This is a genomic window from Maritimibacter alkaliphilus HTCC2654 (assembly GCF_000152805.1).
Taxonomy (GTDB): Bacteria; Pseudomonadota; Alphaproteobacteria; order Rhodobacterales; family Rhodobacteraceae; genus Maritimibacter; species Maritimibacter alkaliphilus.
Genome location: NZ_CH902578.1, coordinates 1,084,992 through 1,200,334 on the forward strand (window position 1 = coordinate 1,084,992; position 115,343 = coordinate 1,200,334).

Annotated in this window: 96 protein-coding genes (1 of these 96 only partly in view); 35 read left to right on the forward strand and 61 right to left on the reverse strand. The window is 65.6% G+C overall.

The window, feature by feature from the left end; all coding sequences use genetic code 11:
• Nucleotides 1-91: 91 nt before the first annotated feature.
• The 5 genes from RB2654_RS06510 to RB2654_RS06530 all read right to left on the reverse strand — a co-directional run bounded on the left by RB2654_RS06510 (nucleotide 92) and on the right by RB2654_RS06530 (nucleotide 6,490).
• Nucleotides 92-2,242: a xanthine dehydrogenase family protein molybdopterin-binding subunit gene (locus RB2654_RS06510; RefSeq protein ID WP_008329806.1), complete on the reverse strand. Its 2,151-nt coding sequence runs from the start codon at nucleotides 2,240-2,242 to the stop codon at nucleotides 92-94.
• Between the two features lies 1 nt (nucleotide 2,243).
• Entirely contained in the window at nucleotides 2,244-2,705 is a 462-nt protein-coding gene (locus RB2654_RS06515) for a (2Fe-2S)-binding protein (RefSeq protein WP_008329807.1), read from the reverse strand.
• Nucleotides 2,706-2,912: 207 nt separating this feature from the next.
• On the reverse strand, nucleotides 2,913-4,112 hold the full coding sequence (locus tag RB2654_RS06520; RefSeq protein WP_008329808.1) for an MFS transporter: 1,200 nt from the start codon (nucleotides 4,110-4,112) through the stop codon (nucleotides 2,913-2,915).
• An 85-nt stretch (nucleotides 4,113-4,197) separates the two neighbouring features.
• The gene (locus RB2654_RS06525) at nucleotides 4,198-5,424 is read right to left on the reverse strand and encodes a cytochrome P450 (RefSeq protein ID WP_008329809.1); all 1,227 of its coding nucleotides are present in this window, start codon (nucleotides 5,422-5,424) and stop codon (nucleotides 4,198-4,200) included.
• A complete protein-coding gene (locus tag RB2654_RS06530) occupies nucleotides 5,384-6,490 on the reverse strand; it encodes an amidohydrolase family protein (protein ID WP_008329810.1) in 1,107 nt (368 codons plus the stop codon). Before RB2654_RS06530 ends, RB2654_RS06525 begins: the two co-directional genes overlap by 41 nt.
• A gap of 283 nt (nucleotides 6,491-6,773) precedes the next feature.
• On the opposite strand from RB2654_RS06530, the gene pcaF reads away from it, so the two are divergent.
• Genes pcaF through RB2654_RS06565 form a run of 7 tightly spaced genes read left to right on the forward strand, consistent with a single transcriptional unit; the run spans nucleotide 6,774 to nucleotide 12,361 of the window.
• On the forward strand, nucleotides 6,774-7,979 hold the full coding sequence (gene pcaF / locus RB2654_RS06535; protein ID WP_008329824.1) for a 3-oxoadipyl-CoA thiolase: 1,206 nt from the start codon (nucleotides 6,774-6,776) through the stop codon (nucleotides 7,977-7,979).
• A 25-nt stretch (nucleotides 7,980-8,004) separates the two neighbouring features.
• The gene (gene paaA, locus RB2654_RS06540) at nucleotides 8,005-8,997 is read left to right on the forward strand and encodes a 1,2-phenylacetyl-CoA epoxidase subunit PaaA (protein ID WP_008329825.1); all 993 of its coding nucleotides are present in this window, start codon (nucleotides 8,005-8,007) and stop codon (nucleotides 8,995-8,997) included.
• Between the two features lie 11 nt (nucleotides 8,998-9,008).
• Nucleotides 9,009-9,293: a 1,2-phenylacetyl-CoA epoxidase subunit PaaB gene (paaB, locus tag RB2654_RS06545; protein ID WP_008329826.1), complete on the forward strand. Its 285-nt coding sequence runs from the start codon at nucleotides 9,009-9,011 to the stop codon at nucleotides 9,291-9,293.
• Nucleotides 9,293-10,060, forward strand: a complete 768-nt coding sequence (gene paaC, locus RB2654_RS06550) for a 1,2-phenylacetyl-CoA epoxidase subunit PaaC (protein WP_008329827.1) — start codon at nucleotides 9,293-9,295, stop codon at nucleotides 10,058-10,060. Before paaB ends, paaC begins: the two co-directional genes overlap by 1 nt.
• Nucleotides 10,061-10,064: 4 nt before the next feature.
• The gene (paaD, locus tag RB2654_RS06555; RefSeq protein WP_040884508.1) at nucleotides 10,065-10,526 is read left to right on the forward strand and encodes a 1,2-phenylacetyl-CoA epoxidase subunit PaaD; all 462 of its coding nucleotides are present in this window, start codon (nucleotides 10,065-10,067) and stop codon (nucleotides 10,524-10,526) included.
• A gap of 10 nt (nucleotides 10,527-10,536) precedes the next feature.
• On the forward strand, nucleotides 10,537-11,613 hold the full coding sequence (locus RB2654_RS06560; protein ID WP_008329830.1) for a 2Fe-2S iron-sulfur cluster-binding protein: 1,077 nt from the start codon (nucleotides 10,537-10,539) through the stop codon (nucleotides 11,611-11,613).
• Nucleotides 11,603-12,361, forward strand: coding sequence for a Phenylacetic acid catabolic protein (locus tag RB2654_RS06565; RefSeq protein WP_008329831.1), 759 nt, complete (start codon nucleotides 11,603-11,605; stop codon nucleotides 12,359-12,361). Before RB2654_RS06560 ends, RB2654_RS06565 begins: the two co-directional genes overlap by 11 nt.
• Nucleotides 12,362-12,434: 73 nt before the next feature.
• Here RB2654_RS06565 and RB2654_RS06570 read toward each other — a convergent pair whose 3' ends face one another.
• Genes RB2654_RS06570 through paaG form a run of 4 tightly spaced genes read right to left on the reverse strand, consistent with a single transcriptional unit; the run spans nucleotide 12,435 to nucleotide 15,563 of the window.
• The gene (locus tag RB2654_RS06570; RefSeq protein ID WP_008329833.1) at nucleotides 12,435-13,034 is read right to left on the reverse strand and encodes a TetR/AcrR family transcriptional regulator; all 600 of its coding nucleotides are present in this window, start codon (nucleotides 13,032-13,034) and stop codon (nucleotides 12,435-12,437) included.
• Nucleotides 13,034-14,344 (reverse strand): phenylacetate--CoA ligase PaaK, encoded by a 1,311-nt coding sequence (gene paaK / locus RB2654_RS06575; protein WP_008329835.1) that lies wholly within the window; start codon nucleotides 14,342-14,344, stop codon nucleotides 13,034-13,036. Before paaK ends, RB2654_RS06570 begins: the two co-directional genes overlap by 1 nt.
• A complete protein-coding gene (gene paaI, locus RB2654_RS06580) occupies nucleotides 14,341-14,775 on the reverse strand; it encodes a hydroxyphenylacetyl-CoA thioesterase PaaI (RefSeq protein ID WP_008329837.1) in 435 nt (144 codons plus the stop codon). The genes paaK and paaI overlap by 4 nt, the downstream gene beginning before the upstream one ends.
• Entirely contained in the window at nucleotides 14,772-15,563 is a 792-nt protein-coding gene (paaG, locus tag RB2654_RS06585; protein WP_008329839.1) for a 2-(1,2-epoxy-1,2-dihydrophenyl)acetyl-CoA isomerase PaaG, read from the reverse strand. Before paaG ends, paaI begins: the two co-directional genes overlap by 4 nt.
• Nucleotides 15,564-15,667: 104 nt before the next feature.
• Between paaG and paaZ the strand changes: the two genes are divergently transcribed.
• Together paaZ and RB2654_RS06595 are read left to right on the forward strand one after the other, a co-directional pair.
• Nucleotides 15,668-17,698, forward strand: coding sequence for a phenylacetic acid degradation bifunctional protein PaaZ (paaZ, locus tag RB2654_RS06590; RefSeq protein ID WP_040884511.1), 2,031 nt, complete (start codon nucleotides 15,668-15,670; stop codon nucleotides 17,696-17,698).
• Nucleotides 17,699-17,729: 31 nt separating this feature from the next.
• Complete coding sequence (locus RB2654_RS06595; protein WP_008329846.1) at nucleotides 17,730-18,515, forward strand: PaaX family transcriptional regulator C-terminal domain-containing protein; 786 nt, start codon at nucleotides 17,730-17,732, stop codon at nucleotides 18,513-18,515.
• A 160-nt stretch (nucleotides 18,516-18,675) separates the two neighbouring features.
• On the opposite strand, the gene maiA is transcribed toward RB2654_RS06595, so the two are convergent.
• From maiA to RB2654_RS06620, 5 genes are all read right to left on the reverse strand, one after another.
• Nucleotides 18,676-19,293 carry a maleylacetoacetate isomerase gene (maiA, locus tag RB2654_RS06600; protein WP_008329848.1) on the reverse strand — a complete coding sequence of 206 codons (618 nt, stop codon included), beginning with the start codon at nucleotides 19,291-19,293 and terminating at the stop codon, nucleotides 18,676-18,678.
• Between the two features lie 60 nt (nucleotides 19,294-19,353).
• Nucleotides 19,354-20,367: a 5-oxoprolinase subunit C family protein gene (locus RB2654_RS06605; protein WP_008329850.1), complete on the reverse strand. Its 1,014-nt coding sequence runs from the start codon at nucleotides 20,365-20,367 to the stop codon at nucleotides 19,354-19,356.
• The gene (locus RB2654_RS06610; RefSeq protein WP_008329852.1) at nucleotides 20,360-21,055 is read right to left on the reverse strand and encodes a 5-oxoprolinase subunit B family protein; all 696 of its coding nucleotides are present in this window, start codon (nucleotides 21,053-21,055) and stop codon (nucleotides 20,360-20,362) included. The genes RB2654_RS06605 and RB2654_RS06610 overlap by 8 nt, the downstream gene beginning before the upstream one ends.
• Nucleotides 21,052-21,810, reverse strand: coding sequence for a LamB/YcsF family protein (locus RB2654_RS06615; RefSeq protein ID WP_008329853.1), 759 nt, complete (start codon nucleotides 21,808-21,810; stop codon nucleotides 21,052-21,054). The genes RB2654_RS06610 and RB2654_RS06615 overlap by 4 nt, the downstream gene beginning before the upstream one ends.
• A gap of 66 nt (nucleotides 21,811-21,876) precedes the next feature.
• Nucleotides 21,877-22,530, reverse strand: coding sequence for a dienelactone hydrolase family protein (locus tag RB2654_RS06620; protein WP_202795870.1), 654 nt, complete (start codon nucleotides 22,528-22,530; stop codon nucleotides 21,877-21,879).
• 315 nt (nucleotides 22,531-22,845) lie between these two features.
• On the opposite strand from RB2654_RS06620, the gene RB2654_RS06625 reads away from it, so the two are divergent.
• Entirely contained in the window at nucleotides 22,846-23,052 is a 207-nt protein-coding gene (locus RB2654_RS06625) for a cold-shock protein (RefSeq protein WP_008329858.1), read from the forward strand.
• An 85-nt stretch (nucleotides 23,053-23,137) separates the two neighbouring features.
• Here the strand turns inward: RB2654_RS06625 and RB2654_RS06630 are convergent, their stop codons facing one another.
• The 20 genes from RB2654_RS06630 to coxB form a co-directional block, all read right to left on the reverse strand.
• Nucleotides 23,138-25,141 (reverse strand): acetoacetate--CoA ligase, encoded by a 2,004-nt coding sequence (locus tag RB2654_RS06630; protein ID WP_008329860.1) that lies wholly within the window; start codon nucleotides 25,139-25,141, stop codon nucleotides 23,138-23,140.
• Complete coding sequence (locus tag RB2654_RS24015) at nucleotides 25,138-25,260, reverse strand: hypothetical protein (RefSeq protein WP_281292262.1); 123 nt, start codon at nucleotides 25,258-25,260, stop codon at nucleotides 25,138-25,140. Before RB2654_RS24015 ends, RB2654_RS06630 begins: the two co-directional genes overlap by 4 nt.
• Nucleotides 25,241-26,032, reverse strand: coding sequence for an IclR family transcriptional regulator (locus RB2654_RS06635; RefSeq protein ID WP_008329862.1), 792 nt, complete (start codon nucleotides 26,030-26,032; stop codon nucleotides 25,241-25,243). The genes RB2654_RS24015 and RB2654_RS06635 overlap by 20 nt, the downstream gene beginning before the upstream one ends.
• A gap of 170 nt (nucleotides 26,033-26,202) precedes the next feature.
• Nucleotides 26,203-27,921, reverse strand: a complete 1,719-nt coding sequence (locus RB2654_RS06640) for a thiamine pyrophosphate-requiring protein (RefSeq protein ID WP_008329863.1) — start codon at nucleotides 27,919-27,921, stop codon at nucleotides 26,203-26,205.
• 154 nt (nucleotides 27,922-28,075) lie between these two features.
• Nucleotides 28,076-32,383, reverse strand: a complete 4,308-nt coding sequence (locus tag RB2654_RS22310; protein WP_008329865.1) for a beta strand repeat-containing protein — start codon at nucleotides 32,381-32,383, stop codon at nucleotides 28,076-28,078.
• A 164-nt stretch (nucleotides 32,384-32,547) separates the two neighbouring features.
• Nucleotides 32,548-34,401: a 4-alpha-glucanotransferase gene (gene malQ, locus RB2654_RS06655; RefSeq protein WP_008329867.1), complete on the reverse strand. Its 1,854-nt coding sequence runs from the start codon at nucleotides 34,399-34,401 to the stop codon at nucleotides 32,548-32,550.
• Complete coding sequence (gene glgX / locus RB2654_RS06660; protein WP_008329869.1) at nucleotides 34,398-36,452, reverse strand: glycogen debranching protein GlgX; 2,055 nt, start codon at nucleotides 36,450-36,452, stop codon at nucleotides 34,398-34,400. Before glgX ends, malQ begins: the two co-directional genes overlap by 4 nt.
• Nucleotides 36,449-37,861 carry a glycogen synthase GlgA gene (gene glgA, locus RB2654_RS06665; RefSeq protein ID WP_008329872.1) on the reverse strand — a complete coding sequence of 471 codons (1,413 nt, stop codon included), beginning with the start codon at nucleotides 37,859-37,861 and terminating at the stop codon, nucleotides 36,449-36,451. Before glgA ends, glgX begins: the two co-directional genes overlap by 4 nt.
• Nucleotides 37,858-39,120, reverse strand: a complete 1,263-nt coding sequence (gene glgC / locus RB2654_RS06670) for a glucose-1-phosphate adenylyltransferase (RefSeq protein ID WP_040884513.1) — start codon at nucleotides 39,118-39,120, stop codon at nucleotides 37,858-37,860. Before glgC ends, glgA begins: the two co-directional genes overlap by 4 nt.
• Before the next feature lie 38 nt (nucleotides 39,121-39,158).
• Nucleotides 39,159-41,327, reverse strand: a complete 2,169-nt coding sequence (gene glgB, locus RB2654_RS06675; protein WP_148912675.1) for a 1,4-alpha-glucan branching protein GlgB — start codon at nucleotides 41,325-41,327, stop codon at nucleotides 39,159-39,161.
• A gap of 66 nt (nucleotides 41,328-41,393) precedes the next feature.
• A complete protein-coding gene (locus RB2654_RS06680; RefSeq protein ID WP_008329875.1) occupies nucleotides 41,394-43,766 on the reverse strand; it encodes a glycogen/starch/alpha-glucan phosphorylase in 2,373 nt (790 codons plus the stop codon).
• A 164-nt stretch (nucleotides 43,767-43,930) separates the two neighbouring features.
• Nucleotides 43,931-44,515, reverse strand: coding sequence for a GNAT family N-acetyltransferase (locus RB2654_RS06685; protein ID WP_008329876.1), 585 nt, complete (start codon nucleotides 44,513-44,515; stop codon nucleotides 43,931-43,933).
• Nucleotides 44,515-45,777 (reverse strand): M16 family metallopeptidase, encoded by a 1,263-nt coding sequence (locus tag RB2654_RS06690; protein ID WP_008329881.1) that lies wholly within the window; start codon nucleotides 45,775-45,777, stop codon nucleotides 44,515-44,517. The genes RB2654_RS06685 and RB2654_RS06690 overlap by 1 nt, the downstream gene beginning before the upstream one ends.
• The gene (gene thrC / locus RB2654_RS06695) at nucleotides 45,774-47,159 is read right to left on the reverse strand and encodes a threonine synthase (RefSeq protein WP_008329883.1); all 1,386 of its coding nucleotides are present in this window, start codon (nucleotides 47,157-47,159) and stop codon (nucleotides 45,774-45,776) included. The genes RB2654_RS06690 and thrC overlap by 4 nt, the downstream gene beginning before the upstream one ends.
• A gap of 160 nt (nucleotides 47,160-47,319) precedes the next feature.
• A complete protein-coding gene (locus RB2654_RS06700; RefSeq protein WP_008329885.1) occupies nucleotides 47,320-48,006 on the reverse strand; it encodes an SURF1 family protein in 687 nt (228 codons plus the stop codon).
• A gap of 129 nt (nucleotides 48,007-48,135) precedes the next feature.
• The gene (locus RB2654_RS06705; protein ID WP_008329887.1) at nucleotides 48,136-48,936 is read right to left on the reverse strand and encodes a cytochrome c oxidase subunit 3; all 801 of its coding nucleotides are present in this window, start codon (nucleotides 48,934-48,936) and stop codon (nucleotides 48,136-48,138) included.
• An 18-nt stretch (nucleotides 48,937-48,954) separates the two neighbouring features.
• Nucleotides 48,955-49,551, reverse strand: a complete 597-nt coding sequence (locus RB2654_RS06710) for a cytochrome c oxidase assembly protein (protein WP_008329889.1) — start codon at nucleotides 49,549-49,551, stop codon at nucleotides 48,955-48,957.
• Nucleotides 49,548-49,736 carry a cytochrome c oxidase system small membrane protein gene (locus RB2654_RS06715; protein WP_008329890.1) on the reverse strand — a complete coding sequence of 63 codons (189 nt, stop codon included), beginning with the start codon at nucleotides 49,734-49,736 and terminating at the stop codon, nucleotides 49,548-49,550. The genes RB2654_RS06710 and RB2654_RS06715 overlap by 4 nt, the downstream gene beginning before the upstream one ends.
• Nucleotides 49,736-50,668 (reverse strand): heme o synthase, encoded by a 933-nt coding sequence (gene cyoE, locus RB2654_RS06720; RefSeq protein ID WP_008329892.1) that lies wholly within the window; start codon nucleotides 50,666-50,668, stop codon nucleotides 49,736-49,738. Before cyoE ends, RB2654_RS06715 begins: the two co-directional genes overlap by 1 nt.
• Before the next feature lie 84 nt (nucleotides 50,669-50,752).
• On the reverse strand, nucleotides 50,753-51,601 hold the full coding sequence (gene coxB / locus RB2654_RS06725; RefSeq protein WP_008329894.1) for a cytochrome c oxidase subunit II: 849 nt from the start codon (nucleotides 51,599-51,601) through the stop codon (nucleotides 50,753-50,755).
• 209 nt (nucleotides 51,602-51,810) lie between these two features.
• Here coxB and tldD point away from each other — a divergent pair, with 209 nt between their 5' ends.
• From tldD to topA, 3 genes are all read left to right on the forward strand, one after another.
• A complete protein-coding gene (tldD, locus tag RB2654_RS06730; protein ID WP_040885511.1) occupies nucleotides 51,811-53,238 on the forward strand; it encodes a metalloprotease TldD in 1,428 nt (475 codons plus the stop codon).
• 308 nt (nucleotides 53,239-53,546) lie between these two features.
• Entirely contained in the window at nucleotides 53,547-54,674 is a 1,128-nt protein-coding gene (gene dprA / locus RB2654_RS06735; protein ID WP_008329897.1) for a DNA-processing protein DprA, read from the forward strand.
• Nucleotides 54,675-54,786: 112 nt separating this feature from the next.
• Nucleotides 54,787-57,327 (forward strand): type I DNA topoisomerase, encoded by a 2,541-nt coding sequence (gene topA, locus RB2654_RS06740; protein ID WP_008329900.1) that lies wholly within the window; start codon nucleotides 54,787-54,789, stop codon nucleotides 57,325-57,327.
• A gap of 3 nt (nucleotides 57,328-57,330) precedes the next feature.
• Here topA and RB2654_RS06745 read toward each other — a convergent pair whose 3' ends face one another.
• The 3 genes from RB2654_RS06745 to RB2654_RS06755 form a co-directional block, all read right to left on the reverse strand.
• Nucleotides 57,331-59,169, reverse strand: a complete 1,839-nt coding sequence (locus RB2654_RS06745; protein WP_008329901.1) for a phospholipase D-like domain-containing protein — start codon at nucleotides 59,167-59,169, stop codon at nucleotides 57,331-57,333.
• A gap of 88 nt (nucleotides 59,170-59,257) precedes the next feature.
• Nucleotides 59,258-59,956: a fumarylacetoacetate hydrolase family protein gene (locus RB2654_RS06750; protein WP_008329903.1), complete on the reverse strand. Its 699-nt coding sequence runs from the start codon at nucleotides 59,954-59,956 to the stop codon at nucleotides 59,258-59,260.
• Nucleotides 59,953-60,987: a cupin domain-containing protein gene (locus tag RB2654_RS06755; protein ID WP_008329905.1), complete on the reverse strand. Its 1,035-nt coding sequence runs from the start codon at nucleotides 60,985-60,987 to the stop codon at nucleotides 59,953-59,955. Before RB2654_RS06755 ends, RB2654_RS06750 begins: the two co-directional genes overlap by 4 nt.
• Before the next feature lie 91 nt (nucleotides 60,988-61,078).
• Between RB2654_RS06755 and RB2654_RS06760 the strand changes: the two genes are divergently transcribed.
• Genes RB2654_RS06760 through RB2654_RS06785 form a run of 6 tightly spaced genes read left to right on the forward strand, consistent with a single transcriptional unit; the run spans nucleotide 61,079 to nucleotide 67,258 of the window.
• Nucleotides 61,079-61,540, forward strand: a complete 462-nt coding sequence (locus RB2654_RS06760) for a MarR family winged helix-turn-helix transcriptional regulator (RefSeq protein WP_008329907.1) — start codon at nucleotides 61,079-61,081, stop codon at nucleotides 61,538-61,540.
• A 57-nt stretch (nucleotides 61,541-61,597) separates the two neighbouring features.
• Entirely contained in the window at nucleotides 61,598-63,445 is a 1,848-nt protein-coding gene (locus RB2654_RS06765) for a DUF4422 domain-containing protein (protein ID WP_008329908.1), read from the forward strand.
• Between the two features lie 3 nt (nucleotides 63,446-63,448).
• Nucleotides 63,449-64,480, forward strand: a complete 1,032-nt coding sequence (locus RB2654_RS06770) for a hypothetical protein (RefSeq protein ID WP_008329909.1) — start codon at nucleotides 63,449-63,451, stop codon at nucleotides 64,478-64,480.
• The gene (locus RB2654_RS06775) at nucleotides 64,477-65,220 is read left to right on the forward strand and encodes a sulfotransferase family protein (RefSeq protein ID WP_008329910.1); all 744 of its coding nucleotides are present in this window, start codon (nucleotides 64,477-64,479) and stop codon (nucleotides 65,218-65,220) included. Before RB2654_RS06770 ends, RB2654_RS06775 begins: the two co-directional genes overlap by 4 nt.
• A gap of 18 nt (nucleotides 65,221-65,238) precedes the next feature.
• Complete coding sequence (locus RB2654_RS06780; protein WP_008329911.1) at nucleotides 65,239-66,045, forward strand: HAD-IIB family hydrolase; 807 nt, start codon at nucleotides 65,239-65,241, stop codon at nucleotides 66,043-66,045.
• Nucleotides 66,038-67,258: a glycosyltransferase family protein gene (locus tag RB2654_RS06785; RefSeq protein WP_008329912.1), complete on the forward strand. Its 1,221-nt coding sequence runs from the start codon at nucleotides 66,038-66,040 to the stop codon at nucleotides 67,256-67,258. The genes RB2654_RS06780 and RB2654_RS06785 overlap by 8 nt, the downstream gene beginning before the upstream one ends.
• On the opposite strand, the gene RB2654_RS06790 is transcribed toward RB2654_RS06785, so the two are convergent.
• Nucleotides 67,255-67,989 carry a WecB/TagA/CpsF family glycosyltransferase gene (locus tag RB2654_RS06790; RefSeq protein WP_008329913.1) on the reverse strand — a complete coding sequence of 245 codons (735 nt, stop codon included), beginning with the start codon at nucleotides 67,987-67,989 and terminating at the stop codon, nucleotides 67,255-67,257. The genes RB2654_RS06785 and RB2654_RS06790 overlap by 4 nt on opposite strands.
• A 3-nt stretch (nucleotides 67,990-67,992) precedes the next feature.
• On the reverse strand, nucleotides 67,993-69,006 hold the full coding sequence (locus tag RB2654_RS06795) for a glycosyltransferase (RefSeq protein WP_008329914.1): 1,014 nt from the start codon (nucleotides 69,004-69,006) through the stop codon (nucleotides 67,993-67,995).
• A gap of 109 nt (nucleotides 69,007-69,115) precedes the next feature.
• Here RB2654_RS06795 and mnmH point away from each other — a divergent pair, with 109 nt between their 5' ends.
• Entirely contained in the window at nucleotides 69,116-70,153 is a 1,038-nt protein-coding gene (mnmH, locus tag RB2654_RS06800; RefSeq protein ID WP_008329915.1) for a tRNA 2-selenouridine(34) synthase MnmH, read from the forward strand.
• Here mnmH and RB2654_RS06805 read toward each other — a convergent pair.
• Both RB2654_RS06805 and RB2654_RS06810 read right to left on the reverse strand, forming a co-directional pair.
• A complete protein-coding gene (locus tag RB2654_RS06805; protein WP_008329916.1) occupies nucleotides 70,145-70,708 on the reverse strand; it encodes an NADPH-dependent FMN reductase in 564 nt (187 codons plus the stop codon). The genes mnmH and RB2654_RS06805 overlap by 9 nt on opposite strands.
• Nucleotides 70,708-71,079, reverse strand: coding sequence for a YciI family protein (locus RB2654_RS06810; protein ID WP_008329918.1), 372 nt, complete (start codon nucleotides 71,077-71,079; stop codon nucleotides 70,708-70,710). The genes RB2654_RS06805 and RB2654_RS06810 overlap by 1 nt, the downstream gene beginning before the upstream one ends.
• A 350-nt stretch (nucleotides 71,080-71,429) precedes the next feature.
• Between RB2654_RS06810 and RB2654_RS06815 the strand changes: the two genes are divergently transcribed.
• The 6 genes from RB2654_RS06815 (at nucleotide 71,430) to RB2654_RS06840 (ending at nucleotide 76,540) form a co-directional block, all read left to right on the forward strand.
• Nucleotides 71,430-72,416, forward strand: a complete 987-nt coding sequence (locus tag RB2654_RS06815) for an amidohydrolase family protein (protein ID WP_008329920.1) — start codon at nucleotides 71,430-71,432, stop codon at nucleotides 72,414-72,416.
• A gap of 34 nt (nucleotides 72,417-72,450) precedes the next feature.
• Nucleotides 72,451-73,059, forward strand: coding sequence for an NAD(P)-dependent oxidoreductase (locus RB2654_RS06820; protein ID WP_040885513.1), 609 nt, complete (start codon nucleotides 72,451-72,453; stop codon nucleotides 73,057-73,059).
• A 140-nt stretch (nucleotides 73,060-73,199) separates the two neighbouring features.
• Nucleotides 73,200-73,949, forward strand: a complete 750-nt coding sequence (locus RB2654_RS06825; protein ID WP_202795871.1) for an ABC transporter permease — start codon at nucleotides 73,200-73,202, stop codon at nucleotides 73,947-73,949.
• Between the two features lie 2 nt (nucleotides 73,950-73,951).
• Entirely contained in the window at nucleotides 73,952-74,755 is an 804-nt protein-coding gene (locus tag RB2654_RS06830; protein WP_202795872.1) for an ABC transporter permease, read from the forward strand.
• 5 nt (nucleotides 74,756-74,760) lie between these two features.
• Nucleotides 74,761-75,540 carry an ABC transporter ATP-binding protein gene (locus tag RB2654_RS06835; RefSeq protein WP_008329927.1) on the forward strand — a complete coding sequence of 260 codons (780 nt, stop codon included), beginning with the start codon at nucleotides 74,761-74,763 and terminating at the stop codon, nucleotides 75,538-75,540.
• Nucleotides 75,541-75,586: 46 nt separating this feature from the next.
• A complete protein-coding gene (locus RB2654_RS06840) occupies nucleotides 75,587-76,540 on the forward strand; it encodes an ABC transporter substrate-binding protein (RefSeq protein ID WP_008329928.1) in 954 nt (317 codons plus the stop codon).
• Nucleotides 76,541-76,752: 212 nt separating this feature from the next.
• Here the strand turns inward: RB2654_RS06840 and RB2654_RS06845 are convergent, their stop codons facing one another.
• Nucleotides 76,753-77,592: a fumarylacetoacetate hydrolase family protein gene (locus RB2654_RS06845; protein WP_008329932.1), complete on the reverse strand. Its 840-nt coding sequence runs from the start codon at nucleotides 77,590-77,592 to the stop codon at nucleotides 76,753-76,755.
• A gap of 368 nt (nucleotides 77,593-77,960) precedes the next feature.
• Here RB2654_RS06845 and RB2654_RS06850 point away from each other — a divergent pair, with 368 nt between their 5' ends.
• From RB2654_RS06850 to RB2654_RS06870, 5 genes are all read left to right on the forward strand, one after another.
• On the forward strand, nucleotides 77,961-78,920 hold the full coding sequence (locus tag RB2654_RS06850) for a TAXI family TRAP transporter solute-binding subunit (RefSeq protein ID WP_008329933.1): 960 nt from the start codon (nucleotides 77,961-77,963) through the stop codon (nucleotides 78,918-78,920).
• 50 nt (nucleotides 78,921-78,970) lie between these two features.
• Nucleotides 78,971-79,393: a DUF1850 domain-containing protein gene (locus RB2654_RS06855; RefSeq protein ID WP_008329934.1), complete on the forward strand. Its 423-nt coding sequence runs from the start codon at nucleotides 78,971-78,973 to the stop codon at nucleotides 79,391-79,393.
• Nucleotides 79,390-81,360, forward strand: a complete 1,971-nt coding sequence (locus RB2654_RS06860; protein WP_008329935.1) for a TRAP transporter permease — start codon at nucleotides 79,390-79,392, stop codon at nucleotides 81,358-81,360. Before RB2654_RS06855 ends, RB2654_RS06860 begins: the two co-directional genes overlap by 4 nt.
• Before the next feature lie 209 nt (nucleotides 81,361-81,569).
• The gene (locus RB2654_RS06865) at nucleotides 81,570-84,359 is read left to right on the forward strand and encodes a bifunctional aconitate hydratase 2/2-methylisocitrate dehydratase (protein ID WP_008329936.1); all 2,790 of its coding nucleotides are present in this window, start codon (nucleotides 81,570-81,572) and stop codon (nucleotides 84,357-84,359) included.
• A 120-nt stretch (nucleotides 84,360-84,479) separates the two neighbouring features.
• Nucleotides 84,480-85,688, forward strand: coding sequence for a threonine ammonia-lyase (locus tag RB2654_RS06870; protein ID WP_008329937.1), 1,209 nt, complete (start codon nucleotides 84,480-84,482; stop codon nucleotides 85,686-85,688).
• A 9-nt stretch (nucleotides 85,689-85,697) separates the two neighbouring features.
• Here RB2654_RS06870 and RB2654_RS06875 read toward each other — a convergent pair whose 3' ends face one another.
• The 7 genes from RB2654_RS06875 to RB2654_RS06905 form a co-directional block, all read right to left on the reverse strand.
• Complete coding sequence (locus RB2654_RS06875) at nucleotides 85,698-86,453, reverse strand: siderophore-interacting protein (RefSeq protein WP_008329938.1); 756 nt, start codon at nucleotides 86,451-86,453, stop codon at nucleotides 85,698-85,700.
• A gap of 254 nt (nucleotides 86,454-86,707) precedes the next feature.
• Entirely contained in the window at nucleotides 86,708-87,931 is a 1,224-nt protein-coding gene (gene nqrF / locus RB2654_RS06880) for an NADH:ubiquinone reductase (Na(+)-transporting) subunit F (RefSeq protein ID WP_008329940.1), read from the reverse strand.
• A 13-nt stretch (nucleotides 87,932-87,944) separates the two neighbouring features.
• Entirely contained in the window at nucleotides 87,945-88,553 is a 609-nt protein-coding gene (gene nqrE, locus RB2654_RS06885) for an NADH:ubiquinone reductase (Na(+)-transporting) subunit E (RefSeq protein WP_008329942.1), read from the reverse strand.
• Nucleotides 88,553-89,206: an NADH:ubiquinone reductase (Na(+)-transporting) subunit D gene (locus tag RB2654_RS06890; protein WP_008329943.1), complete on the reverse strand. Its 654-nt coding sequence runs from the start codon at nucleotides 89,204-89,206 to the stop codon at nucleotides 88,553-88,555. The genes nqrE and RB2654_RS06890 overlap by 1 nt, the downstream gene beginning before the upstream one ends.
• A complete protein-coding gene (locus RB2654_RS06895) occupies nucleotides 89,206-90,126 on the reverse strand; it encodes a Na(+)-translocating NADH-quinone reductase subunit C (RefSeq protein WP_008329944.1) in 921 nt (306 codons plus the stop codon). Before RB2654_RS06895 ends, RB2654_RS06890 begins: the two co-directional genes overlap by 1 nt.
• Nucleotides 90,119-91,318 carry an NADH:ubiquinone reductase (Na(+)-transporting) subunit B gene (locus tag RB2654_RS06900; protein WP_008329945.1) on the reverse strand — a complete coding sequence of 400 codons (1,200 nt, stop codon included), beginning with the start codon at nucleotides 91,316-91,318 and terminating at the stop codon, nucleotides 90,119-90,121. The genes RB2654_RS06895 and RB2654_RS06900 overlap by 8 nt, the downstream gene beginning before the upstream one ends.
• Nucleotides 91,319-91,321: 3 nt before the next feature.
• Nucleotides 91,322-92,662 carry a Na(+)-translocating NADH-quinone reductase subunit A gene (locus RB2654_RS06905; RefSeq protein WP_040885515.1) on the reverse strand — a complete coding sequence of 447 codons (1,341 nt, stop codon included), beginning with the start codon at nucleotides 92,660-92,662 and terminating at the stop codon, nucleotides 91,322-91,324.
• A 174-nt stretch (nucleotides 92,663-92,836) separates the two neighbouring features.
• Here RB2654_RS06905 and RB2654_RS06910 point away from each other — a divergent pair, with 174 nt between their 5' ends.
• Both RB2654_RS06910 and nqrM read left to right on the forward strand, forming a co-directional pair.
• Nucleotides 92,837-93,859: an FAD:protein FMN transferase gene (locus RB2654_RS06910; protein WP_008329947.1), complete on the forward strand. Its 1,023-nt coding sequence runs from the start codon at nucleotides 92,837-92,839 to the stop codon at nucleotides 93,857-93,859.
• Nucleotides 93,860-93,873: 14 nt separating this feature from the next.
• Entirely contained in the window at nucleotides 93,874-94,113 is a 240-nt protein-coding gene (gene nqrM / locus RB2654_RS06915) for a (Na+)-NQR maturation NqrM (RefSeq protein ID WP_008329948.1), read from the forward strand.
• Nucleotides 94,114-94,118: 5 nt separating this feature from the next.
• On the opposite strand, the gene RB2654_RS06920 is transcribed toward nqrM, so the two are convergent.
• Nucleotides 94,119-94,280, reverse strand: coding sequence for a hypothetical protein (locus tag RB2654_RS06920; protein ID WP_246146636.1), 162 nt, complete (start codon nucleotides 94,278-94,280; stop codon nucleotides 94,119-94,121).
• Between the two features lie 104 nt (nucleotides 94,281-94,384).
• Between RB2654_RS06920 and RB2654_RS06925 the strand changes: the two genes are divergently transcribed.
• The gene (locus RB2654_RS06925) at nucleotides 94,385-94,906 is read left to right on the forward strand and encodes a CBS domain-containing protein (RefSeq protein ID WP_008329952.1); all 522 of its coding nucleotides are present in this window, start codon (nucleotides 94,385-94,387) and stop codon (nucleotides 94,904-94,906) included.
• Between the two features lie 72 nt (nucleotides 94,907-94,978).
• Here the strand turns inward: RB2654_RS06925 and RB2654_RS06930 are convergent, their stop codons facing one another.
• The 10 genes from RB2654_RS06930 to RB2654_RS06975 all read right to left on the reverse strand — a co-directional run bounded on the left by RB2654_RS06930 (nucleotide 94,979) and on the right by RB2654_RS06975 (nucleotide 112,712).
• On the reverse strand, nucleotides 94,979-99,259 hold the full coding sequence (locus RB2654_RS06930; protein WP_008329953.1) for a beta strand repeat-containing protein: 4,281 nt from the start codon (nucleotides 99,257-99,259) through the stop codon (nucleotides 94,979-94,981).
• Nucleotides 99,260-99,481: 222 nt separating this feature from the next.
• Nucleotides 99,482-103,741, reverse strand: coding sequence for a beta strand repeat-containing protein (locus tag RB2654_RS22315; RefSeq protein ID WP_008329954.1), 4,260 nt, complete (start codon nucleotides 103,739-103,741; stop codon nucleotides 99,482-99,484).
• 317 nt (nucleotides 103,742-104,058) lie between these two features.
• A complete protein-coding gene (locus tag RB2654_RS06940; RefSeq protein WP_008329955.1) occupies nucleotides 104,059-105,234 on the reverse strand; it encodes a cytochrome P450 in 1,176 nt (391 codons plus the stop codon).
• Nucleotides 105,231-106,436 carry a cytochrome P450 gene (locus RB2654_RS06945; protein WP_008329956.1) on the reverse strand — a complete coding sequence of 402 codons (1,206 nt, stop codon included), beginning with the start codon at nucleotides 106,434-106,436 and terminating at the stop codon, nucleotides 105,231-105,233. Before RB2654_RS06945 ends, RB2654_RS06940 begins: the two co-directional genes overlap by 4 nt.
• Nucleotides 106,409-107,686, reverse strand: a complete 1,278-nt coding sequence (locus tag RB2654_RS06950; RefSeq protein ID WP_008329957.1) for a TRAP transporter large permease — start codon at nucleotides 107,684-107,686, stop codon at nucleotides 106,409-106,411. The genes RB2654_RS06945 and RB2654_RS06950 overlap by 28 nt, the downstream gene beginning before the upstream one ends.
• Nucleotides 107,687-107,689: 3 nt before the next feature.
• The gene (locus RB2654_RS06955) at nucleotides 107,690-108,205 is read right to left on the reverse strand and encodes a TRAP transporter small permease (RefSeq protein WP_008329958.1); all 516 of its coding nucleotides are present in this window, start codon (nucleotides 108,203-108,205) and stop codon (nucleotides 107,690-107,692) included.
• Between the two features lie 61 nt (nucleotides 108,206-108,266).
• On the reverse strand, nucleotides 108,267-109,280 hold the full coding sequence (gene dctP / locus RB2654_RS06960; RefSeq protein ID WP_008329960.1) for a TRAP transporter substrate-binding protein DctP: 1,014 nt from the start codon (nucleotides 109,278-109,280) through the stop codon (nucleotides 108,267-108,269).
• A gap of 35 nt (nucleotides 109,281-109,315) precedes the next feature.
• A complete protein-coding gene (locus RB2654_RS06965) occupies nucleotides 109,316-110,449 on the reverse strand; it encodes a CaiB/BaiF CoA transferase family protein (protein WP_008329962.1) in 1,134 nt (377 codons plus the stop codon).
• Between the two features lie 56 nt (nucleotides 110,450-110,505).
• Nucleotides 110,506-111,771, reverse strand: coding sequence for a 2-hydroxyacyl-CoA dehydratase family protein (locus tag RB2654_RS06970; protein WP_008329964.1), 1,266 nt, complete (start codon nucleotides 111,769-111,771; stop codon nucleotides 110,506-110,508).
• A complete protein-coding gene (locus tag RB2654_RS06975) occupies nucleotides 111,771-112,712 on the reverse strand; it encodes a hypothetical protein (RefSeq protein WP_040884522.1) in 942 nt (313 codons plus the stop codon). Before RB2654_RS06975 ends, RB2654_RS06970 begins: the two co-directional genes overlap by 1 nt.
• A 107-nt stretch (nucleotides 112,713-112,819) precedes the next feature.
• Between RB2654_RS06975 and RB2654_RS06980 the strand changes: the two genes are divergently transcribed.
• Complete coding sequence (locus RB2654_RS06980; protein ID WP_161600680.1) at nucleotides 112,820-113,317, forward strand: MarR family winged helix-turn-helix transcriptional regulator; 498 nt, start codon at nucleotides 112,820-112,822, stop codon at nucleotides 113,315-113,317.
• Nucleotides 113,318-113,331: 14 nt separating this feature from the next.
• On the opposite strand, the gene RB2654_RS06985 is transcribed toward RB2654_RS06980, so the two are convergent.
• Nucleotides 113,332-115,343: the 3' portion of a hypothetical protein gene (locus RB2654_RS06985; protein ID WP_040884524.1), read on the reverse strand. Its footprint extends 1,966 nt past the window's final position; only the last 2,012 of its 3,978 coding nucleotides appear in the window; the start codon falls outside the window, past its right edge; it ends in the stop codon at nucleotides 113,332-113,334.

The following is a 115,343-nucleotide window of genomic DNA, read 5'->3' on the forward strand; positions in this document are numbered from 1 at the left end:
CGCCCGGGTCGACGTGGGCGCAGCCCACGGCGAAACCCATAGAAAACGCCCCCGGCCGGAACCGGGGGCGCCATTCAACGATCAGGCGGGGTCAGGAGAATTCGATCCCGTCGTCCACCATCGGCAGGTGCATCACGCGCTTGCCCATCGCGTCGTAGATCGCGTTCGCGACCGCCGGACCTGCGGGCGGCAGACCCGGCTCGCCGATGCCCGTGGGCGCCTCGCTCGACTGAACGATATGCACCTCGATTTTGGACATGTCCGAAATCCTCAGCGGCTCGTAATCGGGGAAGTTCGACTGATCGACTTCGCCGTCCGTGAAGGTGATCTTCTGGCGCATGACATGGGACAGACCATAGCCGATCGCCCCCTCGACCTGCGCGCGGATCACGTCCGGGTTCACCGGCACGCCGCAGTCCACGGCGGCCACGATGCGCTCGATCTTCACCTTGCCGTCGGTGACCGACACTTCGGCCACCTGCGCCACATGGGTGTTGAAGCTCTTGTGCACCGCGACGCCACGGCCCCAGCCTTCGGGCATGTCGCCGCCCCAGCCCGCCTTTTCGGCGGCGAGGTTCAGGACACCCAGCGACCGTGGGGCATTCGCCAGCAGGTCTTGCCGGAACTCCACCGGATCGCGGCCCGCGGCTTCGGCGGCCATGTCCATGGCGACCTCCATCGCGTAGCCGGAGTGCGAATGTCCGACCGAGCGCCACCAGAGCATCGGCACCGCCGTCTCCATGTCGTGAAGCGTCACGTCCATGTTCGGAATGGCGTATTCCGTGTCCGCGACCCCCTCGACCGAGAACAGGTCGACGCCGTTCACGATCACCGCCTCGCCCATCGGCGTACCCTTGAAGATCGACTTGTTGGCCATGATCGAATGCCAGCCGACGAGGTTGCCGTCGGCATCCACGCCCGCGCGCACCCGGTGCTTGGTCATCGGGCGATAGTAACCGCCGCGCACGTCGTCCTCACGCGACCAGACCAGCTTGACCGGGCGGCCATCGCCCAGTGCCATCGCGGCCATCGTCGCTTCGACCTCGTAATCCGAGGTGAAGTTGGCCCGACGCCCGAACGACCCGCCCGCATAGACGGTCTCGATCGAGGTGTTCTCCGGACCGACGCCCGAGACGGCCCCGACCGCGCCCTGCGTCACCGTGTGGAACTGGCAGCCGTCCCAGCACTGGGCCTTACCGTCCTTGATCTGGACGACACTGTTCAGGGGTTCCATCGGCGCATGGGCGAGGAACGGGAAGTGGAACTCCGCCTCGATGGTCTTGGCCGCACCTTCGAGCGCCCCGGCGGTGTCGCCTTCGGCCTTGGCCGCCAGACCCTCGGCCCGGTCGAGCGCGGCGGCATATTCCGCCTCCATCTCGTCCGAGGAGCGGGTCTCGGCATTCGAGAAATCCCACTCGGTCGTCAGCGCCTCGCGCCCCTTCATCGCGGCCCATGTGTTCGTAGCATAGACCACCACGCCCATCGGGATCTGCTTGACGTCCACGACGCCCTCGACCTCCATCGCCGCCGACGCGTCGAACGAGGTGAGCGTGCCGCCGAACTTGGGCGACCGCTGGAGCACGGCAAAGACGACACCCTCGGGCATCACGTCCATCGCGAAGGTCGCGGTGCCGGTGGTCTTGGCGTTGCTGTCCTTGCGCGGCAGCTTGTCGGCGCCGATCTTGGTAAAGGCGCTCGGATCCTTGAGTTGCGGGTTCGGGGTCGCGCCCTCGGGCACGAGGCCGACCAGATCGCCGAAAGACGCGCTGTTCGAGCCGTGGCTCACCATGCCGTCCTTCACCTCGATCTCGCCCGCATCGACGCCCCATTCGGCGGCGGCGGCCTGAACCAGCAGCGATTTCGCGGCGGCCCCGGCTTCACGATACTGCATGTAGCTGTTGGCGATGGCGGTGGAGCCGCCCGAGCCCTGAACGCCCATGAGGGTGTTCATGTAGGTCGCGGTATCGGCGGGGGCGAATTCGATGTCCACGTCGTCCCAGTTCGCATCGAGCTCTTCAGCGAGCAGCGTGGACAGCCCGGTCGAGGTGCCCTGCCCCATCTCGAAATGCTTCAGGACGACCGTGACCTTGCCATCCGGCGCGATCTTGACGAAGGGGTTCGGCATGAATTCACCGCCATGCGCGGCGGCCCAGCTGCCCTTGGCATTCAGCCCAACGACCATCGCGGCCGAGGCCGCGGTTGCGCCCTGCAAAAAGGCGCGGCGTGTGGTCTTGATGTTCATATCAGGCCTCCATCCGCTTTGACGCTTCGTGGATCGCGGCCCGGATGCGCGTATAGGTCGCGCAGCGGCAGACGTTGCCCCACATGTAGCTGTCGATGTCTTCGTCCGTCGGCTTGGCCTTCTCGGTCAGAAGGCCGACCGCCGACATGATCTGGCCCGACTGGCAGTAGCCGCATTGCACGACGTCCAGATCGGCCCAGGCCGACTGCACCGCCGCGGCGACGTCGGAGTTCAGGCCCTCGATCGTCGTGATCTCGGCCCCTTCGAGGTCGCCCACCTGCGCCTGACAGGAGCGTGTCGGCTCGCCGTCGACATGCACGGTGCAGGCCCCGCAGGAGGCCACGCCGCAGCCGAACTTGGTTCCGGTCATGCCGAGCACGTCCCGGATGGCCCAGAGAAGCGGCATGTCGGGCGGCGCCTCGACACTCTTCTCCTCGCCGTTGATTTTCAGTGTGATCGCCATGTTGTCCTCCCTGACGCCTTTGGCTGTTCGCTAATCGGCTGGCCCGGTGACGCCTCTCGCGGGCGCGCGTGGCCGGGTCACTGGGAATAGATTACTCACAGGTTTCGGTTTCGGGAAAGCGAGGGCTGTGTGCCGCAAAGGGCCGCGCGGTGAAAAGCTTGGGAAAATCCGTCAACCAATTCGCTGTATTGGCCGGGACAATGCGGATCAGGCCAGCCGGGCCACGCCCCCCATCCCCCGGATGCGCCAGTAGAGCCAGCCGACCACCACGAGGTTCAGGGCCGCGAACAGCGCGGCGAGGCCGTAGGCGATGGCGTAGTCCGCCGTCAGATCGTAGAGCAGGCCGCCCATGTAGCCGCCATTGGCGTGACCGAACCAGCCGAACATCGTCACCATGCCCATCGCATAGCCGCGCCGCGACGGCGGGGTGTGGGCCGCGAGCGTTGTGAGCACGCCGGTCATGACGCCCGCGTATCCGAAGCCATAGATCGGCGCGTAGAGGTAGAAGGCCGACAGGTCGTCGATCAGGATGAACCCGTAGATCAGAAGCGCCATCCAAGCGGTCGCCGCCATGTAGGCGGGGATGGCCCCGATGATATCCGCGAACTTCCCGAACGCGACACGGCCGACGATGCCGACCATGAGCATCAGGAAGATGACGCCCCCCGCTTCGTCCGCCGTGAAGCCGCAGCCCTGAATGTAGGGGACGAGGTGCATGAGCGGGACCGACATGCAGGTGCAGCACAGAAAAATAGCAAGGCACATGGTCGGCACGACGAGGCGAATGGGGGGATAGCCGCTTTCGTCCGGTGCCTGGGCCGATGCCCCTGCGGTGGCGACTGGGCGCAGGAGAAGCGCGAGCGGGATCAGCAGCACCAGCATCGCCCCGCCGGTCAGCGCGAGCGCGCCGGAAACGCCCACCGACTTGATGAGGATCGCCGAAGCGAATGGCACGCCGCCCTGCCCCAGAGCCTGCCCCGCCGAGGCGATGCCCAGCGCGAGCCCCGCGCCCACGGGGAACCACTTTCCGACGACGGACATGACCGGGGCGAAGATGGCCGATGCGCCGAAGAACCCGGCGAGGAACATGAGCGCGTAGTAATGCCAGAGCGTGGCGGCGAGAGACGAGGCGAGGTAGGCCAGACCCATGACGCTCACCCCGATCAGAACCACGGGCCGCGTGCCGATCCGGTCGGCCAGCACCCCCATCATCATCCCGCCCAGCGCCATGCCGAGGATGCCGGCCACGTTGATGAGGGAGATATCGCCGCGCTCCCAGCCGTGCGCCTCTTCCAAGGGCACGACGTAGGCCGACATGCCGTTGACGATCGAGCCCATGGCAAGCGCGAGGATCAGGGCCGAGGCGGCCACGACCACCCAGCGATAGGGATGCAATCCGGTGTCCATCGCTGTCTTTGCCCCTTCGGTCCCGTGTCCGCCAGTGTTCAGCCTATCACCTTGGCGCGGAAATGTCCTGTCCCAAGGGGGCGGGTCAGTCGATCCGGGCCAGCACATCGACCGGCCAGCGGTGGCCCAGACGTTTGTGATAGGTGATCCGCGCCGGATCGGTGACGAGCGTGAAAGGCCGGTCGACCAGCGCCCGCGCGCCTTGGGTGACCAGCATTTGCCCCAGTGGCGCGCCGATGCAGCGGTGGCGCCCCTGCCCGAACATCAGCACGCCCGAATGGTCGCGCGTGGGGTCGAAGCGGTCGGGATCGGGGTGCAGGTCGGGATCTCGATTGGCGCTGCCGAGGGCCAGAAAGATCGGGGTGCCTTCGGTCAGCTGCACCCCGTCGCGCTCATGCGCCTCGCGCACGACGCGGGGGATGGTCTGGGCCGGGGTTTCCAGCCGCAGAACCTCCATCACGGTGGCGGCGATGTCGCCCTCGCCCGCCCGCAGGGCCGCAAGGTGATCGGGGTCCGACGCCAGACGGATCAGAACCTGCGCGATCGCGGCCTCGATGTTCTCGATCCCGTCGGCGAGGACCAGCAGCGCATGGTCCCCGATTTCGATGTCCGTCAGCCCGCCCCGCGCGATGAGGTGCGAGATCAGATCCGGGCCGGGGGTGGCATGGCGGGCCGCGACGGCCCCGGCGATATAGTGTCGGGTCGCCTCAAGCCCGGCGTTCACATCGTCGAACCCGGCGCGGTCGGTGATCGGCGCGAACAGCTTGAAAAGCGCCCCGGTCGCCCGCGCGATGGCCGCCGGGTCATGGTCGAGGCCGACGAACCGGGCCATGGCCTGCGTCGCGAAGGGGCGACCGAACCCGGTGATGATATCCTGCGGCCCCTGCCCGGCCAGTCGGGCCAGATGCGCCTCGGCCAGCGGACCGATCCACGCCTCGGCCCCGTCGAACGTGTCGAAAAAGGCAGCCGACAGCGGTTTGCGCATGTCCACGTGTCGGGGCTTGTCGAGGAAAGGCGGGATGTTCGCGGCCACGTCCGCCGCCACGTAGCGGTCGCGGTTCTTCTCGGCCAGCATGGAAAAGCGCGAGGGCGCATTGCCCAGCCGGGCATCGGTGAAGGCCGCCTTGATGTCGGCGGCCCGCGTCATCACGTAACCGCCGGATTTCACCGGGGCGAGCGGCGCGTTGTCGCGCAGCCACGCCCATGTCGGCGCGGGGTCCGCGACGAAGGCGTCCGACAGCAGATCGACGGGAAGGTCGGGCGCGGCGGGTTTAGCCCGCCCAGCGCCGAACCAGCTTTTCAGTTTCCTCATCGTTCCGGTCCAGATGCTCGCGCAGGGCCGCGCGTTCGTCGTCAGTCAGGGGCACGCCCGCCGCGAATTTGGCGAGGATCTCCACCTTATAATAGCGCAGCGCCGCCGAGAGCATGAACACCTCGTCGGTAAGGTCCGCCGTCGTGGTGGGCGAGCACATGTCGGCGATGTTGTCCGAGGCCATGCGGATCGGCACCCCTGCGGCGGCCAGTTCCAGCACCCGCACGATGGAATTGTAGGTCGGGGTCATGATCGGGCGAAGCTGGCGCATCCCGATGGCCGCCGAGGGGCAGGAAATGATGCCGATGTTCGTCTCCAGCAACGCCTCGACATAGGCCTCCCACCGGGCGTCGTCATAGGTCGAGGGGGAAATGGCGTGGACCGCCCAGACCTGCGGCTCGTCGCCCTCGAGCACGCCTTCGCGCCGAGTGACCTCGATCAACCGTTCGGTGCCGTTTTCCTGCGGGATGTTGAGTTGGTCGGTGTGGACATGGAGCATCTTGCCGGTCGTGCGCGCCAGATCGAGCATCCGCACGCAATGTTCCTCGAACCCGATGTTGTCGGGATAGTCGTCCACATCGTCCGCTTCGGGCAGGCAACCGATGAAATCGGCGGACTTCACACCTTCTTCGAACACCCGCCACCGTTCGGGCTCGTCATCGCGAAAGCCCAGCGGGGTATAGGCGGCGGCGCGCAGGGTCAGCCGATTGCCGTAGTCGCGCGCGATCCCCATGATCTGATCCAGCGCCGAGGTGCCGACCCGGTCGGGGGTCACGTCCACCATCGTATCCACCAGCCGCGTGCCCGCGCCCACCATCACGTCGAGCGTGGCGCGCACGCGGGCGTCGAGGTTTTCGGGGTCGTAGGCCGGGCCTTCGTGAACGCTCGCGATCAGCTTGTGCTTCTTCTGAAGCGAAATATGAGAGCTTTCCAGCACCTGCACGCGCCCGTGGTCGACGAATCCGTCGTCCAGCGTATTGGCCCGGTCGAGATGCACATGTGCGTTATGAAATCCGCCGAGCCGGTCCATCTCGGCTTTGAATTTGTCGTAAAATGGTGACTGCACGGTTCCCCTCTTGGCTCGCTCTTCGGCGGCGTTCACGCCACAAACCCTTCTGGTGAGTATGCGATTTTGATCGGACCGTGAACAGGGGCACCTGTTCGTTTTCGCCCGGCGTGTCGTCGCGGTCATCGTGGCCGGGCGCCGATGCAGGCCTTGGCGGGCGACAATACGTTACAGAAAATGAAAACGTGAATATCTTCGGTAACATTTTTTCTTGCATCGAATCGTGTGCTTGATTAAGTCGACCGTGCGGTCGAAAAAACTATGCCGTGATCTGGGAGGATCCATGTCGAACGCTTACATCTGTGACGCACAGCGCACGCCCATCGGCCGCTACGGCGGTGCCCTGTCCTCGGTCCGCACCGATGACCTCGCCGCGATTCCGATCGCCGCCCTCATGGCGCGCAACCCCAATGTGGACTGGGCGAAACTGGATGACGTGATCTATGGCGACGCGAACCAGGCGGGCGAAGACAACCGCAACGTGGCGCGCATGGCCGCGCTTCTGGCGGGCCTGCCGACGGATGTTCCGGGCACGACCGTCAACCGCCTCTGCGCCTCCGGCATGGACGCGGTCGGGATGGCGTCGCGCGGGCTGAAGGCGGGCGACTACGACCTCGCCATCGCGGGCGGTGTCGAAAGCATGAGCCGCGCGCCCTTCGTGATGCCCAAGGCGACAAGCGCCTTCGCACGCCAGAACGCGGTCTATGACACGACGATCGGCTGGCGCTTCGTGAACAAGAAGATGAACGCCGACTACGGCGCCCATTCGATGCCCGAAACCGCCGACAACGTGGCCGAAGATTACCAGATCAGCCGCGCGGATCAGGATGCCTTCGCCGCCCGGTCGCAGGCCCGTTGGGCCGCCGCGCATGAGGCGGGCAAGTTCGCGGACGAGATCACGCCGGTCAGCGTGCCGCAGCGCAAGGGCGATCCGGTCGTCGTGGACACCGACGAGCACCCGCGCCCCGGCACCGGGGTCGAGCAGCTTGCCAAGCTCAAGGGCGTGAACGGACCGGACCTGAGCGTCACCGCGGGCAATGCCTCGGGCGTGAACGACGGGGCCGCCGCGATCCTGATGGCCTCCGACGCCGGGCTGAAGGCCCACGGCCTCACCCCCCTCGCCCGCGTCGTGTCGATGCAGGCTGCCGGTGTCGAGCCGCGCGTCATGGGGATCGGCCCGGTGCCCGCGACGCGCAAGGTGCTCGCGAAAACCGGTCTCACCATGGACGACATGGATGTGATAGAATTGAACGAAGCCTTCGCGTCCCAAGGCCTTGCCACGCTGCGCGAACTGGGCGTGGCGGACGACGACGACCGGGTGAACCCCAACGGTGGCGCCATCGCCATCGGGCATCCGCTGGGCATGTCCGGCGCACGTCTGGTGCTGACGGCGGCCTATGAACTCAGGCGGCGGGGCGGGCGTTACGCCCTGTGCACGATGTGCGTGGGCGTGGGCCAAGGGACCGCAATGATTATCGAGCGGGTCTGACCCGCAACTCAGGAGGACCGACGACATGTATGCTCAAATGGTCAAATCCACCGGCCAAGGCGTGAAATCGCTGGAAGAAATGGAACCGGAGGAACGTGCGTTTCAGGAAAAGGTCGATGCGGACATCCGCATCGAACCCCGCGACTGGATGCCCGAAGGCTACAAGAAGACGCTGATCCGGCAGATCGGTCAGCACGCGCATTCGGAAATCGTCGGTCAGCTTCCCGAGGGCAACTGGATCACCCGCGCCCCCACGCTGGAGCGCAAAATGATCCTTCTCGCCAAGGTGCAGGACGAGGCGGGGCATGGTCTTTACCTCTACTGCGCCGCCGAGACGCTGGGCGTCAGCCGCGATGACCTGACCAAGCAACTGCTCTCGGGCAAGATGAAATACTCGTCGATCTTCAACTACCCGACGCTGACCTGGGCCGACATCGGCGCGGTCGGCTGGCTGGTCGATGGCGCGGCGATCATGAACCAGGTGCCGCTGCAACGGACGAGCTACGGCCCCTACTCCCGCGCGATGATCCGCATCTGCAAGGAGGAGTCGTTCCACCAGCGGCAGGGCTACGACATCATGATGAAGATGGCGAAAGGCTCCGAGGCGCAAAAGCGGATGGCACAGGATGCGCTGAACCGCTTCTGGTATCCGTCGCTGATGATGTTCGGCCCGTCCGACGCCAACTCCGTTCACTCGGAACAGTCGATGGCGTGGAAGATCAAGATCAACACGAACGACGAGCTGCGCCAGAAATTCGTCGATCAGACCGTGCCGCAGGCCGAATACCTCGGCCTCACCATTCCCGACGAAACGCTCGCGTGGAACGAGGAAAAGGGCGGCTACGACTTCGCCGAGCCGGACTGGGACGAGTTCTTCGACGTGCTCAAGGGCGCGGGCCCCGTGAACAACGGCCGTCTGGAAGCCCGCCGCAAGGCCTGGGACGACGGCGCATGGGTGCGCGAGGGGCTGCTGGCCCACGGTGAAAAGAAACGCGCCGCCAAAATGGCCGCGGAATAAGGAACGCTGACATGAGCAAAGAATGGCCCCTGTGGGAAATCTTCATTCGCGGCCAGCATGGCCTGAGCCACCGTCACGTGGGGAGCTTGCACGCCCCTGACGCGGAAACCGCGGTCAAGAATGCGCGCGACGTCTACACCCGCCGCAACGAAGGCGTGTCGATCTGGGTGGTGGAAGCCCGCCACATCACGGCGACCGCGCCGGGTGACAAGGGTCCGATCTTCGAACCCAGCGAGTCCAAGATCTACCGTCACCCGACCTTCTACGACATCCCGGACGAAGTGGGGCATATGTAATGACCCAACAATCTGACCCGAAGTTCGAGGCGCTTCTGCGGCTCGGAGACAATACGCTTATCCTCGGCCATCGTGTGAGCGAGTGGTGCGGCCACGCGCCGGTGCTGGAAGAGGACATCGCGCTCGCCAATACCGCGCTCGATTTGCTGGGCCAGACGAACCTCTGGCTGGAATACGCGGGCGAGGTTGAGGGCAAGGGGCGGTCCGCTGACGATCTGGCCTTCCTGCGCGACGCTTGGGATTTCCGCAACGTGTTGCTGGTCGAGCTGCCCAACGGCGATTTCGGCCAGACGATCATGCGGCAATACCTGTTCGACGTGTTCAACCGGATGAACCTCGAAGCCCTGACCACATCGGCCGACAGGCAGATCGCCGAGATCGCCGAGAAGGCCGCGAAAGAGGCGGCCTATCACGTCGAGCGTTCGGAAGGGACCGTGATCGGGCTTGGCGACGGGACCGAGGAAAGCCACCGCCGGATGCAGGATGCGCTGAACGTGCTGTGGCCCTATGCCCAAGAACTTTTCATCACCGACGAGGTGGATGAGGCGATGGCCGAGGCGGGCGTGATCCCGCATCCGAAATCGTTGCAGGACGCATGGGACGCCGAAGTGCGCGCCGTGCTGGCCGAGGCGACGCTGGAGGTGCCGGAGGCGCATTTCGGCCATCGTGGATCGGGCAAGGACGGGCGGATGCATACCGAGCATCTGGGCCATATCCTGACCCAGATGCAGTGGCTGCAACGCGCCTATCCGGGGCAGGAGTGGTGAGCCGATGGCCCACCCGTCTACAGAACAGGTGTGGGACTGGCTCGACACCATTCCCGACCCCGAAATCCCCGCGATCACGCTGACGGATCTGGGCATCATCCGCGATGTGGGCTGGGACGGAGACACCTGCGTCGTCACGGTCACGCCCACCTATTCCGGCTGCCCGGCCACCTCGCTCATCAACATGGAGATCGAGACGGCGCTGCGCGAGCATGGGTTGGAGCGGATCGAACTCAAGCGGCAGCTCAGCCCGGCCTGGACGACCGACTGGATGAGCCAGCGCGGACGCGAAAAGTTGGAAAAGTACGGTATTGCGCCACCGCAACCGGCGGGTGGCCCGGACAAATGTCCGAATTGTGCAAGTTCTAACGTCGAGAAACTGAGCCAGTTCGGCTCGACCCCGTGCAAGGCACAGTGGCGGTGCAAAGACTGCCTTGAGCCTTTCGACTATTTCAAGTGCATCTGAGGAGGAGCGGATGGCACGCTTCCACGAACTCGAAGTCACCGGCATTCAAAAGACGATCCGCGATGCGGTCGTCGTGTCGCTGAAACCCAAGGACGACGACGCCGAGGCGTTCGACTTCATCCAAGGGCAATACCTGACCTTCCGCCGCGATTTCGACGGCGAGGAACTGCGCCGGTCCTATTCGATCTGCGCAGGCAAGGATGACGGCATCCTGCAAGTGGGCATCAAGCGGGTCGATGGCGGGGCGTTTTCGACCTTTGCCAACGAAGAGCTGAAGGTGGGCGATACGCTGGAAGCGATGCCGCCGATGGGCCGGTTCTACACCGAACTCGATGCCTCGGCGGGCAAGAACTATGTCGGTTTCGCGGGCGGGTCGGGCATCACCCCGGTCCTGTCGATCCTGCGCACGACGCTGGCGCGCGAGCCGCGTTCGACCTTTACGCTGGTCTACGCCAACAAGGGTGTGGCGACGATCATGTTCCGAGAGGAACTCGAAGACCTGAAGAACACCTTCATGGGCCGCCTGTCGGTGATCCATATCCTCGAAACCGACGCGCAGGAGATCGACCTGTTCACCGGGCTGGTGACCGAGGAAAAGGTGGGGCAACTCTTCCGCTCCGGCTTTCTCGACGCCGAAGGGACCGACACCGCGTTCATCTGCGGGCCGGAACCCATGATGCTGGGGATCGCCGCCGGGCTGAAAGCCGCTGGGCTCGCCGAGGATCAGATCAAATTCGAACTCTTCGCCTCCGCCCAGCCCGGTCGGCTGAAAAAGCGGGTGGTGTCGAAAGAGGCAGGATCGACCGCCAACGAGGCGCAGATCGTGGTCACGCTGGACGGGTCCACGCGCACGGTGTCCGCGTCCAAGGAATTGTCCGTGCTCGATGCCGCCCGGTCCGACAACCTCGACGCGCCCTATGCCTGCAAGGCGGGGGTCTGTTCGACCTGTCGCTGCCGAGTGCTGGAGGGCGAGGTCGAGATGGTGACGAACCATGCGCTCGAAGATTACGAGGTGGAAAAGGGCTATGTCCTGTCCTGCCAGAGCTATCCGGTAACCGACAAGGTGGTGGTGGATTATGACCAGTGATTTCGCGGAAATGACCCTGTCCGACTACCTCGCCGCAGGTGGTCGCCTGACTTCGCCCGGCAATGTGCCGCCGCGCTACCGGGCGGAGTTGTTGAAACTGATGGCGACCTTCGTGGACTCGAACCTCGCGGGCGCCGCCGGATTCGCGGACGCGATCAACCTCGCCCCCGGCATCAAGGCGCGGGGCGCGGCAGCCCGGATCGTGGCCGAGAAGTTGGCCAATGCCGACCGGGTGTTGGCGCTGATGGGCGAGTTCGGGGCCGATACCGACCGATATGTCCAGCAGCATCCCTGGGACACGCGGCTCGACCGCGACGCCGACATTGGCGCGACCCGGATCGAGCAGGACATGCGGCTCGCCGTGTTCAACTACCCCTTCACGGGCTGGGCGGATTCAGTGGTAATGAACCTGCTCATGGGCACCGCCGTGGTGACGCAGCTCGAAGAGTTGCGGCAGGTGAGCTATCAGCCGTTGGCCGAGGCGTTCCGCGACATCCTGAAGGTCGAGACGCATCACGCCAAGCTGGCCGAGGATGGCGTCGCGGCTCTGGTCGAACAGGGCGAGAACCTGCAAGCGAGCGTGGACTACTGGATGCCCCGTGTGGGCGTGAGCTTCGGGATCGGGGATGCCGGGCGGCTGGAGCAGTTGAAGGCGATGGGTCTGCGTCGTCAGGACAACGCGACGCTCAAATCGGCGTGGGAAGGGCGTATACGTCCCATCCTCGACGGGTTCGGGCTGGAGGGGTGAAACCGGCGGCGCTGTTCGAGCGCCGTCCCGCCTCTCGTCGCGAAGCCGCGCCGCCCGCTCGGATGTGCGGCGCTCAGACCTGCTTGACGCCGCCCAGCACCATGTCGGCGACGATGGCCGCGTAGTCCTCGCGCTCGGCGGCCCCTGCCCCCCGCGCCCATGTGAAATACCAGTTCAACATGCCGAACACGGCCATCGTGGCCCCGCGCAGCTTGCCCGCGTCGCCTTCGAACCGGTCCGGCGCGATGTGGGACAGGATGTCCGACAGGAACCGCACGAGATCACGCTGAAGCCCGCGCAATTCGCGCTGCTGGTCGTCGGGCAGAAGCGCCATTTCGTTCATCTGGATGCGGTGTTTGTAGTCGTAGCCCTCATAGGCCAGCATGATCGCTCGCACCACTTCGCGAAGCTGCTGCTCTGCCGTCAGCCCTGCAAGGTCCAGCCCCAGCACGGTGTCGCGCAGGGCCCGGAGGTGGCTGTCGAGGATGTCGTACAGCAGCGCCTCTTTCGACGGGTAGTAGTGATAGATGTTGGCCTTGGAGATTCCGCATTCCTCGGCCAGCCGGGTCATGGACGAGCGGTCGTAGCCCTCGGTCGCGAACACCTTGGCCGCGGCCAGAAGGATCTGGCCGCGCTTTTCGTCATGGTCGCGTGCGATCGAACGTGCCGCCATCAGCCCTTGTCCCGGTTGTCCACGACGCGCTTGGCCTTGCCTTCCGACCGGGCCACGTCGCCGGGGTTCCCTACGACGATTTCGGTCGAAACGCCAACCACGTCCTTGATCCGTTTGGTCAGCATCCGGGCGGCGGCATTCTTGGACGCCTCATCCGTGCTGTCGGGCATGGCTTCCACGAAGACGCGCATCCCGTCCATCCGGCCCGACTTGTAAAGCTCGATCTGGAAATGGGCGGCAAGGCCCCCGGTCGCCAGAACCTGCTCCTCGATCTGGGTCGGGAAGACGTTGACGCCGCGCAGGATCATCATGTCGTCCGAGCGTCCGGTGATCTTTTCCATCCGCCGCATCGACCGCGCCGTGCCGGGCAGAAGCCGGGTCAGATCGCGGGTGCGGTAGCGGATCATCGGCAGCCCCTCTTTCGTGAGCGTGGTGAACACCAGTTCGCCCAGCTCGCCATCCGGCAGCACGTCGCCGGTCTGGGGGTCGATGATTTCAGGCAGGAAGTGATCCTCCCAGATGACCGGGCCATCCTTGGTCTCGACACATTCGTTGGCGACGCCCGGCCCCATGATTTCGGACAGGCCATAGATGTCGACGGCGTGCATGTCGAAGGCCTCTTCGACCTCCTTGCGCATCGAATCCGTCCACGGCTCGGCTCCGAACACGCCCACTTCGAGCGAGCTTTCGCGCGGGTCGAGGCCCTGTTTGTGGAATTGCTCAAGGATGTTGAGCATGTAGGACGGCGTCACCATGATCGCCTTGGGCTTGAAGTCCTGAATGAGCGTCACCTGACGCTCGGTCATCCCGCCGGACACCGGCACCGCCGTCGCGCCAAGCCGTTCGATCCCGTAATGCGCGCCCAGACCGCCCGTGAACAGGCCGTAGCCATAGGCATTGTGCACAATGTCGCCGGGGCGCACGCCGGAGGCGCGCAGGGACCGTGCGATCAGGTCGGCCCAGTTGGAAATATCGCCTGCGGTGTAGCCCACGACGGTCGGCTTGCCGGTCGTGCCGGAGGAGGCGTGCAGGCGCACGATCTGCTCACGCGGCACGGCGAAGAGGCCAAAGGGGTAGTTGTCGCGCAGGTCGCCCTTGTAGGTGAAGGGGAATTTCGATAGGTCCGCGAGCGATTGCAGGTCGTCCGGGTGCACCCCCGCCACGTCGAACCGCTGTTTGTACATCGGCACATTGTAATAGGCGTGGCGCACCGACCATTTCAGCCGGTCGAGTTGTAAGCTGCGGATCTCGTCGATCGAGGCGATCTCGATGGGGTCCAGCGTGGCGCGGTCCGGGGTCAGGTCTTTCATTTCGTTTCCTCCTCGAACAAGGTGCCGGGAATGGCGCGGGACATGCCGCGCATTTCCGCGATCCGGGTGCCGTCCTGATTGGTGACGGTGATGTCGTAGATGCCGGAGCGGCCTTTGATATAAAGTTCCTCGGCCACGGCGGTCAGCACGTCGCCCTCTTTCCCCGGTGCGAGGAACGAGATCATGTTGTGCTGGGCCACCGTCGACTGGTTCCGGCTGTTGCAGGCGAAGGCGAAGGTGCTATCGGCCAACGCGAAGATCACGCCGCCATGGCAGATCGCGTGACCGTTGCAGTGGTGCGGCATGACGGTGAGGGTCATGGTCGCCTTCCCCTCGTCCACCTCGCCCAGTTCCATGCCGAACCACTTGGACGACTGGTCGTTGTCCCACATCGCGCGGCAGGCCTTTTCGGCGCGGTCCTTGGGTGTCATTGCGGCTTCTCCCCGGTGAAGGATGGTTTACGTTTGTCGAGGAAGGCGCCCACGCCTTCGGCATAGTCCGGCGAGGTGCCGCACTGGAACATAAGCTCGGCTTCAAGGTCGAGCTGCGCGTCCATCGTGTTGGTCTCGGCCGCCTGAATGGCCTTTTTCGTCTGGGCATAGCCGAAGGTCGGCCCCTGGGCGAATTTCGCCGCCTGCGCGCGCGCGGCGGTGAGGTATTCGTCCTCGGGCAGACATTTCCAGATCAGGCCCCAGGCTTCGGCGGTCGCGGCCGGAAGCGGCTCGGCGGTCAGCGCAAGGCCCCGTGCGCGGGCCGGTCCGACAAGGTTGGTCAGCGAGAACGACCCGCCGGTATCGGGGATCAGCCCGACATTGGCGAAGCTCTGGATGAACTTGGCCTTTTCCGACGCGATCACCATGTCGCAGGCGAGCGCGAGCGACGATCCCGCCCCCGCCGCCACGCCGTTCACCGCGCAGACCACCGGCATCTCGAGCGCCCGGATCTGGCGCACCAGCGGTGCCCAGAAGGTGCGCACGGTATAGCCAAGGTCGATCTTGTCGGTCTTGCGCGGATCGCGGTCGCCCAGATCCTGCCCGGCGCAGAACCCCTTGCCTGCCCCGGTCAAAAGCACGGCCCGCGTGCCATCCGTTGCCGCCGCATCCAATGCCGCGCGCAGGGCCAGATGCTGATCTTCGTTGAAGCTGTTCAGCCGGTCGGGACGATTAAGAGTGATCTCCACCCATCCGTCCTGCCGGTCCACGAGCACCGTGTCGCTCATACCATCCTCCCTTGGTGTTGCGGCATACTTGCTTAAACCGACTGGTCGGTCAATAATGTTCTCGATCCCGACTCAGGGAAAACGCAACGTAAGGGAGGATGACCATGACCATCATGGACGTGTCCAGCTATGCCGCTGGCGAATGGGTGAAACCGGGTGCCGGCGCGCGCAACATCGCCTCGGCCGTGACCGGCGAGGTCATCGCGACCGCGGGCAACGACAGCCTCGACGTGCAGGCGATGCTCGACCATGCGCGCAATGTGGGCGGGCCCAACTTGCGCAAGATGGGCTTTCACGAACGCGCCAAGATGCTCAAGGCGCTGGGTCAGTACCTGACCGAGCACAAGCAGAAGCTTTACGACATCTCCTTTGCCACCGGGGCCACCCAAGGCGACCACGGGTTCGACATCGACGGCGGCATCGGCACGCTTTACGTCTTCGCCTCAAAGGGGCGGCGCGAATTGCCGGACGGCCATGTGCTGCTCGACGGCGATGTGGAAGAGTTCTCGCGTCACGGCACCTTCAAGGGTCAGCACATCTACACGCCGATGCAGGGCGTCGCGGTGCACATCAACGCCTATAACTTCCCGGTCTGGGGGATGCTGGAAAAGCTGGCCCCCACCCTGCTCGGCGGGATGCCCGCCATCGTGAAACCGGCGACGGCCACCAGCTATGTGACCGAGCTGTGCGTGAAGCTGATGCTGGACTCGGGCCTCCTGCCCGAGGGCGCGCTGCAACTCGTCGCGGGCGGGACCGGCGACATGCTCGACCGGCTGACCTGTCAGGACGTGGTGAGTTTCACCGGCTCCGCCGACACCGCGCTCAAACTTCGTTCGACCCCGGCGATCCTGCAAAACGCCGTGCGCTTCACGGCGGAAGCCGACAGCCTGAACTCGTCCATCCTTGGCCCCGATGCCGAACCCGGCACGCCGGAGTTCGACCTCTTCGTCAAGGAAGTGCAGCGCGAGATGACCGTGAAGGCGGGCCAGAAATGCACCGCGATCCGCCGCATCCTCGCACCTGAAAGCCATGTGGAGGCGGTGATCGACGCCCTGCGCGAGCGGCTCGCGAAAAACGTCATCGGTGACCCGGCGAACGAGTCGACCCGCATGGGTGCGCTCGTCTCGACCGGACAACGCGCTGACGTGCTTGAAAAAATCGCGATCCTCGGCACCGAGGCCGAGCGCGTGATCGGTGACCCGGACAATTTCGAAGTTCACGGCGCGGACCGCGAAAAGGGCGCGTTCCTGCCCCCGATGCTCTACCACTGCGCCAACCCCGACGCCGCGACCAAGGTGCACGAGACCGAAGCCTTCGGCCCGGTGTCCACCATCATGGGCTACCGCGATCTCGACCACGCGATCGACCTTGCCAATCGCGGCCAAGGCTCGCTCGTCACGTCGCTCATCTCGAACGACCCCGACACCGCGATCAAGGTCGCGACCGGCGCGGGCGCCTATCACGGGCGGATCTACATCAACAACCGCACCTCAATGAAGGAATCCACCGGCCACGGCGCCCCCCTGCCCCACATGATCCACGGCGGCCCCGGCCGCGCGGGCGGCGGCGAGGAAATGGGCGGCATCCGCGGCGTGAAGCACTTCATGCAGCGCACGGCCATCCAGGGCTCGCCCGACATGCTGCAAGCCATCGGGAACCAGTTCGTGCCGGGCGCGACGGAAAAACCGGCCCCTGCGCATCCCTTCACCCGGACCTTCACCGACCTCGAAATCGGTGAGACGATCACCACCGACGCCCGCCAAATCACCCTCGACGACATCGAACATTTCGCCACGTTCACCGGCGACACATTCTATGCCCACATGGACGCCGAGGCCGCCAAGCGAAACCCGTTCTTCCCGGACCGGGTGGCGCATGGCTACCTGCTCCTCAGCTTCGCGGCGGGGCTGTTCGTCGAGCCGAACGAGGGGCCGGTTCTGGCCAACACCGGCCTCGATGACCTGCGGTTCATGCAGCCGGTGGTGGCGGGTGACAGCATCCACGTGAAGCTGACCGTCAAGCGCAAGACCCGGCGCACCGACGCGTATGGCGAGGTGCGCTGGCACGTCACGATCCTCAATCAGGACGAGGCGCTGGTGGCGAATTATACGCTCCTGACGATGAACGCCTATTGAGACCCGCATGGGGCGGGGATACCCTCGCCCCATGACTGCATCCCCCGACATCGACAGGCTTCTGGCCCTCGGACCGCTCAAGGTCTGGTCCGTGGTCGTCACGATCATGGGCGATCTGTGCCGTGCCCCCGAGGACCGGATCGAGGGGCCGCTCCTTACCCGGTTGGTCGAAGGCATGGGGATCAACAATCAGGCGCTGCGCGTTGCGCTTCACCGGCTGAAACGCGATGGCTGGATCGAGGCGGAGCGCGACGGGCGCGTCTCGTCCTACGCCTTGACGCCCGAGGGCCGCGCCCGCACCGAGGCCGTGCGCCCGGTGATCTACGCCGCCGCGCCGCCCGCCCCGGTTCCGGTGTCGCTGGTCCTGCCGGAGCCGACGATGGCCACGCAGGACTTCATCGACGCTCTGCCCGACGACACGGTGTTCCCCGGCACCCGGTCGGCGCTCACCACCGGGCCGCTCGACCCGGCCCTGTCGGACGCGCTGGTCACCACGCTCGACACCGCCGCCCTGCCCGACTGGATCGCATCCGTGGTGATCTCGCCCGAAGCCCTCGCAGACTACACCCGGCTGGCACAGACACTCGAAAGCCTCGGCCCCGCGCCGGGCGACCTCCTGACGCGCACCATTCTGCGGCTCATCGCCTTTCACCACTGGCGCCGGATGCGCCTGCGCCACGGCACGCTTCCCGACCTCATCCTTGGCCCTGACTGGCCCGGCGCGCAGGCCCGCACGGCAATCGCCCGCACGCTCGAAACCTACCCGCGCCCCGCGCTCGACGCGCTGCGCGCCGCCTCGACGACGCCCGCCTCCTGATCTTCTCTGTTTCAAAAAACCTCGGGAGAGCGCGAGAGGGCAGCGCCCTCTCGCCGGGGAGTTTGAGGGGCTTGCCCCTCATTCAGACCTGCGGAGTTTGAGGGGCTTGCCCCTCATATCTGAGAGCGCGGGCGCAAGCCCGCACCGTCTGCTCACGCCCTCAGTGCGGCGCGAGGTCCGGGTGGGCGGCGGCGAAGGCGGGGATTTCGTCCAGCTTGTCCGAGATATGCCGGATCTTCGGCAGAGGCTCCAGATCGACCTCCCAGCGCCGGGCGTTGTAAAGCTGAGGCACGAGGCAGATGTCGGCCATGGTCACCCCGTCGCCGTAACAGAAATCACCCCCGTCCAGCATCGCCTCGAACGCGGCAAGCCCCGGCCCGATGAAGGCCTGCATCCAGCCCTGCATGGTGATCGCGCCCCCCGACGCCGCCACCGCGTGTTTTGCCACGCGCAGGTTGCAGACCGGGTGGATCTCCATCGCGATGGCATAGGACAGGGCGCGCACCGCCTGACGGCCTGCCGGGTCTTTCGGCAGCAGTCCCAGATCGCGGGTCTCATCCAGATATTCGAGGATCGACAGCGATTGGGTAAAGCTGTGCCCGTCGATCTCCAGCACCGGGACCAGCCCCTGCGGATTGCGGCTCATATGCGCCTCGGATGTCTGTGCGCCCGCCTGAAGGTCGACGGTCGCCGCCTCCCATTCCATACCGGCAAGGCCCATCGCGATCCGCAGCCGGTAGCTTGCCGACGACCGCCAGTAATCATGCAACGTGACCATTCCGGCCTCCCTGTCCTGTTTCGTTCTTGATAGGTGGGCGGGCGGGCTAGGTCCACCGGATCACTCGTCGCCGCCGTGATGAACCCCGCTGATGAGGTTGGCCCGCATCAGCCGGTCTTCCAAGCTTCCGCGCGGCACGGCGATCTCGTCGAGCCAGGCCTGCCGCGTCGCAAGGTCACGCCGGGCGCGCATGATGGCCTCGTCCGGCGATACGGCGACGAACCGCACCTTGTCGCCCGCCCGCGCCTGCACCAGCGCATCGGTCGCCGTCGAAACCAGTGTCGCGATCTTCGGATAACCCCCGGTCGTCTGGTGATCGGCGAGGAGCACGGTCGCCACCCCGTCGCCCGCCACTTGGATCGAGCCGCGCAGGGTCGGCTCGGACGGGATCGACAGGGCGTCGGCGAGGGGCAGTTCGGGGCCGTCCAGCCGCATCCCCATTCGGTCATAGGCGGGGGTCACGGTGAAGGGTTCGCGGGTCAGGGTGTCCAACGCGCCCGGCGCGAACCGGTCCTCCTGCGGGCCGGGCACGACCGGCTGGCGCGCGTTCGGGTCCGGCAGGGGTGGCGCGGGCAACGGGCCTTCTCGTGACGGGGTCGCCTCGGCATTGCGCAGGGTGATCCTTTGACCCGTTGTCAGCGCCCCGCCGCCGAACTGCGAGATCGCGTGGGTCGCGGTGGCGCCGAGCCAAGCCTGCGCGTCGACCTCGCCCGCGAAGGCGAGATAGCACCAGCTGCCCCACTTGCCCGCACGGATCGTCAAGCTTTCGCCCGCCGACAGGGTGCGCACCACCCAGCCCTCGACGCGCGCCCCGGCATGGTCGAGCGTGAAGCCCCCGCCGCAGACAGCGAAGCTGACGGTGCCGCTCTCGCAAGTCAGGGACAGGCCGCCCATCGACACCTCGATGGCGGTGGCCCCGGCTGGCCGGCCCAACGCGCGGTTGGCGGCGGCATGGGCGAAGCGGTCCATCGGCCCGGACGCGGGCACGCCGAAGCGCATCCAGCCGCGCCGCCCGCCGTCCTGAAAGCTGACCTGCGGCCCGGTGTAGGTGACGGTGAGCACCGCGTCAGCCATCGCCCCGCTCCGCCATCCGCGCCTCGTAGGTGTCCCGGTCGATCCGGGCGAACCGGACGTGGTCGCCCACGTCGAACAGGAACGGGTCTTCGGCATCCGAGCGCAGGATGGGCGTCGGCGACCGCCCGATGATCGACCAGCCGGTCGGCATGGTGAGCGTGGTCACGAGGCATTGTGGCCCCGCGATGATGACGCTGCCCGCCGGGACGTCGCGCAGGGCCGCCGACTTGCGCGGAACGCGGATCGCCTCCGGCACGCCGGACATATAGGCATAGCCCGGCGCAAACCCGTACATTCGGACCCGAAAGGCCGCGTCGCGATGCGTGCGGATCACCTCTTCGGTCGTCATCCCGGCCGCATCGGCCACCGCTTCCAGATCCGGGGCGAAGGCAGCGTCATAGCAAATCTCGATGATGCGTTCCTGTCCTTGCTGATCCGTTCGGACCGGATTGGCAAGCATACGTTCTATCTCGCCCTGAACCGTGCGGTGATCGGTCGCCTCCGGGTCGAAATCCACCAGCAGATTGACCAGCGCGGGCACCCATTCGATCACCCCGGCGGGGGTGAATTGCGCCAATCCCGCATCGAGCGCGAGGACTTGCGCGCTCATCTCGTCACCGATCTCGGTCCCGAAACTGACGAGCAGCGCGTGATCGGCCACGGCGCGATATCGCGGCCAGCCGCTCACGCCAGAAACGGGGCCAGCGTGATGCCTTTCGCGGACAGAGCGTCGCGAATGTTGCGCGCCGTTTCGACCGCCGCCGGGTTATCGCCGTGCACGCAAATCGAATGAGCTTCCAACGCCACGTCGCCACCGCCCAGCACCGGCATCCGGCCCGTTTCGAGGAACCCGACGAGCCGATCCGCCGCCTCGCCCGCATCGTGCAGAACCGCCCCCGGTGTGCCGCGCGGCACCAGTTGCCCGTCGGACTGATAGGCGCGGTCCGCGAAGACCTCGGAATAGACCGCCATACGCCGCGCCTTCGCCACCTGCTCCAGCTTCGTGCCGGAAATGGCGAGGATCGCGAGCGCCGGATCGAAGGACGCGACGGCATCCGCGATCGCCTCGGCCACCTCTTCGTCTCGGCCCGCGAGATTGGCGAGCGCACCGTGGGGTTTGACGTAAGCCACCTTCGTGCCTGCCAGCCCCGCCATGCCGACGAGCGCGCCGATCTGGGCGGTGACCATCCGGGTCACCTCGCCCGGCGCCATCGGGATCACACGCCGGCCGAACCCTTCGCGGTCGGCATAGCCCGGATGCGCGCCGACCGTGACACCCAGCTCGGCGGCGCGTTTCAGGGTGGCGAACATGGTCTCGGGGTCGCCCGCGTGCCCGCCGCAGGCGACGTTGGCGCTGGTCACCAGCGCGAGCATCTCGTCGTCATGGCCCATGACCCACGGGCCGAAGCTTTCGCCAAGGTCGGCGTTGAGGTCGATCCGCATCGTCACCCCTTGTCTGATCTAAGGCCCAGTCAATCACCCACGGGCGGGAATTGGAATATGCCGCGCCTAGCCGATATGGGTGGCGAAGAACGCTTTCGTCCGATCATGGGCCAGCGTCGCGGCATCGGCCACGTAGCTTGGACGCTGGTCGTTGGCGAAAGCATGCCCGGCCTCGTACATATGCGTTTCGATCTCGGGCAGATATGCTTTCACCTCCGCGATGCCTTCGGGCGGTGTATGATCGTCCTGCGTGCCGAAATGCGCGAGCATCGGAGCTTTCAGAGGCCGGTCGAGGTAGCTGGGCATCCGCGTGCCGTAGAACGCCACGCCGCCCGCGATGTCGAGCGTCTGGGCGGATCTGAGCGCAAGGCCGCCGCCCCAGCAGAACCCGATCACGCCGACCTTGCCCCCTTTGGCCGTGAGCGCCTCGACGGTCGCGCCGATGTCCATCATGGTCTGGTCCAGATCGGCCTTTGCCATCAGGTCACGCCCCCGCCCCGGATCGTCGAACGCGATGACCGCGCCGCGTTCCTGACGGTCGAAAAGCGCGGGAATCGCCACCTCATACCCTTCGGCGGCATACAGGCGCGCGACGCCCTTCAACTGGTCGGTCAGCCCGAAAATTTCCTGAATGACGACGATCCCGCCGCGCCGTTCGCCCTGTGCCGGTTCGATCCAGCACTCGAAACCGTGGCCATCGTTCGCCTGAAGTCGGGTCATCATATCGCGTCCTCCGCTGTCTGGGACGTTGATAACAGCGCCGCGCGGGATGATCGAGAGAGCGCGTGCCATGCACCTACCAGATCGAGCACCGGAGCACGGGCGCGCGAATGGCCTTTGCGGCTGGTCCCGGCGATTGCCTGACCACTTCACACCGAATTGCATTGGCGATTTCGTGATTGCCTGATATGGACGTGGCGCAGACGTTATCTTTTTCGACCAAGTCTCCGACCACACCGGCGTTACTTCCCTCGATCCAGACTACTACGCCGACCTGCCGCATCCTGCGGGCAGACTACTAAAGGAGACTACGGAATGGCCACTGGCACCGTGAAATGGTTCAACGCAACCAAAGGCTTCGGCTTCATCGAACCGTCGGAAGGCGGCAAGGACGTTTTCGTCCACATCTCGGCTGTCGAGCGTTCGGGCCTCACCGGCCTCGCCGACAACCAGAAGGTGTCGTACGAGCTTCAGGCGGGCCGCGACGGTCGCGAATCCGCTGCGAACCTCGAACTGCTCTGAGCTGTTGCGAGATGCCGCGCGGGTATCCGCACGGCGCATGAGAAAACGTCGCGCCCCAAATCGGGGCGCGATTTTCGTTTCAGGGTCACGCGTCGGCCAGCCGCGACTGCGCGAAGGTCGCGAACCAGTCGAGTGCCGCCGGGTTCCGGGTCGCATCTTTCGACGCGACCTTTTCCGGGTTCTCGCCCAGAAGCATCCGGCGCACCGGAACCTCCATCTTCTTGCCCGTGAGCGTGGTCGGAATCTCCGGCACCTCGACGATTTCGTCCGGCACATGGCGCGGCGACCGTTCGCTGCGCAGGCGGCGCGCGATCTCGGCCTTCAAGGCATCGGAGAGGCTGCCGTTCGCCATCTGGACGAACAGCGGCATGTAATAGCCCCCATCCTTTTCCTCGATGCACACGATCAGGCTGTCCGCGATCTCGTCGAAGGTTTCCATCGTCCGGTAGATCTCGGCCGACCCGATGCGCACGCCGAAGCGGTTGAGCGTCGCGTCCGAGCGGCCAAGAACGTAAGAGCCGCCGCGTTCGTTGAACCGCACCCGGTCGCCGTGACGCCAGATGCCGGGATAGACGTCGAAATAGCTGTCGGTGTAGCGCGCGAACCCTACGTCGCCCCACAGAAAGAGCGGCATCGAGGGCATGGGCTGCCGGATGACCAGTTCGCCCACCTCGCCCACGACCGGCTGCCCCGCCTCGTCGAAGGCGACCGCATCGCACCCCAGCGCAGGGGCCTGAATCTCGCCGGCATAGGCCGGCAGCAGGCTCGACCCGCCGAGGATGCCGGAGCACACTTCGGTGCCGCCCGATTGCGAGGTGGCGTAAAGATCGCGTTTCACCGCCTCGTGCGTCCAGGCCAGAATCTCCGGTGTCGCGGGCGAGCCGGTCAGCAGGATGGTTTCCAGCGCGGACAGGTCGAACTCTTCCCCCGGACGAATGCCCGCCCCGCGCACCATCTGCATGAAAGTGGGCGACACGCCGAAGGTGGTGACGCCGGTTTCGGCCATGATGCGCCACATCAGCCGGGCGTCCGGATGGGCCGGATGCCCGTCGTAAAGAACCACTTTGCCGTCGAGCATCGGCCCGGCCATCAGGGTGTTCCACACCATCCAACCCGTCGTCGAATAGCAGAAATAGACCGAGTCCTTGTGCATATCGAGTTGGAAGGAAGCCTTTTTCAGGTGTTCGACGACGATGCCGTGGTGCCCGTGCGTGATCGGCTTCGGCAGCCCCGTCGTGCCGGAAGAGAACAGAACCCAAAGCGGATGATCGGACGGGACGCGGGTAAAGGCGAAATCCGCGCGCGCCACGTCCGGGCCGGTGAACAGTTCGGCCCAGTCCAGCGTCTCGCCCGCGAAGACGGGCCGCCCGGCGCCGGGCAGGTAGTCGAGCAGGACCAGCCGCTCGGCCGTCGGCAGGGCCGCGAGGATGCCCGCCAGTTCGCCCGAGCGGTCGTAATCCTTGCCGCCGTAGCGGTAGCCGGTCACCGCAAAGACCAGCTTGGGTTCGATCTGGCTGAACCTGTCGATCACGGTCTGAGCGCCGAACTCCGGCGCGGCCGAGGACCAGATGCCGCCGATGGCAGTGGTCGCCAGCATGGCGATGAAGGTCTCGGGTATGTTCGGCATATAAGCCACCACACGGTCGCCCGGCTCGATCCCCATCTCGCGCATCCGGGTCGCCAGTTTGCGCACTTGTCCCGCGACCTCGGCCCAGCTTATCGCAGCGATGTCCGGCCGCGTCTCGGCACAGTGCATCATCATCGGGCGCTCCGGGTCGCCCGAGGTTTCGTGGCGCAGGATGTTCTCGGCATAGTTCAGCCGGGTTCCGGTAAACCAGCGCGTGCGCGGCATCGGGTCGTCGGTCAGCACCTGCTCGATCTCGCCCTCGTGGATCACGTCGAAATAATCCCAGACCGCGCGCCAGAAGCCCGCCGGGTCTTCGACGGACCAGACCTGCAATTCCCGATATCCGGCGAGCGACACGTCGCGCTCGCCCGCGAGCCATGCAAGGAACCGGGTCAGCTCGGCCCGTGCCCGACGCTCCGGGCTGGCCGTCCAGAGTTCCTGTCCTTCGCTCACCGTACTCATGCCATCTGCTCCGTTAACGTGTCGGGGTCGACCTGTTCGATCATGGTGAGCACGATATGCACGCGCGCCGCAGGTTCAACCGCCTTGAACGCCGCGCGGTTATTCAGGCGTGTCGTCACCCCGATGGCGCGCGCCCTGCGTGGCCGCGATTTCATCGTCGATGATCCGTTTCCACGCGGCGATCCGGGCGTCGTCCACGTCCTGCGCATGGACGGCGATGGAAATGGCAAGATCGGGTTCCGCCGAGAACGCCTTGACCCCGCGCCCGAGCCCGTAGATCGACGAATAGGCCTGTCCCCGGCTTTCCGCAAAGCCCGTGCGCCGGGCGCGTTCCATCGCGTCGCGCACGCTGTCGGCGCTCAGGCTTTCGAAGGCGTCGAATTCCGGTGCGATGGCCGCGATCACCCGTTCGGCGGTCGCGTCCGGCAGCCCGGCGAGAAGCGCGGTGGCCCCCGCCCCGACGCCCAGATAGCGCCGCTGCCCCACTTCGACCGGGATCACGCGGATCACGGTGCGGCCCTCGGCCTTGTGGATGCACACCGCCTCGAACCCCGAGCGGCGCATCAGGTAGGTGGTCACGTTCGCGCGTTCGGCCACGCGGTCGACGCAGGCCGTCCACGGGGCGAGGCCCAGCACGCGGTCGCTGACGGCGAGGCCGAGTTCGTAGCTGAGCATCCCCACCTCGTAACGGCGGGTGTCGGCGTTGTAGGCGGCCAGCCCGGTGTCGGTGAGGCTTTTCAGGATGCGGTGCGTGGTCGAGCGGGGCAGACCCACGGCTTCGGAAATCGTGCGCAGGTTTTTGGGCGCGTCGCCAGACACATGCGCGATCTGCTTCAGGATCGCCGCCGCGCGCCGGATCGCCTGAGTTCCGTCCTGATTGCCGTCTTTCATGCCGTCACCCACACCATTGCCGTGCCTTTGCCGCGCGAAACCCGTGCGCTGCACGCCTGCTTTGCTCCACTAGTGACCCAGTGTTAACTTGGGCGCCCCGTCCCGCAAAGCACGTTTCCTGATTTTCCGGCGTGCATGGCTGCGGCGTCGGAATGGGCATCCGGTCCGGACTACCCCCGCGCAATCGCGATGTTGAGCAGCACCTGACGCTGTTCCTTCTCCGCGACACGGATCGCCCGTTCGAGCGCGGCGGGCAGATCGCGCCCGTCGGTGACCGTCTCGGTATAGGCCCGGCTCGCCTCGGCCACCTTGGCGAAATCGGGGCTGGGGCGCAACGAGGTCAGCGGCACCTCGTTCGCGGTCTTGCTTTCGCCCTCGGGGTAGAGCCCCTGAACCGAGTATCGCACCGCCGCCCATTCCTCGTTGTTGAGCACGAGCACGATCACCGGGACGTTCTGCGCCTCGGCCACGAAATGACAGGCGGTGGGGTTGGCGAACATGTAGCTACCGTCACCCACGGTCGCGACCACCAGCCGATCCGGGTCGGCCATCTTGGCCCCGATCGCAGCGGGCATCCCCCAGCCGAGGCCGCCGGAGAATGGTTCCTGAAAATAGCTGTCGGGCTGGTCGAGGTCGAGCGGCTGGAGCGGGCAGCCAAGCTCGTGAAACACGCTCGCGCGCCGACCCTTGAGCGCACGGCCCAGACACAGACTGACCCAGTCTTTCGTCATGGGCGCGCTCGCCCCCGCCTCGGCGCGGGCGATGACCGCCGTACGCGACGTTTCGCTCGCCGCCGTCACCTGCGCCCGCCGCGTGGCGATCCGGGTTTCGTCGCGCGGCTCGGCACCGACCGCCGGGATCAGTGCGGCAAGGGTCGCGCCAACGGGGCCGGCGAGCGTGATGTCCGCCGGGAAGTTGCGCACCGGCGTGCGCCCGAACAGCGGGTCGGGCGCGGCCTGAATGATCGTGGCATCGTCGCGCAACGTGACGCCATCGGGCATCCACGGCGCGAGGCAGTCCAGCGCCAGCACGACGTCCGCGTCGGCCAGCCACGGCGATGGGTCCGCCCCGACCTGCATCGGGTGGCCCATGGGAATGGCGATCTGGTTCGGCCAATAATGGACCAGCGGGATCGCGTGATCCTCGACGAACCGGGTCAGGGCGGCGAACCCATCGGCACCCCCCGCCCCGCGCTGCGCGATGATGACCGGGTTGTCCGCTTGGGCGAGCGCCCTCGCCGCCCGCGCGACCGCATCGCCATGGGGTGCGGTCGTCACCGGAGTCATGCGCGGCGGGGCCGAAATCCCCTCTGCCGGGCAAGGTTCGCACAGCACTTCACGCGGGAGGCTCAGGTAGACCGGCCCCTTCGGTCCGGAATTCGCGATCGCCCAGGCGCGATCCAGAAGCTCGGGCACCTGTTCGGGAAAGCGGATTTCGTATTGCCATTTGGTCGCCTCGCGGATCAGCGCCTCCTGATCGAACATCTCCTGCCCCCAGCCGATGGGAACCGTGCGCGCCCCGAACCGCCCCCGTTCGGTGGTCGGCGTGCGGCCCGACATGACGATCATCGGGATATGGTCGCACCACGCGTTGATGATCGCGGTCGCGCCGTTCGACAGGCCGACGTTCGTGTGCAGCATCACCGCCTGCGCGCGCCCCGACACCTGATAGAACCCGTGCGCCATCGACACGGCGGCATGTTCATGCGGGACCGTGACGGGCAGCGGCAGGTCCAACCCGCGCCGCTGCGCCTCGACAAGTCCTTCGATGATCGGCGGAAAATCGGTGCCGGCATTGGTGAACACGTGGCTGACGCCGAGTGCTTTCAGTTTGGTGAAAATCGCCCCACCTGCGGTGATCGGGCTATCCCCCGGCGTCTCGCCTTTCATGCGTCCTCCCTTTGCCTCGCCTGATGCGAGACCGCCGGCGCACTGTGATTTTGCACCGTGGGCGCGTCAAGGGATGGTCGCCCCGTGGATGCCGGGTGCTGTGACGGGTCCGGCGTTTCGGGCTGTTCGGCAGCGCGGGAGAGCCTATCGCCCCCTACAGCACGAAATCCCCTGCCGTTAGCGTGAGTAGCCCGGTGAGGTGGATTTCCGCATCCGCCACCGTGTCGCCGTCGGTGTCGAGCGCGACGATGGTGTCGCCGCCCGACTGGCTCAGCGTCAGCGTGCCGCCGAAGGTGAACGCCTGATCGCCGCCCGCGGTCGTGTCGGCGTCGATGGAGCGCAGGATGATGCGGTCCACCCCGGCCTCGAAATCGTCGATCCGGTCGGCGGCCGCGCCGGTCCCGGTGTCGCCCTCGCGGAAGACGAACCGGTCCGCGTCCGCCCCGCCGATCATGAAATCGCGCCCGCCGCCGCCGATCAGGACGTCGCGCCCCTCGGCCCCGTTCAGGAGCGTGTCGTCGCCGTCGCCGCCGATCAGCCGGTCGTTGCCCTCGAAGCCGAACAGGATGTCCGCGCCGCCGCGCCCGTTCAGGGTGTTGGCCCCGTTGTCGCCGCGCAGCGTGTCGGCGTGGTCCGAGCCCGTCAGGTGCTCGATGCCCGTCAGCGTGTCGCCCGTCGCGTCGCCGCCCGAGGCCGAGCCCGCCGCGAGGCTGATCGTCACCCCCGACCCCGACCCGGTGTAGAGCGCCGTGTCCTCGCCCGCGCCGCCATCGATGTCGTCGCCCCCCGCGCCGCCCGTGAGCCGGTCGTCGCCGTCGCCGCCGTCGAGGATGTCGTCGTCGGCGCCGCCCTCCAGCACGTCGCGCTCGTCGCCGCCGTAGATCTCGTCTTGACCCGCGTCGCCGCGCAGCTTGTCGCGCCCGCCAAGGCCCGTCAGCACGTCGTCGCCGCCGCGCCCGATGAGCAGGTTGGCGTTCGCGTCGCCGGTGAGCGTGTCGCCGTGGTCAGACCCCATCACCCGTTCGATGCCGGTGAGTGTGTCGCCCTGCGCATCGCCGCCCGTGCCGGTGCCTGCGCCGAGATCGACGGTCACGCCGGTGGCGGACTTCTTGTAGACCGCCAGATCCGCACCCCCGAGGCCGCCGTCGAGGTCATCCGAGCCAGCCCCGCCCTCGAGCCGGTCCGCGCCCTCGCCCCCGTCGAGGTCGTCGTCGCCGTCGTCACCGAACAGCCAGTCGCGGTCATCCCCGCCCTCGATCATGTCGCCGTCATCGCCACCCCGAACCCAGTCGCGCCCGGCCCCGCCCCTAAGCGTGTCCGAACCCGTGCCCCCCAGCACCCGGTCGTCGTCATCCCCACCATCGAGCGTGTCGTCCCCATCGCCCCCCTGAAGATCGTCCTCGCCGCCGAGGCCGTTCAGGATGTCGCCGAACGGGCTGCCCAAAAGCGTGTTCGGATCGGCCGATCCACTGCGGTCGACCGGCGACGAGGGGCCGCGACCGTAGACGATATACGCCTTGCCGGAACTGGCCGCGATGTCGTCGTTCAGGTTGGCGCCGATCATGATATCGGCAAGCCCGTCCCCGTTCACGTCACTGGCCGCCGCCGCCGCGATGCCGAAATTGTCGCCGCCGTATTCACCGTTCATCGCGAAACCAACGGCAGGAGAGAGATCGTCGAGATTGACCGTGCCGGGCCCGGTCGTCGACCCGTAGATCACATAAGCCGCGCCTGCGCCCACGGCGGAGTCGTCCTGACCATGTGCGGTGACGAGGACTTCGGAAAGCCCGTCGCCGTTCATGTCGCCCACGATCGCGATCGCCAGACCCGCATAGTCCTGCGTCGCCCCGCCATAGACGATGAACCCCTCGCTCGCGGTCAGGCTGCCCGCCGCGATGGTCGAAACGGGCGTGGAGCGACCATAGACGATGTAGGCCGCGCCCGAGAACGTGCCGTTCTCGTCGTTGTAGCGCGCGCCTACCACCACGTCGTCCAGCCCGTCGCCGTTCACGTCGCCTCCGCCCGCGACGTCGAAGCCGAACTGATCGCCGGAGAACTCACCATTGATCTTGAACCCGTCCGACGAGGAGAGGCTTCCAAGGTCGATGTCGGCCAGACCCGACGACTTGCCGAAGATGACGTAAGCCGCGCCGGAGTCATTCTGAGCGCCGTTCGCCCCGAGCGCGCCGATGATGATGTCGTCGATCCCGTCGCCGTTCACGTCGCCCGCATGGGCGACACCGTGGCCCGAGTAATCGATGGCGGCGTCGCCCGTAATCTCGATGAAGCTGCCGGGCGCGAGGCTTGCGACATCGGTGTTAGCGCGCGTGCCGGCCACACCGAAGACCACGTAGGTCTTGCCCTGGTTCGCGCCATCGGGACCGGGCAGGTTGGGCGAGGCGAACATCACATCGTCGATGCCGTCGCCGTTGAAGTCACCCGCCCCGGCGACGTCCGACGCGAAAGCGCCGGAAATGTCGTTGCCGTAGATCGCGAAACCGTCCGTCTGCGTTAGCGTATCGAGGTCGATGGTCCCGTGGCCCGAGGTCTTGCCGTAGATGACGTATCCCGCGCCCTCGGCGGACGAGGCACCGTCTTCGTCCCACAACCGCGCGCCGATCACGAAATCGTCGATGCCGTCGCCGTTCACGTCGCCCGCGCCCGTGGCCGAGGCGTAGTCGCCGAGGCGGTCGAAAGCCCCCTCGCCGATCAGCTTGAAGCCGTCGGTCGCCGTCAGCCCGTCGACGTCGATGTCACCCGAGAAGCCGCCCGCCTTGCCGAAGATGACATAGGCCGCGCCGTTCTGCGACAGGCCGTTGGTGGAGTAGGGTTCGGCCACGATGACGTCGTCGATCCCGTCGCCATTCACGTCTCCGATGCCCGACACCGCGCGCCCCAGATAGACCGAAGACGCAGCACCGCTGTTGAGGATGCTGACCCCGTAGGGCGGAGCAAGGCTGGACATGTCGACCTCGGACGCGAAGCCGGTCGCAGAGCCGCCGTAGATGACGTAGGCCTCGCCTGCATCCGTGCCGCCGTCTGCGCCCCAAAGCGCCCCGACGATCACATCGTCGAACCCGTCGCCGTTCACGTCGCCCGCGCCCGAGACGCCGTGTCCCGCGCCGTCCCCGGCCGCATCACCCTGAATGATGAAACCGTCCGCCGCCGTCAGGGTCGACAGGTCTATATGACTGATCCCGCTCGCCTTGCCGAAGACGACATACGCCTCGCCCGAGTGGACGCCACCGTCGTCCCCGGAGTAGGCGCCGACGATGACGTCGTCGATGCCGTCACCGTTCACATCACCTGCGGCAGACACGCTGTAGCCCGCGAAGTCGGTCGATGCGTCACCCTGAATGATGATTCCGACGGACGGGGACAGGCCCGTCAGGTCGATATGCGAAAAACCGCCCGACTTGCCGAAAATCACATAGGCTTCGCCCGCGTTGGGGCCACCGTCGTCGCCGAAGAAGGCGCCGACGATCACGTCGTCGTAGCCATCGCCGTTCACATCGCCTGCGCCCGAAACGCTGATACCGGCCTGATCGCCTGCGTTGTCCCCGTGGATCAGGAACCCGTCGGACAGGGACAGGCATGCGAGGTCGATATTCGCGATCCCGCTCGACTTGCCGAAAATCACATAGGCCTCGCCCGCGTTGATCCCGCCGATGTCGCCGTTCAACGCGCCGATCACGACGTCGTCGATGCCGTCGCCATTCACGTCGCCTGCGGAAGAGACGCTCCACCCCGCGGAGTCGGACGCTGCACGACCCTGAATGGCGAACCCGTCGGTCAGCGTCAGGGTCGACAGGTCGATGTTCGTGATCCCGCTCGACTTGCCGAAGATGACATAGGCCTCGCCTGCGTTGCTGCCTCCGTCGTCGCTCCCATAGGCGCCGACGATCACATCGTCGATCCCGTCACCGTTCACGTCGCCAGCCGCAGCAACGCTGTGACCGGCCTGATCGTTCGCCACGTCACCCTGAATGATGAACCCGTCGGTCAGGGTCAGGCTCGACAGGTCGATATTCGCGATCCCGCTCGACTTGCCGAAAATCACATAGGCCTCGCCCGCCTGCCCGCCGCCGTCGTCGCCGCCGGGAGCGCCGACGATCAGATCGTCGATGCCGTCGCCGTTGACGTCGCCCGCGCCGGACACGCTCTGCCCCGCATTGTCCCCGCCGGTGTCGCCCTGAATGATGAACCCATCGGTCAGGGTCAGGCTCGTCAGATCGATGTTTGCAAGCCCGTTCGCCTTACCGAAGATCACATAGGCTTCGCCTGAATTCCCGCCGCCATTGTCGCCGTAAGGGGCCCCGACGATCACGTCGTCATATCCGTCGCCGTTCACGTCACCTGCGTTGGACACGCTGTAGCCGGCTTGGTCTTCCGCCGCGTCGCCCTGAATGATGACGCCCTGCGCCGTGGTCAGAAAGGAAAGGTCGATAACACGTGCAGACATAATGAGGTCCCCCCGAACCAATACATTCTAAGCAATCCGAAACGCCGCGCGCGGTGGGCGGCACAATATCGAAAGTCGAAACTCACTTATTTCTAGGGGGAAAATCCGATCCGGCAACCCTGTTTCGGCCTGCCGAGGGTGCGGGCGGCGGTGCGCCGCGCCGCTCAGGTGCCTGTCCGGCCCGCGTCGCCCATGATCCGGGCCGCCGAAGTCAGGCCCTCGCTCGCCGCGATCTCGTCCGGTCCGGCGGGCAGGCGTTGCCGCCAGTTCGGGTATTCCGTTACGGTTCCGGGCAGGTTGGGCTGGGCCGACAGGCCGAGCACGTCCTCGACCTGCACCGACACCAGCCGGGACCGCGTGGCGGCCAGAACCGACCACATCGCCTCGGCGCTTTCCGGGGGCGCGTCACCCCGGAACTGGCCCGACAGCCAGTCGAACCCCGACACTTCGCGCCCACGCCAGTCGAACATGCCCTGCGCGTGCTCGGGCGGGGTCAGGCCAATGTCGCGCCGCACCGAAATCTCGCGCCCTTCGCGCCAGCCCTTCCACGTCGGCAGGTCGTGGGTCGTAAAGCTCGCGATAACCGATTCATCATAGTTCTCGGGCCGTTTGAACACCGGAGGATCTTCGCGATGTTCGAAACAGGCAAGGCGACAGCCTAGAATGCCGCTGTCTTGCAATGCCTGTTGCAGCCCGTCCGGGATGACGCCAAGGTCTTCGCCCACGATCACCGCCCCGGCCCGCGCGGCCTCGATCCGGGCGACGGCGAGCATCGCGTCGCGGGGCATCTGAACATAGGCCCCCGGAAGGCCATCCGGCACCAGATAGGCACGCTCGAACCCGAGGATGTGGTCGATCCTGAGCGCACCCGCGAACCGCAATTGCTGGCGCAGGGTGGCGGCAAGCGCCTCGAACCCGGTGTCGATCAGCTTCACGGGGTTGAAAGGCGCCAGTTGCCAGTTCTGGCCCTGCGGCGCGAAGGCGTCGGGCGGTGCGCCAAGGCTGGCCCCGAAGGCGAAGGTGTCCCGGTCCTCCCACGTTTCGGCCCCGTGAGGATGCGTGCCAACAGCTAGGTCGAGGTAGAGGCCCAGCGCCATGCCCGCGCCCGCCGCCCGGTCACGCGCGGCACCCAGCGCGGTCTCGGCCTGAAACTGAAGCCAAGCGTGGAAATCGACGCGATCCGCCATCTCGCGCGCGGCCTGCGCGACCTTGGGATCGTCCGGGGTCTGATAGGCCACCGGCCACGTATCCCAATAGGCGCCGAAGCGTTCGGACAGCGCCTGATACGTCGCGAAACGGTCAAGCCCGGCGCCCTGTTCGGCCCGCCACGCCGCAAATGCCGGATCGTCGCCCTCGGCCGCGAACCGGACTTCGAGCGCAGCCATGCGCGCCGGGGTTTCGGCCCCGAAATCGATCAGATCGCCCCCCGGCGCCCCGTCGGTGTCGAGGTAGACCGAGGCGAAGCGGCGGCGGTGCGACGGTGTATAGGGGCTGAACGCGCCCGGATCGGCGGGGAAGCCCGCGTGGATCGGGTTGATCCCGAGAAAGGAGGCCCCCTGCCGGGCGGCCCCTTCGGCCATGCGGGCAAGGTCGCCGTAGCCCCCGATCCCGCCGACGGTCGCGGGCCTGAGCCCGGCCAGCGGGACCATCAGGCCCCAACTGCGCGCCGGAAGCGGAAGCCGCGCGGGCGCGACGAGCAGCCAGCAAACCGCGCCGCCCGCCGCCAGCCGATGCCGTCCAAGTGGCAATGGCGGCAACGGCCCCTGCCCCTCACCCTCGGTGCCGTCCTCGTAGGCGATGGACCACGGGGGCGCTGTCAGCTCGGGGGCGTCGCCCGGCTCGCAGATATGCCAGCGCGGCAAGGCGCGCTCCGGCTCCGGCGGGTCGGTTTCGCTCAGGCCCAGCGCGGCCAGCAAAGCCGCCTTGGTCTCCGCCGACGTTTCGCGCCAGACCCCGAACAGGTCGCGGTATTCGCTCAGGATGCCCGCCCGCGCGGCGCGGTCGTCGAGCGTGCTCATATCCGCTCCATGCACAGCGCGGCCACGGCGGTCTCGGCCAGATCGTAAGCGCCGGACACCGCCTTGGGTTCGGCCAGCGGCTGCGCAGTGTCGATGTGGCGCACCCAATGGAAGCCGCCCGGGCAGGCGGGCAGTTGCAGCGCGACCGCATCGCCCGCGTTGAAGGCAAGGTAGATCGCATCCTCGCGCTGCGCGTAGGACGGCGTGCCGGAGGCGATACGCAACTCGGCGCACAGCGTCTGGTTGTGACCGTTGGTCCAGTCGGAGCGTGTCATTTCCTGCCCGTCCGGACGCCACCAGAACAGGTCGATCACCCCGTCGACCTTGCGCGGCACCGAGTGCAGGAACCGTTTCTGGCGCAGGATCGGGTGGCGCTTGCGGAACCCGATGAGGCGCGCGGTGAAGGCGCGAAACGCCTCGTCCGCGCGTGCCCAGTCGATCCACGTCACGTCGTTGTCCTGCGCGTAGGCGTTGTTGTTGCCGTTCTGGCTGTGCCCGATCTCGTCACCGCCAAGGATCATCGGCGTGCCCTGCGACAGAAGCAGCGTCGCCATCATGTTGCGCCGCCTCAGCGCCCGCGCCGCGAGGATCTGCTTGTCCTTGGTCGGTCCTTCGATCCCCATGTTGTCGGAATGGTTCTCGCCATGCCCGTCGCGGTTGTCTTCCCCGTTGGCCTCGTTGTGCTTTTCGGCGTAGCTCACCACGTCCGTCAGCGTGAAGCCGTCATGCGCGGTCAGCAGGTTGACCGAGGACGTGGCGGCCCGACCGGAATGGTCGAACTGGCCCGCCGACCCGGTGATCTTGTCCGCAAGCACCGGCACGTGCCCCAGATCGCCGCGCCAGAACCGGCGCACGCCGTCGCGATATTGGTCGTTCCATTCGGCGAAGGGCGGCGGATAGGCGCCAAGCTGATAGCCCCCCGGCCCGATGTCCCACGGCTCGGCGATCAGCTTTTTCGTGGCGAGCAACGGGTCTTGTCTGAGCGCCTTGAAGAACGCGGCGTTCCGGTCGAACCCCTCCGCCGTGCGCCCGAGTGTCGAGCACAGGTCGAACCGGAACCCGTCCACCCCCATGGTGCCCGCCCAATAGCGCAAGCTGTCCAGCACCATGCGCAGAACCATGGGATGTTCGAGGTTGAGCGTGTTTCCGGTGCCGGTGTCGTTCACATACTGGCTCGGGTCTTCAGCGAGGCGATAGTAGCTCGCGTTGTCGAGCCCGCGGAAACCGAGCGTCGGCCCAAGTTCGTCGCCCTCGCCGGTGTGGTTGTAGACCACGTCGAGGATGACCTCGATCCCGGCGGCGTGGAAGCACGCGACCATCTGTTGAAACTCGTCGATCCGGCCTGTGGACAGGTAACGCGGCGCGGGGGCGAAGAAGCCGACGGTCTGATAGCCCCAGTAGTTCACCAGCCCCTTTTCGACGAGGAACCGGTCGTTGAGAAAGGCCTGGACCGGCAGAAGCTCCACCGCCGTCACGCCCAGCTTCACCAGATGGTCGAGCGCGGGGGCCGAGGCCATGGCGGCAAAGCTCCCCGGCGCATCCACCCCCGGCATGAGCTGCGTGAACCCTTTGACATGCGCCTCGTAGATCACCGTCTGATCGAGCGGCGTGGCGGGCGCATGGCCCCCGCCCCAGTCGAAGGTCGGGTCGGCGACGATGCTTTTGGCGGCGAACGGCGCACTGTCACGGTCGTCGGGTGCCTCGGCCCCGCCGAACAGCGCGTCGTTCCAGTCGGGCTGGCCTGTCAATTGGCGCGCGTAAGGGTCGATCAGCAGTTTCGCGGGGTTGAACCGATGCCCGGCTTTCGGGTCGAACGGACCCTCGGCCCGAAAGCCGTAGAGCTGGCCCACCCCGATGCCCGGCACATGGACGTGCCAGACGTCGCCGTCACGCTCCGGCAGCGCGATCCGTGTCTCGCGCTCGTCCGCGTCGAACAGGCACAGATGCATCGCCTCGGCATTCTCGGAAAACACCGAGAAGCTGACGCCATCCCCCACGACATGCGCGCCAAGCCGGGTCGGGTCCCCGGCATACACCTGTCTGTCGCTCATCCGGCCTTGACCATCCCCGCATAGAGCGCCGCGTATTTGGCGGCGGAATGGCCCCAGTCGACCGGGGCGGCCATCGCGTTTTTCATCATCTGCGTCCAGGTCGGTTGATCGTGATACAGATTGACCAGTTTCATCAGCGCCTGCGCAAGGGCCTGCGCGGTGACGGGGTTGAATTGAATGCCCGTGGCGGCCCCCGCTGCCAATCCGGCAGGCGATGCGTTTATGACGGTATCGGCCAGACCACCCGTAAGGGCCACGACAGGCAGCGTGCCGTGGTGCAGACCGTAAAGCTGCGTCAGCCCGCAGGGTTCGAATCGCGACGGGACGAGGATCGCATCACCGCCGACGATCATCCGGTGGGCGAGGTCTTCGTCATACCCGATGGTCACCGCCACGCCCGGATGCTGTGCGGCGAAGTCACGGTAAGCGGCCTCGAGCCCCGGCTCGCCGGTGCCGAGCAAGACCAGTTGCCCGCCGTTGTCCAGAAGCGCGGGCAGCGCCATCAGCAGAAGGTCCAGACCCTTTTGTTCGGTCAGGCGCGAGACGACGACGCAGACCGGGCCATCCCAATCGGGCAGGTCGAATTCGCGCCGAAGCGCGGCCCGGTGCTTGGCCTTGCCCGAGGGCTTGGTGAAGGGCGGGCTCCACGCCTCGCCGTCGATCCCGTTCAGGATGCCCACGACGTCGGCCTGCCGTGCCTGCAACAGCCCATCCATCCCGACACCATAGTCCGGCGTCATGATCTCGGCGGCATAGGTGGGGGAAACGGTGGTGATCTTGTCGGCGTAGACCAGCCCGGCCTTCAGCGCCGAGATATCGCCCCAGAATTCGTACCCGTCCTGCGTGAACTCGCCCGGTGGCAAGCCAAGGGTGCCTACCATGTCGCCCGGTGCCATGCCCTGAAACGCGATGTTATGGATCGTGATGACGCTGGCCACCCGGTCGCCTGCCCCCTTTTCGCGCAGGTAAAGCGGCGCGAGGCCTGCTTGCCAATCGTGACAATGGATCACGTCGGGCGACCACCCTTTGATCCCCTCCGCCGCCACCCGCGCGCCCGCGAGCGACAGGGCCGCGAAGCGTTGCGGATTGTCGGGCCAGTCGGCGCCGGTGGCGTCGTTGTAAGGCCCGCCCTCCCGGTCGAAAAGGTGCGGCGCGTCGAGCGTGTAAAGCACCCCGTCACCCAGCTTGCCCGCCCGCAGGCTGGCCGGGCCGCCGAACAGATCGTCCCACGTCATCACCGCCTTGGCCTTGCCCAGCGCGGCCATCACCTTGGGATAACCCGGCACCAGAACGCGCATTTCGACGCCCTGCCCGGCAAGCGCGGCAGGCAGCGCACCGACAACGTCCGCCAGCCCGCCGGTTTTCATCAGCGGCACACATTCCGAGGCGACCGAGAGCACCTTCGTCATAGGCTCGCCGCCCGCCTGTCCAGCATGTCCTGCGTGATGAGCGTGACGCCGCCGGGGGTCACGCGGAACCACTTGGCATCCTCCTCCGGGTCTTCGCCCACCACCAGCCCCTCGGGGATATGGACGCCCCGGTTCACCACCACATCGGTCAGCCGCGCATGGCGCGAGACATAGACACGCGGGAGCGCCACGACCCGTTCGAGCGAGGAATAGGAATTGGTGTGGCACTGGGTGAAAAGGAGGGACTCACGAATTTCGGTGCCTGACACGATGCAGCCCCCCGCGATCATGGAACTCACCGCCGAGCCGCGCCGATCCTTTTCGTCATGGATGAACTTGGCGGGCGGGGTCAGCTCGGAATAGGTCCAGATCGGCCAGTCGGTGTCCCACAGGTCAAGCTCGGGGTCGAAAGTCGTGAGGTCGATGTTCGCCCGCCAGAACGCGTCCACCGTGCCCACGTCGCGCCAATAGGCTGGGGCGCCCGGTGCGCGCACGCAGCTGTCACCGAAGCGGTGCGCCTGCGCGTGGCCGGTTCGCACGATGTCGGGGATCATGTCGTTGCCGAAATCGTGGCTCGACCCTTCGTCCTCGATATCGGCCAGCAGGCGTTCGCGCAGGTATTTCCAACTGAACACGTAGATGCCCATGCTGACGAGCGTGTGGTCGGGGTCGCCCGGCAGCCCCGGCGGGTCGGCGGGCTTTTCGAGGAACGACGTGATCCGGTCGCCCTCGTCCACCGCCATGCAGCCGAACGCGCTCGCCTCGTGCCGGTCGACGGTGAGGCATCCCACGGTCACCTCGGCCCCGGTTTCGACGTGCTGCCGGATCATCACCTCGTAGTCCATCTTGTAGATGTGGTCGCCCGCAAGGATCACGATGTAGTCCACGTCATAGCTATCGATGATGTCGATGTTCTGCGCGACCGCATCCACCGTGCCGCGATACCACGTCTGCTCGTTATAGCGCTGCGAGGCGGGCAGAATATCGAGAAACTCGTTCCGCTCGGCGCGAAAGAAGTTCCAGCCGCGCTGACAATGGCGGATCAGCGAATGTGCCTTGTATTGCGTGGCGAGCGCGATCTTGCGGATGCCGGAGTTCAGCGCGTTCGACAGCGCGAAGTCGATGATCCGGCTCTTGCCGCCGAAATAGACCGCCGGTTTCACCCGGCTCGACGTCAGTTCATGCAGGCGCGAGCCGCGCCCCCCGGCAAGGACGAAGGCCATGCTTCGCGCGGCCAGTCTCTGGTTCCTGTTCGGCATTGGCTTTCCTCTCCTCCCTAATGGCGGCCGGGCCGCCGTTACCCCTCGTGCACGAGATAGACCGCCGACAGCGGCGGCACGGTCAGTTCCGCGATGGCCGGCAATCCGTGGCTGGCGCCCTCGGTCGCGGTGACGCCGCCAAGGTTGCCCCGGTTGCCCCCGCCGTAGATCGCCGCATCGGTGTTCAGCGCCTCGCGCCAGAGGCCGGTATGGGGCAAACCGATGCGATAGCCCGTCTGTTCCTGCGGCGTGAAATTACAGATCACCGCGACGGGCGGATCGCCCGCCTCGCCCCGCCGGATCCACGAAAACACCGAATTGCGCGTGTCCCCGCCTTCGATCCACTGGAACCCCTCGGGGTCGGCGTCGCGGGCGTAAAGCGCGGGGGTGGAGGTGTAGAGCCGGTTGAGGTCACGAACCAGCGCCTGCATCCCGGCGTGGTTGTCATCGCCCAGACAGGCCCAATCGACCTCGCCGTCATGGTTCCACTCGGCCCATTGCGCGATCTCCTGACCCATGAACAAAAGCTTCTTGCCGGGGTGGCCCCACATAAAGCCGTAGTAGGCGCGCAGGTTCGCGAACTTCTCCCAGCCGGTCCCCGGCATCTTGCCGATCATCGAGCCTTTGCCGTGCACCACCTCATCATGGCTGATCGGCAGAATGAAATTTTCGGAAAAGGCGTAATTCAGGCCAAAGGTCATCTGGTGGTGATGATGGGCGCGGTAGATCGGGTCTTTGCGGATGTATTCGAGCGTGTCGTTCATCCAGCCCATATTCCACTTGAACCCGAACCCCAGCCCGCCCGCATCGACCGGGGCCGACACGCCCGGATAGGCCGTGCTTTCCTCGGCCACCGTCATGATGCCCGCGTCGTGGCCATAGGTCGCCGTGTTCATCCGGCGCAGCATGTCGATGGCTTCGTAATTCTCGCGCCCCCCATCCTTGTTCGGCACCCATTCGCCCTGCGGGCGCGAGTAATCGCGGTAGAGCATCGAGGCGACGGCATCCACGCGCAGACCGTCAGCGTGGTATTCCTCCAACCAATACAAGGCGTTGGCGATCAGGTAGTTCGACACCTCGCGCCGCCCGTAGTTGTAGATGAGCGTGTTCCAGTCGTGGTGGAACCCCTCTTTCGGGTCGGCGTGTTCATAAAGCGGCGTGCCGTCGAAGCGGCCCAACCCATGCGCGTCGGTCGGGAAATGGCCCGGCACCCAATCAAGCAGAACGCCGATCCCGGCCCGGTGCGCGGCATTCACCAGATCGCGAAATTCGTGCGGCAGGCCGCAGCGGATCGTCGGCGCGAACAGTCCGATGGGCTGATAGCCCCAAGAGCCGTCGAAGGGATATTCGGACACTGGCATCAGCTCGATATGGGTGAAACCCATGTCCTTGACGTAAGCCACCAGCTCGTCCGCCGCCTCGACGTAGGAAATCGGGCGCCCCCCGTCCTTTCGGCGCCATGACGGCAGATGCACCTCGTAGATCGAGATCGGGGCGCGGCGGTCGTGGCGTTCGGGGCGGGTGTGCATCCACAGATCGTCGGACCAGCCGTAGCCAGAGATGTCGCGCACGACGCTGGCGTTCGCAGGCGGATGTTCCGAGCCGAAGCCGACCGGATCGGCTTTGCGCGGCTGGGTGCTGCCGTCGGCGCCCTTGATGTCGTAGCGGTAGAGCGCGCCGTCGCCCAAACCCGGCACGAAAATCTCCCACACCCCGGTTCCGCCACGCCTTCGCATCGGCGTGCGGCGCTCGTCCCAAAGGTTGAAGTCACCGACCAGAGACACCCGCCGCGCGTTCGGCGCCCAGACCGCGAAATGCGTGCCTCGGGTGCCCTCATGCTCGGTGACGTGGGCGCCCAGCGCCTCCCACAGCCTGAGGTGATTGCCCTCGCCCAAGAGGTATTCGTCGATCTCGCCCAGCACGGGGCCGAAGCGGTAGGGGTCGTCCCAGTCCCACGCGGCCTCATCCGTTTCGCCGCGCAAGGTATAGGGATCGGTCCCGGCCACCGGCCCACGGAACAGGCCCGGCGCGCCTTCTACCGGGTCCAGTGGAAAGATCTGGTCACCGACCAGCGCCGACACCCGCGCCGCACCGGGATCGAACGCCGTCACGACGCGACCGTCCCCGGCTTCGTGTGGCCCGAGCACCGAAAAGGGGTCGTCGTGATCGGCGTCGAGCAGACGCTGCACGTCGGTCGGGGATGTCATGTTAGCGCCCATAGTCCGACCCTAACCGCTTCGCCGCATGGATCAATGACCCCGGTCAAATTCCGCTCACAACAGGCTTTCCGCGTTCCAGATGTCGGCCATGTAGCCCCGGATCGTCCGGTCGGACGAGAACCAGCCGGAGCGCGCGGTGTTGAGCGCCGCCATCCGGTCCCACGCCTTGTCGTCCCGGAACACGACGTCCACCTCGCGCTGCGCACGCCAGTAGTCGGTGAAATCCGAACAGACGAGGAAATAATCCGGCCCTTCGAGGTTCTCGGTGATGCCGCGATAGCGGTCCGTTTCACCCGGCGAGAACCGCCCGTCGCGGATCAGGTCGAGTGCGCCTTTGAGCCGGTCGTCCGCCGCGATGGCCAAGCCCGCGTGCCCTTCGACGCGCCGCCGATCCTCGACCTCCTGTGCCGTCATCCCGAAGAGGAAAAAGTTGTCCGCCCCCACCCGTTCGCGGATTTCCACGTTCGCCCCGTCGAGCGTGCCGATGGTGGGCGCGCCGTTCAGCGCCAGCTTCATGTTGCCCGTCCCCGATGCCTCTTTCCCCGCCGTCGAGACCTGTTCGGACAGGTCCGCCGCCGGGATCATGCGTTCTGCGAGCGAGACGTTGTAGTTCGGCAGGAACGCAATCCTCAGCATCCCTTGGGTCAAAGGGTCGTTGTTGATGACGCTGGCCGCGTCGTTGATGAGCCGAATGATGTCCTTGGCGAAGAAATACCCCGGCGCGGCCTTGCCCCCGAAAAGCTTGAGGCGCGGGGTCCAGTCCGCGTTCGGATTCTCGCGCATCTCCTGCCAGAGCGCGATGGTTTCGAGAATATTCAGGTGCTGGCGCTTGTATTCGTGGATGCGCTTGATCTGCACGTCGAAGAGCGCGTCCGGGTCGGCGTGCATCCCGTAGGTGTCCCGCATCCAGTTCGACAGCCACACCTTGTTGTCGCGCTTCACGGCGTCGAAGTGTTCCAGCCACCCAGCATCGTCGATGAACGGCTCCAGCTTCGAAAGCTGCTCCAGATCGTCGACCCAATCCTCGCCGATGCTCTCGGTGATGAGGCCTGCAAGGCCGGGGTTGCAGGACAGAAGCCAGCGGCGCGGCGTGACCCCGTTGGTCTGGTTCACGATCCGGTCCGGGTGCAGGCCGTGAAGCTCGGAAAACACGGTGGTCTTCATCAGGTCGGTGTGCAGCGCCGACACCCCGTTGACCTTGTGCGCCATGACGAAGGAGAGCTGCCCCATTTTGACCGACTGGTCGGCGCGCATGGATTGGGTGCGGCTGGGGTTGCGGCCAGCGTGCGTGGCGTCGATCCGGTCGATGATGCCGATGTGGCGCGGCAGGAGGCGGCCGAAAAGCTGCTCGCCCCACGCCTCCAGCGCCTCGGGCAGCAGCGTGTGGTTGGTGTAGGACAGGCAGCCTTGGGCGATCTCCATCGCCTCGTCGAAGTCGAACCCTTTCTCGTCCACCAAAATGCGGATCAGTTCCGGCCCGGCGATGGCCGGATGCGTGTCGTTCAACTGGATCGCGACCTTTTCGGGAAGCTTGCGCAGATCGTCGAACTGGTTGGAGAACCGGCGCAGGATGTCGCGCAGGGCCGAGGCGGTCAGGAAATACTCCTGCTTCAGCCGCAACTCGCGCCCCTGCTCGGTGGTGTCGTCGGGATAGAGCACGCGGGAGATCGTGCGGGCCAGCGCCTCGGGCGCGGCGGCGCGGGTGAAATCGCCGTGGTTGAACGCCTCAAGGTCGAAGGGGTGGATCGCGCGGCCCGACCACAGGCGCAGGGTGTTGGCCCAGCGGCCTTTCCAGCCGACGGTGGGCGTGTCGAAGGCCTCGGCCTCGACCTCTTCGCCCGGATGCCAGCGGTAGTGGCCATCGCGCACGTCGACATGGCCGCCGAAGCCGATGCGATAGCGCACCTCGGGCCGCTCGAATTCCCACGCGTGACGCTGGCCGAGCCACAGTTCCGGCTGTTCGATCTGCCGCCCGTCCACGAAGCTCTGGCGAAACAGGCCATGCTCATACCGAATGCCATAGCCATGCGCCGGGCAGCCGATGGTCGACAGGCTCTCCATGAAACAGGCCGCGAGCCGCCCCAGACCGCCGTTGCCCAGCGCCGCGTCGGGCTCGTCGGCCAGAACAGTGTCGTAGTCGTAGCCGAACTCCGCCAGAACCTCGCGCGCCTCGTCGACAAGCTCGAGGTTGACCAGACCGTCCTCCAACAACCGCCCGATCAGGTATTCCATCGACAGGTAATAAACCCGCTTGGCCCCGGTCTCGTAGGTGCGCTTGGTGGATTTGAACCACGCGTCCACGATCCGGTCGCGCACGCCAAGGCTCAACGCCATGCGCCAGTCCTCAAGAATGGCGTGATCCGGATCCTTGCCGAAGGAATAGGTGAGGTGACGCAGGATGGACTCGCGGAAGGAAGGGGTCGTCATGGGGGGCCTCGGAAAACGTGACGTGACTCGGGACAGAACGCTGCCCTCTGTCGATTAGGAAAGCCTTGCTGACGTGAATGGCAAGCGGAACGCGACATCCGGCGCAAGATCGGCGGGTCCGGATGCGGTTCTGCCCAAGGCTTGAGCGGTCGGAAAACCGGGGATCACCCCGCGTCGGTGCGCCCGCGCCGGTCGGATCGCAGCGCCGAATACAGCACGTGATTGCGCCAGCGCCCGTTGATCTGAAGGTAGCTTTGCGCGACGCCCTCGTATTTGAAACCGCATTTTTCCAGCACGCCCCGCGACGGGGTGTTTTCGGGCAGGCACCCGGCCTCGAGCCGGGACAGGTCCAGTTCGGTGAAGGCGTGGTGCACCACCGCCGTCAATGCCTCGCGCATGTAGCCGTAGCGCGCGAAGGGCTGCCCGATCCAGTAGCCGCAGGTGGCGCTTTGCGCCGGGCCGCGCCGGATATTGTCGAGCGTGATCGCGCCCACCAGCACGTTGTCGGCCCGGCGGATAATGAGCAGCGGCAGGGCGGACCCCTGCGCGACCGAGCGATTGACCCAGTAGACCCGGTTGGTGAAGCCCTTACGCGTCAGATGGTCGGCGGCCCAAGTCGGCTCCCACGGCGTCAGGAAATCCCGGCTGGCCGCCCGCAGTTCCGTCCACGCGTTGAAATCGCCATGGGTCAGCGGGCGCAAGGTCAGCCTCTCGGTGTCGATCCGAACCTTGCGCGGGCGTCTGAGCATCAGGCGGCGAGCCGTTCTGTCAGTTGGGCGAGGCTCGGCGCGGTCTTGCCGGGGCCATAGATCGCGAGCGCGGCACGCGGATCGCCTGCCACTTGAGTCGCGAAATCGGTGACACCTTCCAGCGTGACCGCATCCAGCCGCTCCACCGTTTCTTCGACCGGGACCACGCGGTTCCAGATCGCAACCTGACGCGCCAGCCGTTCGGCCCGCGACGAGGCGCTTTCCAGCCCCATCAGCATCCCAGCGCGCATCTGGGCGCGGGCGCGGGCGACTTCGGCTTCGGTCATGTCCGACGTGGCGCGGCGCAGCTCGTCGATGGTCAGTTCGGCCAGCCCCTTGATCTCGCCCGCCGAGGTGCCCGCGTAGATCGTGATGAGGCCGGTGTCAGACCACGCGCCCGCCTGCGAGAAGATCGTGTAACACAGCCCGCGCTTTTCCCTCGCCTCCTGAAACAGGCGCGAGGACATGCCGCCACCCAGCGCATTGGCATAGACCTGCGCGGTGTAGATCGCGTCGTCACGATACCCCGGCCCTTCGAGCGCCAGCGCGAAATGCACCTGTTCAAGCTTCTTGATCTCGGACCGCTCGCCGCCGACGAAACCCGCCGGCTGGATCAGCGTGGATGACGGGCGCTGAAGCCCGCCGAAGGCCTGTTCGCACAGGCGCATGATCTCGTCATGGTCGACGGCCCCCGCGGCGGCGAAGATCATCCGGTCGGGGCCGTAATGCTCATCCACGAAGCCCGCGAGGTCGCCTTGGGCGAAAGCTTGCACCCGTTCGGCGGGACCGAGGATCGGGCGGCCGATGGCCTGACCCGGATAGGCCACTTCCTGCAACCAGTCGAAGATCACGTCGTCTGGAGTGTCGAGCGCCTGACCGATCTCTTGCAGGATCACGCCCCGCTCGACCTCGATCTCATGCGGGTCGAACACCGGGTTCAGCAGGATGTCGGATACGACGTCGATGGCAAGCGCGGTATCCTCGCGCAGCACACGCGCGTAATAGGCGGTGACCTCGCGGCCCGTGTAGGCGTTGAGATAGCCGCCCACATCTTCGATCTCTTCCGCGATCTGAAGCGGCGTGCGCGTCTTGGTGCCCTTGAACGCCATGTGTTCGAGGAAATGCGCGATCCCGTTCTGCTCGACGCGTTCGTGCCGCCCCCCGGCGGTGATCCACACGCCAAGGCTCACGCTTTCGATGCCGGGCATATGCTCGGTCACGACGCGGAATCCGTTGGGAAGGGTGTCGTAGTTGATGGTCATGCGCGGCGTTTGCTCCGGATCAGTGTTTCCAGTGCGACGAGGTCGTTGGGCACCTTCGTCACGCGTTCTTCGCGTTCGAACAGGTCCGACATGCGCGGCGGCAGGGCGGCGTCGCGCCCGCAGGCGTCCTTGACCGCAGCCGGGAATTTGGCGGGGTGCGCGGTGGCGAGCGTCACCATCGGCACCTCCGACAGATGCTCGTTCGCGACCTTCACGCCCACGGCAGTATGGGGGCAGATCACCTCGCCCGTCGTGTCGTAGGTCGTCTTGATCGTGGCCATCGTCTCGTCCTCGGACGCACGGCCCGATTTGAACTGACCGCGCAGAAAGTCGATGGCCCCCTGACTGATGGTGAAACCGCCGCTTGCAAGGTCCGCCATCTGCTCGGCCACGACCGCACCGTCGCGCCCGTAGGCGTCGAACAACACGCGCTCGAAATTCGACGAAACCTGAATGTCCATCGACGGGCTGATCGAGGGCGTGACGCCCGCCTTGGTATAGGCCCCGGTTTCCAGCGTCCGGTGCAAGATGTCGTTCTGGTTCGTCGCGATCACGAGGTCGCGGATCGGCAGGCCCATCGCCCGCGCGATATAGCCGGCGAAGATGTCGCCGAAATTGCCCGTGGGCACGGTGAAAGACACCTCGCGATGCGGCGCGCCGAGCGCCACGGCGGATGTGAAGTAATACACGACCTGCGCCAGCACCCGCGCCCAGTTGATCGAGTTCACGCCCGCGAGCCGCACTTCGTCGCGGAACTCGAAATCGTTGAACATATCCTTGAGCTTGGCCTGACAATCGTCGAAGTCGCCCTCGACGGCGAGCGCATGGACGTTGCCCTCGGACGGAGTGGTCATCTGGCGGCGCTGCACCTCGGACACCCGGCCATCGGGGAAGAGGATGAAGACGTCGACGTTGTCCAGACCCCGGAAGGCCTCGATCGCCGCCGATCCGGTGTCGCCGGACGTGGCACCGACGATTGTGACCTTTTCGCCCCGCCGCTCCAGCGCGCCCTGAAAGAGCTGGCCGATGAGCTGCATCGCGAAATCCTTGAAGGCGAGCGTGGGGCCGTGAAACAGTTCCAGCAGGAAGTGGTTCGGGCCAAGCTGCACCATCGGCGCGCGCACGCTGTGGCCGAAGCCCTCATAGGCGTGGCGGATGCAAGACTTGAGCTGCCCGTCCGGGAATTCCGCGCCGATGAACGGGCGCATGACGGTAAAAGCCACATCCTCGTATGACTGGCCCGCGAGGGCGGCGATCTCGTCATGGCTCATGGTCGGCACGGTTTCGGGAACGTAGAGTCCGCCGTCACGGGCAAGCCCGGTCAGCATGGCTTCTTCGAATTTCAGTTCCGGCGCGGTGCCGCGCGTCGAGACATATTTCATCTGCTCTTGTCCTCATCGTCCGCCGTGGCGGAATTCCCTTGGAAATCCGCTGCGAAGTCCTTGAAGGAATTCGCAGCCCGGTGCCAGCCGATTTGCGCAGGATCACGTCCCTTTTCGAGGGGATCGGGTGAAAATCCTGCAAGTCGCAAGGCGGCGTGGGTCACGGCTGAATGGCCTGTTCGTGGTTCCGGCGCCGTATACGCCAAAGTGCGAAGCCTGTCATCACCACCCACGTCACGGCGAACAGGAACCACGTCATCGCGTATTCGAAGTGCTTGTTTCGGATCGCCTCGGTCGTCACCGGCATCGGCAGGATCGCCGGATCGGTCTCGTTGCGGGCGATCACGAGCAGGGGCTCGGTGCCCAGCGCCCCGGCCATCTTGTCCACGTCGCGGGCATACCACCAGTTGCCGGCTTCGTCGTCCTCAGGCGTGAACTGGTCGCGCTCATCCGGCCAATGAAGGTTGCCCTGAACGGTCGCGCCGCTGAGGTTGTGCCGGTCCTCTTTCCGCGCGGTCGGAATGAAACCGCGATCCACCATGATCGCGCGCCCGTCGTCCGTGGTGAAGGGCGCGATGACCCGGAACCCGGCGCCATAGTCGCGGTGCGAGACGAGCACATGGATTTCGCCCGCGCCGAAGGTGCCGGAGATTTCGACGGGCAGATAGCGGTCCGCCCCCGGATCAGGGGTCGCGGGCAGCGCCACCGGATCGCCGCCGATCTGGCTTTCGATCTCGGCGATGATGGCCTGTTTCCATTCGAGCCGCTGGAGCTGCCACACCCCGAGGCTGACGAACACCGCGAGGCCGGCGAACAGGAGGATGGCGGCGAGGATCTGTTTGAACATGGCGAGGCTTTAGCACTGGCGGCAGGGAGGCTCTAGACAAGACACTGCGATTTCGCGGCGTGACCCCTGCCCCATAGCAAAACGGGCGAGGTCTCCCCCGCCCGTTCGCAATCGAAACCGTCAGGCCGTTCAGCCGCCCCAGATGTAGACCGCGGCGAAGAGGAAGAGCCACACGACGTCGACGAAGTGCCAGTACCATGCGGCGGCCTCGAACCCGACGTGCTGTTCCTGCGTGAAGTGCCCGGCATAGGCGCGCATCAGGCAGACGAACAGGAAGATCGTGCCGATGATGACGTGGAAGCCGTGGAAGCCGGTCGCCATGAAGAAGGTCGCGCCGTAGATGTTGCCCGACAGGCCGAAGGCGGCGTGCGAATATTCATAGGCCTGGAAGAAGGTGAAGAGCAGGCCCAGAAGGATCGCGATGATCAGGCCGGTCTTCATGTCCTTGCGGTTGTTCTCATGCACGAGCGCGTGGTGCGCCCAGGTCGCCGCCGCCCCGGAGAGAAGCAGGATCAGCGTGTTGATGAGCGGCAGGTGCCACGGATCGAAGGTCTCGATCCCCGCCGGGGGCCAGACACCGTCGACCGCCGGGCTTTCCGGGCCCATCGGGTACATGGCGTGCTTGAAGAAGTTCCAGAACCACGCCGCGAAGAACATGACCTCGGACATGATGAACAGGATGAAGCCGTATTTCAGGCCGATCCGCACCACCGGGGTATGGTCGCCCGACTGGCCCTCGTCGACCACGTCCGACCACCACGAGAACATGGTGTAGAGCACGACCAGCAGGCCCGCGAGGAAGATCCACGGACCGGAGTCGTGCATCCATTTCACGGCTCCGAAGAGCATGACGAACGCACCAGCCGCCGCCAAAAGCGGGTTAATCGACGGGGGCAGGATGTGGTAATCGTGGTTCTTGGCGTGGGCCATGTCTTCCGTCCCTGACTTTTAGTTCTGATCCGCCTCGGGGGCTACGGTCGCATCCAATGCGGCGTATTCCTCGGGCAGATCGGTTTCGTGGAATGTATAGGAGAGCGTGATGACCTTGGCAAACTTCGCGTCAAGGTCTTCGGTGATTTCCGGATCGACGTAGAAGGTGACGGGCATCATCACGCTTTCGCCGGGTTCGAGCACCTGCAATTCGAAGCAGAAGCAATCGATCTTGGTGAAATAGCCGCCCGCCGAATAGGGGGAGACGTTGTAGCTGGCCGTGCCCGCGATGGGCCGGTCGGAGGTGTTCGTCGCCTCGTAGAACGCAAGGCCGGTCTCGCCCAGCCGCACTTCCATCGTGCGCTGGACCGGCTTGAACTCCCACGGGAAATCGCGCTCGACCGAGCCGTCGAAGCGGATCTTGATGGTCTTGTCGAGGATCGTGTCCGAGGCCTGTGCGGCCACGCCCGTCGTGCCACCGAACCCGGTCACGCGGCAGAACCAGTCGTAGAACGGCACCGCGGCCCAGGCCATCGCGCCCATGAACACGACGACGCCCGACAGCATCAGCGCCGATTTCAGCGGGTTTTTCGGTTTCTCGTCCCGATCGCTCATTTCGCCGCCTTCTCCTGCGCCTGCGCCCAGGGCGCGCCCAGTTCGTCGTTCGGGTCGGTGCCGACCTTGGCGATGGTCAGCCCGTAGACGAGCCCCACGAACAGGACGAGCACGATGCCCAGACCCACGTTGCGCGACAGGCGACGGTTGTGCAGTTCATGTGTTGCGCGCAGTTGACCAGCCATTACCAGCCTCCCAGCCCGAGGGGTGCGAGCGAGGTTTCCACCAGCAGCATCCCGAAGTGAATGAACAGATAGAACAGCGAGAACTTGAAGAACTTCCGCTCGACGAGGTGGCTGTCCGCCTCGCTGTCCGCATCCGTTCGGCGCCAGATGTCGATGGCGCCCTTGATGAACCAGCCGTTCAGGATCACGGCCACGGCCATGTAGGCAGGTCCGCCGATCGAGGTCAGGCCAAGGCCCAGCGCCACGGCGGCCAGCACGAAGGTATAGCCGAGGATGTGGTTGCGCGTCACCCGGCGACCGTGGGTCACGGTCAGCATCGGCACGCCCGCGTCCTTGTAGTCGCTCTTGACGAACAGGGCGAGCGACCAGAAATGCGGCGGCGTCCAGGCGAAGGTCAGCGCGAACATCAGGATGGATTCAATGGTGATGTCGCCCGTCACGGCGGCCCAGCCGATCATCGGAGGGAACGCACCCGCCGCGCCGCCGATGACGATGTTCTGGGGCGTCCAGCGTTTGAGCCACATCGTGTAGATCACGACGTAGAAGAAGATGGTGAAGGCCAGAAGCGCACCTGCGACCCAGTTGGTCGCAAGAAACAGCAGGATCACCGAAAAGCCGGTCAGCGCCACGCCAAGCCCCAGCGCCTCGCCCGGCTCGACCTTGCCGGCCGGGATAGGGCGCTTGATCGTACGCTTCATGCGGGCGTCGATGTCGGCGTCCCACCACATGTTCAGCGCGCCGGACGCACCGCCGCCCACCGCGATGAACAGGATCGCGCAGAGCCCGACGAAGGGATTGATCTGACCGGGGGCGACCAGCAGGCCGACCAGAGCGGTGAACACGACCAGCGACATGACGCGCGGTTTCAGCAGGGCGAAGTAATCGCCGAAGCCTGCGTCGCGATCCTGATCGAGAATGGTGGTGTCAGTCATGGTCGTCTTGCCTCGGAGGCCGCGCCGCCACGGGCGGGCCCGCTGGGTGTCGGTCGGGGCCGCTTCAGTGCGGCCCCTGCCCGCTTACTCGGCCGAAGCCACTTTCACGGTCTGGGGAATGCCCGCGTATTCTTCGCGCGCCTCTTCCAGCCAGGCTTCGTATTCTTCCGGGGTCACGGCCTTGACCGTGATAGGCATGTAGGCGTGGTCCTTGCCGCACAGTTCCGAGCACTGGCCGAAGTAGACGCCCTCCATGCCCGGCTCGACCGTGAACCACAGTTCGGCCAGACGACCGGGGACCGCGTCCTGCTTCACGCCGAAAGCCGGGATGGTCCACGAATGGATCACGTCGGCGCCGGTGACCTGCATGACGATCTTCTGGCCGGTGGGCACGACGACCGCGGTGTCGGTGGCGAGAAGATAAAGGTCTTCGTCGTAGCCGTATTCGGCCAGTTCGTCCTTGCCGAGAAGGAAGCCTTCGAAGCCGAATTCCTCGTCCACATACTCATAGCCCCAGTACCACTGGTAGCCAGTGACCTTGATGACGACGTCGCCCTCGGGGATTTCCTGCTGCTTGAACAGAACCGGCAGCGACTGCGCGCCGATGAAGACGAGGATCACGATCGGGATCAGGGTCCAGGCGATTTCGACCCCGGTGTTGTGGGTGAATGTGCCCGGCGTCTTGTTCGCGCCTTTGTTGTAACGGACGATCACCCAGATAATCAGCAGGGCGACGAAGCCCGCGATCAGGATCGAGATGATGTGGAGCAGGTTGTCCAGCGCGAAGGTCGCCTGCGAAATGTCGGTCGCCGCCGGCTGGAACCCGGTGCCGCCGGGCGTGGGTCTGCCGATGACCTCGAGGTCCTGGGCCATTGCCGCCGTGCCGGTGAAAACTGCCGCCAGAAGGGCCAGAGGCCGCAGGGTCTTGGTCATTCTTTGCTTCCCTATCTTCCTGTCTCGACGCATGGGGTGCGTCACAATATTGGGTCTTCCGCGAACGCTGTCGGGAATCCCGTTGTCTCCCGCGCGTCTAAAACCATATTAGGGTGTTAGGAACAAGACAAATCCTGCTACCCAAGGTCGCACATATGCATGATCTCACATGCGATTGATGCAGATCAATGCAGGAAGAAAAGGACCCCATGACCGACCAGACGCCCTTCCGCCCGTTCGACGATCAACTCGACGACGCCCGCGCCTTGCAGATCCTGCGCGCGGCCACGGACGGGGCCGACGATGGCGAGCTTTTCCTGGAACGGCGCCGCTCCGAGGCGCTGGTTTTCGACGACGGTCGGCTGCGCAACGCCAGCTATGATGCGTCCGAAGGCTTTGGTTTGCGGGCGGTTCGCGGCGAAACGGCGGGCTATGCCCATTCGACCGAAATCTCGGAAGCCTCGCTTCTGCGCGCGTCGGAAACCGCGCGGCTCGCGGTCGGTGCCGGGGGCGGGACGCTGGCCGATGGCCCGGCCCGCACCAACGTGAAGCTCTACACCGACAACGACCCGATGACCGATGCCGCGTTCCCGGTGAAGGTCGAGACCCTGCGCGAAATTGACGCATATGCCCGCGACCGCGATCCCCGCGTGGTTCAGGTCAGCGCCACCATCGCCGCCAGTTTGCAGGAAGTCGTGATCCTGCGCCCCGACGGCACGCTGATCGCCGACACCCGCCCGATGTCCCGCGTGAACGTGAGCGTGATCGTCGAGAAAGACGGACGGCGCGAAAGCGGCAGCCACGGCGGCGGCGGACGCGCGGGTCTCACGGCCCTGATCGAGCCGGGCCATTGGAAGAAGAGCGTGGACGAGGCGCTGCGCATCGCGCTCGTCAATCTCGAAGCCGAAGCGGCCCCCGCCGGGCAGATGGACGTGGTGCTGGGCAATGGCTGGCCGGGCATCCTGCTGCACGAGGCGGTCGGGCACGGGCTTGAAGGCGACTTCAACCGCAAGGGGTCGAGCGCGTTTTCGGACCTGATCGGCCAGCAGGTCGCGGCCAAGGGCGTCACGGTCGTCGACGACGGCACCATCCCCGACCGGCGGGGGTCGCTGACGGTGGATGACGAAGGCACCCCCTCCTCACGCACCGTCCTCATCGAGGACGGCGTGCTCGTCGGCTACATGCAGGACCGCCAAAACGCCCGGCTCATGGGGGTGGAGGCCACCGGCAACGGGCGGCGCGAAAGCTACGCCCACGCGCCGATGCCGCGTATGACCAACACGATCATGGAAGGCGGCGATGCCAGCCCCGAAGAGATCGTCGCGGGTCTGGAGGACGGTATTTACGCCGTCGGCTTCGGCGGCGGTCAGGTCGACATCACCAACGGCAAGTTCGTGTTTTCCTGCACCGAGGCCTACCGGGTCAAGAACGGCAAGGTCGGCGCCCCGGTGAAGGGCGCCACCCTGATCGGCGACGGCCCCAAGGCGATGAAGCGCATTCAGGCGGTCGGCAACGACATGGCGCTGGACCCCGGTATCGGGAATTGCGGCAAGGCAGGCCAGTGGGTGCCCGTGGGCGTGGGGCAGCCGACCCTGCGCATCGGCGGCTTGACCGTGGGCGGGTCGCAGACCGGCTGAGGTTGCGCCGCGCTTCGGCGCGTCGCGAGGGGGAGCCGCCGTTGGCGGCTCTGGAGGGCCAGCCCTCCAGACCTCCCGAAGTATTTTCGAAACAGAGAAGAGGACGCGGGGTCGGGCCGGGGCTTTTGGCACGTGCCGAAGCGGGCGGGTTCATGTGGGGACCGGGACCACATGCGATCTTGGCGGCGGTAACCTGCCGTTAACCATTTGAGTCGCATGGTGGGAGGGCAAGAGACGGAATCAGGTGACCCTTGGAGCAATCCCCTTCCAACCACCCCCTCACCCCACCCCAAAGCACGGAAGATCGGGTGGCCTGGCTTCGCCTCTTGCGCTCACGCCGCGTCGGCGTGACCACCTTCTTCAGGCTCATGGGCGAACACGGATCGGCGCAGGCCGCGCTCGACGCCCTGCCCGAGGTCGCGAAGACTGCGGGCGTCGATGATTACAGCGTCTGCCCGCTTCCCGTCGTGGAAAAGGAGATCGACTGGGCCGTGAAATGCGGGGCCGAGATGCTGTGTTTCGGCGCACCGGACTACCCTGCCCTGTTGGCCGAAATCCCCGATCCGCCCCCGATCCTCTGGGCGATCGGCAACCTCGACCTGCTCGCACGACCCACGGTCGGTGTCGTCGGCGCGCGCAATGCCTCGTCGCTTGGCACCCGGATGGCCCGCAAGCTCGCGGGCGATCTCGGGGCGGCCGGGCGGGTCGTCGTGTCAGGTCTGGCCCGCGGCGTGGATACGGCCGCCCACACCGCCGCGCTGAAAACCGGGACGATCGCCGTCATGGCGGGCGGGGTCGACGTGATCTATCCGTCCGAGAACGCGGTTCTGGGTGAGGAAATCGGGCGCGACGGGCTGCGCCTGTCGGAGGCGCCCATGTCGCTGACCCCGCAGGCCCGGCACTTTCCGCGGCGCAACCGCATCATCTCCGGCCTGTCGCGCGCGGTGGTCGTGGTCGAGGCGGCGGCCAAGTCCGGCTCGCTCATCACCGCCGAGATGGCGCTGGAACAGGGGCGAGAGGTCTTTGCCGTTCCCGGTCACCCCTTCGACGCGCGCGCCACGGGCTGCAATCGGCTGATCCGGGACGGCGCGACGCTTTTGCGCGGGGCGCAGGATGTGCTGGACGTGATCAGCGGTGGTGTCGAGCACGCCGCGCAGGAACCACGGACAGCCGCCGCCGATCCGGCCCCGGCCCCGATCGCCAAGGTGGCGCCGGTGGACATCCCGTCCGCGCCGGCCGAGACGCGCACGCTGGCCGAAACCGCCGCGCTGCATCAGCTTATCCTCGACCGTCTCGGCCCTTCGCCGGTGTCGGAGGATCAGCTTGTCCGCGACCTTGCCATGCCCGCAGGCGACGTCGCCTCGGAACTGACCGATCTCGAACTCGAAGGGCATGTCTCGCGCGCCCCCGGCGGCCTGATTTCACGGACGGGGTAAAGGCCCGACGCCGCGTCGTTCACGACCCTGCCAACGGGTCGCCATTGACAAGCCCCCGGACCGCGACCCATCTAACGCCCCCAAGCGCCTTATTCGAGTCGAGAGGATTTTGATGCCCGTTGTCGTCGTGGAAAGCCCTGCTAAGGCCAAGACAATCAACAAATATCTTGGTAGCGACTACACCGTGCTCGCCTCCTACGGGCACGTGCGTGACCTGCCGCCCAAGGACGGTTCGGTCATCCCCGACAACGATTTCGAGATGCTGTGGGAGGTCGGGAACGACAGCCGAAAGCATGTGAAGGCCATCGCCGACGCGCTCAAGGAAGACAACAATCTGATCCTCGCGACCGACCCCGACCGCGAGGGGGAAGCGATTTCGTGGCACCTCGAGGAAGCCCTGCGCAAACGCAAGGCGATCAAGAAGGACACGCCGGTCAGCCGCGTGGTGTTCAACGCGATCACCAAGTCCGCCGTGACCGAGGCGATGAAGAACCCGCGCGATGTCGATGGCGATCTGGTCGAGGCCTATCTGGCGCGGCGTGCGCTGGACTACCTCGTCGGATTCAACCTGTCGCCCGTCCTGTGGCGCAAGCTGCCGGGCGCACGTTCCGCGGGGCGGGTTCAGTCGGTTTGCCTGCGGCTCATCGTCGAGCGCGAGATGGAGATCGAAGCGTTCAACCCGCGCGAATACTGGTCGGTGAAGGCCCTGCTCCAGACCCCGCGCGGACAGCAGTTCGAAGCGCGTCTGGTCAGCTACGCGGGCAAGAAGCTCGACCGTTACGACCTTGAAAACGAACAACAGGCCGGGCTTGCCGTCGCCGCCATCGAAGCGCGGGAGCTGAGCGTTCTGTCGGTCGAGGCCAAGCCTGCCTCCCGCAACCCGTCCGCGCCGTTCATGACCTCGACGCTGCAACAGGAAGCCAGCCGCAAGTTCGGCTTCGGCGCGCGTCAGACCATGTCGACCGCGCAACGACTGTATGAGGCGGGCTACATCACCTACATGCGGACCGACGGCATCGACATGGCGCCCGAGGCCGTGACCGCCGCGCGCGACGAGATCGCGACGCGGTACGGCAAGGATTACGTGCCGGCCGAGCCGCGCGTCTACAAGAACAAGGCCAAGAACGCGCAGGAAGCGCACGAATGTATCCGCCCGACCGAGATGAGCCGCGATCCCTCGGCCAACGACATCGCGCGGCTGGAGCCCGACCAGCGCAAGCTTTACGACCTGATCTGGAAGCGGACGATCGCCTGCCAGATGACCGGGGCGCGGCTTGAACGCACGGCTGTCGAAATCGGGTCGTCCGATGGTCAGGTCGGCCTGCGCGCGACCGGTCAGGTCGTGCTCTTCGACGGGTTCCTCAAGGTCTATGAAGAGGGCCGCGACGACGTGGTCATCGACGACGAGGATGACGCGAACCGCCTGCCCCAGATGACTGAGGGCGACGCGACCAAGAAGGACAGCGTCACGCCCGAACAGCATTTCACCCAGCCCCCGCCGCGCTATACCGAGGCGACGCTGGTCAAGAAGATGGAAGAGCTGGGCATCGGGCGACCGTCCACCTATGCCTCGATCGTCACGACGATTCAGGACCGCGAATATGTCCGCAAGGACAAGGGTCGCCTGATCCCCGAGGACAAGGGCCGCATCGTCACGATGTTCCTGCTGAACTTCTTCCGGCAATACGTGGGGTATGAGTTCACCGCCGATCTGGAAGAAGAACTCGACAAGGTGTCGGCGGGCGAGATCGAATACAAGAAACTGCTCGCCCGGTTCTGGCGCGATTTCTCGGCCGCCATCGCCGAGACGAGCGAACTGCGCATCTCGGAAGTGCTCGACAAACTCGACAAGGCCTTGGAAAAGCAGCTTTATCCGCCGCGCGAGGACGGGTCGGACCCGCGCAAATGCCCGCTGTGCGGCACGGGCGATCTGCATCTGAAAACCTCGCGCTCCGGCGGGTTCGTCGGCTGCTCGAACTACCCGGAATGCCGCTACACCCGGCCCATCGGCGGTGGCGAGGAAACGCAGGGCGACCGAATCCTGGGCGAAGATGAGAACGGCGAGGAAATCTCGCTCCGGTCCGGGCGGTTCGGCCCCTACGTCCAGCGCGGCGAGGTGAGCGAAGAGAACAAGAAGCCGGATCGCGCGAGCCTTCCGAAAGGCTGGTCCGCCGATGACATGGATCTGGAAAAGGCGCTGACGCTTCTGTCCCTGCCCCGTCTCATCGGGCAGCACCCGGAAGGGGGCGAGATCAAGTCGAACTTCGGCCGGTTCGGCCCCTATGTCATGCACCAGCTCCCGGACGAGGCGAAGCCGGTTTACGCCAACCTCAAAGACCCGCAGGACGTGTTCGAGATCGGCATGAACCGCGCGGTCGAAATGCTGGCGGAGAAGCGGGCCAATCCCGGACGCGGGCGGCAAGCGGCCGCCAAGGCGCTGAAGGAGTTGGGGGAACACCCCGACGAGGGCGGGCCGGTGAACGTCATGGATGGGCGCTACGGCCCCTATGTGAAATGGGCCAAGGTCAACGCGACCCTGCCCAAGGACGTGAAGCCGGAAGACGTGACCATGGAAATGGCCGTGAATCTGATTGCCGAAAAGGCCGCCAAGGGCGGTAAAGGCAAGAAGAAGCCTGCCAAGAAAAAAGCCTGACGGTCAGAACAGCGGGCGGATCACGGGAATCGCGGCCAGCGTGCGTTCGAGCGGGGTGAGCGGCAGAGGCGCGTCGATCCGGCGCGCGCGCTGGCGATAGGTTTCGGCCAGTGCGCCAAGCCGGGCGGCCATCGCCCGGTCGAGGAAAATCAAACCGTTCTCGGTGTCCTGCCCGAAGCTGCGCGCATTCATGTTGACCGAAGACGACATGGCGAGCCGCCCGTCGATCACCAGAATCTTGGTGTGGATCATCCGTTCGGTCGGCACGTAGTCGTAGATCGCGAAGTCCCGGTAACGCCGGTTCATGTAATCCTTGGCCAGCGCGCGCGTCACCGGGGCCGAGGGCTCGGTCGAGTCTAGCCGCGCAATCAGCGTGACATCGACCCCACGGGCCTGCGCCCGCGCCAGCGCCGCATCGACCGCAGGCGGCGGATAGAGGAAGGGCGTCACGATCGTCACCTCGCGGCGGGCCGCGTCGATCATGCGGACGAAATCCACTTCCAGCGCGCGAGCGTCGGCCCAGGGCTGCGAGATGAAGTGACGCATCACACCGTCGGTCGGAACCGGCCCGACCCGGCCGGGCTCCGAGGCGGGGCGAAGCACCTGACCGGGCGCGTCCCGCCGCCAAAGCTTGCCGAAATGGGCCGCGATCTGCCGCACGGTCGCATCTTCGCGGATCACGAGGTCGACATCCTCGAACGTGGCGAACCAGGCCAGCCCGTCGCGCCATTCGTCATCGTAGCTGCGAAGTTCCGGGTGATCCTCGATCTCGAACGGTTCGGCGAAGAAGAACCCGTCATGCAGGTTGCGCCCGCCCATGATAAGGCGCGAGCGCCCCGGTTCGGACGACAGCGCGATCAGAAGCTTCACGTGGTTCGCCCGGTGAAAGGCCGCGAATTCGGTCGCGGGCGTGGCGATCCCGCGCGGTTGCCAGCGGTAATACTGGATCTGGACGTTCGGATAGCGCGCCGCCAGGGCGTTCCAGAAATCGCGATCCTTGCCGGTTTGCAGCGCGGCGGTCGCGAGGATGCGCACGGGCGTCCCGCGCGCGGCGTGCCATGTCATCGCCTGCTGAATGAGCGCGCCGCAGTAGTCGGCCCTGACGTGGAGCGAGGCGAGCACGATCAGGTCGAGCTTCGGTGCGTTCGAGAAATCGAGCCGGATGTCGGGATTGCCCTCGGCCAAGTGGGCGCAGCGCAACGTGGCACCGGTCAGCGCCTGCAAACGCGCGGCGAGGGCATCTATCGGCGTCTCGACGATCTCGACGGGTCCGGGGCGCAGGGCGCAGGTGCGCGACAGGGCGGTGTGGGCGTAGAACGCCTGTGCCAGCGGGTCGAGCGTGCCGGCCGGCGGCGAGACGCAGGCGCCGCGCGCCCGGTCCACGGCCGCGACGGACGGCGCGACGACCTCTGGACGGGTGAGCGTGACGGCATGATCCGCCCAAGTTACGCGGCAGGTCGTGACGCCGGAGGTCAGCTCAAGCCGCGCGGGCACTTGCCCTTTCGCCGGGACGGTCACGCGCTGATGCCCGCCCGGACGGACCCATTTTCGTCCCTCGGGGCCGTTGACGACCACAGGCGCATCGCAGGTCACGCGGGCGGCCTGATCGCGATAGGTCGTGGACTGCAACGTCACGCGCGCCGTCTGCCAAGCTCCGGTCGGCAGGTCGAACCGCGCGTCCGCCTGCTCCGGCCCGGTGGGCGCAAGAAAGATCGCACCGTCCACCCGGCGACCGTCGGCGGTTTGCCGATCCGGCAGGTTCGAGGTGCAGGCCGCAAGCAGGACAAGGCCCAGCGCCGTGACGGCAGCCCATCCCGCCCGCTTGCGCGCAGTCCCCCACATTCCCCGACCTCCGAACATCAAACGCCCCGATGCTAGCGGGCAGCGGGGCGTCCAACAATACGGCGCGGGCGCGCAGGTTACCGGCGCATCACTCCGCTTCGCCGATGGTGAGCGCGATGGGGGCCAGCCCGTCGATCCCGCCCGTGATCCGGTCGCCCGCAACCACCGGGCCGACGCCCGCGGGCGTGCCAGTCATGATGACGTCGCCGGGCGCGAGGTGGTAGAATTTGGACAGGTCCATCACCACCTCGACGCAGCTATGGATCAGATCGGCAAGTGTCGCGTCCTGCCTGACCTCGCCATTCACCTCAAGATGGATGCGTTGCGGGCCAAGTTCGCCCATCTCGGCGGCGGGTGTGAGTTCGGCGAAGACCGCCGTGCCCTCGACATCCTTGCCCAGATCCCAGGGGCGCTGCTTTTCCCGCGCGACGAGTTGCAGGTCGCGCCGCGTCATGTCTAGCGCGCATCCATAGGCATGGATCGCCGCGGCGGCCTCTTCGCGAGAAGCGCGGAACACCGGCTTGCCGATGGTGAGCGCCAGTTCCATCTCGTAATGGAAGTTCTCGGTCCCCGGCGGATAGGGCAGCGTCGATCCGGTGTGGAGCGTATGCTGCGGGTTCTTGGTGAAGTAGAACGGCGCTTCGCGGTCCACTTCCACCCCCATCTCGGCGGCATGGGCGGCATAGTTGCGGCCGACGCAGAAAATGCGGACGACCGGATATCCGGCGGCCTCGCCCTTGACCGGAATCGACGGTGTTGCCGGGGGTTCGAACAGGTAGGTGGTCATCTCGCGCGTTCCTCGTAATATCCCAGTTTTTCCTGAAGCGGGCGGTCGTGGACACGGACCATGAACGTCTCGTCCGCCGCGCTGAAACTCATGTTCGCAAAGACCGGGGCCGTGAACGTATCTTTCGGCCCGTAGGTCAGGGTTTCGCCGTTGATCGTGACGTGGCCCGACCCCTTGATGACGTGAAAGGCCGCAGACGACGACTTCAGCACGGGTTCCAGCGTATCGCGCGCGCCGATCATCATGGCGGTGAACCCCATCGTGGGCAGAACCGCCTCGCCGGTTTCCGGGTTCACGTAATCCAGCTCGATCGGTCCGTCGGTATAGGCCGCCATCTGACGCAGCGCCTGTTCGGTGCGCCCCCACGGATAGCGCATCATCGGATACTTGCGCGCGCTCTCGCCGGGACGGCGCACGGGGGCAAGGCCCGAGGACAGGTATTCCACCTGACTGGCATCGGGCCGGTTGCGCTGGGATTGAAGCGGGCCCTCTTCGGCGTAAGACCCTTCCAGATAGACGAACAGCGGCAGGTCGAGCGCGTCGAGCCAGACCACGGGTTCGCTCCCCTCATGCCCGTGATCGTGCCATTCACCGCCGGGGGTCAGGACCAGATCGCCCTCCTCCATCGGGAGCTTTTCGCCATCGACCACGGTGAAGCCCCCCTTTCCCTCGACCACGATGCGCACCGCGGACGGGGTGTGAACATGGGCCGGCGCGGTTTCGCCGGGCAGAAGCAACTGAAGCCCGAGGTAGATCGAGGCCGTCGCTTGCATCGCCCCCGCCCCGCGCCCCGGATCGGACAGGACGAGCACCCGACGTTCGGCCTTTTCGACCGGGGTCAGGTCGCCCGCCTGGATCAGGAGCGGGCGGATCGCGTCGTAATTCCAGTATCCGGGTTTCGTGACTGGGTTCGGCGCCCCATGCGGGAGCACGTTGCGCATCATCGGCCAGAGCGGCGCGACCCCCGCCTCGGTCATCGCGGCGCGGCACTCTTCGGGCAGGTCTTCGAGCGTTCCAAGCTGTTGCGACATGATATCCTCCCTGATCCATGCTTCGCTGTAGTTCGTATACGTATCATTAGTATACTTGTCAAATGATGCATCGGGGTTTAGCGTTTCGGCCATGAGCGAACCGAACCCCATCTTTTTCGACATGCCGGGTCACCTGATCCGACGCCTGAACCAGATCGCGACGGGGCTGTTTCGCGAGCATATGGCGGAGATCGGGCTGGATGTGACCCCGGTCCAGTTCGCGGTTCTGGCGGCCCTCTCGGATGCCCCCGACATAGATCAGGCGACGCTCGCGACGACGGTCGCCTATGACAAGGTCACCATCGGCGGCGTCATTGACCGGCTGGTCGCCAAGGGGCTGGTGGATCGCCGGCCGTCGACCACCGACCGGCGGGCCAAGGCATTGCGGCTGACCCAGAACGGCGTGGTCATGCTCGACCGGTTGCGCCCGCAGGTCCGCGTGCTTCAGGACGAAATCCTGACGGGCCTGTCCGTGGACGAGGCGGAAACGCTGGTGCGGCTTTTGAAAAAGGCATCGATGGCGCGCGATGAGGTGGGTCGCGAAACGGCCTAGGTTTACCCGCACCGCGTGTGCCGTGTAGACAGACCGAAGCCTGCCCCGGAGCCCGCGATGAAAGCCTCGATCTATATGGCCTTTCACACTCCCTCGCCCGTCGTGGCGAGTGCTTCGATCATTCCGATCCATGTGGGGCGTGCGGTGGCGGATGCCCCTCTCGACGGGATGATCGGGGACGAAACCGGCGCCACGCTGTCGCCCTATAACGGCGCATACAGCGAATTGACGGCGCTCTACTGGGCCTGGAAAAACGACACGGATGCCACGCATGTGGGCCTGATGCACTACCGGCGGCTTCTGGATTTCAGTGGCACCCACCCTTCCCCCGCCGCCGAGGTCTGGCCCGAGGCCGTCCGGTTGGACGACTACGCCGCGGCGACCGAAACGTGGCTTCAGCGCAACGCCGAGATCGACCTCGTGCTGCCCGTCGCGCACCGGATGCCGATGACGGTGGATGAGAACTACGCCGATCAACACGACCCGCGCGATCTGGATTTCGTCGAGGCGCGCATGGCGCGGGTGTCGCCCGCCTATCTGGAGGATTTTCGCGCCGTCCGGGCCGGGCGCGAGCTGTTGCTGGCCAACGTCTTTCTGGCGCGGCGCGAGATTGTCGACGGCTATTGCTGCTGGGCCTTCGACCTGCTCGAAGCCTTGCGGACCACCGACATTCCGCGCCCCCATGTCAGCCCCTACAATGCCCGCTACCTCGGCTTCGTGGCGGAGCGGCTTTTCACTACGTTCATGCGCAAATACCTGCGCGACCACCCCGAGACGCGGGTCGAGCGGGTCAACATCCTGAACCTTGGCCGGTCGCTCGTCGTTCCTTTCGCACGGGGCGCGCGCTTCAATGACGGTGCGGTCAACGTGGCCTTCACCTCGGACCGGCCCTACCTGCCCCAGACTGCGGCGATGGTGGCCTCGCTCATCGAACATGCGGCGCCGGACCGGGAATATAACCTTTTCTATCTGCACGAGAATATCGGTGACCGGGATCTCGACCTACTCAGGTCCCTCGCGGTCGCACATGGCAATATCACGCTGCATACGATCAACGTGGGGACCGCGTTTTCACGGGAATATCGCGCCCGCCATCATACGCCGAGCAACGCGACCTACAACAGGTTCCTGCTCTTCGACCTGCTGCCCGACGTGGAGCGGCTCGTCTATCTCGACGTCGATCTCGTGCTGTGTGGCGATGTTGCGGAGCTGTTCGACACCGACATGAACGACGCGCCGCTGGCCGCCGTGACCGATGCGCTGATGACGCGGGTTCTGGCCACGCGGGTGCGCACGCGCGACCCGGAGGTGCCGGACCTGTATGCCTACCTCTCGGACGATCTGGGGCTGAGCGACGACCAGATTTCCCGGTATTTCAATGCGGGCGTCATGGTGATGAACTTCGCTGCGATGGACGTGGCGAAGGTGGGGCGAGAACTGCGTGAGATGGTCGCGGGAAACCGCTACTTCTTTCGCGATCAGGACATTCTGAATGTCTATTTCCGTGATCGGTTCGTCACGCTGCCTTCGCGGTTCAACGTCCACAACTCTGACCGTGGCGCATATGACAACGTGCCGGTGCCGATCCGCAACGATGCGCTCGCCGCCAAGGCCGACCCGTTCATCGTTCATTTCGCCGCCGCGCATCAGAAGCCCTGGCGCGAACCGGATGTCGAATTCGCGGGCCTGTTCTGGTCGACGCTCGCCCGGACTCCGTTCTGGTTTGAGGTGTTGGAGGCGACACGACGCCATCGAAGCCTGCGCGCGCGCCTGTCGCGGCCCGATACCTGGAAACACGGCGTGGTCATCGCCGGACGGCGGTTGGGGCGGCGGTTTCCGGCGCTGACACCGTGGCTTTTGCGCATCTACCGCTGGGCGCTCGGTCGGTTTCACTGGATCAACTAGCCCGTGAAAACGCTCTATCTGCATATCGGCCACTACAAGACGGGCACCTCGGCCTTCCAAAGCTACTGCGCCGACAACGCCGCCGGGCTGGCGCGGCGGGGCCTCCTGTATCCGAAGGCCGGGCGTGGTGTTTCGGCACCGACAAGCCATGCCGGGCTGGCGATCCCGCTGGCCGCAGAGCATGGCTTCCACCCGCCGCGCTGGTTCGGAATGGGGGAAAGCACCGACGAGGCGTTCGGCGCGCTTCATGCCGAACTTGGTTCAACACAGCAGCGCAAAGCCCTGATCTCAAGCGAGGAATTCGTTCAAATTGCCTTGTGCGAAGACCCCGATTTGGCGCTGGCCGCGCTGCGCCGTCGGTTGGAGCCTTATTCCGTCAAGGTCATCTTCACGGTGCGCGAGCCCTTGGCGCTTTTGACCTCGTGGTATGCACAGGTGAGCCGTGGCGCGACGCCGCGCGGCACCTTCCTCGACTTCGCCGCGACGATGAACCCGGATTTTCTGTCGCAAGACCCGATCCGGGCGCGCTTCGCCCGGACCTTCGGCGCAGGTCACGTCAGGCTCTTACGTTATGCGGGCCAAGGACCGTGGCTGAAACGCCGCATGTTGTGGTCGACACGCACCGTGCCCTTTAGCCGCGCGCATCCGCCCATCGCGAACGTGACACCCGGACTCGACACGCTGGAAGAGGAGCGGTTGGGCAAACTGCCACCCGACGCGGCGGCGTTCACCGTGACACGGGCGACGCTTGAAACGCTGCAAACGCAGGTCGACCGGGTCAACGCAGGCTACGCCGAATTGTCACGACACCTCACCACCGACCCGAGCGCCTTGAGCCTCGTTGCCCTCGCGCGACACTACCATGACCTGATCGCACCGGCGGCAGGCCGGATGCCGCTCGACCCACGCGAAGCCGTAGCGATGCGTGATCTGGCGCAGGATGCGGGCGACGGCACTCTCCGCGATACTCTCCTCCGCATCGCAGGCCACATCGAACGATCGCAAACCGCCACGCCGCAGCGAGGCATCGCATGACCCCCCGGCTCATGCTCGCAAGGCTGCGCGCGGCCATCGCGCGGCGGGATACGGACCCGCTCAGGCGCTTTCGCAGGCGATATCCGAACCTGCGCGGCACGGTGTTCATCATCACCTATGGCCGGTCCGGTTCGACGCTTCTGCAAGGGCTTCTGAATACCGTACCGGGCAGCCATATCGGCGGCGAGACCTTCGATACCCTCGGCATTCTGTTCGATGCGACCGCCCGCGCCACGCGCGCCCACCGTCGTTGGGGGGACGAGCCGCGCGCCGTGGATCATCCGTGGTTCAATGCTCAAAACATCGACGAAATCGGATTGGAGCAGGACCTCGCCCTTGCCTATGCGGCCCGCGTCATCTGCCCGCCGACCGATGCGACGTGGATCGGCACCAAGGAAATCCGCTATCCGCAGCGGGCCGAGACGCTTCCGGCCCTCGTCGCCATGGTGCTACGGAGTTTCCCCAACCCGGTCATCGTGTTCAATTCGCGCGATGCCGGCGCCGTCGCGCAATCGCGGTGGTGGGCGAGCCAGCCGGAGGCCGTGGTGCGTGACTTGATCGCGCGGATGGATGGCATCTTCGCCGCGATCGCCAAGGATCACCCGGAGCGGTGCTTTCACCTGCGGCATGAGGACACGATCGCCGATCCCGAGACGTTGCGCCCCGTGTTCGACGCGATGGGCGCCGAGTTCGACGTTGCGGCCATTGCGCGGGTATTGTCCAATCGGTTGACGCATTGAACCGACTCGGAGGCCGGCATGACGCAGGTTCACCCGCCGCTCCTGATATTTTCCGACCTCGACGGCACGCTTCTGGATCACGACACCTACGGCTGGTCCCCCGCCCGCCCTGCGCTTGACCGACTGGCGCGTCTTGGCGGCGGCGTGGTTCTGGCCACGTCCAAGACGGCGGCCGAAGTTGGCCCCCTGCGCGACGAACTGGGATTGTCGGCATGGCCCGCCATCGTCGAAAACGGCGCCGGGATACTGGAGCCGGGGGCGCGCCCTGCGGTCTCGGGCGATTACGCCAGATTGCGCGCGGCGCTGGACGATCTGCCGGGCGATCTCAGGAAGACCTATACCGGGTTCGGCGATCTGGACGCGGCGGGCGTGGCCGGGATCACCGGACTGCCCACCGACAAGGCGGAACTGGCGAAGGCGCGCGCCTTTTCCGAGCCGGGCATCTGGACGGGTGACGAACCGGGCCGCGAGGCATTCGTCGCGGCACTGGGCGAACGCGGGATCACGGCACGCATGGGCGGGCGGTTCCTGACGCTGTCGTTCGGTCGGACCAAGGCCGATGCGATGGCCGAGTTGGTCGACCGTTTCGCGCCGCGGCACACGATGGCCTTGGGCGATGCGCCGAACGACGCCGAAATGATCGAGGCCGCCGATTTCGGCGTCATCATCCCCAATCCGCACGGCGCGCCCCTTCCCCCCCTGATGGGCGAGGCGGAGGGTCGCATCACCCGCGCGGCCCACCCCGGCCCCGAAGGCTGGAACTTGTCGGTGGGCCAAGTTATTGACGAGTTGGAACTTTCCCGAGGAGCTTCGCGGCATGGCTGATTTCCACCAGAACGGCAACATCACGACGCTCCACAATCTGCGCACACGCGGCGTGGAGGAATTGAACTACGAGTTGTCGGCCTTCGCCCAGACCCGCAAGATCAGCCTGATCCTGCCGTCGCTGTTCTCGGAGCTCGAAGGCGAAGCTTTGCCGCATATCGTGGACGAGCTCGGCAAGGTGCCGTATCTGCACCGCATCGTCATCGGCCTTGACCGCGCGACGGAAGCGCAGTTCCGGCAGGCGCGGGCGTTTTTCTCGAGCCTGCCGCAGGATCATATCGTGATCTGGAACGACAGCCCCCGGATGCTTGAAATGCAAGCCCGGCTGGAAAACCTCGGCCTCGCGCCGCAAGAACCGGGCAAGGGCAAGAACGTCTGGTCCTGTATCGGCTACCTCATCGGCTGTGCCGACAGCGCCGTCATGGCGATCCACGATTGCGATATCCTGACCTATGAGAACGAGATGCTGGCGCGGCTGGTCTATCCGGTCGCGAACCCGACGTTCCCCTATCAGGTCGCCAAGGGCTATTACCCGCGCGTCGGCGAAGGCAAGCTGAACGGGCGTGTCACGCGGCTTTTGGTGTCGCCGCTCCTGATCGCGCTGAAACGGGTGATCGGGGATCGCGATTACCTCGACTACCTGCGGTCGTTCCGCTACCCGCTGTCCGGCGAATTCGCGATGCGCACCGCGATCCTGCCGGATCTGCGCATTCCGTCGGACTGGGGGCTGGAAATCGGCGTGCTGTCCGAAGCCTGGCGCAATCTTGCGCCCAAGTCGGTCTGTCAGGTCGAAATCTCGGACGCTTACGATCACAAGCATCAGGACCTGTCCGCCGAGGACGCCTCGACCGGTCTGTCGCGCATGTCGACTGACATCTGCAAAGCGATCTTCCGCAAGCTGGCGGCGGACGGGACGGTGTTCACGCCCAACGTGTTCCGCACGCTCAAGGCGACCTATTACCGCTCGGCGCTCGATCTGCTCGACGGGTATTACAACGATGCCAAGATGAACGGGCTGGTCATCGACCGCCATGCGGAAGAGAAATCGATCGAGATGTTCGCCGAGAACATCATCCGCGCCGGCAACGTGTTTCTCGACAACCCGCATGAGACGCCGTTCATCCCGACGTGGAACCGGGTTCATGCGGCGGACCCGCATTTCCTGAAGGATCTTCAGATCGCGGCGCGCGAGGATCAGGCGGAGTTCCTTTAGTCCCGCAGGGGAAGCTGCGGTCGGCGCAGTGCGGCGCGGGCGAGGAACGGCAGGTAGTGGCGCAGGATGCGTGGCGCGATATGCGGCGTGTTCAAAGCGCGGTAGAGCCAGCGCAGGTTTCTGCGGGTGTAGACCTCGGGGTAATACGGGTGGCGCGCGGTCTGATGCACGAAAGCGCCGCAGGTCACGATGGCGGTCGGATGGTCGAGCCGCGCCTTGAGGGCGAGCGCCAGCGCCTCCTGCCGGGGGCTGCCCATCGACACGAGCAACACGTCAGGTCTGGCGACCGCCACATCGCTCATCAGTTGGCGATGGGACGGGTGATACCCCGATGCCGCCAGCACGACGCGAAGGCCGGGGTGCCGATCGCGCAGAAAGGTTGCGACGCGCGACACCTCGTCGGACGTGCCGCCGATCAGGCCCAGACGCGCCCCGCGTTGCGCGAGCCGGTCCATCGCCGCACAGGCCACACCCGCGTAGTCGAACGACAGGCTTTCGCAGGGCACCCCCGTCAGCTTCGACACGATCCGGGCGGTGGTGCCACCGTCGATGACCACGTGGTCGTCGCCGCTCGTCGCGAAATGTCCCGCGCGATGGTGCGACAGCGTGTGCGGGTTCAGATACCAGAGCACTTCGGGGCCGGGCCGCGGCGCGGTCAGCCAGTGCAACAGGTCGGCCTGGCGGCGGATCAGGCGGGAACGGCCGGTGACGGCGGTGGCGCTGTATAGCATTAATTACACATCCGATGTCCGCAGACCGGCACTTTCGCGCGACGAAATGTCACTTTTCGAACATATGTCCCGCATCGAAACTCCCAGCACCTTGGCCCAGACCGACCACAGTGCTTCGTCCCGTACCCCACTCAGATCATACGACCCGCGTGGCAGGCGCGTAAAGGCCCCCATCAGGGCCTCGGGCCGGTCCTCGATCCGCGCGGTCGGACCGATCCGCCGCTCGAAGTCCCTGAGCCCGGTGGCGAAGGCGTTCGCGATGATCGGCAAGCCCGCGCGGGCGGCTTCGACCATGATGGTCGGGAAGCCCTCGTATTCCGACCAGACGATCAGGGCGTCGGCCTCCGAGAACGACGCCTGCGGGTCGGACCCCAAGGGGGCGAAGGTCACGCCATCCGGCTCATCCTGCGGCGGCGGATAGCCATGGACGCGCAGCCGAACCGGATGCCCGGCATCCCGCGCCTCGGCCACCACGGCAAGCACCTTGTCGAGCCGTTTCTGCGCACCGGGCCGTCCGACGTAGAGAAGGTGTTTCGGCTGATCCGTCCGCCGGATCGGCATGGTGGCCGGCACATCCGGCGCGACCGGGGCATAGGCGACGGCAAGCGCGGCACGGCGCAGAAGGGGCAATCGGGCAAGATGCTCGGCCAATTCATCGCACACGCACAGGACGGGTGCCCGCCAGCTCATCGAGACGATGAACGCCGCATCCACCACGCGTTTCGTTAAAGACCCAATCAGCGGCACATGCCGCCAATAGACGAGCCGCGCGCCGAGGCCGCGCCAGCCGATGTGCAGGAGGTCGCGCATGCGTGAGAAGATGAGCGTTCGTCCGGCAAGATCGGTTTCGACAAGCCGCCGCACCTCCGCCCCGAAGACCGGATGCCCCTCGCGCGAAACCAGTTCGGCCGCCACGCCGTTGCGGCGCAGGAAATCGCGAAGCCGCAGGCTGACACGTTCGATCCCGCCCGCGGCCTCCCAGCGGCAATAGATCAGGATGGGGGCGTCGGCGCTCATGCCCGATTTTGTCCTCCGGCGGCGCGGCAAAGGCAAGTGCGGCGGCTGGCCTTGCGCGGCGCGATCCGCTACATCCTTGCGACGCGCCCGCGTCAGGACCGGAGACCCCATGTCCGTCAGGATCACCTCGCTTTCAGACCTCGCAGCCCTTGGGTTCGACGACATCATCGACGCGCGCTCGCCCTCGGAATATGCCGAGGACCGCATCCCCGGCGCCATCAGCCTGCCGGTGCTGAACGACGAGGAACGCGCGCAGGTCGGCACGATCTATGTGCAGGAAGACCCGTTCAAGGCCCGCAAGATCGGCGCGGCGCTGGTCGCGCGCAATGCCGCGACCCACATTCAGGGGCCGCTGGCCGACCGCGAAGGCGGTTGGAAGCCTTTGGTCTATTGCTGGCGCGGCGGGCAGCGGTCCAATTCCTTCGCGTCGATCCTTAGCCAGATCGGCTGGCGCGCCGATGTGATCGAGGGTGGATACCGCACCTATCGGCGGCTTGTGGTGGACATGCTGCATCGCGCGCCCCTGCCCCATCGGCTGATGCTGATCGACGGTGGCACGGGCACGGCCAAGACCCGGCTTCTGCACCATATCGCGGCGGCGGGCGGTCAGGTGCTGGACCTCGAAGGCCTCGCCTCGCATCGCGGGTCGCTGTTCGGGATGGTGGGTGAGGAACAGCCCAGCCAAAAGGCGTTCGAAAGCGGGATCGCCATGGCGCTGACCCGGCTGGACCCGAAGCGTGTGACTTTCGTGGAGGCCGAAAGCAGCAAGGTCGGCGATCTTCTGGTGCCGCCCGCGTTGTGGAAGGCCATGCTCGCCTCGCCCTATGTCGAGGTCACCGCCCCGATCGCCGCCCGCGCCGAGCACTTGGTGACGAGCTACCCGGATATCGTGGACGACGCCGACCGCTTGGCGCGAACGCTCGACCGGCTGGTGAAATACCATGGGCGCGACGTCGTGGGCGGCTGGCACGAGCTGGCCCAAGACGGGAACTGGGCGGGGCTGGCGCACCAACTGGTCGAGACGCACTACGACCCGCGCTACAAGCGCATCCGGCGCGAGGCCGAGCCGGAGCGGCTTCTGGATCTTGCCGACCTGACCGACGCGACGCTGGCCGAAGCCGCGAAAGCTCTCGTCGCCTCAGTCTGAGGCCGCGCCCAGCGCCTTGGCCAAGGAAGCGAACATCGCCTCGGCCGCCTGCACCTGCACATCGCCCGCCCTGAACACCCCGTCGACGACGGCGGCGCCGACGAAGGGGATGTTCACCTGCTGCATGATCGGCTTCATCTCGAAACAGGCGATCACGGGCAACAGCGCCTCGACCGCACGGGTGCCTGCCGCGACGCCCCCGTAACTGACGAAGCCGACCGGCTTGCCCGACCATTCGGCGCTCAGGTGGTCGAGCGCGTTCTTGAGGCTCGCGGGATAGGCGTGGTTGTATTCCGGCGTGATGAAAACGAACCCGTCGGCCTCGCTCACCTTCGCGGACCAGTTTTTCGTCGTCTCCCGCGTGTACTTTCCGCTGCGCGGATGGTGCGGCTCGTCGAACAACGGCAGGGGATGATCCCTGAGGTCGACCAGTTCGACCGACAGTCCGGTCTGTGTCCGAGCCTGCGTCATCACCCAGTCCGCGATTGCGGCCCCCAGCCGGACTTCGCGGACACTGGCGAGGATGACGTGAATGACGGGTCTGGACTGGGACATCAGGGAAGCTCCGGCGTGCTGTTGGACAGGTTCACGGTGACGGTAATGCGCCCTTCGTTCATCATCCAGCGCCGAAGCGTGTATCTGCGCAGACCGGCGCGGTGCATCGGGTCGAGGTCCGCGATGGCGCGGGCCGCGGCCTCGTCCTCGGCGCGCAGGATGAACATGCCCGCGACCGGCGGCCCGTCGCCATCGAAAAGCGGTCCGGCCGCGAACAGGACGCCCCGGTTCTCGAGCTCGACCTGATGGCGCAGATGGTCGGCCATCATCGCCTGAATCTCGTCCTCCGGCCCCACCGGCTCGGTCACCACGACCCACATGATCTTTTTCATGAAGCCCTGCGTGATGGTCTGGATGTCGTCGGGTGTCATGTCGTCCTCCGGTTCAGGTTTCGATAGCGCCGGGCGCGAGACCCGCGAATCGCTGTGTCAGTCGCAGGACCGCTGAACGGGGGACGGAACGTCTGGTCCGCGTGAATTTTCCGCATCTGCGCCTCGCGATCCGTGCCTGATCCCGCCCCATGACGGAGGCCGGCGTTACCTCAATTTGTTTGGTCATTTGACCAATTATGTCAAGGCGTTCTCGCGATTACCCCTGTTTCTCAGGGCTTTCCGGCAGGAGTTTTTATTTGGTTAGGCGACCAATTAATTTCTTGCATCGGGAATTTCGCTGACCTAGCGTTCGATCCGAGGGCACGAGAACAGGGCCCCGGGGAGGACAAATGGCGGATCGAAAACCGGGCCTCGTCTCGGTCGAAGAAGGCTTCATGATTCCTGAGGTCGTGGCCGAGCTGTCGCGGATCGCAGGCGGCGTCCCGAGCATGAAGTCCGGCCCCATCGCCGGGCCGTTCATGGACGATCTGCTCGACATCGGTAAGGGCCGTGTGGCCCGGATGGATGCCGATGGTGTCGCGGTCCAGATCCTCGCCCTTGCCGCACCCGGCGTGCAGAAGTTCGACCCGGACACCGCCTTGGCGCTGTCCCGGCTGACCAACGACCGGCTGGCCGAGGCGATTGCCGCCCACCCCGCCCGGTTCGGCGGTCTTGCCGCCGCGCCGCCACAGGCCGCGCGTGAGGGGGCCAAGGAACTCGACCGGGCGATCACGACGCTCGGTCTGAACGGTCTGATCGTCAATTCCCACACCAACGACCTGTATCTCGACGACCCGTCGTTCTGGCCCCTGCTGGAAGCGGCCGAGGCGCTGGACGTGCCCGTCTATCTGCACCCGCGCGAACCTGCCGCGGGGATCGAGGGCGGACTGATGGCGATGACCGGGTTCACGGTCGGCTGGGCCTATGCCGTCGAAACCGGCACGCACCTGCTGCGCATGATCGCGGCGGGCGTGTTCGATAGGTTCCCGAGGCTCAGGATCGTTCTGGGACATCTGGGCGAAATGATCCCCTTCATGCTCGACCGGATCGACAATCGCTATCCGTTCGAGATGGGGGTGACCGGGGCCAAACCGCTCCCCCGCAAGCCCAGCGACTACTTTCGCGACCACGTGACGGTCGCCACCAGCGGGATGAATTTCAACGCGCCGATGCGGGCGGCGATCGAGGTGCTCGGCGCGGACAAGGTGATGTTCGCGGCCGATTACCCGATGGAACGGCAGGACGAGGAGGTCGCCAAATTCGCGGCCCTCGACCTGACGCCGGATGAACGCAAACGGATCGGCGAGGACAATGCGCGCAGGGTCTTCGGTCTTTGACCGATACCGGCACAGCGAATGGATGGAGGATGAGATGAAAGTTGCCCTGATCGGCGCGAGCGGCAAGGCCGGGTCGCGGGTCTTGAAGGAACTGGCGGATCGCGGACACGAGGTGACGGCGCTGGTCCGAAATCCCGACAACGTCGCGGACCTGCCCGGCGTCAGCGCGGTGGCGGTAACCGGGGACGGCAGCGACCTTGCCGACAAGATCGCGGGACATGACGCGGTGATTTCGTCGGTTCGCTTCGTGGACCTGGACCCGGACGTGCTGTTGCCTGCCATCAAGGCGTCGGGCGTGAAACGCTACCTCGTCGTCGGGGGCGCGGGCAGCCTGATGCACCCGGACGGGGTGATCGAGGTCGAACAGCCGGGCTTTCCCGATGTCGCGAAACCGAATTCGATCCGGGGCGGCTATCTGCTCGACCAACTCAAAGCCTCGGAAGGCCTTGATTGGACGTACCTTTCGCCGCCGCGAATGTTCGTTCCCGGCGAACGGACCGGGACGTTTCGCTATGGCAAGGACGACATGCTGATGAAGGACGGCGCGCCCACCTCGATCTCGTTCGAGGATTTCGCGCTCGCCCTTGTCGACGAACTGGAAAAGCCGGAGCACACCGGCGAGCGGTTCACCATCGGTTACTGAACGACGCTGGACGGGCGCGATGCGTGCGCCCGCCTCATCCAAGGTGGCCAGCGGCATTGACAGACCGGTGCCGCTTGCCGTTAGCTGAAACTGCTTGAACGCCCGACCAAATAGTCAGGCACAAGCGATGGGAGGACGTCTTGAGCTTGGCATTCCGACAAGCCGCCGTCGTCATTGGCGTGATCTTCGTCTGGGCGCTTGGGAGCGTGACCGGGGTGTTCAACCCTGACGTCCTGCCCCCGGTGCCGGACGTCGCGCGCGAGATGGTCGCGCTGTGGAGCACCCCGGCCTTCAAGGGCGCGCTCTGGGCCACCCTGAGGGACGGTTTTCTGGGTGCGGTCGCTGCCGCGGTCGTGGCCATTCCCCTCGGCCTGCTCATCGGTATCTTCCCGGCGTTCGAGCTGTCGACGCGCAAGATCCTCGACTTCGGGCGGGCCTTTCCAGTGGTGGCGCTGCTGCCGCTGTTCGTCCTTATCATCGGGGCGAATTCGCAGATGAAGGTGCTGGCCATCGCCATTGCCTGTTTCTTTCCGATCCTCGTGCAGACCGTCTATGGTGCACGGCGGCTGGACCCGACGATCCTCGATACCGTGCGGATCTTTCGCATTCCTTTCGGTCTGCGGTTCTTCCGGGTCATCCTGCCCTCGGCCCTGCCCTATATCGCAACCGGACTGCGCATCGCGACGACGGTTTCGATCCTCGTCGCGGTCGGCACCGAGGTGATCCTGCCGATCGACGGTCTGGGCTATCAGATCAACCTGAGCCGCATCGCCAACCGGGTGCCGGAGGCCTTTGCCTATGTGATCTACGCGGGGCTTCTGGGCGTGCTCCTGACCCTTGGGTGGGAGCTTTTGGAAAAGCGGCTGCTGCCGTGGCATCTGGAGCGGTGAAGATGGCGAAATCCCCCCATAAAGCCGCCCTTCGCGCCCACGCTTTCCGGGGGTTCCTCATGGCGTGGTGGCTGCCGGTTCTGGCGGTCGTGGCGTGGTATGTGCTGTCGGACTCGTCCACCTCGTTCTACTTTCCGCCCTTGTCCAAAATCCTCGCCGTGCTGTGGCGCGATCTGACGGACGGGCCGCTTTTGGGGTATATGTTCGTCAGCCTGTCCAACATGGCCGTGGGCCTTGCCCTCGCGATCCTGATCGGGGTCGGCACCGGGCTTTACATCGGCGATCACGCCAAGGTGCGTCAGGCGGCGATGCCGATGCTCAATTTCTTGCGGTCCGTGCCCCCCGCCGCCATCGTGCCCATCGTCATCATCGCGCTGGGGATCGGCGCCGCGCCAAAAATTTTCATCATCGCCTTCACCTGTCTCTGGCCCATCTTGCTCAACACCATCGACGGCGTGCGCGGGATGCCCGAGGAGTTGTCGGACACGGCGCGCGCGTTTCGCATTCCGCGCGGTCTGACCTATCGGCGCGTGCTGCTCATGGCGTCGCTGCCGCAGATCATGGCCGGCATCCGGGTCGCCATCGCCGTGGCGCTGGTGCTCATGGTGATCTCTGAGTTCTTCGGGGCCTCGGCGGGCCTTGGCTTCTACATCAACGAAAACAAGCAGCGTTTCGCCATGGTCGAGACCTGGGCGGGCACGATCCTGATCGGCGTGCTCGGCTACGTCCTGAGCGCGGTGTTTCTGCAAATCGAGCGCGTGACGCTTCGCTGGTATTTCCGCGAGGCCGGGGCGCAGACGGGATGACGACAATGGACGGAAGCAACGTGACCACCTCTCTCGCGCAACCCATGCAGGTGAATGGCCTGTCCAAAAGCTATGGGCCGGTGAAGGTGATCGAGAAACTCGACATGCATGTCGATCCGGGGGATTTCGTCTGCATCGTCGGACCGTCGGGCGCGGGCAAGACGACGCTGCTTCGCTGCCTGTCCGGCCTGATGCCCGCGACCTCGGGCGAGGTTCGCGTCGGGGGCAAGGTGCTGACCGAGCCGCTGGCCGAAATCGGGGTCGTGTTTCAGGACTATCGCGGGTCGCTGATGCCGTGGATGCGCACGCTGGACAACGTGGCCTTTCCGCTTCAGGGGCGCGGCGTGCCCAAGGCGGAACGCGAGGAACGCGCGCGCAAATGTCTGGCGGATGTCGGGCTAGAAAACGCGGCGCATCAGTATCCGTGGGAACTGTCGGGCGGCATGCAGCAGCGTGTCGCGATTGCGCGCGCGCTGGCCTATGACGCGCATATCCTGTTGATGGACGAGCCTTTCGGCTCGCTCGACGCGCAGACGAAAATGGGGCTCGAGGATCTTGTGCTCGACCTTCGCAGGCGGCTGAAGATCAGCGTGATCGTCGTGACCCACGACATCGACGAGGCGGTGTATCTGGCGGACCGGGTGGTGGTGCTGTCGGGCAAACCGTCGACCATCGTGGATACGGTGGACGTCGACCTCGGCCCGGAGCGCGACCAGATCAGGACCAAGTCGGACCCGAAATTCTTCGAATACAGAAACCGCGTGATGGACCACATCATGCGCTAAAGACGCGCCGCTCTGGGTCGGATCGGCGTATTTCAGGGAGGAACACATGACCATCATCACCAAACTCACCCAAGCCTCGCGCGGCATGGCCGTGGCGCTGGCCTGCGCCCTCGCGCTGCCTGCCGCGGCACAGGACATCGTCAAGGTCGAACGCTCGCCGGTCGGCCAATTCGAAGCCCTCTTCATCGGCATGGAGCAGGGCTATTTCGCCGAGCAGAACATCGAATTGGACATCGCGATCGGGGCCAGCCCGGACGGTGCCATCGCCCAGCTCATGAACGGGGATCGTCACGTCGCCATGACCGGCGCGGTGCCCCTGACGGCGGCCGTCGCCAACGGGCTTCCGATCGTCGCGGTGGTCAACGCGCAGGATCAGAACCCCATCGCCACCTACGGCCTGATGGTGCCCGCCGACAGCGACATCCAGTCCATCGCGGACCTGAAGGGCAAGAAGATCGGCCTGCCGGGCATCGCCAGCCCGCAAGGTTCGGCTCTGATCCGGACGCTGGAGCAGAACGGCATGACCCGTGACGACGTGGAACTGGTCAACCTGCCCTTCCCCGGCGTGCTTCAGGCCATCGAAGCCGGATCGGTCGATGCGGGCCTGCCAATCGGTCTGTTTTACAACCTGTCCGTCCAGAAGGGTCTGCGCGAGTTGAAAGAGGTTTTCGACAACTCGACCTTCGGGTTCCCGGCGGTGCTGTTCGCCGCCAACAAGAACTGGGCCGATGAGAATGCGGATCTGATGAACCGCTTCATCATGGCGATGCAGAAAGCCAACGACTATGCCAACGCGAACCCGGATGCGGTGCGTGCGGTCGACAAGGCCCAGACGCAACTGCCGCCGGAATACCTCGACACCCGCGAAATCGCGCCGTTCATGACGGGGTTCGACGCCGAGGCGTGGGATGCGGAGAACGAATACCTCGCCAAATACGGCTTCATCTCGCGCAAACCGACGCCGGACGAATACCTCTGGAGCGGCGCGATCCGCCAGTGACCCAGCTTGCAGCCCGACCGAAAGCGCGGCCCCTCGGGGTCGCGCTTTTTCGTTCGGCTAGGGGCGATCAGGCGTTTATTGTCAGGGCCGAGCTTTCGCAGCCCGGTTGGGTCGCCCACATGCGGCTGCGCCCGCCTGAGGCCGCTCGGCATTCGGACCGACCGATACCGCGCCGGACGGGCGCACGGCCGACCCGGTCGAGAGCCCAATGCTCATTCCGCGTGGAAGGTGTTCTCCAGCCGACCGATCCCGTCGACCTCGACCACGCAGGTCTTGCCGGGCGCCAGCAGGATCGGCGGCTTGCGCACGAAACCGACACCGCCCGGCGTGCCGGTGACGATCACATCCCCCGGCCTCAACTCCACGAAATTCGAGCAGTAGGAGATCAGCGTCGGGATGTCGAAGATCAGGTGTTTGATCCAGCTTTCCTGAAGCACCTCGCCGTCGAGGATAAGCCGGATGCCCGTCTCACCCAGATCGCCGACCTCGTCAGGCGTCACCATGACGGGTCCGAACGGCCCGGATTTGGGGAAGTTCTTCCCCGGCCCCCACTGTTCGCCCTTCATCTGCCAGTCACGCATCGAAATATCGTTGAACGGCGCGTAGCCCGCCACGTGGCTCATGGCATCGGCCTTTGCGATGTAGCGCCCGCCTTTGCCGATGATGACGGCCAGTTCCGCCTCGTAATCGACCACCTCGGAGACCTTGGGGATCGGGAGCGATTCCCCGTGCGCGGCCAAAGATGTCGCGAACCGCATGAAGACGATGGGGTTGTCGGGGTATGTCGTGCCGACTTCGCCTTTCGTCTCGGCCCTGTGATCCTTGTAGTTCAGGCCGATGCAAAGCACCTGCTGCGCATCGGGAACGACCGGCGTATAGGTCACGCCCGCAAGCGACAGGGCCGGCTCGCCCCGCAGACGCGTCGCTAGTGCCGCGAGGTCGCCGTCCAGATGCGCGCGCAGGCGGTCGCCTTCCGGTGCAAGGTGAATGGCGTCGCCTTCGACCAGCCCGAAACGCAGTTGGCCGCCGTGTTCGATTGTCGCGAATTTCATGTCTGTCCTCAGATTTGGCGCAAAGCTCCGTGCCGTAGTCGCCACCTTCCGGCCCCCGCGTCAAGGTGCGGAGGTGAAACCGGGTCAGGTCGCCGTTGGTCCGAAACACGATCCGGCTGGGGACGATCTGGGCCAGACAAGGCCGTGTCCGGCCTTCCGGCACTGGCGTCTTCAGGAGTGAAAACAGCGCGGTCGCCCGGTGCCGACGAGGGCGCCGGACCACGCCCCGACGCCCATTCATTTCCGTTACCGCAACCACTTGTGTTGACGCCCGCCCCACGCTCGGGTTTTCATGCATCTGTCCGGTCGGAATAACCGACTTGCGGAACGACGGGTCCGAACGAGACCCACCAACTGGGAGGAAATCCATGAATATGTTCAAGGCCACTCTGGCCTCTGCGATGCTTTTTGCTGCCCCCGTCATGGCGCAGACGCCTTTGTCGGTCGCGACCGGCGGCACCGGCGGCGTGTATTACCCGATGGGCGGCGGTCTGGCCGAAGTCATCAACAACCATGTCGAAGGCTACACCGCGACGGCGGAAGTCACCGGCGCTTCGGTCGAAAACATGGGGCTTGTCGCCACGGGTGACGCGGACCTCGCCATCGGGCTCGCGGATACGGTGTATCAGGCGCAGACCGGGACCGGCCGCTTCGAAGGTCAGCAACTGGAAATGGTGCGCGGCGTCGCCTCGCTTTACGCCAACATGATCCAGATCGTGACGCTGGCCGACAGCGGAATCACGTCGCTCGACGATCTCAAGGGCAAGCGCGTGTCCATCGGTGCGCCGGGCTCCGGGACTGAGGTGAACGCCGAGCAGGTGCTGACCGCCGCCGGAATCACCTATGACGACATCGACGAGCAGCGCCTGAACTTCAACGAAACCGCCGACGCGCTGGCAAACGGCGACATCGACGCGGGTTTCTGGAGCGTGGGTGCCCCGACCTCGTCCATCCTCAACCTCGCCACGACGCAGGACATCGTCGTGATCGAACTGACGGACGAACAGATCGCGGCGGCGCAGGAAATCCAGCCGCTCTTCGCCAAGACCACCCTTGCGGGCGGCATCTATGAAGGCGTGGACGAAGACACGACCGTTCTGGGCGTGCCGAACGTGCTGGTCGCCTCGTCGGAAATGTCCGACGATCTGGCCTATGCGATCACCAAGGCGATGTTCGACAATATCGCGGACATGCAGGCGGTCCACCCGGCGGCGAACCAGACCACGGTCGAGTTCACCCTGTCGGCCACGCCGATCCCGCTGCATCCCGGTGCGATCCGCTATTACGAAGAAGCGGGCGCCGAGATTCCGGAAAAGCTGCGCCCGTGACGGCGCACTCTGGAGGGGCGCTTCTGGCGCTCCTCCTCTCCTCTTTTACCATGACCGCTGCCGCCGGGACGCTCTCCGCATCGCTTGCGGGCACCGGAGAGGTTCTGACCGAGGCACAGGTCGCACCCGGCGACGGCTGGTGCGTGCTCTGGCGCCACTCCGTGCAGGGGTTCGAAGTGTCGGACTGTTATGTCTACCGCGAAGGCAGGATGGTGCTGGACCGCTCCCACCTGCCCGACTTCGCCGCCGGGCTGGACCATATCCCCGGTCGCGGCACGCAGATCTCGGACGGGCAAGGCGGCTACTGGATCGAGGATCTGGACGAGCCGGTTCCCGGCAACGCCTATATCCTGCGCCCCGGTTCGATGAAGGTGGACCACCGCCTGCGGATCGGCGACCGCGAAATCTCGCTCTCCGCATTGGCAGAACATGAACGGGTGCGCATCGCGCTGACCCCTGACGAGGCACGATGACGGACACGACCGAGGCCACGACGCCGGAACTGAAACAACCCTGGATCGTGTTGAAGGCGATCACCGTCGTCGGGATCGCGCTGTCGCTGTTCCAGCTTTACGCGGCGGGCATCCAGCCGCTCGGGCTGTTCTATCAGCGCCCGATCCATCTGGGCTTCATCCTTGTCCTGTGTTTCCTGATCTACCCGGTCTTCGGCAAGCACCGCCCGCGCGGGGTGGTCGGCTGGCTGATCGACGGGCCGCTGATCCTGTGCGGCGTGCTAGTGGGCTACTGGGTGCCCGCGCATATCGACATCATCGCCAACGCGATCATTCCGCGCCAAATCGACGTGATCGTGGGCATCATCTCGGTCCTCGTGGTGCTTGAGGCCGCGCGGCGCGCCGTGGGCGGCGTGCTGACCATCATCGGCGCGGTCTTCATCGTCTATTCCTTCGCAGGCGTGCGGGGCGAGTTGCCGTGGCTTGCCGATTTCATGCCCGGCATCCTCAATCATCGCGGCTATTCCATCGACCGACTGGCAAGCCAGTTGACCCTTGGGGCCGAGGGGCTGTTCGGTATCCCGCTGGGGGTCGCGGCCACCTTCATCTTCATCTTCGTGCTGTTCGGCGCGCTTCTGGAGGTCACGGGCGCGGGCAAGTTCTTCATCGACCTCGCCTATGCCGCGACGGGCCGCCAGCGCGGTGGCCCGGCCAAAGCCGCCGTCATCGCCTCGGCTGGGATGGGGTCGATCTCGGGCTCGGCCATCGCCAACGTGGTGACCACCGGGGCTTTTACCATTCCGCTCATGAAACGCCTCGGCTACCGCCCCGCGCAGGCAGGCGGGATCGAAGCCGCGGCCTCGACCGGCGGGCAGATCATGCCGCCGCTCATGGGCGCGGGCGCGTTCCTGATGAGCGAATTCACGCAGGTTCCGTATATCGAGATCGTTCTGGTCTCGATCTTCCCGGCCCTGCTTTATTTCGGATCGGTCTATCTGCTGGTCCATATCGCCGCTGTGAAGCTGGGGCTGAAGGGCATCCCCGCCGCCGATCTGCCGCGCGTGCGCGACGTGTTGAAAGAGGGCTGGCATTTCCTTTTGCCGCTGGTCGTGTTGGTCTATTTCCTGACCGCCGGATATTCGCCGCTCAGGGTCGGCTACTTCGCCGTCGTCTCGGTCGCGCTGGCCGCCGTGGCGCGGGCATTGTGGGATTTCTTCCGTCATTCGCCCTCGTTCGAGGGGTTCACCGCCCTGCTCGGACGCGGATGGGATATGACGCTTCGGGCATTGGAACTGGGCGCGCGCAACGCCGTCGCCGTGTCCATGGCCTGCGCGGTCGCGGGGATCATCGTGGGGGTCGTGGGCCTGACCGGGCTGGGGCTGAAATTCTCGGCCATGATGCTGGCGTTCTCGGGCGGCAACATGATCCTCGCCCTGCTGCTGGTCATCATCGCAAGCCTGATCCTCGGCATGGGGCTGCCGGTCACGGCGGCCTATATCGTGCTCATCATCCTCGTCGGTCCCGCCCTGACCGAAGAATTCGGCGTCCCGATGCTGATCGCCCACCTCGTCGTGTTCTGGTATTCACAGGACAGCAACGTGACGCCCCCCGTGGCGCTCGCGGGGTTCGCGGGCGCGGCGATTGCCGGATCAACCCCGATGGAGACCAGCTTTCAGGCGTGGAAATATGCCAAGGGGCTATATCTCATCCCCATGTTCATGGTGTTCAATGAGGTCATCATCGTGGGCGGCCCCCTGCCCCTCGTGATCTGGAACGGCGCGCTGGCCATCGTGGCTCTGACCGCCTTTGCGGCGATGCTCGAAGGGTTCCTCTTCGCCCCGATCCCGATCTGGCAGCGCGTGGCGCTCGCTCCGGCCATCATCGCGGTGTTCTGGCCCGATCTCAGGGTTGAGGCCACGGGGGCGGCGGTCATCGTCGCGCTGCTCGGCTGGAACGCTGTGGTATCGCGCCGGTCGGTGGCGGCCTGACCCGACGGGCGGGTTCAGTTCCGCACAATTAAGCCCCAGACGGGTCGCGGCGTGAACGCGGGGCAGGCCATGGCCCGCTTGCAAGGGACTTGCGCCGGAAATCCGAAATGTATACGACCGCATACAAATGCGATCTGCTAAGGACTCGCGCAGTTCGACGACGATCGCCTCGCCCACTGAAACCCGTCAGCCAACCAGCGGATACCGTTATGAGCCATTACGCCAGCTACCTTGAAGAAATCGAAGCCCGCAAGGCACAGGGCCTGCATCCCAAGCCCATCGACAGCGCGGAGCTGACCGCCGAAATCATCGCGCAGATCGAGGACGAAGGTCACGAACACCGCGCGGATTCGCTCAATTTCTTCATCTACAACACGCTCCCCGGCACCACGGCGGCAGCTGGCGTGAAGGCCGCGTTCCTCAAGAAAATCATTCTGGGCGAGGCCAAGGTGGCCGAGATCACCCCGGAATTCGCGTTCGAGCTTTTGTCGCACATGAAAGGCGGGCCGTCGGTCGAGGTTCTGCTGGACCTAGCATTGGGCGAAGACGCGGACATCGCGGCGCAGGCCGCCGAAGTGCTAAAAACGCAGGTGTTCCTCTATGAGGCCGATACCGCCCGCCTGAAAGAGGCGCATGAGGCCGGCAACGCCGTGGCGACCGACCTCCTGCACAGCTACGCCAACGCCGAGTTCTTCACGAAGCTGCCCGACATCGAGGACGAGATCCAAGTCGTCACCTATATCGCCGCCGAGGGTGACATTTCGACCGACCTTCTGTCGCCGGGCAATCAGGCGCACTCGCGCTCGGACCGCGAGCTGCACGGCAAGTGCATGATTGACGAGGCGGCGCAGAAGCACATTGAAGAGCTGAAGCTTCAGCACCCCGACAAGCGCGTGATGCTGATCGCCGAGAAAGGCACGATGGGCGTTGGCTCGTCGCGCATGTCCGGCGTGAACAACGTGGCGCTCTGGACCGGCAAGCAGGCATCGCCTTACGTGCCTTTCGTGAACTACGCCCCCGTCGTCGCGGGCACCAACGGCATTTCCCCGATCTTCCTGACGACCGTGGGCGTGACGGGTGGCATCGGCCTCGACCTCAAGAACTGGGTCAAGAAGGTGGACGCCGACGGCAATCCGATCCTGAACAACGACGGGAACCCGGTGCTCGAACAGAAGTACTCGGTCGAGACCGGCACGGTGCTGAAGATCGACACCAAGAACCGCAAGCTGCGCGATGCGGACGGGAACGAGCTGGTCGATATTTCGTCCGCCTTCACGCCGCAGAAGGTCGAATTCATGAAGGCGGGCAGCAGCTATGCCATCGTCTTCGGCAAGATGCTGCAGTCCTTCGCGGCCGAAACGCTGGGCGTCGAAATGCCCGAGGTGTTCGCGCCGTCCAAAGAGGTATCGCACGAGGGTCAGGGCCTTACGGCTGTTGAAAAGATCTTCAACGCCAATGCGCGCGGCACGACGCCGGGCAAGCCGCTTCACGCCGGATCGGACGTGCGGGTGAAGGTGAATATCGTCGGCTCGCAGGATACCACGGGCCTCATGACCTCGCAGGAACTGGAAGCCATGGCGGCCACCGTCCTGTCGCCGTCCGTCGACGGCGCTTACCAGTCCGGCTGTCACACCGCATCGGTGTGGGACGCCAAGGCGCAGGCCAACACCCCGCGCCTGATGGCGTTCATGAACAAGTTCGGCCTTGTCACCGCGCGTGACCCCAAGGGCGAATACCACGCGATGACGGACGTGATCCACAAGGTGCTGAACGACATCACCGTGGACGACTGGTCGATCATCATCGGCGGCGACAGCCACACCCGCATGTCCAAAGGCGTGGCCTTCGGGGCCGACTCAGGCACCGTGGCGCTGGCGCTCGCGACCGGTGAGGCGGCGATGCCGATCCCGGAGTCGGTCAAGGTCACGTTCAAGGGCGAAATGGCCGATCACATGGACTTCCGCGACGTGGTTCATGCAACCCAGCAGCAGATGCTGAAACAGTGCGGCGACAACGTCTTCCAAGGCCGGATCATCGAGGTGCACATCGGCACGCTTCTGGCGGACCAAGCCTTCACCTTCACCGACTGGACCGCCGAGATGAAGGCGAAGGCGTCGATCTGTATCTCCGAGGACGAGACGCTGATCGAGTCGCTCGAGATCGCGCGCGACCGCATCCAGATCATGATCGACAAGGGTATGGAGCACGAAAACGGGATGCTCGCCAAACTGGTGAACATCGCCGAGCGCCGGATCGAAGAAATCCGTTCGGGCACCAAGCCTGCGCTGAAGCCCGACGACAACGCCAAATACTTTGCCGAGGTGGTCGTGGACCTCGACGCCATCGTCGAGCCGATGATCGCGGACCCGGACGTTTACAACGCCGATGTCTCCAAGCGTTACACCCACGACACCATTCGCCCGATCTCCTACTACGGGGCGGAAAAGAAGGTCGATCTGGGTTTCGTGGGGTCGTGCATGGTGCACAAGGGCGACGTGAAGATCGTGGCCCACATGCTCAAGAACCTCGAAGAGGAAACCGGCAAGGTCGAGTTCAAGGCGCCGCTGGTGCTGTCGGCCCCGACCTACAACATCATCGACGAGCTCAAGGAAGAGGGCGACTGGGAGATCCTCCAGAAATACTCGGGCTTCGAGTTCGACGATCTGGCCCCGAAAGCCACCGCGCGCACCGAGTATGAGAACATCCTCTACCTTGAACGCCCGGGCTGTAACCTGTGCATGGGCAACCAGGAAAAGGCCGCGAAGGGCGACACCGTGCTCGCCACCTCGACCCGCCTGTTCCAAGGCCGCGTCGTGGCGGATGCCGAGGACAAGAAGGGCGAGAGCCTGCTGGCCTCGACCCCGGTCGTGGTGCTGTCCGCCATCCTCGGCCGCACGCCGACGCTGGACGAGTACAAGAAGGCGGTCAAAGGCATCAACCTGACCAAGTTCGCGCCGCCGCAGAATGTGGGTCAGATGGGCCTGTCGGTCCACTTCTGAGACCGGACCTTTTGACCGCGCGGCAGTCCCCATCCGGGGGCTGCCGTTTTCTTTTGCGCGGGCGTGGCTTGACCCGCGCCTTTGGGAGGTTCAGACGGATGACCTGATCCGGAGGCCCCCATGACCCTCACCTATGACGATGTTCTCACCGCCCGCGCCGCGATTGCGGACGCGACGCTGCTCACACCGACCGTGCCCGCCACGCGCCTGTCGCTTCAGCTTGGGATCGACCTGCATCTGAAGCTCGAGAACCTGCAACACACCAACGCGTTCAAAGCACGCGGGGCGCTGGCGAAGCTTCTGAGCCTGACGGATGAGGAACGCAGGGCCGGGGTGATCGCGTGCAGCGCGGGCAACCACGCCCAGGGCGTGGCCTATCATGCGACGCGGCTGGGGATCACCTCGGTGATCGTGATGCCGCATGGCACGCCCTTCAACAAGATCAAGCGGACGCAGGATTTCGGCGCGACGGTCGAGTTGCACGGCAAGACCTTCGAGGAAGCGATGGAGGCAACGCGCGAGATGATGGCGCGGGACGGGCTTGTCCTGATCCATCCGTTCGACGACCCCATCTTGGTGGCGGGCCAAGGCACCGTGGCCTGCGAGATGTTGGAACAGGAACCCGACCTCGACGTGATCGTGGTGCCCATCGGCGGCGGCGGGCTGATCGCGGGGATCGCCACGGCGGCCAAGGCGATCAAGCCGGAGGTTCAGGTGATCGGCGCGCAGGCGGAGCTGTTCGACGCGGTGAAAAGCGCGATCGACGGCACGGCCCCCCATTTCAAGGGCGCGTCACTGGCCGAAGGGATCGCGGTCAAAGCCCCCTCGCCCGCGAACGTCGAGGTCATCCGGCGCAGGGTCGACCGGATCGAAAGCGTCACCGAGGAGCAGATCGAGGCGGCGGTGTTCGACCTCTTGTCCCACGAAAAAATCGTGGCCGAGGGCGCCGCGGGCGCGGGACTTGCGGTGGTGCAGAAACTGGCGGGTGAGCTTCAGGGCAAGAAGGTCGGGCTCGTGGTCTGCGGCGGCAACATCGACAGCCGCATCCTCTCCACCCTCATCCTGCGCGGGCTGGTTCGCGACGGGCGCATCGCGCGGCTCACGTTCGAGATCGACGACACGCCCGGCCAACTGGCCGTCATTTCGCGCATGATCGGCGAGGCAGGCGCGAACGTGGTCGAGGTCATTCACCAGCGCATGTTCCAGAGCGTCGCGCTGAAACAGGCGGAGCTCGAGGTGGTGATCGAGGCCCGCGACAAGCTGCATGTGCTTGAGATTGTCGCGGACCTGAGGGCGGCTGGGTTCAACCTGACCACCGATCTGGACTGAGGCGCGCGGTCAGCCCGCCGCTTCAGCGCGTTTGACCTGCTGGTGCTCGTCTTCGATGAGGCCGATCTTCCAGTAGCCCGAGATATAAGCGTCGCCCTTGGGCACGCCGCGCCGGTTCACGATCTCTTCGCGCAGGGCTTTTATCATGCCGCTCTCGCCCGCGATGCAGGTCTGAACGGTGCCGTGAAACGCGGGCATGGCGCCGATGCGGTCGATGCACTGGGTCAGCGGCGCGCTCGGGTCCGGGTGGATAAGCCAGTTCAGGTCGATCCCCTCGGGCGCGTCGATGTCCTGTCGGTCGTCCTGGCTCGTGATCTCGAAGAACGCGGTGCCCTTGGCGTCGCGCGGCATGGCTTCGAGCGTCGCAGCGGCAACGGGGATGGCCGACATATCGGCGGCGACGACATAGGTATCGGCGTGGAATTCCTTGATCTTCACCGGGCCCGGCCCGGCGAACGCGGCCACATCCCCCGGTTCGCACCGCCGCGCCCAGGCCGAGGCCGGGCCGCTGTCGCCGTGGTCGACGAAATCGATGTCGATCTCGCCCGCATCCACGCGAATGAAGCGGATCGTGTAGGTCCGCACGTCAGGGCGCGGGCCGTCTTCAAGCTGACGCTGGAACGCATCGGGTGTCTGGCCCGGCTTGGGCATGAACAGTTTGAAATGTGCGCCTTCGATCCCGTCTTCCATCGTCTTGATCCAGTCGGCGGCGCAGGTGACGCGGATCATGTTCGGCGTGATCCACGTTTTCGCGGTCACGGACATGAGGCGGGGAATACGGCTTGCTGGGTTTGCCATCGGGGCGACCCTTTCTTTTCGTGTGGAGTGTTGGCTGGGCCGTCGTCGGCCTGGCTCGTCCGGGCGCAACAAATGGGCGCCGTCGGTAGCGAACCTAAGGGTGTGCGGCGACAAAGGCCAGAGCCGCCGCTGTTCACGGATGCGCGGCACAGGCGGCTGTGGCGCACGAACGGAAAACGCCGCCCGGTCTGGGGCGGCGTTTCGTGTGTGACAGGCGGGGATCAGCCGCCGAAGTCGTCGAGCATGATATCCTCGCGGTCCACCCCAAGTTCCAAGAGCATGTTGATGACCGACTGGTTCATGATGGGCGGGCCGCACATGTAGTATTCGCAGTCTTCCGGCGCCGGGTGGTTCTTGAGGTATTCCTCGAAGAGCACGTTGTGGATGAACCCGGTGTAGCCGCCCCAGTTGTCGTCGGGGAGCGCGTCGGACAGGGCCACATGCCATTCGAAGTTGTCGAATTCTTGGGCCAGCTGGTCGAAGTCTTCGACAAAGAACATCTCGCGCTTGGACCGCGCACCGTACCAGAAGGTGATCTTGCGGTCGCGGTTCTCCAGCCGCTTGAGCTGGTCGAAGATGTGGCTGCGCATGGGCGCCATGCCCGCACCGCCGCCGATGAACACCATTTCCTTGGGCGTATCGCGGGCGAAGAACTCGCCGAACGGGCCGGAGATCGTCACCTTGTCGCCCGGCTTCAGGTTGAAGATGTAGGACGACATCTTGCCCGGCGGGATGCCTTGGGTGCGCGGCGGCGGGGTCGCGATGCGGACGTTGAGCATGATGAGGCCCTTCTCGTCCGGGTAGTTCGCCATGGAATAGGCCCGCTCGATCGGCTCGTCGCAGGTCGATTCATACTGCCAGATGTCGAACTTGTCCCAGTCTTCGCGGTATTCCTCGGCCACGTCGAAATCGGTGTATTTGACGTGATGCGCGGGCGCTTCGATCTGGATGTAGCCACCAGCGCGGAAGTTCACGTCTTCGCCTTCGGGAAGTTCGAGCACGAGGTTCTTGATGAAGGTCGCGACGTTGTCGTTGGAGCGCACCGTGCACTCCCACTTCTTCACCCCGAACACCTCTTCGGGCACTTCGACCTGCATGTCCTGCTTTACGGCCACCTGACAGGACAGGCGGTCACCGCACGCAGCCTCGCGCTTGGTGATATGGCTTTCCTCGGTCGGCAGGATCGACCCGCCGCCTTCGTGGATGCGCACCCGGCACTGGGCACAGGTGCCACCGCCGCCGCAGGCCGACGGGACGAACAGCTTTTCCGCCGCGAGGGTCTGGAGCAGCTTGCCACCGGCCGGCACGGAAATCGTGCGTTCGCCGTTGATGGTGATGTTGACGTTGCCGGTGGATACGAGCCGCGAGCGCGCCGCCATGATGAGCGACACGAGCGCGAGGACGATTACCGAAAACAGCGCGACGCCAAGTCCGAAGGTTTCCATATCGCCTGCCCCCTCAGAGTTTCACGCCGGAGAAGGACATGAAGGCCATGGCCATGAGCCCCGCGCTGATGAAGGTGATGCCAAGACCCTGAAGCCCGTCCGGGATGTCGGAATATTTCAGCTTCTCGCGAACGCCCGCCATGGCGGTGATCGCCAATGCCCAGCCGAGGCCCGAGGACACGCCGTAGACGCTCGCCTCGGAGAAGCTGTAGTCGCGTTCCACCATGAACAGCGACCCGCCGAGGATGGCGCAGTTCACCGTGATGAGCGGAAGGAAGATGCCCAGCGCGTTGTAAAGCGGCGGGAAATATTTATCGAGCACCATTTCGAGGATCTGCACGATGGCCGCGATGACGCCGATGTAGCTGATGAGGCCGAGGAAAGTGAGGTCCACGTCCGGGAAGCCCGCCCAGGCCAGCGCGCCGGGGGCGAGCAGGTAGGTCAGGATCAGGTTGTTCGCCGGCACCGTGATGGCCTGCACCAGTGTGACCGAGATGCCCAGACCGATGGCGGTCGAGATCTTTTTCGACACGGCGAGGAAGGTACACATGCCGAGGAAGAAGGCCAAAGCCATGTTCTCGACGAAGATGGCCTTTACGGCGAGGGAAAGCAGGGCTTCCATCAGTGCGCCTCCACCGTCTGAATGCGATACTCACGCTCTTCCACCTGCTCTGGTTTCCACGACCGGAAGCCCCAGATCAGAAGACCGATCACGAAGAAGGCCGAGGGCGGCAGGAGCAGGAGGCCATTGGGCACATACCAGCCGCCGTTGTTCACGGTCGGCAGGATGGTGACGCCGAACAGGCTGCCCGACCCCAGCAGTTCGCGGATGAAGCCGACCATCATCAGGATCAGGCCGTAGCCCAGCCCGTTGCCGACGCCATCGACGAAGGAGGCGATGGGCGGGTTCTTCATCGCGAACGCCTCGGCGCGGCCCATCACGATGCAGTTCGTGATGATGAGGCCGACGAAGACCGAGAGCGTCTTGGAAATCTCATAGGCATAGGCTTTCAGCACCTGATCGACCACGATCACCAGCGAGGCGATGATGATCATCTGCACGATGATGCGGATCGAACCCGGGATCTGGGTGCGGATCGCCGAAATGAACATGGAGGAAAAGCCCGTCACCAGCGTCACGGCGATGGCCATGACCGCCGCGACCTGAAGCGACGATGTCACGGCAAGCGCGGAACAGATGCCCAGCACCTGAAGCGTGATCGGGTTGTTGTCGACCATCGGGTCGACCAGCATGGTCCGGTAGGTCTGTGCCATCAGATCTCTCCCGCTCTGACGCGTTCAAGGAAGGGTTCGAAGCCGCGCTCGCTCATCCAGAACCGCACGAGGCTGTCGACACCGCGCGAGGTGAGCGTGGCACCCGAAAGCGCGTCGACGTGATAGTCCGGCCCGGCGGCGGTGACGGTCTTGCCGACGTTGATCTTGAGGTCGCCCTCGTCGTCGCGCAGCTTCTTGCCGCGCCAGAGCGCCTTCCAGCGGGGGTTGTCGACTTCGGCGCCAAGGCCGGGGGTTTCGGCATGTTCGTAGAACTGGAGGCCGTAGATGGTGTTCCCGTCCTCTTCCACGGCGATGAAGCCGTAAAGCGTGGACCAGAGGCCGTAGCCGTAGACAGGCAGGATCACCTTGTCGAGCGACCCGTCCTCGGCCCGCAGAAGGTAGACGGTGACGTAATTCGCCTGCCGACCGATGCCTGCCGGATCGTCGTCCAACGGCGCCGACAGGGTCAGATCGTCGGCGGCGGCGCGGTCGTCGAAGGTGAGCGGGTCGAGGACCTGCCCTTCAATGTCTGCACCGTCCGCGAAAGCGCCGGTTGCAAGCTCGACCACATGGGGTTCGAAGTCGGCAAAGGCGGCGGCGACATCCATCCCCTCTTCATAGCGGCCCGCGACTTCGACGATATTCACCTGTTTGTCGAGTGCCGCGTTCTGTTCTTGAAGCGGGCGCAGCGACACGGCGGCGGCGGACACCACCATCGAGGCAACCAGACACAGGGCCAGCGCGACGACGACCGTTTTCACGGTGTTGTCCGGCGGGGTGTCGAGGAAGCGGCGGATCGGACCCTTTCGGGCCTTCTGTGCCTCGGTCAGCGGCTCGTCACGGACGGGCGGGTTCATCTCGGGCGTGAATTCAGCCTCGCCGGTCTCGTTCACGCGGTTATTGGTATCCTTGTCAGGCATTGCGGCGTGCCCTCCTGCGGATGTTAGCCTGCACGACGAAGTAGTCGATCAATGGCGCAAAGACGTTGCCGAACAGGATGGCCAGCATCATGCCTTCGGGGAACGCCGGGTTGATGACGCGGATCATGACGACCATGAACCCGATCAGCGCGCCGTAGATCCAGCGGCCCGCATTGGTGTGGGAGCCCGAGACGGGTTCGGTCACCATGAAGACGAGGCCGAAGGCATAGCCGCCGATCACGAGGTGCCAATACCACGGGGTCGCGAAGGCCGGATTGGTGTCCGATCCGATCCAGTTCAGAAGCGACGAGAACGCGATCATGCCCAAGAGACAGCCCAGAACCATGCGGTAGTTGGCGATCCGTGTGGTGAGCAGGAAGGCCAGACCGATCAGGCAAGCGATGGTCGAGGTCTCGCCGAAGCTGCCCTGAATGGTGCCGACGAAAGCGTCCATCCACGTGATGCCGTAGGTGGCAAGCTGGCTCACCCCTTCGGATGCGGTCACCGCCAGCGCGGTCGCGCCCGAATAGCCGTCCACCGGGGTCCAGATCGTGTCACCGGACATATAGGCGGGATAGGCGAAATAGAGGAACGCACGGCCCACGAGCGCGGGGTTGAGGAAGTTCTTTCCGGTGCCGCCGAACACCTCTTTCCCGATGACCACGCCGAATGAGATACCCAGCGCCACCTGCCAGAGCGGCGTCGAGGCGGGCAGGATCAGGGTGTAGAGCATCGAGGTGACGAGGAAGCCCTCGTTCACTTCGTGGCGGCGGATGGTGGCAAAAAGCACCTCCCAGAACCCGCCTGCGGCGAGCGTCACGATATAGATCGGCAGGAAATAAAGCGCGCCGTGCAGCACGTTCGCCAGCGCGTTGTTCGCGTTGAAGCCGATGCCCAGCGTCTCGATGATCCACGCGCGCCAGCCCGACGCGCCGAACTCGGCAATCGCCATGTTGGTCTGAAGACCCACGTTATACATGCCGAACAGGATGCACGGCACCGTGGCGATCACGACATAGGTCATGATCCGCTTCATATCGACGTAGGAGCGCGCGTGGGGCGCCGCCGTCGTCACCGTCTTGGGCGTGAACAGGAAGCTTTCGACCATTTCGTAGATCGGAAAGTAGCGTTCGTACTTGCCGCCCTTGACGAAATTGGGCTCGATCCTGTCGAAGAAGTTGCGCAGACCCATGCCCTAGCCCTCTTTCTCGATCTTGGTCAGGCAGTCGCGCAGCGCCATGCCGTATTCGTATTTTGCCGGACACGCGAAGCCGACGAGGCCCAGATCCTCTTCGTCCAGTTCCAGCGCGCCCAGCGCCTGCGCCTGATCCGTGTCCATCACCAGAAGCGACCGCAGAAGCTGCGTCGGCAGGTAGTCCTGCGGCATCAGCGTCTCGAACGTGCCCGTCGGCACCATCGCGCGGCGCCCGCCGTTGAGGTTGGTGGTCAGGCTGTAAAGCTTATTCGCGAAGGCCGACCCCAGCACGGGCTGGATTGCGAATTTCGACCCCATCGGCCTGATCCAGCCCAGCGGGATCTGCTTGTGGTCTTCTTCGATCAGCGTGATCTGGCGGTCGTAGCGACCGAGATAGGCATCCGCCCCCTCGCCCGCATGGCCCGACAGAACCGAGCCCGAGATCATGCGCATCGGCAGGCCGTCCGGGTTGTCGCCCGCGCACAGCTCGGTCAGGGACGCGCCCATGACGGTGCGCACGAGGCGCGGCTTGGCGAGCGGTCCGGTGATCGCGACGACGCGGGTCGCGTCCAGCTTTCCGGTCAGGAGAAGTTGACCGATGGCGATGACGTCCTGATAGCCGATGCTCCAGACCGTCTTGGTGGCCGAGGGAGGCTCGACGAAATGCATGTGCGTGCCGGGCAGACCCGCGGGATGCGGGCCGGAAAACGCGACGGGCGTGATCCCGGCAAGGTCCGCACCCGGAATGGACGCGCCCTGCGACTGGCAAAGATAGGTGTTGCCGTCAGTCAGCTTGGCAATGGCTTCCAGCCCGCGCGAAAACGCCTCGGGCGCTTCATGGATGATGAGGGCGGGATCGGCCGCCAGCGGCTCGGTGTCCATCGCGTTGACGTAGATCGCGGCCGGCGCGTCGGTCGTCAGCGGCACCTTGGAATAGGGGCGCGTGCGGAACGAGGTCCACAGACCGGCGGCCGCGAGGCGTTCGACCAGACCTTCGCGCGTGGCCACATCACCCACAACGGAGAAGTCGACCGGCGCGGCAGCGCCCGCGTCCACTTCGATTTCGACCGAGATCAGGCGACGGCGCGCGCCGCGGTGAACCGCGCGAATCCGGCCCGATACGGGCGCGGTGATCTGGGCTTCAGGATTGTCCTTATGCACGAAAATCGGCGCGCCGGCGGCGACGGTATCGCCCTCTTCCACCGCCAGCCGCGGCTTCAGGCCGCGATAGTCATGCCCCAGCAGCGCGACGGTTCCGACATTCGCCGTATGAATCGTCGCGTCCGTCACCGCCCCCGCGATGGGCAGGTCGAGACCTTTTCGTAGCGTGTAGTTTTGCACGGTGGTCGCCATCCGAATTTTTGCGCCCTTATGCAATGCTGCGCCGCCGAACAAAAGTGCATCCGACCGCTTTTTTGGTCCAAATTGTCCAGTGCATGCGGTTGCGGCCCCCGGACGGTGATATTATGGACAGGCTGCGCGCCCGATGCGCGCCAATCTACGGAGTTTAGCGCAGTGTCCGGCATCCCGACCCTCTCCCGCCGATCCTTCCTGATCCTTTCGACGGCGGCCCTCGCGGCCTGCAACCTCGAGGACGAGGTGCTGAAATTCACCGGGATGACGATGGGCACGCAGTATACCGTCGTGGCGCTGAAAGGCGGCAAGGCGGTCGACCGCGCGGCACTGGCGGCCGCGATCGACACCGCCCTCGCCCAGGTCAATGACGAGATGTCGAACTGGGACGCGACCTCGGAAATCTCGCGCGTGAACGCCGCCGGAACCGAAGCGATCCGCCTGTCGCCCGCGCTGGCCGACCTGATGGAAAACGCGAATGCGGTCCATGCCGCCTCCGACGGGCGCTTCGATGTCACCGTCGGCCCGCTCATCGACCTTTGGGGGTTCGGCGCAGCGGGGTCCACCGCGCACGTTCCCGAGGAAGGGGCGATTGCCGAAGCGCGCGCCCTCACCGGGCAATCGCGCGTTCTGACGCTTGAAAACGGCACGCTGCGCAAATCCGTGGCGGGTGCCGAAATCTATCTGCCTGCCATCGGCAAGGGGCATGGTGTCGACCGCGTGGCGACGGCGGTGCGCAGCTTCGGGATCGAGAACTTCATGGTCGAGATCGGCGGCGACCTTTACACCGCCGGGCACAATGCGGACGGCACGCCGTGGCATATCGGGATCGAAAGCCCGGTCGCGGGCGCGCGCAGTGTCTACAGCGTCGTCGATGTCTCGAACCTCGGGATGGCGACCTCGGGCGATTACCGCAACTATTTCGAGGCGGACGGGACGCGCTATTCTCACATCATCGACCCGACCACGGGCCGACCCATCACCCACAACACCGTTTCGGCAAGCGTCCTGACGGAAAACGCGATGTTGGCCGACGCATGGTCCACCGCGATGCTGGTTCTCGGCCGGGACCGCGGGCTGGAGATCGCCGAGGAGCAGAACCTCGCGGTGGTGTTCATCGACCGCGACGGCGCCGAGGGTTACAAGACCACCGAAAGCAGCCGCTTCTCGGCGCTGCAAGCCTGACACCGGGGCACCGCATGGACACCCTCATCCTCACCTTCGGACTTCTCGTCCTCGTCATGCTGGGCATGGCGGTGGGCGTGATCTTTTCGAACAAGCGGATCAAGGGAAGCTGCGGGGGCCTCAACGCCATCGCGGGCGCCGATCATTGCATCGTGTGCAAAAAGGAAATCGACCCGGACAGCCCGCTGCGCGACCGCCTGTCCGACTGTCCGCGCGCCCGGAAGATGCTGGAAAACGCGGAAAGCCGCGCCTGACCCCGTCAGCCGGGCGTCGAAAGCGGGATGAAGGCCAGCACCAGCAGCGCCGCGGCGGCGATCACGCCGTAGACCCACAGCTTCCACCGCGCCCCTTCCGCCTTCCACACGCGGCGGTAGCCGTATCCCGCGATGCAAGCGATCACGAAAATGATCGTGGCGACCAAGGGGGTAAGAAACTGTTCCGGCACGAATTTTGAACCCAACTGCGCGATTTGCGGTTTAGACTATGCGTATGACCCACGCCGTCTGAACAAGCAAGGAACGCCACATGCCCGAATCATACCGCCCGCATCTGCGCAAGGACGACGAACACCCCCGGACGACCAGCCAGTCGGTCTCGTCCAACACCACCGTCAGCCACGCGACGGTGCAGGACGTGCTGGACAAGAAGGACGGTCGGATCATCACGATCCACCCGGAGCAGACCCTGCATGACGCGGTCGTCCTGTTGCGCGACAACCGGATCGGGGCGCTGTTGTGCGTCGACGAAGAGGGCAAGCTCGCGGGCATCCTGTCCGAGCGCGACATCGTGCGCAAACTGGCCGACCAGCCGGGTAAAACGCTGCCGCACCGTGTGGAAGAGGTGATGACGCGCACGGTCGAGACCTGCACCGCCGACGAGCCGCTCGTGGTCGTGCTGCGGCTCATGACCGAAGGCCGGTTCCGCCACATGCCCGTGGTCGATGGCGACGCGCTGATCGGCATGATTACCATCGGCGACGTCGTGCATTTCCGGCTGAACCAGCTGGAACTCGAGGCGCTTCAGATCAAGCAACTCATCGTCGGATAAGGCGCTGGCTCACGCCCGATGGCGCTGAATGCGGGTTCCAGGGCCGTTCGACGGATGGCCCCGCCACGCCCCCTACAGCACGAAATCCCGCTCCGTGAGTGTGAGCAACCCGGTGAGGTGGATCTCGGCATCCGCCACCGTGTCGCCGTCGGTGTCGAGCGCGATGATGGTGTCGCCGCCGGACTGGCTCAGCGTCAGCGTGCCGCCGAAGGTGAACGCCTGATCGCCGCCCGTGGACGTGTCGGCGTCGATGGAGCGCAGGATGATGCGGTCGACCCCGACTTCGTAGTCGGTGATCCGGTCAGCCGCCGCGCCCAGCCCGGTGTCGCCCTCGCGGAACACGAACGTGTCGCCGTCCGACCCGCCGGTCATGACGTCGGCCCCATCGTTGCCGAAGATCCGGTCGCGGCCCGCGCCGCCGTCCAGAGTGTCGTCGCCCGCGTCGCCGCGCAGGAAGTCGTCGCCGCCGAGACCGGACAGCGTATCGGCCCCGTCCCGCCCGATCAGCCGGTTCGCGCCGCCGTCGCCGGTGATATCGTCGCCGAAATCCGAACCCTGGGCGTTCTCGATCTCGGACAAGGTGTCGCCCGCGGCGTCGCCGCCCGAGGCCGTCCCGGCGCCGAGATCCAGCGTCACCCCGGCGCTCGACCCGGTGTAGAGGACTGTGTCGATTCCCGACCGGCCATACATCTCGTCGCCACCCGCGCCGCCGATCAGCTTGTCGTCGCCGAAGCTGGCGTCCATGTAATCGTCGCCCTCGCCGCCGATCAGGATGTCACGATCCGCGCCCCCGTAGAGGGCATCCCATCCATCCCCACCGACCAACCGATCGTTGCCGTCGAGCCCGAGCAGGATGTCCTGCCCCCCAAGACCGATCAGCATGTTGTCGGCCCCGTCGCCGGTCAGAACGTCATTGTGATCCGAGCCCATCACCCGTTCGATGCCGGTGAGCGTGTCGCCCTGCGCATCGCCGCCCGTGCCGGTGCCCGCCCCCAGGTCCACCGTGACGCCCGACGCCGACTTCTTGTAGACCGCCAGATCCGCGCCCCCGAGCCCGCCGTCGAGGTCATCGGCCCCCGCGCCCCCTTCGAGCCGGTCCGCGCCCTCGCCCCCGTCGAGATCGTCGTCGCCGTCGTCGCCAAAGAGCCAGTCGCGGTCATCCCCGCCTTCGACCATGTCGCCGTCATCGCCACCCCGAACCCAGTCGCGCCCGGCCCCGCCACGCAAGGTGTCGCCCCCCGCGCCACCCAGCACCCGGTCGTCGTCATCCCCCCCGTCGAGCGTGTCGTCCCCGTCACCCCCTTGCAGATCGTCCTCGCCCCCGAGGCCGTTCAGGATGTCGTCCAGATGGCTGCCCAATAGGGTCTGACCATCCCCCGTGCCCATGCGGTCGATCCCGAGGCCCGGCAGGCGCCCGTAGATGATATAACTCTTGCCCGCGTTGTTGCCGCCCTCGTCGTTGAAATAGGCCCCGACCAGCAGATCGGCGAGCCCGTCGTCGTTCACATCGCCCGCCGCCGACACGTCGTAGCCAAGATAGTCGCCCTCGACCTCGGCATAGATTTCGAAACCGCGGTCCGGCGTCAGGTTGTCTATATCCACATCGCCGAATCCGGTCGGCCCGCCGTAGATGACATAGGCCGCACCCCAGTAGGTCGCGGTCTCGGTGTAACGGTAGGCCCCGACCACGACATCGTCGTAGCCATCGCCGTTCATGTCGCCGACCCCGTCGACGTCGTAGGCGAAATAGGTCTTGCCGGACTTGCCGAGGATCGCGAACCCCTCGGTCGCGCCGTTGTCGTCAATGTCGATATCGGAATGGCCGCTCGCACTGCCGTAGATGACATAGGCCGCACCCGCTCCGGCCGACGCGGTGTCGTCGGAAAGCGACCCGACGATGATGTCGTCGAACCCGTCGCCGTTCACGTCGCCGGCGCCTGCCACAGAATAACCGAACTGGTCGTTCACCGCCTTGCCGGCGATGGCGAACCCTTCTCCGGCACCCAGAGAACCGAGGTCGATATCGCCCCAGCCCGTCGTCTTGCCGAAGATGACCCATGCGGTCCCGGAATTGATGGCGGTGCCATCTCCATTACGCTCGCTGACCACGAAGTCGTCGATGCCGTCGCCGTTGAAATCGCCCGCATCGGCAACGGACCAGCCCGCGAAATTACTGTCGGCCTCCCCCTTGATCCGGAAGCCGTCGGACGCCGCCAACGTGTCGATGGAGAAGCCGGAGCGGTCAGCGGCCTGGCCGAAGATGACATAGCTGTGGCCTATGTTGTTTTCGCCGCTGTCTTCGCCGTAGGGCGCGCTGACGATCACATCGTCGAAGCCGTCGTCGTTGATGTCGCCCGCCGAGGCCACCGAGAACCCGAATTGATCGCCAGACGCTATGCCCGTGATCCGGTAGCCGTCCGCATCGGTCAAGCTGCCTGCGGCGATGGTACCGATGCCGGAGGATTTACCGTAGATGACATAGGCCGCGCCTGTCCCGAAGTAAGCGCGCGCGCCGATGATGAGGTCGTCGATCCCGTCGCCGTTCACATCGCCGGCGCTGGAGGACCTGAACGATAATTGCGACAGCGGCTCACCCGTGATTTCGAACCCGTCTGTCGCCGTGAGGGTGCTGAGGTCGATATCGGTGGTCGGGCCGCCTGCCTTGCCGAAGACGACGAAGGCCGACCCGGAATTCGCTGCCCCGAAATGGGTGGCTCCGACCGCGCCGATCAGGACGTCGTCGATTCCGTCGCCGTTCACGTCCCCCGCATCCGACAGATAGGCACCGGACGAGTCGTTCGCCGTCTTGCCGATGATCGAGAAACCGTAGGTGGGCAGCAGGTTGGTCAGATCCACGCGGTCCCCGAACCCGGTCGCCGAGGCGCCGTAGACGACGTAGACTTCGCCTGCATTTGAGCCGCCATCGTCGCCACTAGGTGCGGTCACAGCGACATCGTCGATCCCATCGCCGTTCAGGTCCCCTCCACCGGCCACACGAATGCCGGCCTGGTCGCCGCCTGTATCTCCGAGAATCACGAAACCGTCGGTTTGATCCAATGCGCCCAGGTCGATGTCGGTCCGACCCGACGTCTTGCCGTAGATGACGTAAGCCGCACCGGCCCCCGCGCCCCCGTCGCCGTTCCCGTACGCCCCGACGATCAAGTCGCTCACGCCGTCCGCGTTGACGTCACCTGCGCCGGAAACCCAAGTCCCCACGAAATTCACCGGTTCGGCGCCTTCGATCACGAACCCATCGGCGAGCGTGATGTTGGTAAGATCGAAATCTCCAAGCCCGGAGGCCTTGCCGTAAAGGACATAGACCTCGCCCGCGATGGTGCCGTTGTTGTCGCCGAACATCGCGCCGATGGCGAAATCGTCGATCCCATCACCGTTGATGTCGCCGAGATTGGCAACGCTGGTGCCCGCATCGTCCTCGGCCACGTCACCCGTCACCTTGAAGCCATCGCTCGCGGACATGGTGGCGACGTCGATGGCGGAAAACGGCGTGGACTTCCCGAAGATGACATAGGCCGCGCCCGCGCGCGTCCCGCCGCCATCGTTTCCTGGCGCGCCGACGATGATATCGTCATAGCCGTCGTTGTTGATATCTCCAGCGCTTGAAACACTGTCGCCGAATTCGTCGAAAGCTCCGTCACCTTCGATCCGGAACCCGTCAGATGCCGCGAGGGACGACAGATCGATGGTTCCGAAACCGCCGGCCTTGCCGAAGATGACATAGGCTTCGCCGGAGTTGGTCGCCCCATTATCGGCTTGAGGCGCTCCGACGATGATGTCCGCGTAGCCGTCGCCGTTGACGTCACCTGCGCTCGCGACACTGGTGCCTGCGTGATCCCCCGAGGTATCCCCAATGATCTTGAAACCACCGATCGAGACGTCCAGATCGATGTCGGTGAACCCGGTGGTCTTGCCGAAGATCACGTAGGCGGCCCCCGCCTGCCCTCCGCCGTCCGAGTTTCCGTTCGCGCCGACAATGATGTCGGTCACGCCGTCGCCGTTGACATCGCCCGCTGTCGATGCCGCAAAGCCGAGGTTGTTCGGGTTCGCTTCACCAATGGCTTCGCCGGAAATCTTGAACCCTTGCGACACGCCGAGGCTGCTCAGGTCGATATCCGAAAAGCCCGCCGCCGTTCCGAAAATCATATAGGCGGCCCCGTTGTTGGACGCACCGTCGTCGTGCAATGACGCTCCGACAAGTAAATCCGACAGACCGTCGCCGTTAATGTCGCCAATGAACGAAACGCTGCCGCCGAGTTTGTCGTCTGCGGCGTCGCCCTGAATGGTGAAGCCCTGTTCGTTGGTAAACGTCGATAGATCGATAATGCGCGTCGCCATAATGTGGTCCCCCCGGCCCAATTATTTTTCTCAAATCGAACCAACGCACGGCAGTTGAGCGGGCGAAGACCGAACTTTCAAATCCCGCCAAGCATAGGAGTCGATGCCTTCAAAGCAAGCATTTCTTAACTAACAAGATGCACGCCTTGGCCCTCAGCCGGTATCCTGGAGTGAGCGAGCGGGGCCGGACCGGAGGCCGAGCTTTTCCGCTCTGCCCGCCCCCTACAGCACGAAATCCCCTGCCGTTAGCGTGAGTAGCCCGGTGAGGTGGATTTCCGCATCCGCCACCGTGTCGCCGTCGGTGTCGAGCGCGACGATGGTGTCGCCGCCCGACTGGCTCAGCGTCAGCGTGCCGCCGAAGGTGAACGCCTGATCGCCGCCCGCGGTCGTGTCGGCGTCGATGGAGCGCAGGATGATGCGGTCCACCCCGGCCTCGAAATCGTCGATCCGGTCGGCGGCCGCGCCGGTCCCGGTGTCGCCCTCGCGGAAGACGAACCGGTCCGCGTCCGCCCCGCCGATCATGAAATCGCGCCCGCCGCCGCCGATCAGGACGTCGCGCCCCTCGGCCCCGTTCAGGAGCGTGTCGTCGCCGTCGCCGCCGATCAGCCGGTCGTTGCCCTCGAAGCCGAACAGGATGTCCGCGCCGCCGCGCCCGTTCAGGGTGTTGGCCCCGTTGTCGCCGCGCAGCGTGTCGGCGTGGTCCGAGCCCGTCAGGTGCTCGATGCCCGTCAGCGTGTCGCCCGTCGCGTCGCCGCCCGAGGCCGAGCCCGCCGCGAGGCTGATCGTCACCCCCGACCCCGACCCGGTGTAGAGCGCCGTGTCCTCGCCCGCGCCGCCATCGATGTCGTCGCCCCCCGCGCCGCCCGTGAGCCGGTCGTCGCCGTCGCCGCCGTCGAGGATGTCGTCGTCGGCGCCGCCCTCCAGCACGTCGCGCTCGTCGCCGCCGTAGATCTCGTCTTGACCCGCGTCGCCGCGCAGCTTGTCGCGCCCGCCAAGGCCCGTCAGCACGTCGTCGCCGCCGCGCCCGATGAGCAGGTTGGCGTTCGCGTCGCCGGTGAGCGTGTCGCCGTGGTCAGACCCCATCACCCGTTCGATGCCGGTGAGTGTGTCGCCCTGCGCATCGCCGCCCGTGCCGGTGCCTGCGCCGAGATCGACGGTCACGCCGGTGGCGGACTTCTTGTAGACCGCCAGATCCGCACCCCCGAGGCCGCCGTCGAGGTCATCCGAGCCAGCCCCGCCCTCGAGCCGGTCCGCGCCCTCGCCCCCGTCGAGGTCGTCGTCGCCGTCGTCACCGAACAGCCAGTCGCGGTCATCCCCGCCCTCGATCATGTCGCCGTCATCGCCACCCCGAACCCAGTCGCGCCCGGCCCCGCCCCTAAGCGTGTCCGAACCCGTGCCCCCCAGCACCCGGTCGTCGTCATCCCCACCATCGAGCGTGTCGTCCCCATCGCCCCCCTGAAGATCGTCCTCGCCGCCGAGGCCGTTCAGGATGTCGTCCAGATGCCCCCCGAGGATCCGCTGGCCGATGTCGGTGCCGGTCAGCGTAACCTCGGACGACGCCCGCCGTCCGTAGATGACATAGGCCTTGCCCGAATTCGTCGTGTATTCATCGTTCATGGGCGACCCGACGATCAGGTCGTCGATCCCGTCGTGGTTCACGTCGCCAGCGGCAGACACCGCATGACCGTTCCAGTCACTGTCGGATTCACCGACGATCATGAACCCCTCGGACGGGGCGAGATCGCCCAGGTCGATGTCCGAAAAGCCGGACGCCTTTCCGAAGATGACGTAGCTTGCGCCGGATTCCGAGCCGTTGATATCCACGCCGCGCGCGCCGACGACCATATCGTCGAAGCCGTCGCCGTTGATGTCCCCCGCGCGCGAGACGCTGACCCCTGCGCCATCGCCAGCCAAGCCCCCGACGATCTTGAAGCCGTCGGAGGACGAGAGGCTGGACAGGTCGATATTGCTCCAGCCGGACGCCTTGCCCAGCAGGACATAGGCTTCGCCCGCATCGACGCCGCCGTCATCCCCGGCATAGGCGCCGACGATGATGTCGTCGAAGCCATCGCCGTTGACGTCACCCGCCCACGCGACGCTGGTGCCCAGCCGGTCGCCAGCGGCGTCACCCTGAATGACGATCCCGACCGACGCCGACAGTCCGGTCAGGTCGATGTCTGCGATCCCGCTGGATCTGCCGAAGATAAGGTAGGTCTCGCCGGCGAGCGCGCCCCCGTCGCTACCGTAGAACGCGCCGACAAGGACGTCGTCGAACCCGTCGCCGTTCACGTCGCCCGCGCGCGCCACGTCGAACCCGGCAAGGTCGCCGGCCGCATCGCCCCGGATGGCAAACCCTTTGTCGGGGGTAAGTGCGCCGGTATCCGACAGGGTGAGATTGGCGATGCCGCCGACACTGCCGAAAAGCACATAGGCTTCGCCCGCATCGTTGCCCGCGTCATCGTTCGCCGGAGCACCGACGATCACGTCGGAAATGCCGTCTCCGTTGAAGTCTCCGGCACCCGCTACGGAGAAACCGGCATTTGCGTTGCCGTTCCCGTTCAGGATCACGTTGCGTGTGACCCCACCCCAGGGCGCAAGGCCGACGCCGCCATAGATGATATAGGCGCGACCTTCGTCGCTGCCGCCGTAATGGGGTGAGCCGACGATCAGGTCGTCATACCCATCCGCGTTCACATCACCGGCGGCGGACACGGTGTAACCGGCCCAATCGTCGACCGCTTCGCCGATCGCCCGGAAACCGTTCGAGGCAGCCAAGGGGATGATGTCGGAGTCGGTGTATCCGCCGACCCGACCGTAGACGACATCGGCGGCGCCGTTGCCGAGACCGGGATGCGGCGAACCGACCACGAAATCGTCGATCCCGTCGCCGTTCATGTCGCCTGCCCCGGACACGGCCCAGCCCACCTGCATCTCGGGGAAAACGCCCCGAACGGAAAACCCGTAGTCTCCGCCGAGCGAGGCGAGTTCGACGCGCGCGCCGAACCCGGTCGCCGAGCCGCCGTAGACGACATAGGCCTCGCCCGCGCCCGCTCCGCCGTTGTCGCCGCCGGACGCCCCGATGAGGACGTCGTCGATGCCGTCGCCGTTCACGTCGCCCGCCCCCGCGACCGCCTGCCCGGCCAGGTCGTCGGCCTCGTCGCCGATAATGACGATCCCTTCACCCGTGCCGAGCGCGGCAAGGTCGACCGTCCCGAAGCCGGAAGCCTTGCCGAACACGACATAGGCCGCGCCCGCATTGTTGCCGCCGTCATTCTGCCCGTAAGCCCCGATGAGCATATCGTCGTAGCCGTCTGCGTTGACGTCGCCCGCGTTGGCGACCGAGTAGCCGGCGAAGTCGCCCGCCGCGCCGCCGCGCAGGATGAACCCGTCGCTCGCCGCGAGGCCGGTCAGGTCGATGTTCGTGAAGCCCGAGGCCTTGCCGAAGAGGACATAGGCCTCGCCTGCCGAGGATGCGGTGTCGTCGCCGCCATAGGCCCCCACGATGATGTCGTCGTAGCCGTCACCGTTCACGTCGCCCGCACCCGAGACAGATCGACCGGCGAAATCTCCGTCTACGTCGCCCTGAATGATGAAGCCGTCCGACAGGGCAAGCCCGGTCAGGTCGATATTCGTGAAGCCCCCGTTGCGTCCGAAGATGACGTAGGCCTCGCCCGCTTGCGTGCCACCGTCGTCGCCATTCACGGCGCCGACCACGATGTCGCCGTAGCCATCGCCGTTGATATCACCGGCGGAAGAGACCGAAATCCCGGCGTGATCGCCCGCTTCGTCGCCCTGAACGATGAAGCCGTCGGATACCGTGAAGGACGACAGGTCGATGTTCGAAAAGCCCGTCGTTTTGCCGAAGATCACATAGGCCTCGCCCGCGAAGGCGCCGCCATCATCGCCGTAGGCGGCACCGACGATGAAATCGTCGATTCCATCGCCGTTCACATCGCCGGCGGAGGAGACGGCGCGACCGGCGAAGTCGTCGGCGTCGTCACCGATGATCGTGAACCCGTCGGTCAGGGGGAGCGTGCTCAGGTCCACCGTCGAAAACGCGGTGCCCTTGCCGAAGATCACATAGGCCGCCCCGGCGGACGTCCCACCCGCGTCGTTGCCATAGGCCCCGACGATCACGTCGTCGAACCCGTCGCCGTTCACGTCGCCCGCGCCGGAGACCGCGAATCCGGCGGTGTCCCCGACGGAATGACCCTGAATGAAGAAGCCATCGCTGGCCGTCAGGCTGCTAAGGTCGATGTCCGAGAACCCGTCGTTGCGACCGAAGAGCACATAGGCGCCGCCAGCGCCGAAGCCGCCCGCGTCTTGACCGGACGCCCCGATGACGAAGTCCGTCAGACCGTCGCCGTTGACGTCCCCGGCGGTGGATACGCTGAAACCGGCGAAGTCGCCCGCCACGTCACCCTGAACGGTGAATCCCAAGGACGGGGTCAGAAAGGAAAGATCGACAATACGCGCGGCCATGAGGCGCCCTCCCGCAAATTCATTGATAAAATAAGTGTCAAAACGCCCGAAAATGGCGCCTACTCAGCACTCACCCAATACGGAGAGTGTAAGGCTCGTATCTGATCCCGCAATAACTTTGAGATTAACCTTTTGGATAATGAACAGCGGGATTGCCCACTTCCTCGACACACCGTCCGGCGTTTTTTGGCGGAATTGAGCGCGTTCGGCGAAGCCTTACCGTTGAGCCAGCCAGCGGTAAGCGCGGTCTCGACTTGCGTGTTTCGGGTGGCACCGCGCGCGCCAAGCGCCTGACACGAACGGATCGCTTTTCCCACCTACACAATCACATTGAACGACACGCTGAGGGGGCCGTATTCCGGCCAATTGGTCATTTCGATCCCGCCGCGCTGTTCGAGGCGCAGGGTCTTCTGCGTCAACTGCCGCAGCGTTTCGCGCAAAAGCACGCGGGCCAGCGGGGCGCCGGGGCACATGTGCGGACCGCGACCGAAGGTCAGAAGGTCGCGCGCTTCGCGGTCGAGCCGGTAGGTATCGGCCTCGGGGAACACCTCCTCGTCCCGGTTGGCCGAGGTGAACACGATTGCCACCGGGTCACCCTTGGCGATGGGGCAGCCCGAGATCTCGGTATCCTCCCGCGCCGTGCGGGCGAAGCCGCGATAAGGCGTGTAAAGGCGCAGAAGTTCCTCCAGCGCCTCCGGCACCAGATCGGGATTTTCGGTAAGCTCGGCGTGGTGTTCGGGATGACGTGCCAGATGCACCGCCATGGAGCCGATGAAGGTCGTGGGCGCGATGATCCCGACCAACAGGAATTGCCGGAGCGCGCCGAGGATCAAGTCGTCGGCCAGCGGTTCGCCGTCGACGCGCACCGCAAGCAGGCTCGCGGTCGGGTCTTCGTCGGGGTCGCGCGGGTTGGCGTGGCGGTCCGCGATCAGATCGGCGGCGATGTCGTAAAGCTCGTCCGACTTCTGGCGCAGCAGGTCGAAGTCCTGCCGTTGCAGCGCCATGTTGAATTCGGCCCCGACCTCGCGGATCAGTTCGGCCTTGTCCGGCGACAGGTTGAAAAACTCGGCAAGCAGCGCGATGGGCAGAAGGAACGAGAAGTCCTTGCAGATATCGCCCCCGCCCGCCGCGATCCACGGGTCGAGGAAGCGCGCGACCATGGTTTCGAGCCGCGGCTCCCATTCGGACAGGCGGGCCGGTGTCAGAAACCGCTGGATCGCGTTGCGGTAAGGGGTGTTCGCGGGCGGATCGAGGTGAAGCGGCGGGCGGCGCTGGGTCGTCGCCACGCGCGGCACCACGTTTTGCACCGTCGTTGTGAACATCTGCCAGTTCTCCAGAACCGCTTTCGCGTCGGCGTGCTTGGTCACCGCCCAGAACCCGCCCATGTCGTCGGACCAGGCGACCGGGCAATGGCTGCGCAACTCGGCGAAGAGCGCGTGCGGGCTGTCGAAATCCTCGGTTTCGGGAACCTTGAAATCCACCTTGTGGGTCATGCGTCACCTCGCATGTCGAGCGTCAGGGTGTTGATGCCGAATTCGGTCCAGCGGCCCCATGTCGGCGTTCCCACGACCTTCAATCCGGGCTGCGCGATCAGGACGTCGGTCATCGCGTCCACCTGCAATTTCGCCATCGCCTGCCCCATGCACATATGCGTGCCGTAGCCGAAGGTGATGTGCCGGTTCGGGCTGCGGCGCGGGTCGAAGGTTTCGGGGTCGTCGAAGGCGCGCGGGTCGCGGTTGGCCGAAGCATAGTTCATCGCGACGGGCGTGCCCTTGGGAATGAACGTGCCGTTCAGCACCGTGTCCTTGGTCGCCACGCGGGCAAGGCTCTGGTTCGCCGGATAGAACCGCAGGATTTCATCGCGGAAGGTCGCCTTCACCTCAGGCTCGTCGCGCAGAAGCTGTGCGTGCTCAGGGTTGGTGGCCAGGTGCCACGCCAGCGAATTCATCAGGCAGCGCGACGCGATGTGCCCGCCGACCAAAAGCAACCGCACCATGCCCGCAAGCTCGGTCTCGGAAAACGGTTCGCCCTTGCCGGGATAGGCCATGATCGAAGAGACCATGTCCTCCTCCGGGTCGCGCGGCTCCTCCATCCGGCTCTGGGCCAGTTTGATGGCGAAGGCATCGACGCCCTTTGACATGCGGGCGGCGGTGCCCATGTCGCGGTTCTGGATCGCGTGAACATAGGTCGCCGACAGCCGCCCAATTTCAAGCGACTCCTCGGTGTCGAAGCCGACGATCAGGCCAAGCGAGCCTTGGCTCATCGGTTCCCCGATCTGTTCGGGGAAGTTGACCTGCCCCGCGTCGGACTCCTTCGCGTCCGCGACCAGACGCTCGACGAGGTCGCGCAACTGCGGCTCGAAGGTCTTGATCTTGTTGGCCTTGAAAGTCGGGTTCATCGCCTTGCGATACCGCTCGCTTTCGGGCGGGTCTTTTTGCAGCGGCAGGCGCGGCAGGCCGAGCTTCGGCGACGCCGGCACGATGGACAGCTTGGTCGCCGTGAACGTCTCGGGGTCTTTCTCGACCGTCAGAATGTCGTCGTAGCGCATCACGGTGAAGAACCCGCCCCAGTTGTCGCTCCACGCGACCGGGTGGCTTTCGCGCAGCGCGCGCCAGACCGCCGGGTAGGTCTCGATGGTCTCCGGGTCGTGCGGGTCCCAGACGGACCTCAGTTCATCAATCTGTTCGGCAGCCATAGGGTGATCTCCGGAACATAGGTGATAAGGATGAGGAAGCACGCCATGATCAGGACGAACGGGATCATGCCGCGTATGGCCTCCGACATCGGCGCCTTCGAGATCGACGACAGAACGAAGAGGTTCAGGCCGATCGGCGGGGTGAGGAACGCGATCTCCATGTTGACGATCAGCACGATGCCGAAGTGCACCGGGTCGATGCCGAGCGGGCCAAGAACCGGCAGGATGATCGGCGTCACGATCAGCATGACCGCGATGGCGTCGAGGAACATGCCGAGCACGAGCATCACGATGTTGAGCGCGAGCAGGAATTGCCACGGCTTCAGGTCCTGCCCGATGGCGAATTCGACCAGTTTCGTCGGCACGCCCGAGCCGGTGATCCAGTGGGCGAAGAGCAATGCGAACATGACGATGAACGACACGGTCGAGGCGGCTTTCATCCCCTCGGCGGTCATCGCGAACACGTCCTTGAGCGACACTTCGCGGTAGACGAAGACGGCGACCAGCATACTGGCCACGGCCGCCACGCCCGCGCTTTCGGTCACGGTGGTGTAGCCGGAGTAGATGCCCACGAAGACGAAAAGCGGGATCGCGACGGCGGGGATCGCCTTCAGGTTCTTGCGGATGAACTCCTCCCGCGTCGCACGCACGCCGGAGGCATAGCCTTTGCGCCGGGAATAGAACATGACCCAAGCGGCAAGCAGCATCGCCTGAATCAGGCCGGGCACAACGCCCGCGATGAACAGGCGCGGCACGCTTTCCTCGGCGATCAGGCCATAAAGGATCATCGACAGCGACGGCGGGATCAGAATCCCCATCGTGCCCGACGCGCCGACGAGGCCCAGCGCGAACGGTCGGTCGTAGTTGCGCGCGACCATGGCCGGGATCAGGAAGGTGCCCATCGCCATCGCGGTTACGACGGAGGAGCCGGAAATGGCGGCGAACAGCGTGGTCGCGATCACCGCGACCAGCCCCAGCCCGCCCTTGAAATGGCCGACCCATGTTTCCGCCGCGTCGATGATGATCCGCGCGATCCCACCCTTCTGCATGAAGGTGGCCGCGAGCACGAAGAACGGCACGGCCACGAAGGTGGGCGAGTTGAGGCCGGAGACCGTATGGGCGGCGGCATCCATCAGGGGCCGCCCTTCGATCGCGATCATGATCATCGCGGTCGCGCCGAGCGCCACGAAAATCGGCGCGCCGAGCGCCATAAGGAGGAGCATGCCCCCGAGGCCGATAAAGGCGTCCATCGGTTATTCCCCCCGGCCCGGTGCGTTCGACAGATGGCCGAACGGGCGCTGGCCGTTCATCAGCATGAGCGCGCAGCGTATGAGGATCAGCGCCATGCCCAAAGGCAACGGCAGGAACACCGCGAACCCCTGCGGCGCGCGTAGGGACGAGCCGGAGCGTTCGTCGAGAAGGTTGGCGAATTCGTAAGCCTGCCAGCCGTAGATCAGCATGATCGCAATGAAGACGATCGACAGAATCGACATCGCCCAGCCAAGCACCCACCGCAGTCGTGGGCTGAGGGCGGCGATGAACACCTCGGTGTGCAGGTGACGATCCTCCTGCACGATGGCGGCGCCTGCCAGCACGGTGGCCCAGATGATGAAGTAGATCGACACCTCGGTGGCCCAGTCCACCGCATAGGCGGGAGCGACGATCCGTAGGAGACCGCCGCCAAGGAACACCGCGAGCGCGATGATGAGCAGAGCGCCGATCAGAACGGTCTCGACCCGAGACCACAGGTTGAGAATTCGGGGGATCATTCGATACCTGTCGGAATTACGGTCGCGCCGCCCCCATGTCGGAAGCGGCGCGAAAGCCTTGTCACATCGAGCCGTCGAGCGCCTCGGTCACGCGCCCGATGAAGTCGGCATCCATGCCGCCGTCGGCCACGATCTTGTCCTGAAGCTCGATCAGCGCGGTCCGCTTTTCGGCCACCATCTCGGGGTCCGCATCGACCACGGTCACGCCGTTCGCCGCCAGCGTCTCGCGCGCCGACGCCATTTCTTCGGCTGCATGGGCCGCTGCCCACTGACCCACTTCGGCCCAGGTGTCGCGGATGATGGCCTGCTGGTCTTCGGACAGCTTGTCCATCGTCGCTTGCGACACGACCGGCATGTAAAAGCCCCAGCCCGCATTGTCCGCGAAGACGTTCTTGATGCCGGATTCCCACAGCTTGCCGCCGATGATGGTCAGCTCCGTCACGCCGCCCATGCCGTCGATCTGGCCCTGGCTCAGAAGCAGCGGGATCTCGGAGCGGCGCGCGGCCTGCGGCGAGCCGCCCATTTCCTTGAGCACCGCAACCACGACCGGCGACGGCGGGGTGGCGAGTTTCAGGCCCGCCAGATCGTCATAGCTGTCCACGGCGGTTTCGGTGGTGAACGCCGTGTGCTGAGGTGCGAACAGGAAGGCCGCCCCCGGCACGTTGATGCCCTTCTTCGACAGCATCTCGCCCATTTCGTCGGCAATCGGTCCGTTCAGGATCGCGTTGGCCTCCTCCGCCGTGCGTCCGAAGAAGAGAGGCAGGATCGAGAACGACAGGTTGGGCTCGAACTGGCTCATCGTCACGTTGGCCTGGATCGACATATCCAGCGCGCCCGAGGCGAGCGCCCGGATCGCGTCCGCCGATTTGTAAAGCTGCGCCGCCGGGAACACCTCGACGGTCATTTCGCCGCCCGAGGCTTCGGAAATCGCCTCGGCCCAGCGTTCCGCTGCAAGGTTGCGGACGTGGCCCGGCGGGGTTTCCACCGACAGCCGAAGCTCGGTTTCGGCAAATGCCGCGCTGCCTGCGGTCGCAAGCAGGGCGCCAAGCACCGTGGTCTTGATGAAGTCCTTCATGTTCTCCTCCCTGAAGGTCGTTGAATGTGAGCGGTTCAGACCGCCGTCTCTGCTGTTATCTCGTTCTGAGCGCCCAGTTCGGGTGCCCCCTGCTCGGTTCCCGGCCCGCCGGTCGCAAGCCGGAAGCCCGCGTTCAGCACCCGGTCGCCCGCGATGTCGAGGAACAGGTCACGCTCCGCCAGATGCGGCATCGCCACAGTTTCCGCGATATCCATCACCCGCGCCGCCGACAGACCCGCCGCACGAAACGCGTCCTCCCATTCGGCCGCGTCGCGGGTCTCGAACGCGGCGGCGAGGTGAACGCGCATCGCGTCCGCGTTCCGCAGCCGGTCGATCCGGGTCGCGAAGCGCGGATCGTCCAGCAGGTGCGCCACGCCCAGAACGTCCAGCATCTTGGCGATGTGGTGATCCTCGACCGCGCCCACCGTGATCTCACCCGTCATGCAGGCGAAGGTGTCGGCGGTCGGCGACCGGCTGAACCCCCGGTTGCCGGTGCGCACGTGCTGCTGCCCGACCATGAGAAGCGGATTGACCACCGAGGACAGCATGACCAGCGTCGCGTCCAGCATCGCCACATCCACGTTCTGACTTTCGACCAGCCCGCGCTCCTTCTGGATGATCGCGGTCTGGATCGCGAAGGCCGCGAGCAGGCCGGAATATGTGTCGACGATGGGAAAACCGATCCGCATCGCGGGATCGCCCTCGTTCCCCGACAGCTTCATGAGCCCCGACAGGCTTTGAACGATCTGGTCGATCGCGGCCACGTCGCGCATCTCGCCCGTCTGGCCGAAGCCCGAGACCGAGCAATAGATCACGCCGGGGTTCAACGCCCTGGCCGCCTCGTATCCCAGCCCGAGCCGCTCCATCACGCCGGGCCGGAAATTCTCGACCACGATGTCGGCCTCGGCGACCAGCCGCTGCGCGGCCGCCAGCCCTTCGGCGGACTTCAGGTCGAGTGACACGCTTTCCTTGCCGATGTTGATGCCGCGAAACGCGGGCGCCATGCCCCACTCTTCCCGATTGGGGGAGTAATTACGCAGGAGGTCGCCGGTGGGCGTTTCGATCTTGATGACGCGGGCACCGTTCAGGGCGAGGAAATGAGTCGCAAGGGGACCGGCCACGACGTGGCTGAAATCGACGACGGTGTAGCCCTCAAGCGCACGTGTCAAAACGCGTCCTCCCTAATTATGTATCTTTGTGAACTATTATCGGCCTGTCAATGCCATTATGTCGCACCCCGCACACGGCGGATGCCGTCGATCACATCCGCCTTGGCGCGCGCGCCGTTCCATTTGCGCGCATCCACCATGTCGGCGTGGATTTCGACGACCTCGACCCCGGCTTCCCGCAAGTCCTCGGTGATGAAGTTGGTGGCATAACCCGACGGACGGTCGGCTTCGGGCACCAGAACCACGGCAAGGTCGATCCGGTAGTCGCGCGCCTGTTTCACCAGCCACGCATTTGCCCAGGGTGCCTGATGCAACTGCTCGTTCATCGTCACCACCCGCGCGGCGAGTGCGCGCAGATAGTCGCCCTTGGACCGCCGCACATACCCGTCAGCGGCGAAAGGCAGATACATCGACCACGCGAAGACCGCGCCGAACTCTTCTTCGAAGGCGGTGTAGAACTTGGTGTCGAACCACAGCCCCGCGCCGATCCACATCATGCGGACGCGTTCGTCGTCGACCACCGCGCGCCCCGCCGCGATCCGCTCGCCCACCGCATCGCGGAAGCGTTCGGCATGGCCCACGGCCCAGTCCGAGCCGCGGTGCCACTGCGGGATCATCACGTTCGGGATCTGCTCGCCGATCCTGACCGGCATCCGCTCGGCCGCCGCGATCATCCGGCTCGCCTCTTCGAAGATCAGCTCCTGCTTCTCGATCTGCTCCATGTAGGCCCCGAAGCCTTCATGGTCGAACCTGCGCCCGGTTATCTCTTCGACATCTGCGATCAGGTCGGTGATCTGCGCCTGCATCAGGTCAAGCCGCGCGGTGCCGTAAAGCGCCTCCCAATCGTCGCGGGCCCGCACCCACCAGTCGTTCAGGTTCTCCGCCGCTGCGGGTGAATGCAGAAGCGCCAGACGCGTCCCGGCCTTGTCCGCATACATCTGGAACAATCGCTGCTGGTCGTCCGAGGACTGCCGGGCACACAGGATCGCAGGATCGGGCAGTCCGCCCCACGGCTGCTTGTCCGGGTCGCCGTCCAGCGCGGAAATCACGCCCATGGCCGAGTATTTCGCAAGGCTGTCGTGAAACCCCATCGCCGCGCCGCGATCCAGCGTGTAGGTGGACAGTTGCTTGGCCGCGATCACGGACGACCACCATTGGTTCACGACCATCGGCATGTCCATCGCGTGAAAAATCTCATGCGGCGTGTCGGCGTTCACGAATGCGAACTTGGCCCCGTTTTCGATCCGCGACCGCAGGGACCGGGTCCAATCGCGCTGGTATCCCATCGCCTCGGCGGAAATGGCGAGCGGTTCATAGGCCATCAGACGCCCTCTCCGATCACGATGTCATGGGGCTCCGGCCAGCGCGGCAGAAACCCCAGATCGGTGAAGCCGACGCCCAGATCGGCGCAGAGCGCACGCACCTGCGGCATCAGCCACCCCCACAGATCGTCATGCGCGTCGACCTGCCAGACCACGCGGTCGATCCGATGCTCGCTCAGGATGTCGGCGACAGCGGGAAGGTAGAGCGGCTTCGGCTGCCGCGCCGCGAACGGGTTCGCGGCCTGTGCCCGAAGCGCGTCGGGCAGGCCCGTGCCCCGCGCTGCGTGAGCCTGATCGAGGGCCTGTTGGTCAATGGCGAGCGTGCCCAACGTGTCGAGCGCCGCATGCAGAACGCCATTGCCGAGGGGGGCGCCCAACAGGGCGAACCTCGGCCCTTGGCCCGCGTAGGGCGCTGCCATCACCGTCCTACCCGCCGCGACCCCGGCCCTTGTGTCGAACGCGTTTTCGCCGGAGACCTCCCCCGCGGACTGGGCCTGCACGAGGAAATCGAACGCGCCCGCGTGACCCTCGGCCCCCCGCTCCGCGACCCATCCGAGGCGGCCCAGCGTCTCGGTCAGCCGGTCGAGCTCGGCCCGGTTGAAGCGATCCGCCGCCGCATGATCCGCAGGCAGGATGTTGAGCATGATGGGGGCCGGGGCATCGGCGGGCGTCACCCCCCGTCGGGCAAGCTCGAACGCATATTGGCAGGCGATCATCGCGCCGGGGCTGTCGCGTAGGAAGATGATCGCGTCGAGATCGTCGAATTCCCCGGCCACCATGCCACGCAGGACCGAGGCCGCGAACGGGTCCATGAACGGTTCGATGTAACGGTCGGCGGCTGTGGGGCGCTGCGTGGGATGAAGGGTGACATCGACCGGCACCAGACCGATGGACGCGAATACGCCATATGGCGCGCCGAAGCCGAAAACGCCTGTTCGCACGGTGTCCTCCCTCACAATATCGTTCACTAAATGAACTGTCTTGCTGCGTCAATCGCTTGCAATCGCCCGGCAGATTGGAGACGTTGCTGGAACGTGGAGGACGCGAAGTGAGCGATAACCAGAAATCAGCCAGATCCCGGGTCATTCTGGGGCCGCTGGCACGGGACCTGCCGTTCATGACGCGCAACCTGCATTCCATGCTGCGGTCGTTCGGCGCGTCGATCCGGGGGCCGCTCCAGCTCGAATCCGGTTCCATCGGCATCCTCAGCCTGATCTGGGTGAACCCCGGCATTTCGCAGAACGATCTGGCCGAGAACCTCGCCATGAAGAAATCGGCGGTCGCCAAGTTGGTCAAGTCGCTCGAAAAACAGGGCTGTCTCGAACGGGAACGCGTGCCCGGCGACCGGCGCATGAACGCGATCACACTGACCTCCAAGGGTCATGCCATGATCGCCTCGATCCGCGAATTGTCGATGCCGCTCAACGACGAAATCGTCGAGGGCATCGCCGAGGACGATCTGGAAGCGTTCTTTCGGGTGCTCGAAAAGCTGCACAACCGGCTGGCCGACCGCGTGTCGATCAGCCCGTCGTCGCAGGACGACTGAGCCCCAAGGGGCCGTCAGCGCCGCGCGGTCCAGTCCGAGGTATAGGTCGCGGTCGGACAATCGGGTTCTTCCGGCTCGTCCTCTTCGATCATCCCGAGCGACGTGGCCCCCGCGATCGCACCGCCGATGGCCGCGCCGATCCCCGACATGGCGCAGACCATGTCCGGCATCCGGACCGACCCCTGCGCCTCGAGCGTGCCACCGCGCGCCCGTGCATCGTAATCCACCGACACCGTGACGCCGTCTTTCGTGATGGTGCCCTGAAGCTTCAGCACGTCGCGCGACACGCGGCCCGTGATCGGCATTTGGTCGCTCTCGAACAACAGGTTGCCCGTCGCCACGCCGTTCTGCACCGTGACATCGACGTTGACCGGCCACGGAAAGGTCTTTCCGTCCCCGGTGATGAGGATCTGGCCGGAGCCGCGCCAGCGCCCGTCGAGGTCGTCGCTGTCGCCCGACGTCGGGCGGCTGGTCGTGGGCGGCGGGGTTCGGGTGACCGACTGTTCCTCGGCCTGCGCGCAGTCGCGCTGCGCCTCTGCCACCCGCGTGCGTGCCCGGTCGAGGGCGGCGACGTTGAACGCGATCCCGTCGAGCCGCGCGACAAGCGCCGCAAGATCGCCGGAACAGGTGCCGACCGCGCGGTCGACCTCAGCCAACGCGCTTTCGATGGTCGCGACGGCCGCGACCGCTCCCTGCACGCGGCCGCGCTGTTCGGGGCAGTAGGTCAGCGCCTCGTCCATGTTGGCCAGCACCAATGCCTCGTCCAAAAGGCTGCGCGCTTCGGACCAGTTCGACCGATCCACAGCCGTGGTCACGTAGCCCTCCATTCGCGACAACTCGGCACATGGGTCCGACACGGTGGGCGGTGCCGTAGGGGTCGCACAGTCTTGCTTCGCCGCTGCGATCCGGCCCAGCGCGGTCTTGAACCAGAGGTGGCCTTCGAACCGTGCTGTCGCCTCGATCTCATCCAGCCGTGCCATGTCGCACCCGGCGACCGCCGATGTCAGGTCGCGTTCCAGACCCCTCAGTTTCGCGATGTTGGACAGGCCCAGATAGACCCGGTCGAGAAGCCCGTCGCAATGCCGCCCCCGGACCAATAGATCGGTCTTGAGCTCGGCCAGCGCGGTTTGGGCGGGGACCAGTTTGTTGTCGCGGTAGTCGGCCCGGGCGCTGTTCAAGCGGGCGAGGAAGCCGTTACAGGCTGCCTCCTGCGCCGCGACCCGATCCGCCTCTTCCCGTGCACGCGCTTCCGCGCAGCGCGTCTTGCCTGCGGCGATCCTGTCGATTTCGACCTGAAACAGCGGATGGTCCCGCCCCGCGCTCGCCTCCGCCAGCCGATCCATGAGCGCGATGTCGCAGACGGTGATCGCATCTGTGACCTGCGCCGAGAACGCCTCCAGCGTGGCGATCTGCTCCAATCCCTGTTCGGCGCGATCCGCATAGGCCGGGCACAGGGGCGGCGTGGCGCCGCGCGACTGGTCGAGGACACGGGTCAGCCCGGCCCGTGCGGGCGCCAGCCGGTTGGCGCGGTAGTCGGCCCGTGCCGTTTCGAAGGTCGCGATGAGCGATGACGCTTGCCGGACCTGATCGGACAGGGCCGTCAGCCGCACCCCGGAAAGCCCCGCGATTTCGGCCGCCGCACGCGACAGGGCCGCCTGATCGCAGGAGGCCAAGGCCGCCCGCGCCGCGTCGGCCACACGTTCCGCCTGCGCGACGCGATTGCGCAGATCGGCGAGACGGTCGGCAAGCGGCGGGTCACACAGCGCACCCTGCCCCGTCGCCCCGGCATGGGGATCGAGGCGTTGGGCGACACGGTTGAAGGCGGGCGTGTTGCCGGACAGAAGTTGCGCCTCGGTTTCAAGGATGCCGCGTTCGAGGGCGAGGCAGGCGGCCAGAACCTCGGGGTCCGGGGTATCCGGTTCGGGTTGCTCCGGCTCTCCGGTGGTCACGGGGGGTGGTGCGGGTTCGGGCGGCGTGGCGCCCGTCTCGGGGGTCTCGGCTTGCGGCACCGGCACCGTCAGCACGA

Bases quoted from the DNA above. Each gene is read 5' to 3' on its own strand.
- RB2654_RS06510 (WP_008329806.1), bottom strand. From the start codon at position 2,242: ATGAACATCAAGACCACACGCCGCGCCTTTTTGCAGGGCGCAACCGCG.
- RB2654_RS06515 (WP_008329807.1), bottom strand. From the start codon at position 2,705: ATGGCGATCACACTGAAAATCAACGGCGAGGAGAAGAGTGTCGAGGCG.
- RB2654_RS06520 (WP_008329808.1), bottom strand. From the start codon at position 4,112: ATGGACACCGGATTGCATCCCTATCGCTGGGTGGTCGTGGCCGCCTCG.
- RB2654_RS06525 (WP_008329809.1), bottom strand. From the start codon at position 5,424: ATGAGGAAACTGAAAAGCTGGTTCGGCGCTGGGCGGGCTAAACCCGCC.
- pcaF (WP_008329824.1), top strand. From the start codon at position 6,774: ATGTCGAACGCTTACATCTGTGACGCACAGCGCACGCCCATCGGCCGC.
- paaA (WP_008329825.1), top strand. From the start codon at position 8,005: ATGTATGCTCAAATGGTCAAATCCACCGGCCAAGGCGTGAAATCGCTG.
- paaB (WP_008329826.1), top strand. From the start codon at position 9,009: ATGAGCAAAGAATGGCCCCTGTGGGAAATCTTCATTCGCGGCCAGCAT.
- paaC (WP_008329827.1), top strand. From the start codon at position 9,293: ATGACCCAACAATCTGACCCGAAGTTCGAGGCGCTTCTGCGGCTCGGA.
- paaD (WP_040884508.1), top strand. From the start codon at position 10,065: ATGGCCCACCCGTCTACAGAACAGGTGTGGGACTGGCTCGACACCATT.
- RB2654_RS06560 (WP_008329830.1), top strand. From the start codon at position 10,537: ATGGCACGCTTCCACGAACTCGAAGTCACCGGCATTCAAAAGACGATC.
- RB2654_RS06565 (WP_008329831.1), top strand. From the start codon at position 11,603: ATGACCAGTGATTTCGCGGAAATGACCCTGTCCGACTACCTCGCCGCA.
- RB2654_RS06570 (WP_008329833.1), bottom strand. From the start codon at position 13,034: ATGGCGGCACGTTCGATCGCACGCGACCATGACGAAAAGCGCGGCCAG.
- paaK (WP_008329835.1), bottom strand. From the start codon at position 14,344: ATGAAAGACCTGACCCCGGACCGCGCCACGCTGGACCCCATCGAGATC.
- paaI (WP_008329837.1), bottom strand. From the start codon at position 14,775: ATGACACCCAAGGACCGCGCCGAAAAGGCCTGCCGCGCGATGTGGGAC.
- paaG (WP_008329839.1), bottom strand. From the start codon at position 15,563: ATGAGCGACACGGTGCTCGTGGACCGGCAGGACGGATGGGTGGAGATC.
- paaZ (WP_040884511.1), top strand. From the start codon at position 15,668: ATGACCATCATGGACGTGTCCAGCTATGCCGCTGGCGAATGGGTGAAA.
- RB2654_RS06595 (WP_008329846.1), top strand. From the start codon at position 17,730: ATGACTGCATCCCCCGACATCGACAGGCTTCTGGCCCTCGGACCGCTC.
- maiA (WP_008329848.1), bottom strand. From the start codon at position 19,293: ATGGTCACGTTGCATGATTACTGGCGGTCGTCGGCAAGCTACCGGCTG.
- RB2654_RS06605 (WP_008329850.1), bottom strand. From the start codon at position 20,367: ATGGCTGACGCGGTGCTCACCGTCACCTACACCGGGCCGCAGGTCAGC.
- RB2654_RS06615 (WP_008329853.1), bottom strand. From the start codon at position 21,810: ATGCGGATCGACCTCAACGCCGACCTTGGCGAAAGCTTCGGCCCGTGG.
- RB2654_RS06620 (WP_202795870.1), bottom strand. From the start codon at position 22,530: ATGACCCGACTTCAGGCGAACGATGGCCACGGTTTCGAGTGCTGGATC.
- RB2654_RS06625 (WP_008329858.1), top strand. From the start codon at position 22,846: ATGGCCACTGGCACCGTGAAATGGTTCAACGCAACCAAAGGCTTCGGC.
- RB2654_RS06630 (WP_008329860.1), bottom strand. From the start codon at position 25,141: ATGAGTACGGTGAGCGAAGGACAGGAACTCTGGACGGCCAGCCCGGAG.
- RB2654_RS06635 (WP_008329862.1), bottom strand. From the start codon at position 26,032: ATGAAAGACGGCAATCAGGACGGAACTCAGGCGATCCGGCGCGCGGCG.
- RB2654_RS06640 (WP_008329863.1), bottom strand. From the start codon at position 27,921: ATGAAAGGCGAGACGCCGGGGGATAGCCCGATCACCGCAGGTGGGGCG.
- RB2654_RS22310 (WP_008329865.1), bottom strand. From the start codon at position 32,383: ATGTCTGCACGTGTTATCGACCTTTCCTTTCTGACCACGGCGCAGGGC.
- malQ (WP_008329867.1), bottom strand. From the start codon at position 34,401: ATGAGCACGCTCGACGACCGCGCCGCGCGGGCGGGCATCCTGAGCGAA.
- glgX (WP_008329869.1), bottom strand. From the start codon at position 36,452: ATGAGCGACAGACAGGTGTATGCCGGGGACCCGACCCGGCTTGGCGCG.
- glgA (WP_008329872.1), bottom strand. From the start codon at position 37,861: ATGACGAAGGTGCTCTCGGTCGCCTCGGAATGTGTGCCGCTGATGAAA.
- glgC (WP_040884513.1), bottom strand. From the start codon at position 39,120: ATGCCGAACAGGAACCAGAGACTGGCCGCGCGAAGCATGGCCTTCGTC.
- glgB (WP_148912675.1), bottom strand. From the start codon at position 41,327: ATGACATCCCCGACCGACGTGCAGCGTCTGCTCGACGCCGATCACGAC.
- RB2654_RS06680 (WP_008329875.1), bottom strand. From the start codon at position 43,766: ATGACGACCCCTTCCTTCCGCGAGTCCATCCTGCGTCACCTCACCTAT.
- RB2654_RS06685 (WP_008329876.1), bottom strand. From the start codon at position 44,515: ATGCTCAGACGCCCGCGCAAGGTTCGGATCGACACCGAGAGGCTGACC.
- RB2654_RS06690 (WP_008329881.1), bottom strand. From the start codon at position 45,777: ATGACCATCAACTACGACACCCTTCCCAACGGATTCCGCGTCGTGACC.
- thrC (WP_008329883.1), bottom strand. From the start codon at position 47,159: ATGAAATATGTCTCGACGCGCGGCACCGCGCCGGAACTGAAATTCGAA.
- RB2654_RS06700 (WP_008329885.1), bottom strand. From the start codon at position 48,006: ATGTTCAAACAGATCCTCGCCGCCATCCTCCTGTTCGCCGGCCTCGCG.
- RB2654_RS06705 (WP_008329887.1), bottom strand. From the start codon at position 48,936: ATGGCCCACGCCAAGAACCACGATTACCACATCCTGCCCCCGTCGATT.
- RB2654_RS06710 (WP_008329889.1), bottom strand. From the start codon at position 49,551: ATGAGCGATCGGGACGAGAAACCGAAAAACCCGCTGAAATCGGCGCTG.
- RB2654_RS06715 (WP_008329890.1), bottom strand. From the start codon at position 49,736: ATGGCTGGTCAACTGCGCGCAACACATGAACTGCACAACCGTCGCCTG.
- cyoE (WP_008329892.1), bottom strand. From the start codon at position 50,668: ATGACTGACACCACCATTCTCGATCAGGATCGCGACGCAGGCTTCGGC.
- coxB (WP_008329894.1), bottom strand. From the start codon at position 51,601: ATGACCAAGACCCTGCGGCCTCTGGCCCTTCTGGCGGCAGTTTTCACC.
- tldD (WP_040885511.1), top strand. From the start codon at position 51,811: ATGACCGACCAGACGCCCTTCCGCCCGTTCGACGATCAACTCGACGAC.
- topA (WP_008329900.1), top strand. From the start codon at position 54,787: ATGCCCGTTGTCGTCGTGGAAAGCCCTGCTAAGGCCAAGACAATCAAC.
- RB2654_RS06745 (WP_008329901.1), bottom strand. From the start codon at position 59,169: ATGTGGGGGACTGCGCGCAAGCGGGCGGGATGGGCTGCCGTCACGGCG.
- RB2654_RS06750 (WP_008329903.1), bottom strand. From the start codon at position 59,956: ATGACCACCTACCTGTTCGAACCCCCGGCAACACCGTCGATTCCGGTC.
- RB2654_RS06755 (WP_008329905.1), bottom strand. From the start codon at position 60,987: ATGTCGCAACAGCTTGGAACGCTCGAAGACCTGCCCGAAGAGTGCCGC.
- RB2654_RS06760 (WP_008329907.1), top strand. From the start codon at position 61,079: ATGAGCGAACCGAACCCCATCTTTTTCGACATGCCGGGTCACCTGATC.
- RB2654_RS06765 (WP_008329908.1), top strand. From the start codon at position 61,598: ATGAAAGCCTCGATCTATATGGCCTTTCACACTCCCTCGCCCGTCGTG.
- RB2654_RS06775 (WP_008329910.1), top strand. From the start codon at position 64,477: ATGACCCCCCGGCTCATGCTCGCAAGGCTGCGCGCGGCCATCGCGCGG.
- RB2654_RS06780 (WP_008329911.1), top strand. From the start codon at position 65,239: ATGACGCAGGTTCACCCGCCGCTCCTGATATTTTCCGACCTCGACGGC.
- RB2654_RS06785 (WP_008329912.1), top strand. From the start codon at position 66,038: ATGGCTGATTTCCACCAGAACGGCAACATCACGACGCTCCACAATCTG.
- RB2654_RS06790 (WP_008329913.1), bottom strand. From the start codon at position 67,989: ATGCTATACAGCGCCACCGCCGTCACCGGCCGTTCCCGCCTGATCCGC.
- RB2654_RS06795 (WP_008329914.1), bottom strand. From the start codon at position 69,006: ATGAGCGCCGACGCCCCCATCCTGATCTATTGCCGCTGGGAGGCCGCG.
- mnmH (WP_008329915.1), top strand. From the start codon at position 69,116: ATGTCCGTCAGGATCACCTCGCTTTCAGACCTCGCAGCCCTTGGGTTC.
- RB2654_RS06805 (WP_008329916.1), bottom strand. From the start codon at position 70,708: ATGTCCCAGTCCAGACCCGTCATTCACGTCATCCTCGCCAGTGTCCGC.
- RB2654_RS06810 (WP_008329918.1), bottom strand. From the start codon at position 71,079: ATGACACCCGACGACATCCAGACCATCACGCAGGGCTTCATGAAAAAG.
- RB2654_RS06815 (WP_008329920.1), top strand. From the start codon at position 71,430: ATGGCGGATCGAAAACCGGGCCTCGTCTCGGTCGAAGAAGGCTTCATG.
- RB2654_RS06820 (WP_040885513.1), top strand. From the start codon at position 72,451: ATGAAAGTTGCCCTGATCGGCGCGAGCGGCAAGGCCGGGTCGCGGGTC.
- RB2654_RS06830 (WP_202795872.1), top strand. From the start codon at position 73,952: ATGGCGAAATCCCCCCATAAAGCCGCCCTTCGCGCCCACGCTTTCCGG.
- RB2654_RS06835 (WP_008329927.1), top strand. From the start codon at position 74,761: ATGGACGGAAGCAACGTGACCACCTCTCTCGCGCAACCCATGCAGGTG.
- RB2654_RS06840 (WP_008329928.1), top strand. From the start codon at position 75,587: ATGACCATCATCACCAAACTCACCCAAGCCTCGCGCGGCATGGCCGTG.
- RB2654_RS06845 (WP_008329932.1), bottom strand. From the start codon at position 77,592: ATGAAATTCGCGACAATCGAACACGGCGGCCAACTGCGTTTCGGGCTG.
- RB2654_RS06850 (WP_008329933.1), top strand. From the start codon at position 77,961: ATGAATATGTTCAAGGCCACTCTGGCCTCTGCGATGCTTTTTGCTGCC.
- RB2654_RS06855 (WP_008329934.1), top strand. From the start codon at position 78,971: ATGACCGCTGCCGCCGGGACGCTCTCCGCATCGCTTGCGGGCACCGGA.
- RB2654_RS06860 (WP_008329935.1), top strand. From the start codon at position 79,390: ATGACGGACACGACCGAGGCCACGACGCCGGAACTGAAACAACCCTGG.
- RB2654_RS06865 (WP_008329936.1), top strand. From the start codon at position 81,570: ATGAGCCATTACGCCAGCTACCTTGAAGAAATCGAAGCCCGCAAGGCA.
- RB2654_RS06870 (WP_008329937.1), top strand. From the start codon at position 84,480: ATGACCCTCACCTATGACGATGTTCTCACCGCCCGCGCCGCGATTGCG.
- RB2654_RS06875 (WP_008329938.1), bottom strand. From the start codon at position 86,453: ATGTCCGTGACCGCGAAAACGTGGATCACGCCGAACATGATCCGCGTC.
- nqrF (WP_008329940.1), bottom strand. From the start codon at position 87,931: ATGGAAACCTTCGGACTTGGCGTCGCGCTGTTTTCGGTAATCGTCCTC.
- nqrE (WP_008329942.1), bottom strand. From the start codon at position 88,553: ATGGAAGCCCTGCTTTCCCTCGCCGTAAAGGCCATCTTCGTCGAGAAC.
- RB2654_RS06890 (WP_008329943.1), bottom strand. From the start codon at position 89,206: ATGGCACAGACCTACCGGACCATGCTGGTCGACCCGATGGTCGACAAC.
- RB2654_RS06895 (WP_008329944.1), bottom strand. From the start codon at position 90,126: ATGCCTGACAAGGATACCAATAACCGCGTGAACGAGACCGGCGAGGCT.
- RB2654_RS06900 (WP_008329945.1), bottom strand. From the start codon at position 91,318: ATGGGTCTGCGCAACTTCTTCGACAGGATCGAGCCCAATTTCGTCAAG.
- nqrM (WP_008329948.1), top strand. From the start codon at position 93,874: ATGGACACCCTCATCCTCACCTTCGGACTTCTCGTCCTCGTCATGCTG.
- RB2654_RS06925 (WP_008329952.1), top strand. From the start codon at position 94,385: ATGCCCGAATCATACCGCCCGCATCTGCGCAAGGACGACGAACACCCC.
- RB2654_RS06930 (WP_008329953.1), bottom strand. From the start codon at position 99,259: ATGGCGACGCGCATTATCGATCTATCGACGTTTACCAACGAACAGGGC.
- RB2654_RS22315 (WP_008329954.1), bottom strand. From the start codon at position 103,741: ATGGCCGCGCGTATTGTCGATCTTTCCTTTCTGACCCCGTCCTTGGGA.
- RB2654_RS06940 (WP_008329955.1), bottom strand. From the start codon at position 105,234: ATGACCCACAAGGTGGATTTCAAGGTTCCCGAAACCGAGGATTTCGAC.
- RB2654_RS06945 (WP_008329956.1), bottom strand. From the start codon at position 106,436: ATGGCTGCCGAACAGATTGATGAACTGAGGTCCGTCTGGGACCCGCAC.
- RB2654_RS06950 (WP_008329957.1), bottom strand. From the start codon at position 107,686: ATGGACGCCTTTATCGGCCTCGGGGGCATGCTCCTCCTTATGGCGCTC.
- RB2654_RS06955 (WP_008329958.1), bottom strand. From the start codon at position 108,205: ATGATCCCCCGAATTCTCAACCTGTGGTCTCGGGTCGAGACCGTTCTG.
- dctP (WP_008329960.1), bottom strand. From the start codon at position 109,280: ATGAAGGACTTCATCAAGACCACGGTGCTTGGCGCCCTGCTTGCGACC.
- RB2654_RS06970 (WP_008329964.1), bottom strand. From the start codon at position 111,771: ATGGCCTATGAACCGCTCGCCATTTCCGCCGAGGCGATGGGATACCAG.